Source organism: Erwinia phyllosphaerae, from assembly GCF_019132875.1.
Lineage (GTDB): Bacteria > Pseudomonadota > Gammaproteobacteria > Enterobacterales > Enterobacteriaceae > Erwinia > Erwinia phyllosphaerae.
This window is the reverse complement of the sequence record NZ_JAHSPF010000012.1, coordinates 1-115343: the sequence shown is the minus strand read 5'-3', so window position 1 is coordinate 115343 and position 115343 is coordinate 1. Positions and strand designations below refer to the sequence as shown.

Genomic DNA, 115343 nt, shown 5'->3' with positions numbered 1-115343 from the left:
AAACAGCATGACGGGCAGCGCGAGGATAGCAACAAGCATCGTTGCGGTACGGCGCAGGATAAGATGAGGCAATGAGTAACGCTGGTAAAGGTTCATAAACCCTCCTGAATAATCAAAACAGACTGGTTAAAATAATACCAATTTGCCTGATTATTTACCACTGATCAGACCTGTTAAGGTTGATTATTTTATTCGCCCTAAAAAGTTAAATAACAGTTAATTCAAGGAAGTTTTTTAACCCTAATTTAACATTACTGAATGGTAACGGCAGTTGTGATGAAAGTTTGCTTTCGCCAATATCCAGGCTACACCTTAATTTTCGCAACGACTATAAGTCGACCAGATTATTTACATTAAATCACGTTAGTAACATAACTTCGCAGGATAATAGCCTCGTGATCTTACTGAACACTAATAGAATTTAACGGCTATTTTTAGCGCGCCATTTATACACGGTTAAAATAACGTTATTTTACGGCATCGTTTAATGAGAGAAACAGCCGGCTTTGCAAAACGTTTTAAGGGACGTCAGGAAATTATTATATCGCAAGATAGTCAATAATAAAAAAAGGCGCTGACCAGTCAGCGCCTTAATATGTCGACTCTCGCGATTAAGCGTTTTTCAGCACTTCGCTAACAATTTCTACCGCTTCTTTTTCAATCTTCTCGCGGTGCTCGGCACCCAGGAAGCTTTCGCAATAGATTTTGTAGGCGTCTTCCGTACCGGAAGGACGTGCAGCAAACCAGCCGTTTTCCGTCATCACTTTCAGGCCGCCGATAGAGGCACCATTGCCTGGCGCAGCGGTCAGACGTGCAGTGATAGGATCGCCTGCCAGGGTGTCGGCGCTTACCATTTCTGGCGACAGCTTCGACAGCGCGGCTTTCTGCGCGGAGGTTGCGGAAGCCTGCAGACGGTTATAGCTAGGCGCACCAAAGCGCTCGGCCAGCTCGTCATAGTGCTGCTGCGGATTTTTACCGGTTACGGCAGTGATTTCCGCAGCCAGCAGGCACATGATGATGCCGTCTTTATCGGTAGACCATGGCGTGCCGTCAAAACGCAGGAAGGATGCGCCCGCGCTCTCTTCGCCGCCAAAGCCAAAGCTGCCGTCGAACAGGCCGTCAACAAACCATTTAAAGCCAACCGGCACTTCAACCAGCTTGCGGCCGATATCGTTAACTACGCGGTCGATCATCGCGCTGGAAACCAGCGTTTTGCCGACGGCGACTTCTTTGCCCCACTGTGGACGATGCTGGAACAGGTAGTTGATAGCAACGGCCAGGTAGTGGTTTGGATTCATCAGGCCAGCCGGCGTGACGATACCGTGGCGGTCATAATCCGGATCGTTGGCAAACGCCAGATCGAACTTGTCGCGCAGCGCCAGCAGGCCCGCCATCGCGCTTTCAGAAGAGCAATCCATGCGGATCACGCCATCTTTATCCAGGTGCATAAAGCGGAAAGTCTGATCGACGGAATCGTTAACGATAGTCAGATCCAGCTTGTAGAATTCCGCAATGCGCTGCCAGTAGGCGATGCCGGAGCCGCCGAGCGGATCGACGCCGATTTTCAGGCCCGCTTTCTGAATAGCAGGAATATCGATGATCTCTGCCAGGCCTTCGATATAAGGCTGGATCAGATCTTTTTCCTGTAAACGGCCGCTTGCCCAGGCTTTATCCAGCGCGATGCGCTTAACGTCTTTCAGGCCGTCTTTGATCAGCTGGTTAGCGCGATCTTCAACTACTTTGGTCACGTTGGTATCGGCCGGGCCGCCGTTTGGCGGGTTATATTTAATGCCGCCATCTTCCGGTGGGTTATGCGAAGGCGTGATAACGATGCCGTCAGCCTGTGCGCCGCCCGCTTTGTTGTGCTCCAGAATGGCGTTAGAGATAGCGGGCGTCGGCGTATAGCCGTTGTCCTGCTGCACAATAACGTCCACGCCGTTCGCCGCCAGTACTTCCAGTACGGAAATAATGGCCGGTTCAGACAGCGCGTGCGTGTCTTTGCCGACGTAGCAAGGTCCAGTAACGCCGTTCTTTTTACGCTCTTCCGCAATTGCCTGAGCAATGGCCAGAATATGCGTCTCGTTGAAGCTGTGTCGTCCTGCGCTGCCGCGATGGCCGGACGTGCCGAATTTTACCGCATGCTCTGCGTTGCCGGGTTCCGGCTGCAGGACATAATACTGCGAGGTTAATTGTGCAACGTTAATCAAATCGCTCTGCTGGGCTGGCTGCCCGGCACGGGGGTGACTGGCCATTGGCGCTTCTCCCTGACGCTTATTAGAGGGTGCCGCAAACTTTGTCTGCCAGTTCCGCCGGGAACTGCATGGACGACATGATGTGTTCAATCATGCTGCGTTTGCGACCTGTGTTAGTGTTGGTAATCACCCAATACGGCGTGCCCGGAATATGCTGCGGCTTGGTATGGGTGCCATTCTGTACCAGGGTTTGCTGATTGCCTGCAAAGTAGACGCGCGTACGACCGTGTAGTGACTCGGTCGCGGCGGCAAATGCCTTGGGATCCAGATTGTATAAAGTCGACAGGATCAGCATAAAACGGTTTACCGCTTTCTTCTGCTCCGCATACTCGTCCGACAGCAGCAGTTCACGCACGGCGCGAACGCGATCCTGCGGGCGGGCTTCCTCTTTAACAGCCGTTTCAACGCTTACCGCGGCAGGCGCTGCTGCGGGTGCCGGCGCCTTTTCCACCGTCTGACCGGCAGAAAATTTCAGCATCCGGCGTAAAATATCAGAGGCGCTTTCACCGATATGCTGCGTGTGGCTGGCGATATAACGGTAGAGTTCTTCGTCGACTTCAATAGTTTTCATCTTGATCCAGTACGATTATTGCTGATAAGAGCCAGTTAGCGACATGTTTTTGCGCATGCGCAGACAGACCAGCTCTAACACGAGGATTATAAAGTTAAATCCTGCCGGGGTGTAGCGCCAGCCCCGATTGTGAACAAAAGTCGGAATATGCCGTAAAAAGATCGTTTACGATCCGGCGGCCCGCTCCGGCAGAAAATCAATGTTTTATGATACCCTAACCCTTCGTTTCTCCTGTAAGAAGTTTGCCATGAAATTGAATTACCGCCTGCAATCTGAACAAATGGACACTTTTACCGCGCCAGTCGTGCTGATTCACGGTCTTTTCGGCAATCTGGACAACCTTGGCGTGCTGGCGCGTGGGTTAAAAGATGCCTGTCGCGTTCTCCAGTTTGACGTGCGTAACCACGGCCTCTCGCCGCGTGCCGACGAGATGGACTATCCGGCAATGGCTCACGACATCCTGGCATCGCTTGACCAACAGGGCATCGCAAAATTTTCCGTTATCGGCCACTCCATGGGCGGAAAAATCGCCATGATGCTGGCCGCGCTGGCGCCGGAACGCATTGAAAAACTTGTTGTTATTGATATTGCACCGGTTGCCTATCAGCAGCGCCACCATGACGGAATCTTTGCCGCGCTTAAGGCAGTGAGCGAGGCGGGCCTCACCGGTCGCCGCGAAGCCGCCGCACTGATGCGACAAACTATAGACGAAGAAGGCGTGATTCAGTTTTTACTGAAGTCTTTTCATGATGGCGAATGGCGTTTTAATGTGCCTGTGCTGTGGCGGTGCTATGATCAAATCATTGGCTGGCAAGCGCAGCCTGCCTGGCCTGGCCCGGCGCTGTTTATTCGCGGCGAGCTTTCTCCCTATATAACGGAAGATTATCGCCAGGCGCTGCTGGCTCAGTTTCCTGCGGCAAAGGCGCATGTGATAGCCGGAGCGGGTCACTGGGTGCATGCTGAAAAGCCCGATGCCGTTTTACGCGCCATTCGCCGCTTTTTTGCTCTGTGAAAACAATTGTTTCGGTAAAAGGCTTTAATCTTGTCGACACGACTTTCACTGGGGTATGATGGCGCGCTAAAATTTGTCGGCGACTGCGGTCGCCGATGTTAATGGCCCAATCCATCAGAACTCCAGCCTTCAGTATCACGATTCTATGGCAAAAGAAAACACGGACCGCACCACGATCGATCTGTTCGCAGACGAGCGTCGCCCGGGACGACCCAAAACCAATCCGCTGACGCGTGATGAGCAGCTGCGTATTAATAAACGCAACCAGCTTAAGCGTGATAAAGTGCGCGGGCTGAAGCGCGTAGAGCTGAAAATGAACAGTGACGCGGTTGATGCCCTGAACCAGCTCGCCGAGCAGCGCAACATGAGCCGCAGCGAGCTGATTGAAGAGATGCTCATGGCGCAGTTAGCCAAACCAACGCGCTGAGCGGCGCAGCGGCAAAGCACAAAGCGACAAATGTGGGAGGATTAGCCGTTTATCCTCCCGTGGCTGTCTGCTATTATTGCCGTTTACATCATCAGGCTAGCCGCCGCATATCATTAAGTTTCAAGAGGTTATTAAAGTCATGGCAATCGTAGGCATTTTCTTTGGCAGCGATACGGGCAATACGGAAAACATTGCAAAAATGATCCAGAAGCAGCTCGGTAACGAGGTGGCTGAAGTTCATGATATCGCTAAAAGCAGCAAAGAAGACCTTGAAGCCTTTGATATTTTGCTGCTGGGCATCCCAACCTGGTACTACGGCGAAGCGCAGTGCGACTGGGATGACTTTTTCCCAACGCTGGAAGAGATTGACTTTAACGGCAAGCTGGTTGCGCTGTTTGGCTGTGGCGATCAGGAAGATTACGCGGAATATTTCTGCGATGCGATGGGCACTATCCGCGATATTATCGAACCGAACGGCGCGGTCATCGTGGGCCACTGGCCAACCGAAGGTTACCACTTCGAAGCGTCCAAAGGCCTGGCGGACGACAATCATTTCCTGGGCTTAGCCATTGATGAAGATCGTCAGCCGGAACTGACCAAAGAGCGCACCGAGAAGTGGGTAAACCAGATTTCTGAAGAACTTCAGCTGAAAGATATTCTCGAAGCCTGATGATCCCGGCCCGCCGAACAGGCAATTTTGTGCGGGCCAACGCATTTTCCTATCGCATCGATAGCTACTTTTTTGTAACTTTTGCCTGGAAAACGGTACAATAGTACGGCTCCGTTCACGCAACGCTTTTCACCATAATGATGATAAAGGTTGAATGTACGAATATTAACCCGGTACAGATGGGTGCTTGCTTTCCGGACGTAACGACATCTTATCCTTACATCCCTCAATGGTTTTGCATCTCTGCTGTGGTTTCTTCCAGGCATCAGTTCTATAATGAGACGCTCAGCTTTTGCGTCGACCGATGCTCACGGCTTTTCAGCCATTTAGTGACCAGTAAAGTAACAGGACAATATCCGCATGACTGACAACAACACCGCATTAAAGAAGGCCGGCCTGAAAGTCACGCTTCCTCGACTAAAAATTCTGGAAGTGCTTCAGGAGCCAGAGAGCCATCACGTCAGCGCGGAAGACTTGTATAAGCGCCTGATTGATATGGGCGAAGAGATTGGTCTGGCCACGGTTTACCGCGTGCTGAACCAGTTTGATGACGCAGGGATCGTTACCCGTCACAACTTTGAAGGCGGCAAGTCCGTGTTCGAACTGACGCAGCAGCATCATCACGACCACCTTATCTGCCTGGACTGCGGCAAAGTGATCGAATTCAGAGACGAATCCATCGAATCTCGCCAGCGTGATATCGCCACCAAACACGGTATCAAGCTGAGCAACCACAGCCTCTACCTTTATGGCCACTGCGCCACCGGCGACTGCCGTGAAGATGACTCGCTGCACGATAAATAATGCCTGATACAAAAAAACCGGTGATCGCTCACCGGTTTTTTTTTAACCCAAGGGCAGGCTTTTTGTTAAAAAGCACAATCGATCCGCAAAAAGTGCCAGCCAGCGGTCTGAACGATCAATCTGGCAAAATCCGTATTTTAGATACAAAGAATGCGCCCTGCTATTTTCCCAAACGCATAAGTGAGCCGGGCATATCAGAGCGTTTCTGTACGGCTGAAACGTTTTCCATCCGGACTAACAGAACGGACCATAACTTTGCCAGCGACCGTTGGCTGCATATTTGCCTCGTAGCGCCGCCAGTTTTTCCCCTCATCCACGCTATATTCAATGGTTAACCCCGGCAGCGCAATATTGGCTTCCAGTTTACCATCGGCAATTCGTGCACCGGGAACCGGCAGGCGATAATGAATGCCGGCTTTATCCAGCCTTGCCAGCTCACGCTGCCCCAGCAGATTAGCGAACATTTGCCAGTCCTCCAGCAGCACCTGCCGATCAACATGTTGGGTAACACCGCCGATAAACTCTTTACCCGCCTTATAGTCCAGCTCCCAGGCCGCGCGGTGCCAGGCTCTTTCAGCCACCGCAGCCACGCGAGGGAAAATCATATACTCCATTTGACGATCGGTACGTGACGTTTCGCTCCAGAGCTGGGCCGACAGACCATAAGCGCCAGGCCAGGTTTTGTCAGATTTCGCGGTGAAGGTTTTACCATCGCGATCCACAGAGGTTTCGGCATTTTGCGGTAGATTATCAGGTGCGAAGCTAAACATTTTACGCTCGTCGCTAAACCGCGTTCCCCAGTAGTAACCGCGCTCCAGTGGATTTACCTCGTAGGGAAAATCCATATAAACGTAGTCAGGGCTGGAGATAATTACCTCATAACCTTTATTTGCCCAGTCGTTAGCCGAATCAAAACCACCCCAGTACAGCGTATCCCAGAAATTAACAGCAACACGTTTAGTCGCAAACGTGCCGGCATTTTCGGCATCTTTCAGGCCATCCTGCCATGCCTGCATTTTGTCGATACCATGTTGCTTAACCTGCTGGCTAACCTGCAGCGCAAAGTAGCTGGGCAGATGTTCAAGATCCGCTACTTTGCCGTCTTTGATCATTGCCTGGCAAACCTGCGATTTTGCCCACGGCTTGTCTTCCTTGCTCATATCAAGAAGGCCAGTGCCGGCAACGGGTTTATTTATGTCTGAATAACCGGCCCCCAGGCGAATGTTTTTCGCTTCGTCGCCGCCAAAGTGCCAGGTTTGCAGCGGCTGCCCGGCTTCTCGATGCATGGCCTGAATTTCACTGATAACCTTATCAGTGAAGCGCAGAGAAGATGACAAACAAGGGTTCAGATAGCTGGTACGATCGTAAAGCTGTACCGAGGTGGTATTAGAATCATCAGTGGGGTCAACCAGGCGGTATTTTGAAGCTTCTGCTCTTTTCCCTTCTTTTATCAGTTTGTTGTAGCGTGCCTCCATGGAAATGACGGCGGCACGGGCGTGGGCGGGCATGTCTATTTCCGGGATAACGTTAATGCCGCGAGCCGCAGCGTATTTCACAATGTCGATATAGTCCTGGCGGCTAAAATGGCCGCTGCCGTTGTTGTCACTGTCCGGCCCTGACCCCAGCTGTGGTAACAGGCAACGCTGCTCGCTGAGGTCATGACAGCGCTTACTGCCAACCTCCGTGAGCTCCGGCAGGCCCGGGATCTCAATTCGCCATGCTTCGTCATCGCTAAGATGAAAGTGGAAGGTGTTAATTTTCCATGCGCTCAGCTGATCTAACATACGCATCACGGCGGCTTTACTGTGAAAATTGCGGGCTACATCCAGAAAAACGGCGCGCATAGCAAAACGCGGGGCGTCATTGACCTTCATGGTGGCGATTTTTGCACTGCCATCGGCCGGAAGCAGTGAGAGAATTGACTGCAGGCCATAGAACACACCGTTGCGATCGTAACCAATGACTTCAGCCTTATCCTGGCCGATTGTTAACAGATAGCCGCCTGAAACTGCCAGCTCTTTGCTTAACGCTTTACCGTCAACGCGCGTAGAAATTTCATAACCACTGCCCTGTACTTTTATTCCCGACAGCTGAAAACGCTGCTGCACCGCCAGTTCCATTTCTGCAGGTAAACTGCTCAGGTCCAGTTTTACGCCCTTTGACAGGTCGGCATCTTCCGGCAATATTTCCGCCCATAGCGGCTCAGGGACAATTTTTCCTCTTAAGGCTGTGGCGGGTAGCAGAGCCACGTCACTGTTTTTGTCAAAGCGGCTCGCTGCGGCCATCAGCACGTTTTTATCATCCGGAATACGCTTCCATTGATTGCCGAATGGCTCAACGAAGGTAGTCAGATCTTCAGAATCGGTACTGGCAATAGTTTTAGGCTTTGCTTCGCCCGACGTAACGTACCAGCGAGGCATGACGTCGGTGATATATAGCTGCCAGTATTCATTTATAATCGGAATGACCACTGATTCACCGGCCGCAAAGCCTTTGAATTTCTCCGTAGGCTCCAGCCGGGTTAAATCCCCGACAATATGCACCATGCGGAATTCTTCGCTGTCGACCTTCAGCGTTTTATGAACGTTAGACATATAAATTGCCCAGTTCTTACTGTCGATTGCCGGCCCCGGGTTGGTTAAAGTGATCGTTGCCCGGTTACAGGAGGCCCAGTCGGCCCCCAGCCCTGCGCAGTTCACACCATGCTGCGCAGCCTGGTTATCCGTTACCTTATATTTCACGCCAAACTGGCTAATCTGATCGACAATTTCCTGATCTTCGCTGGCGATAGCGCTACCCAACGTTGAGGCTAACGCTATGGCAACAAGACTGACTCTGAACTTATTCATCCGTTTTCCTTGTTCATAATTGAGCTGTTTAATTTATTGCTGATAGTTGTCAGGCTATGCCTTAATACCCTTGCCACATTTCGCTACCGAATAAACTTTTGCCCGGGCCGCTGAAGAAAAACCTTCTGTAAATCATCGGTCAGGGCCTGTCCGCCTGAAAAAGTGTGAAAGGTGCCATAACAATAAATTTTATGTCCTGCTCATCCTGAAAAATATTGCCATAGCCGCCGCTCCAGCTGGGAATAGCGGAATGGTTATCGTAACGTGTGTAGTGCAGTTTGAATGAGGTGCCTTTAATGAAGCCCTGCTGCACGGTGTACAGTAAATCCAGGTTCCATGCGGACTCTTTCAGACGGTGATTTTGGTCATAAGCAGGGGAAGGTTTGGCATCCCAACCCCAGGCGTATGAGGTGCCCACTGCCCAGCCTGGCAACTGCCAGTTTTTCAGGTCATACATAACGCCCGCAAACAGGGCTTTTTCGCCGTTGGCGTTGAAATCCGACCGGGAATCCCACCAGACGTCCAGCCGACCATTTGAGGTGGCGTAGCCTGGCGTCATACGTTGCAGAAAGAACCCCTGGTTGCCTTCGGCTTTTACCCACGTTCCTTCCAGACGCAGATCAAACGGGCCGGTGGCGTAGCCCAGCGTAATAGCCTGCAGCCAGGCCAGACCGCTATAAACGTCGTTTATGTTGGCAGCATTGCCGCTCTCTTTATCTTTTGCGCCATAAAACTGCCAGCTGGTTTGCAATGTGTTTTTTGCGAGCGGTAAAGCATAAGAGACTTTGCCGAAATACTGGTCCATATAATCAGCGGCCTGACCAAAAGCGCCTTCCACAACGATTTTATCTCTGCTGTATTTTGCGCCGAGCGAGTGCAAATAACCTACGCCCGTTACACCGTCTGCCTTACGGAATTGATACATGTTGCGATACCAGGGCGCTTTATACTCATCTGTCCACATATAGGAAAGGGATAACCTGCTCGCCGCAGAAAAATCGTAAACCGCTCCTGCCTCCACGCCGCGATAAGTACCCGGAAGAAAACCCCAGTGAGGCGCTAATAATGTTTGCCCTGCTGGCTGTATATAACCGCCGCGTAGCCAGTAATCGGCATATTTAAGTTTCAGCGCCGCTTTATAGATACTGCTGCCGTTTTTATCACCGCTCCATTTTTCATCCCAGCGCGTTTTTGCCTCGCTAAAGCCAATTTCATTAGGGGCAGCTGGGCCTTTGCCTGAGAGCTCGGCCACGCCAAACGCTGCCAGGTCCAGCCCTACTACATCAGCCGCATAGCCGGATGAAAAATCCAGGCTTCCATTAAAGGTGGAATGATGAAGGTTTTGCTGATATTGCCCGTATTTATAACTCGAAGGTGTAAGATCTTTCCGTTCCCGATGACGTTGCCAGTAATAAATTTGGCCGCTGAGCGAAGCATCGTTAACAAAGCCTGCTGCTATTGCCTGCGAAAAAAAGGAACTTTCTCCCGTTATAAAAAAAAGAGCAAAGGTAAACGATAATGCCCGACGCTGCGAAGTAGTCCTTAACATTAATTAGCCCCCTTATCCTTAAGAGTCGCATTCCAGCGCTTAAAAAAACCGTTTAAAACCGTATAATAAACGCTCAATCCAATTCGCTAATGATAATATTTTTTGCAGCGAGAATTATCAATTCATTATCAATTCCATCGTGCAGAATTATGACCTGAGCCACAGAAAAGCCGGGTGCGCGTTAATAATAATTATTATCCAGCATTAACCAGAATAAAAAATCCAGATAAAGTTAATTACCTTCAATAACTCAGAAGTATTGTAGACAATAATATGAAAAGAACGCAGCCCGGAGGCTGCGTCAGATTTTTGGTAGGCGCCAATAACGGAGCATATTTTTACGTTCTGCGAACGTTGCCGTTTTACTTCACGCTTTCCACCCGGCTGAAACGCTTGCCATCGCTGCTTGCGGAACGAATTAACACTTCGCCAGTGACTTTTGGCTGCGCGCTATCCAGGTAGCGCTGCCAGGTTTTACCGCCATCCACGGAATATTCAATGGCCACGCCCGGTAGCGCGATATTCGCTGCCAGTTTACCCTCGACGATGCGGGCGCCGGGCTGCGGTAAGCGCCAGGAGATACCGGCTTTATCCATTTTTTTCAGCTCGCGCTGTCCTAAAAGATTGGCGTAGCGCTGCCAGTCACGATCCAGCGCGGCCCGATCGACGTGCTGCGTTTCACCACCTTTATACTCCCTGCCCGGCTGATAATCTTGTTCCCAGTCGGCCTGATGCCAGCCGCGCTCTGCGACAGAAATCACGCGTGGGAAAATCATCCACTCCATTTGCTCATCGGTGCGTACGGTTTCGCTCCACAGCTGCGCTGACAGGCCAAAGGCACCCGGCCAGGCTTTGTCAGATTTGGCATCAAAAAAGTTGCCGTCGCGATCGACCGAGGTTTCGGCATTTTGCGGTAAGTTATTGGGCGCAAAGCTAAACATCTTGCGCTCGTCGGTATAGCGCGTTCCCCAGTAATATCCCCTCTCCAGCGGATTGACCTCATAAGGAAAGTCCATATAGAGATAGTCCGGATTAGAGAGGGTAACTTCATAACCCTTATTGGCCCAGTCATTTGCGCTGTCAAAACCGCCCCAGAAAAGCGTATCCCAGAAGTTAACGCCAACGCGCGAGGTGGCGAAATCTTTCGCGCTCTGCGCATCCTTCAATCCATCCTGCCACGCCTGCATTTTTCCAATACCGTGCGCTTTTACCAGCGCGCTGACTTTTTTGCCAAAATAGCTGGGCAGGTGATCCATATCCGCCACTTTGCCCGACTTAACCAGCGCCTGGCACGCCTGCGATTTTGCCCAGGGTTTGTCCTGGCGGCTTAAGTCCAGCACGCCCTTGCCCGCTTCCGGCTTCGCTACATCGGTATATCCCGCGCCCAGGCGAATGTTTTTCGCCTCGTCGCCGCCAAAATGCCAGGTGGTCAACGGCATGCCTGCAGCCTGGTGCATAGCCTGAATTTCACCCATGACCTTATCGGTAAACCTGACAGACGAATCCAGGCAAGGGTTAAGATAACTGGTCCGATCGTAAAACTGTACGGAGGTGGTGTTTGAGGTATCGGTAGGATCAACCAGCCGATACTCGTTTGCCTCTGCGGTTTTCCCCTCTTTCATTAGTCTGTTATAGCGCGCCTCCATCGAAATAACGGCGGCTCTGGCGTGGGCAGGCATATCTATCTCAGGGATCACTTCAATGGCACGCGCTTTGGCATAGCGCAGGATATCGATATAGTCGCTGCGCGTCAGATAGCCATTGCCGCTGGCCTCGGCAAACGGACCCGAGCCGAGCTGCGGCAGCAGGCAGCGCTGCTCGGTTAAATCGTGGCAGCGTTTTGCGCCTACTTCTGTTAGCTCCGGCAGGCCGGGGATTTCAATCCGCCAGCCTTCGTCGTCGCTAAGGTGGAAATGGAATTTGTTCAGCTTAACGGCCGCCATCTGATCCAGCAGACGCAGAACCGCTTCTTTACTGTGAAAATTACGGCCGATGTCCAGAAAGACGCCGCGATAGGCAAAGCGCGGGGCATCAACCGCATCCAGCGTAGCAATTTTCTGCTCGCCGCTGGCCGGCAGCAACGACAGGATGGACATCATGCCGTAGTAAACGCCCGCCTCATCAAACCCTTCTACCTGCGCTTCGTGTTCGGTAATATGCAGCTTATAAGCACCGGAAACGGCTTCCTTTCCAGTAAAAGCTCCGGCGGAAACACTACTTCTTATCGTATAACCTTGCGGGTTCTCCTCTACGCCCATTAGCGCAAAGCGTTCGATAACCGCTTCAGCCGATTCATTGCTCAGCGACGTCAGCTCAAAATTTATCCCTTTGCTTAAGTCTGCATCCTGCTGATGAAGGGTAACCTGGAGTGGCGTAGGGATAATCTGGCCGCGTAACGCTTCGGCATTAAGCAATGCCGTATCGCTGTTTTTCTCAAAGCGGCTTTCGGGCGTCATCAGCACGTTTTTATCGTCCTGAGTGCGTTTCCAGTGGTTAGCCATCGGCGCGACAAAGGACGTTAAGTCCTCAGTGTCGGTACTCGCGATAATTTTAGGCTGCGCGTTTTCAGAGGTTACATACCAGCGCGGCATAACATCGGTAATAAACAGCTGCCAGTACTCGTTAACAATGGGAATCTCTACCGACTCGCCAGCAGCAAAACCTTTGAACTTTTCCGTCGGCTCCAGACGCGTTAAATCGCCTGTTACATGCACCATACGAAACTGCTCATTATCAACGCGCAACGTCTGGCGAATATTGGGTAGCCAGATGGCCCAGTCTTTACTGGTCACCGCCTCGCCTGGATTGGTTAACGTAATGGTAGCCCGATTACAGGAAGCCCAGTCAGCGCCCAGCGCCGCGCAGTCGATACCGTTTAGTGCCGCGTGGTTATCGTTAACGGTGTACTTCACGCCGAACTGGCTAATGCTGTCGACCACACGTTGATCCGCCAGAGCACTGCTGCTGGCCATAATCGACATCAACGCGGCTGCAATAAGCGATAATCTTAACGTTTTCATCATTTCCCTCATAGTGTTGAAGAGTTTTCCTGACCACGGCAGTTAAAAAGGCGACAGGATGCTGGTAAAGCTCTGTCGCCTCTGGTGATTTGCCCTGACGTTTGCTAAATCAAAACACGGTGAAAGGTGCGATAACCGTCAGCCTTACGTCTTTTTCGTCCTGGAACATATTTCCGTAACCGTTGCTGAAGCTCGGAATAGAGGAGTGGTTTTTGTAACGGGTATAGTGAAGGTTGATCTGCGTATCTTTGGCACGCCCTTCCTGCACCGTATAGCGTAGATCCATGTTCCAGGCGGATTCGCTGCGGCGCTGGCTCTGGTCGTAAGCCGGATTGGTTGACGGACGAGCATCCCAGCCATAGGCGTAAGAGGTGCCGATTGCCCAGGCGGGAAGCTGCCAGTTTTTCAGGTTATACATCACGCCGCCATACAGTGATTTTTCTCCATTAGCGTTGAAATCGCTGCGGGAGTCCCACCATACGTCATTGCGCCCGTTCGAGGTCGAACCAACCGGTGTCATACGCGCCAGAAAGAAGCCCTGATTGCCGCGAGCTTTCACCATGGTGCCTTCGAGCCGCCAGTCAAACGGGCCGGTGGTATAGCCCAGCGTGATAGCCTGTAGCCAGGCCAGTCCGTCATACACGTCGTTAATATTATTTGCGCCGCCGTGCTCTTTATCGCGCGCGCCGTAAAACTGCCAGCTGGTACGCAGATCGTTGCCGGCTACGGGAAACGCCCAGGAAGCTTTGGTAAAGTATTGCTCCATATAATTGCCGGCCTGGCCGAGCGCGCCTTCCAGCACCAGCTTATTTTTGAAGTCATATTTAACGCCGACGGAATGCAGATAGTTAATTTCAGTTGTTAGATCGGGCTTGCGGAATTTATACATCTGCCGATACCAGGGGGATTTATAACGATCCGTCCAGATATAAGATAAAGAGAGCGCGCCAGCATCTTCAAAATCATAAACGGAACCGACTTCAAAACCACGATAGGTTCCCGGAACAAAGCCCCATTGCGGCATAAGTAACGTCTGGCCTTCTGGTTGAATATAACCGGCTCTTAACCAGTAATTATCATGTTTAACTTTTATGGCCGCTTTATAAAAAGAGGCGCCATTAGCATCGCCGTCGAATTGCTCGCCCCAGCGATTTTTAGCACGACTGAAGGCAATTTCATTCGGTGCGGCCGGTCCTGTTCCGGCCAGCTGTAGCGCACCATATACGCCCAGATCCAGACCGACAAAATCAGCTGCATAGCCTGAAGAGAAATCGAGGTTGCCGTTAAAAGTAGAATGATGAAGATTTTCCGTATACTGGCCGTACTGGTTATGGACAGGGTCCATCTCCTTTCTGTCTCGCTGCCGCTGCCAATAATAAACACCACCGGTTAGCGTAGAATCATCAATAAACCCTGCGGCGACAGAAACAGGAGAATAAAAGCTGCCGACAAGAGCAGAACTACAGGCAACAGCTATCGCCAGTGCTTTTCGCATTGAATTGAAAGAGTGCATTGAGAAATCCTTCTCTTATAATGACAAATAAACAAAACCCTAAAAATAAAAAGTATTTACCTTACTGCGCGGTAATTATATTTTTCGCGGCGCGAACTATCAATTAATAACAATTATTGACAACGAAAAGTATGACCTACGACAGGTTATAATTTTTTTGTAAGATGCACGTTAATATAATAAATATTATATTCAAAAAAAAAGCAGCCCGAAGGCTGCTTTTTTATTAATAAAAGCGTTATTCGCCCGCTTTCGTCCAGGTGTCGCGTAAACCCACGGTACGGTTAAAGACCAGCTTGCTGCTGCTGGAGTAAACGCTGTCCGCACAGAAGTAGCCTTCACGCTCAAACTGGTAAGGGCTGGAAGCTTCTGCCGTTTTCAAACCCGGTTCAACAAAGCCCTGACGAATAACCAGCGACTCCGGATTGATAGTGGTCAGGAAATCTTCCGCCGCTGCCGGATTCGGCACGCTGAACAGGCGATCGTACAGACGGAATTCAGCCGGGAGCGCATGCTCGGCAGAAACCCAGTGAATCACGCCTTTAACCTTGCGGCCATCGGCAGGATCTTTACTCAGCGTATCCACGTCGCAGGTACAGAACAGGCAGGTGATATTGCCCGCTTCGTCCTTCGCCACACGCTCGGCCTTAATGACGTAAGCGTTGCGCAAGCGCACTTCCTTACCCAGCACCAGACGCTTGTAGTGCTTGTTGGCTTCTTCACGGAAGTCGGCGCGATCGATGTACACTTCACGGCTAAACGGCACCTCACGCGTTCCCATCTCTGGCTTGTTCGGATGGTTCGGCATGGTGATAATTTCTTCGTGATTAGCCGGCAGGTTTTCAATCACCAGCTTAACCGGGTCAAGAACCGCCATTGCACGCGGCGCATTTTCGTTCAGGTCGTCACGAATGCACGACTCCAGCGACGCCATCTCGACGATATTGTCCTGTTTGGTAATGCCGATACGGCGGCAGAACTCGCGGATCGAGGCGGCGGAATAGCCGCGACGGCGCAGCCCGGAAACGGTCAGCATACGCGGATCGTCCCAGCCCTCGACAACCTTTTCGGTTACCAGCAGGTTCAGCTTGCGCTTGGACATGATGGCGTATTCAAGATTCAGGCGAGAAAACTCGTACTGCCGTGGATGCGTTGGGATGGTGATATTGTCCAGCACCCAGTCATATAAACGGCGGTTGTCCTGGAATTCCAGCGTACAGAGCGAGTGCGTGATCCCTTCCAGCGCATCGGAAATGCAGTGGGTAAAATCGTACATCGGATAGATGCACCATTTATTGCCGGTCTGGTGGTGTTCAGCAAATTTGATACGGTAAATGACCGGATCGCGCAGGACGATAAAGCTGGAGGCCATATCGATTTTGGCACGCAGGCAGGCACTGCCTTCAGCAAATTCGCCGTTGCGCATTTTTTCAAACAGCGCCAGGTTTTCTGCCACGCTGCGATCGCGATAAGGACTGTTTTTGCCGGGCGACGTCAGAGTGCCGCGATACTCGCGGATTTGCTCCGGTGATAGTTCGTCAACATAGGCCAGACCTTTATTGATTAACTCAACAGCATAGTGATGCAGCTGGTCAAAATAGTCAGAGGAGTAACGGACGTCGCCGCTCCACTCGAAGCCCAGCCACTGCACGTCACGTTTGATTGATTCAACGTACTCCAGATCTTCTTTTACCGGGTTCGTATCATCAAAGCGCAGATTACATTGTCCCTGGTAATCCTGGGCAATACCAAAGTTCAGGCAGATAGACTTGGCGTGGCCAATATGCAGATAGCCGTTCGGCTCCGGTGGGAAGCGGGTATGCACGCTGTTGTGCTTACCGTTCGCCAGATCTTCGTCAATGATCTGACGAATAAAGTTAGTTGGGCGGGCTTCTGCCTCACTCATCTCATTTTCCTCTGGAATTACTCTGATACGTGAAATAACGGATTATGATCCACAAAGCCGGGAAGGGAAACAACCGTTTGTTAGCATATAACGTAAAAAAGGGCGGGAATCGCTTCCCGCCCTGCGTTAATGGCGGCACGGCTGGCCCGCCTCGCTGTCGATTGTTAGCTTATCTCAAAGAGACGGCTCTCGCCTGCTACCACCGTTTCCCCGGCGGTTAGCTTGATGCCGCTAAAGTCATCCATGTTAGTGACGACAACCGGGCTTATCATCGACTTCGCATTGCTGTTCAGCCAGGCCAGATCCATTTCCAGCACGGGCTGGCCAGCGCTGACCTGAGCGCCCTCTTCCACCAGCCGCGTAAAGCCTTTACCCGCCAGCGCAACGGTATCAATCCCCATATGCACTACAAGCTCCACGCCTTTGTCCGTTTCCAGGCAGAATGCGTGATTGGTATTGAAAATCTTTAATACGGTGCCGCTGGCGGGTGCAACTACCACGTTGCCGGTTGGGCTGATGGCCAGACCTTCGCCGACGGCTTTGCTGGCAAAAGCCTCATCAGGGACCTGCTCCAGTGCGACCACCGTGCCGCTAACCGGTGCCAGCAGCGTTTCAACAACGGTTTTACCTGCTGCCGGTTTAGCCTGAACGGGTGCCGTTGCCGTAGCCGTGACCGGAGAGGCACTTACCGCTACTGGCGCAACAGGCCCTTTCGCGACGATCTTTTTCATCGCTTCCGCAACGGACTCTGCTTTTGCTCCAATAATTACCTGAATGGTTTGCTTGTTCAGCTTCACGACGCCAGAAGCGCCCAGGCGCTTACAGGCCGCATCGTTTACCTGGGCGGAATCTTTAACGGAAAGGCGCAGGCGAGTGATACAGGCATCAATAACCTTAAGGTTGTCAGAACCGCCTACGGCAGCGATGTACTGACGGGACAGCTGCTCCAGCCCTTCCTCAGTATTGCTGTTGGCTTCTTCGGTGACCTGCTCGCCCGCCTCTTCACGACCGGGCGTTTTCAGATTCAGCATGCGGATAACCGCGCTGAACAGGACAAAGTAGAGAACAAATGCAATGGCGCCCATCACCAACAGCATCCAGACGTTGCTGCTGGCCGCCGGCAGTTTGTACATTAGCGCATAGTCGATTGCGCCTGCGGAGAAGGAGAAACCGGCGTGAATGTTTAGCGCGGTTGCCACGTACAGGCTGATCCCCGTCAGCACGGCGTGGATCAAATAAAGCATTGGCGCCAGGAACATAAACAGGAATTCCAGCGGCTCCGTAACGCCGGTTAAAAAGGCGGTGACGGCCACGGAAAGCAGCATACCGCCAACCATAGGACGACGCTCTTTAGGTGCTGCCATATACATTGCCAGCGCCGCGCCCGGCAGGCCGAACATCATGATGGGGAAGAAGCCGGACATAAACATGCCCGCCGTGCCGTCACCGGCATAGAAGCGGTTGATGTCGCCATGGAAAACCGTACCTGCCGCGTTGGTGAAGTCGCCAATCTGGAACCAGGCGATGGTGTTCAATACCTGGTGTAGGCCGGTAGGGATCAGTAAACGGTTAACAAAGCCAAAAATGCCCGCGCCGAACGCGCCAGCGGAAACAATCCACTCGCCGCCTGCCTGAATAGCGTTTTGCACCGGTGGCCAGACGTAACCAAAGACGGCGGCCAGGATCAAACAGAAGAACCCCGTAGCAATAGGAACAAAACGTTTCCCGCCGAAGAAGCTGAGGAAATCGGGCAGCTTAATATCGGACCAGCGGTTGTAGGTTGCACCCGCTACCAGCCCGGTAATGATACCCGCCAGCACGCCCATATTGACGGCCGGATTGATGGTGACCATCGCCTTGGTCAGAATAAAATAGCCTACCGCGCCTGCCAGAGCGGCCGCGCCGGCGTTGTCTTTAGACCAGGTAGAGGCCACCCCGATAGCAAAAATAAGGGCCAGATTGTCAAAAATTGCGCCGCCCGCCTGGGCGATAAACGGCATATTGAGCAGGTCCGGCTGGCCAAAGCGCAGCATTAACGCGGCTACCGGCAGCACGGCTATCGGCAGCTGTAACGAGCGCCCTAGCCTTTGAAAAAATCCTAAAATATTCACTATTCCCCCTATAAGAGCCGTTAAGGCGCCAGTTATGTGATGTTTTTATAACGGCAGGCTGCCAGTGGTCTGGCATGAAATCATCTGACGCAGTGTAGAGAAAATTTAATTCGCCACGCAAATTAAAACCGTTGTTTTTGTGATACCCATCATTAATGAGGCACAATTTATTTGGGTTATACTGGCTATAGCCCACAACTTATTTTATCCTGAAAAAAAACAAAGTTTTTCTTTTTCGCGGTGCCCGGTGGCAACAGGTTACGCTTATAGTAGCCCCACGCGCGCCGCAGATAGCTTTCCAGATATCGCTTATATGAGGTAAAACATGAGACTGATCCCGCTTTCAACACCAAACCAGGTCGGTAAATGGGCCGCCCGTCACATCGTCAATCGTATTAACGCCTTCCAGCCTACCGCTGAACGTCCTTTCGTACTGGGTCTGCCTACCGGCGGCACGCCGCTGGAAGCCTATCGTCATCTCGTTGAGATGCATAAAGCGGGCCAGGTAAGCTTTAAGCATGTGGTTACGTTCAATATGGACGAATATGTTGGCCTGCCGAAAGAGCATCCGGAAAGCTACCACAGCTTTATGTATCGTAACTTTTTTGACCACGTTGATATTCAACGCGAAAACATCAATCTTCTGAATGGCAACGCGCCAGATATTGACGCAGAATGTCGCCAGTATGAAGAGAAAATCCGTGCATTGGGTAAAATCCACCTGTTTATGGGAGGCGTTGGCAACGACGGGCATATCGCCTTTAACGAACCGGCCTCCTCTCTTGCATCCCGTACGCGTATTAAAACGCTCACGCATGAGACGCGCGTGGCTAACTCGCGCTTTTTTGATGGCGACGTAAATCAGGTGCCGAAGTATGCCCTGACGGTGGGTGTAGGAACGCTGCTGGATGCGGAAGAAGTTATGATTCTGGTCACGGGTCACGTTAAAGCGCTGGCGCTCCAGGCGGCGGTAGAAGGCAACGTGAACCATATGTGGACTATCAGCTGTTTACAGCTGCATGCGAAATCCATCGTCGTCTGTGATGAACCCGCGACGATGGAGCTTAAGGTTAAAACAGTCAGATATTTCCGCGAAATCGAAGCGGAAAACATGGAAAATCTGTAACTCATCTGCACAACGTTACCGGCCGCCGGGCCGGTAACGCCGGGAGAATATTATGTTTGCTTTAACTCATGGCCGTATTTTTACCGGCTACGAAATTCTGGATAATCATGCCGTAGTGATCCGCGATGGCTTGATTGACCAGGTTTGCAGGCTGGAAGAGTTGCCTGCTGGTATCACTTTGCAGCGCGTTGACGGCGCGTTTATTGCTCCCGGCTTTATCGATTTACAGCTTAACGGCTGCGGCGGCGTGCAGTTTAATGACAGTCTTGAGGCCCTTAGCGTCGCTACCCTGCACACTATGCAGAAAGCTAACGAAAAATCTGGCTGCACCAGTTTTCTGCCTACTCTTATTACCAGTACCGACGAGTTAATGAAGCGCGCGGTAGAGGTAATGCGCGCTTACCTGGCGCAGAACGCGAATCAGGCGCTGGGTCTGCATCTTGAGGGGCCGTGGTTAAATCCTTTAAAAAAAGGGACGCATGATGCCGCATTAATTCGTTCGCCAGATAAGGCGCTGGTCGATTTTCTTTGTGAGAATAGTGACGTCATCGCCAAGATAACGCTGGCTCCCGAGCAGGTTGACGCTGCGGTTATCCGTCAGTTACGCAATGCCGGTATTGTTATCTCTGCGGGTCACTCGCACGCCACCAGCGCCGAAGCGCGCAAAGGCCTTTCTGCCGGAATCAGCTTTGCCACCCATCTTTATAATGCGATGCCTGCCTTAACGGGCCGCGAACCGGGGCTTATCGGCACTTTATTCGACTCACCTGACGTTTATTGCGGCATTATCGCCGATGGTTTACACGTTGATTACGTTAACATCCGTAATGCAAAGCGCATTAAGGGCGATAAGCTGGTGCTGGTTACCGACGCCACCGCGCCAGCTGGTGCGACCATTGATCGGTTCATTTTCGCTGGAAAAACAATATACTATCGGGATGGACTTTGCGTTGACGAGAACGGCACGCTCAGCGGCTCTGCGCTAACCATGATCGAAGCTGTGGCGAACAGCGTCGAACATGCAGGCATTGCGCTGGATGAGGCGCTCAGAATGGCAACGCTCTACCCAGCCCGTGCTATGGGTGTGGAGGATAAGTTAGGTTCAGTCACCGCCGGAAAAGTGGCCAACCTGACGGTTTTCACCCGTGACTATCAAATAATCCAGACTTTCGTTAATGGTGACAAAGTCTTAAGCGAGTAGAAACTGAATGACCACTGGCGGCCAGGCTCAAATAGGAAATGTGGATCTTGTTAAACAGCTAAACAGCGCGGCCGTCTACCGCCTTATCGACCAGCAGGGTCCGATATCGCGCATTCAAATTGCTGAGCACAGCCAGTTAGCGCCAGCCAGCGTGACTAAAATCACCCGCCAGATGATTGAGCGCGGGCTGATAAAAGAAGTCGACCAGCAGGCCTCCACCGGAGGCCGTCGCGCCATTTCTATCGTTGCCGAAACGCGTGGTTTTAACACTATCGGCGTTCGACTGGGCCGCAACGACGCCACGCTAAATCTGTTCGATCTTAGCGGTAAAGTGCTGGCGCAGGAGGATTATGCCCTGCCGGAGCGCACGCAGGAAACGCTGGAGCACGCGCTTTTTAACGCTATTGCCGGCTTTTGCGAACAGCATCAGCGCAAGCTACGTGAATTAATCGCTATCGCCGTCATCCTGCCGGGCCTTGTCGATCCCAATAACGGCGTTATCCGTTATATGCCGCATATCGCCGTACAGCACTGGCCGCTGGTGGCTAATCTCCAGAAACGCTTTAACGTCACCAGCTTTGTCGGTCACGATATCCGCAGCCTGGCGCTGGCCGAGCACTACTTTGGTGCATCCCGCGACTGCGCGGATTCTATCCTGGTGCGGGTTCATCGCGGAACAGGCGCGGGCATTATCACTAACGGCCATATTTTCCTTGGCAGCAACGGCAACGTTGGCGAACTGGGCCATATTCAGGTTGATCCGCTGGGGGAACGCTGTCACTGCGGCAATTTTGGCTGTCTGGAAACCATTGCCGCTAACAGCGCCATTGAGAATCGCGTGCGCCACCTGCTTAAGCAGGGCTACCCGAGTTCGTTGACGCTGGACGACTGCCAGATGCCTAAAATCTGCAAGGCTGCAAATCGTGGCGATGCGCTGGCAGCGGAAGTGATTGAATACGTTGGCCGCCACCTGGGTAAAGCCATCGCCATTGCCATCAATTTATTTAATCCGCAAAAAGTAGTTATTGCCGGTGAGATAACCGAAGCGGATAAAGTTCTCCTGCCTGCCATTGAAGGCTGCATTAACACTCAGGCGTTGAAAGCCTTTCGCAAAAACCTGCCGGTATTGCGCTCTGAGATCGATCACCGTTCGGCTATAGGCGCCTTTGCGCTAGCTAAACGCGCTATGCTGAATGGCATCTTGTTGCAACATTTACTGGAAAGCTAACGTTAATGAGCGCTCTGACCCTGAACGACAGTGAAAAAACGACGATTAAAAACGTCATCTGCGATATTGACGGCGTGCTGATGCACGACAATACGGCCGTGCCCGGTGCCAACGAATTTCTACAGCGGATTCTGGATAAAGGTATGCCGCTGGTGGTGCTGACTAACTACCCTTCACAGACCTCGATGGATCTTGCTAACCGCTTTTCCTCTGCCGGTATCGATTTACCGGAAAGCGTTTTTTATACCTCCGCGATGGCTACGGCAGATTTCCTGCGTCGTCAGGAAGGCAAAAAGGCTTATGTGGTAGGTGAAGGCGCACTGGTGCATGAACTCTATAAAGCCGGGTTTACCATCACGGATATCAACCCCGACTTTGTTATCGTTGGCGAGACGCGTTCCTTTAACTGGGACATGATGCATAAAGCCGCGTATTTCGTTGCCAACGGCGCACGCTTTATTGCTACCAACCCGGACACGCACGCGCGCGGTTTCGTCCCGGCCTGCGGCGCGCTGTGCGCGGGTATTGAAAAGATATCGGGCAGAACACCTTTTTATGTCGGCAAGCCCAGCCCGTGGATCATGCGCGCCGCGCTAAATAAAATGCAGGCGCACTCGGAAGAAACGGTGATTGTCGGTGATAACCTGCGTACCGATATCCTGGCGGGCTTTCAGGCGGGGCTGGAAACTATCCTGGTGCTGTCCGGCGTGTCGACGTTAAGCGATATAGACGCCATGCCTTTCCGCCCCAGCTGGGTTTTTCCCTCCGTGGCGGACATCGACATTATTTAAATCCTCAGCCCGACCAGCGCGTCGGGCTTTTTAATCTTTTGGCCCTGTATAAAATTTAGCCGTAATTCAGCCTTCATTGAAGATTCATCAATAAAAAGGCGTTAAAAATAAATAATCATCAATATTTAAGGCTATGAAACAGGTAATTTAGCAGCGAAACGCTAAAAGAGTTGCATGGTCACGCAATCTGGCGCATTTTCTTATCTATCGGGCGAACAATTCGCCACTCGGTTTCTGTTTTCATCATTACTACCGTTGCGGTATGCCATTAGGGAGTTAGCTATGTGTTCTATTTTTGGCGTGTTGGATCTTAAAAGCGATCCTGTTGAACTGCGTAAGAAAGCGTTAGAGCTTTCTCGTTTAATGCGTCACCGTGGCCCGGACTGGTCAGGTGTTTACGCGGGCGATAACGCAATTCTGGCCCACGAGCGTCTGTCAATTGTCGACGTTAACAACGGCGCACAGCCTCTCTATAACGCAGCCCATACCCACGTGCTGGCGGTAAACGGTGAAATTTATAACCATCAGGCGCTGCGTGCAGAGTTGAGCGGCCGCTACGAGTTCCAGACCGAATCCGATTGTGAAGTTATTCTGGCGCTTTATCAGGAAAAGGGCGTAGATTTTCTGGACGACCTGCAGGGTATGTTCGCCTTTATTCTGTATGACAGCGTAAAAAACACTTATCTGGTTGGCCGCGACCATATCGGCATCATTCCCCTGTATATGGGCAACGATGAACATGGCAACCTGTTTGTTGCTTCAGAAATGAAAGCGCTGGTGCCGGTGTGCAAATCAATTAAAGAATTCCCGCCGGGAAGCTATCTTTCCAGCACCGATGGCGAAATTCGCCGTTACTGGCAGCGTGACTGGTTCAGCTATGAAGCGGTTGAAGATAACAAAACCGACGCTGCCGCGCTGAAAGACGCGCTGGAAGAGGCTGTTAAAAGCCATCTGATGTCGGACGTGCCGTACGGCGTGCTGCTGTCTGGCGGACTGGACTCCTCTATTATTTCTGCCGTGACCAAAAAATTCGCGGCTAAGCGTATAGAAGATCAGGATAAGAGCGAAGCATGGTGGCCACAGCTGCACTCTTTCGCGGTAGGCCTGGAAGGTTCCCCCGATCTGAAAGCAGCGAAATCCGTGGCTGACCATCTGGGTACGGTACACCATGAAATCCACTTTACCGTGCAGGAAGGTCTGGATGCGATTCGCGATGTGATTTACCACATTGAAACCTACGACGTGACCACGATCCGTGCTTCTACGCCGATGTATTTAATGTCGCGTAAGATCAAAGCGATGGGTATTAAGATGGTGCTGTCCGGAGAAGGCGCGGATGAAGTCTTTGGCGGCTATCTCTATTTCCACAAGGCGCCGAACGCTAAAGAATTCCACGAAGAGAACGTACGTAAGCTGCTGGCTTTACATATGTTTGACTGCGCGCGCGCTAACAAAGCGATGTCTGCCTGGGGCGTTGAAGCCCGCGTGCCCTTCCTGGATAAAAAATTCCTCGATGTGGCGATGCGTATTAACCCGGCGGACAAAATGTGCGGCGCTAACGGCAAGATGGAAAAGCATATCCTGCGTGAATGCTTCTCCTCTTATTTACCGGAAAGCGTGGCCTGGCGCCAGAAAGAGCAGTTCTCTGACGGCGTAGGCTACAGCTGGATCGATACGCTGAAAGAAGTCGCGGCGAAGCAGGTTAGCGATCAGCAGCTGCAAACGGCGCATTTCCGTTTCCCATACAACACGCCTTCTTCTAAAGAAGGTTATCTGTACCGGGAAATCTTTGAAGAGCTGTTCCCTGTGCCAAGCGCAGCAGAATGCGTGCCGGGTGGTCCATCCGTTGCCTGCTCTTCTGCCAAGGCTATCGAGTGGGATGAGGCGTTTAAAACAATGGACGATCCTTCCGGTCGCGCCGTTGGCGTCCACCAGTCCGCTTATAAATAACTTACGGCTTTTATTCACAAAACGGGTCGCCAGCGGCCCGTTGTTGTTTAAAAAAACGCGTTAAAAGGGCAAGTTTTGCTGATTTAGTCGCCATACTGGTTATAAGCCAGACAAACGAATCATTTCAGCAAAAAAACGGGAAAAAACTTGTTGACGCTTTCAGGTCAACTTAGCATAATGCGCCCCGCAACGCCGATGAAGGTGACGTGAAAAAAGATGGCTACTTAGCTCAGCTGGTTAGAGCACAGCACTCATAATGCTGGGGTCACAGGTTCGATTCCCGTAGTAGCCACCATCTTTTTTTGCGGGAGTGGCGAAATTGGTAGACGCACCAGATTTAGGTTCTGGCGCCGCAAGGTGTGCGAGTTCAAGTCTCGCCTCCCGCACCATTTTCATCGCAATGCACGGATGGGGTATCGCCAAGCGGTAAGGCACCGGTTTTTGATACCGGCATTCCCTGGTTCGAATCCAGGTACCCCAGCCAGTTTTTCTGATGGTTAGTGACTTGTTTACGGACATTGGGATATCGCCAAGCGGTAAGGCACCGGTTTTTGATACCGGCATTCCCTGGTTCGAATCCAGGTATCCCAGCCAGTCAGAATGTTGTATAGTTGTAACGCAGTAAAATTAGGCTACTTAGCTCAGCTGGTTAGAGCACAGCACTCATAATGCTGGGGTCACAGGTTCGATTCCCGTAGTAGCCACCAATTTTATTGGGGTGTCGCCAAGCGGTAAGGCACTGGTTTCTGATACCAGCATTCCGGGGTTCGAATCCCTGCACCCCAGCCATAAAAAAGACGATCTGTGCAAACGGATCGCACCCAAGAAATTGGGGTGTCGCCAAGCGGTAAGGCACTGGTTTCTGATACCAGCATTCCGGGGTTCGAATCCCTGCACCCCAGCCAATAAGTAAAGAAGCCCGCGCAAGCGGGCTTTTTTACGTCTGTCGCCTGGTGAAACGCAACTTCTTATAGCGGTGCGCTTGCTAAAGCAAAAGCTATCCGGATACGACGATGCGCCAGCTAAAAGAGAAGCTATTCCGTTAAGTGCCATGCTGGCGCACAGAGACGCCAGGACAGCTTACAACTGTGGATGTCACACCACTGCCTATAATCCCAACGCGTAACGCAGCGCCTGACGTTTTAACACGCCAGAACGTTCAGCGGCCATCAACCCTATATTGCGTAAAATGCGTAAAGGCGCGGCCTGGGTACTGAAAGCAAAATAGAAAAGATCCATACCGCTCTGCATCAGCAGATTATCTTTCTGCCGGGAACGCTGATAACGCAGCAAAACTCTTTCTGCAGCCCAATCTTCTGCCCGCTCCCGTGAGGCGCTAAGGATATCGATTAATGCATCCACGTCGCGATAGCCGAGATTAACGCCCTGCCCCGCCAGTGGGTTAATGGTATGGGCTGCATCGCCCACCAGCGCCAGGCCTGGCAAAACGTAGCGGGTGGCATGGCGGCGAACCAGCGGGAAAGATCCCGCAGCAACCGGCGTTACTTTGCCTAATCGCGCCGGAAAATGCGTTTTTATCTCGGCAGAGAGCTGCGCCATATTCATCGCCTGTAGCTGACGAATGCGTGCCGGGCTGTCATACCACACCAGAGAAGCCCAGCCGTCAGACAGCGGCAGAAATGCTCTTGGCCCTGCTGGCGTAAAATGCTGCCAGGTGCAGTCTCCCGCATCGTGCTCGCAGCGCACGCTGATTAACATGCAGGATTGAGCATAGTTCCAGCCACGTATTCCTATGCCCGCCAGCTGCCGTACCTGAGAATTCGCGCCGTCGGCCCCTATCACCAGCCTGGCGTTCAGCTTATCGCCATTTTCCAGCGTTAACTGCCAGCCGCCGTTACAGGAATGCAGCGTTTTTAGCTTTGCCGGTGCCGTCAGCAATACCTCCTGCTGCTGTAGCCGCTCCCAGAGCGCTCTTTGCAGGATGCTGTTTTCGACCATATAACCCAGCTCGGGCAAACCAAGTGACGCCGCATCGAAGCTGACGTTCGCCGTTTGCCACTCCCAGGTTTCCAGCTTGCGGTACGGCGTGCAGCGCATAGCCTGGATGCCCGGCCAGACCTCCAGCTGCTTCAACAGGTCAACCGAAGAAGCGCCCAGGGCAGAAATTCTGATATCCGGCTCGCTCCGATCGTTGAATTCGGCTGGGATCTGTTTTTCCAGCACCGTTACCTTAAATCCCTGCGTCGCCAGTCCGCTTGCCAGCGCCGCGCCCACCATTCCGCCACCGACAATAGCGACATCCCATTTTTGCATTATTTCTGTCATCATATTTTCCTGTCCAGTGGACGTCTGACGAGCTAATTCTGTTAACCTTAGTGTACCGGATTTTTAGCAGCTGTTGAGAAAACGGCAGGGCGCTGGTCACCACAGCGGCAAAGCTTTACAATACGCCTCCTGCATTACCTCCTGCATGACAAATGGCAACCAGATGACGAAAAAACTGTATATCAAAACCTGGGGCTGTCAGATGAATGAGTACGACTCATCCAAAATGGCCGACCTGTTAAACAGCACTCACGGCTATTCTCTGACGGAAGTAGCGGAAGAAGCCGACGTGCTGCTGCTCAACACCTGCTCCATCCGTGAAAAGGCCCAGGAAAAAGTTTTCCATCAGCTTGGACGTTGGAAAACGCTGAAAGATCGCAATCCCGATGTAGTCATCGGCGTAGGCGGCTGTGTAGCGTCGCAGGAAGGCGATCATATTCGCCAGCGCGCGAATTTTGTCGATATCGTTTTTGGCCCGCAGACGCTGCACCGCCTGCCGGAAATGATCAATACCGTGCGCGGTTCTAAAAGCCCGATTGTCGACATCAGCTTCCCGGAAATCGAAAAATTTGACCGCCTGCCAGAACCGAAAGCAGATGGCCCGTCGGCCTTCGTTTCGATTATGGAAGGGTGTAATAAGTACTGTACGTTCTGCGTGGTGCCTTATACCCGTGGAGAAGAAGTCAGCCGCCCTTGCGACGACATTCTGTTTGAAATCGCTCAGCTGGCGGCACAAGGCGTACGTGAAGTTAATCTGCTGGGCCAAAACGTTAACGCCTATCGCGGCGAAACCTTTGACGGCGAGCTGTGCACCTTTGCTGACCTGCTGCGCCTGGTTGCCGCCATCGACGGCATTGACCGCATTCGCTTTACCACCAGCCATCCGATCGAGTTTACTGACGATATCATTGAAGTCTATCGCGATACGCCGGAGCTGGTCAGCTTCCTGCATCTGCCGGTACAGAGCGGTGCCGACCGTATTCTGACGCTGATGAAACGCGCACATACCGCCCTGGAATATAAAGCGATTATTCGCAAACTGCGCGCGGCCCGTCCGGATATCCAGATAAGCTCGGACTTTATTATTGGCTTCCCGGGCGAAACCCAGCAGGATTTTGAGCAGACCATGAAGCTGATTGGCGAGGTCAATTTCGACACCAGCTATAGCTTTATCTATTCTGCACGCCCGGGCACGCCAGCCGCCGACTTGCCGGACGACGTACCGGAAGAAGAGAAAAAGCAGCGCCTGTGGATCCTCCAGGATCGCATTAACCAGCAGGCGATGGCGTGGAGCCGCCGCATGGTAGGCACCGTGCAGCGTATTCTGGTGGAAGGTACCTCGCGTAAAAACGTGATGGAGCTTTCAGGCCGCACTGAAAACAACCGTGTGGTTAACTTCGAAGGCACGCCGGAGATGATTGGTAAATTTGTCGATGTAGAAATCGTCGATGTCTACACCAACTCTCTGCGCGGCAAAGTCATCCGTACCGAAGAGCAGATGGGCCTGCGCACCAGTGAAACGCCCGCTTCCGTTATCGCGCGCACGCGTAAAGAGAACGAGCTGGGTGTGGGTCTGTTCCAGCCTTGATGTTATCTGGCTTCTGCGGCGAGCCTCACAGGTTCGCCGCTTTAATAGTGAAAACGCGTCTTGCTTTCTGCAGGCAGTGCCCAAATATCCCTTCCTGTGCTTGCGCATTGTTGCGCTGCCATAAATAATTCCCTTACGGTCACGCTCTTAGCGCGTGGCAAGCTGATACAACGCCATCCTCAACCTGGCCCTGAGCGACCCAAAGGATTAGTTTGAATATTGAGACACGCGAAATAACCTTAGAACCTGCTGATAATCACCGTCTGCTGAGCCTGTGCGGCCCGTTTGACGATAATATCAAGCAGCTGGAACGTCGGTTAGGCATTGAGATCAACCGTCGCGATAACGCCTTTAAGCTGGTCGGCAAGTCATTGACCGTGGATGCCGCCGCGCGCATTCTGCGCGACCTGTATGTTGATACGGCTCCCGTGCGTGGACATATCCCCGATATCGATCCCGAGCAAATTCATCTGGCCATTAAAGAGAGCCGGGTGCTGGAACAGTCAGCCGACAGCGTGCCGGAATATGGCAAAGCGGTAAATATCAAGACCAAACGCGGCGTAATCAAACCGCGTACGCCAAACCAGGCGCAGTACGTCGCCAACATGCTCGATCACGACATCACCTTTGGCGTTGGGCCTGCCGGGACAGGGAAAACCTATCTGGCGGTGGCGGCAGCGGTGGATGCGCTGGAGCGTCAGGAAGTCCGTCGTATCCTGCTGACGCGTCCGGCCGTAGAGGCTGGCGAGAAGCTGGGCTTTCTGCCAGGCGACCTCAGCCAGAAGGTTGACCCCTATCTCCGTCCGCTTTACGACGCGCTGTTTGAGATGCTGGGTTTTGAACGCGTTGAAAAGCTTATCGAACGTAACGTTATTGAAGTTGCGCCGCTGGCCTATATGCGTGGCCGAACGCTGAACGACGCGTTTATCATCCTGGATGAAAGCCAGAACACCACCATTGAACAGATGAAAATGTTCCTGACCCGCATCGGCTTTAACTCTAAAGCGGTCATCACCGGCGACGTGACGCAGATTGACCTGCCGCGCAACCTGAAGTCGGGTCTGCGCCACGCTATCGAAGTGCTGTCAGAAGTGGAAGAGATCAGCTTTAACTTCTTCCACAGTGAAGACGTGGTGCGTCATCCGGTCGTTGCCCGCGTGGTGATTGCCTATGAGGCATGGGAAGCAGCCGACCAAAAACGCCGCGATGCGCTGGCGGAAGAACGTAAACGCGAGGCGCTGGCAATGCAGCAGGCCGCGCAGGAGCCTAAATGAGTACCGTAATACTGGATTTACAGCTGGCATGTGAACAACCGGCAGGATTACCGGCAGAATCTGATTTTCAGCGCTGGCTGGAAGCGGTGCTGCCGCAGTTTCAGGAAGAGAGTGAAGTGACGATTCGCCTGGTCGATGAGGCCGAGAGCCGTGAATTGAATCACACCTACCGCAGCAAAGATAAGCCCACTAACGTGCTGTCGTTTCCGTTTGAAGCGCCGCCGGGTATTGAGCTGCCGCTGCTGGGCGATTTGATTATTTGCCGCCAGGTCGTGGAACAGGAAGCGGCAGAGCAGGAGAAGCCGCTGCTGGCACACTGGGCGCACATGGTGGTGCACGGCAGTCTGCATTTGCTAGGCTATGACCATATTGAAGACGACGAAGCCGAAGAGATGGAATCGATCGAGACCGAGATAATGCTTGCTCTTGGTTATGACGACCCGTACATTTCGGAGAAAGATTTGTAAACCGCGTCCCTTCCCGCTTTCCGGAAGGGGCACCCTTAATCTCAATAAGAGTGACAGAAACAAAAACGCCATGAGCGATGACCATTCACAGAACAACGACAGTCCCAGTAGTAAAAAGGGATTTTTCACCCTTATCCTCAACCAGCTGTTTCATGGTGAGCCCAAAAACCGTGACGACCTGCTGGAACTGATCCGTGATTCCGAGCAGAACGAGCTGATCGACCAGGATACCCGCGACATGCTCGAAGGGGTCATGGACATCGCGGAACAGCGCGTGCGCGACATTATGATCCCGCGCTCACAGATGGTGACGCTAAAGCGTAACCAGTCGCTCGACGAGTGCCTGGACACGATCATTGAATCCGCCCACTCTCGCTTTCCGGTTATTAGCGAAGATAAGGACCACGTTGAAGGCATTCTGATGGCAAAAGATTTGCTGCCGTTTATGAGCAGCGAATCAGCCCCGTTCAGCATTGAAAAAGTGTTGCGTCCGGCCGTCGTGGTTCCGGAAAGCAAGCGTGTCGACCGCATGCTGAAAGAGTTTCGTTCGCAGCGCTACCACATGGCGATTGTGATTGATGAGTTTGGCGGTGTTTCCGGTCTGGTGACTATCGAAGATATTCTGGAGCTGATTGTCGGCGAAATCGAAGACGAATATGACGACGAAGAAGATCGCGATATCCGTCAGCTGAGCCGTCATACCTATACGCTGCGCGCCCTGACGCCAATCGAAGACTTTAATGAAATTTTCGAAACGCAGTTTAGCGATGAAGAAGTGGATACGATTGGCGGGCTGGTAATGCAGGCGTTTGGCCATTTACCGGCACGCGGTGAAAGCGTTGAGATCGAAGGCTATCAGTTTAAGATTGCCATGGCCGACAGCCGTCGTATTATTCAGGTTCACGTCAGAATTCCGGAAAACTCGCCGCAACCGATACTGGAAGAATAACCTCTCTATGGCTATTGCCTCTTTATACCAGCGCCAGCGGGTTCGCCTGCTTTTAGCGCTGTTGACGGGTGCCTCTGGCACCCTGGCGTTTTCGCCTTACGATTTCTGGCCCGCCGCGCTGATTGCGCTTTGTGGACTGCTGGCATTAACGCTTAACCGCACCACCCGTCAGGCGACCGCTATCGGTTTCGTCTGGGGCTTTGGCCTGTTTGGCAGCGGCATCAACTGGGTTTACGTCAGTATTGCCACTTTTGGCGGCATGCCTGGCCCGGTAAACGTCTTTTTGGTGATCCTGCTGGCGGCTTATTTGTCGCTTTATACCATGCTGTTTGCCGCACTGTTGAACCGTCTGTTTCCCAAAACCTCGCTGCTACGGCTGACGCTCGCCGCGCCCGTGCTGTGGCAAATCACCGAGTTTTTGCGCGGCTGGATCCTCACCGGCTTTCCCTGGCTGCAGTTTGGCTACAGCCAGATTGACGGCCCGTTAAAAGGACTGGGGCCGCTGGTCGGCGTGGAAGGCATTACCTTTGTGCTGACAATTGTTGCCGGCCTGATCGTTTATAGCGCGGCCAGACGTCAGTGGATTGCGGCAGTGGGCGCGCTGGCGTTGCTGCTGCTTCCGTGGCCGCTGCGCATGCTCAGCTGGTATCAGCTGCAGCCGGAACGCACGGTTAACGTCGCGCTGGTACAGGGCAATATTCCCCAGTCGCTGAAGTGGGATGCCAACCAGCTGCTTAACACGCTGAAAACCTACACTGGCCTGACCCGTCCCTATGTCGGCAAAGCGCCGCTGATTATCTGGCCCGAATCGGCTATTCCCGATCTGGAATCAAACCAGCAGCCTTTTTTGCAAACTATTGATCGTGAACTACGCTCGCAGAACAGCGGCCTGATCACCGGTATCGTCGACTCGCGGCTGGAAAACAATCGCTATCACGACTACAACTCCATCGTGGTATTGGGCGATAAAAAGCCCTACAGCTACGAAAGCGGTAATCGCTATCAGAAAAACCATCTGGTACCTTTTGGCGAGTTCGTGCCGCTGGAAACCCTTCTGCGCCCGCTGGCACCGTTTTTCGATTTGCCTATGTCTTCCTTTAGCCGCGGGGCCTATTTACAGCCTCAGCTGGAGGTAAACGGCTATAAACTGACGGCCGCTATCTGCTATGAAATCGTGCTGGGACAACAGGTGCGGGACAACTTCCGCCCGGATACGGATTTCCTGCTGACGATTTCTAACGATGCCTGGTTTGGCCACTCAATCGGCCCGTGGCAGCATTTTCAGATGGCGCGGATGCGAGCGCTTGAACTGGGACGTCCGCTGCTGCGCGATACCAATAACGGCGTGACGGCAGTGATCAATGCTGACGGCGACGCGGAAGAGATGATCCCCCAGTTTGCGCCTGGCGTACTGGCTGCGGACGTTACGCCAACCCGTGGCCTGACGCCTTATGCCCGCTTCGGTAACTGGAGCGTGTGGATTGCTACGCTGATTTTCGGCGCGGCCGCCGTGCTCGGTAGCCGCAGGCGTCGATTCCCGTAAAACATTTTCTTCTTTCAGGCGCCGTTATCGGCGCTTTTTTTATCCGCCAATGGACCCCTCCCCTCTTAAAAGCTACTTAGTACAAAGCTCTGCCTCAGAACCTGGCATGACGATTGCAAAATACTTTCCCGTACGGGCTGAATTGTTTATGTGGGCCAGTCATTAACCGAAAATGCACCATAAAAATCTGCCTTTTGCGCCGTTGTGAAGCATTGCGCAATATAACGCCTCTTTTTGGTGCGGCGGGCCTCGCAAAATTGAAATCTTAATGTTTCACACCATTAACATTCAGCTATGTTAAGGCTGTTCAGCGCGCAATTGCGCTGTATTAAAAGAATAAGCCAAAGACAAACACACCATCACAAACAGCGCACCGTAATGGCGCTTTACCACGAAGGAGTTGGAGATGAAATTTCGGAAAACCGGGCTGTGTCTTTTACTGGCTGGCCTGTCCTCCGCTATCGCTTATGCAGACGACGCACCGCAAACAACCCTGGATAAAATCGCTAAAAACGGCGTTATTGTTGTTGGACACCGGGAATCTTCCGTGCCGTTTTCCTACTACGATAACTCGCAAAAAGTTGTGGGCTATTCACAGGACTATTCCAACGCCATTGTGGCGGCAATTAAAGCTAAGCTGAACAAGCCGGATTTACAGGTGAAAATGCTGCCCATCACCTCCCAGAACCGTATTCCGCTGCTGCAAAACGGCACCTACGATTTTGAGTGCGGCTCCACGACCAATAACGCGGAGCGCCAGAAGCAGGCCGCGTTCTCGGACACCATTTTTGTTATCGGCACCCGCCTGCTGGTTAAAAAAGGCAGCCCGATTAAAGATTTCCCGGACTTAAAAGGCAAAACTGTCGTCGTCACTTCCGGCACTACTTCAGAAATTTTGCTGAATAAGCTGAACGACGAGCAAAAAATGGGAATGCGCCTTATCAGCGCTAAAGATCATGGTGATTCATTCCGCACGCTGGAAAGCGGTCGTGCCGTTGCTTTTATGATGGATGACGCGCTGCTGGCCGGCGAACGCGCCAAGGCGAAGAAGCCGGATGACTGGGTCATCGTCGGTACGCCGCAGTCGAAAGAGGCCTATGGCTGCATGTTGCGCAAAGGCGACACGGGCTTCAAGCAGCTGATGGATGAAACCATCGCCAAAGCGCAAACCTCGGGCGAAGCGACCAAATGGTTCGATAAGTGGTTTACCCAGCCTATTCCGCCTAAAAACCTCAACATGAACTTTGCGCTTTCTGAAGATATGAAAGCCACCTTCAAAACGCCGAATGACAAGGCGCTGAACTAATAACGAAAACAGGTGCGACAGGGTAGCGCTGCTACCCTTTTTCTACCGGAGTGACTTATGTCAATTGATTGGAACTGGGGAATCTTTTTGCAGCAGGCCCCTTTTGGCAATACGACCTACCTGGGGTGGCTGTGGTCCGGCTTTCAGGTCACGATTGCCGTTTCTGTTTGCGCATGGATTATCGCTTTTTTTGTTGGCTCGCTGTTTGGCATTTTACGAACCGCGCCCGAGCGCTGGCTGTCGGCTATCGGCACCTGCTATGTTGAACTGTTTCGTAACGTACCGTTGATCGTACAGTTTTTTATCTGGTATCTGGTTGTGCCGGAGCTGCTGCCTGAAAGCATCAGTACCTGGTTTAAATCAGAACTGGATCCCAATATTCAGTTTTTCACCTGCTCCGTGCTTTGCCTGGGGTTATTCACCGCGGCTCGTGTCTGTGAGCAGGTGCGCGCCGCTATTCAGTCGCTGCCGCGCGGCCAAAAGAACGCCGGACTGGCAATGGGCCTGACGCTGCCGCAAACCTACCGCTACGTGCTTTTGCCTAACGCCTATCGGGTTATCGTACCGCCGATGACGTCAGAAATGCTGAACCTGGTGAAAAACTCCGCTATTGCTTCAACTATCGGGCTGGTCGATATGGCGGCGCAGGCCGGCAAGCTGCTGGACTATTCGGCTCACGCCTATGAATCTTTTACCGCTATTACGCTGGCCTATATCGCCATTAACGTTGTGATAATGCTGTTGATGAGCCTGGTTGAACGCAAAGTACGCTTGCCTGGCGGCATGGGGGGCAAATAATGTACGAATTTGACTGGAGCACGATTGTTCCAAACCTGCCTTATCTGCTTAACGGTATGGTTATTACACTGAAAATCACCGTTATTGCGGTCATCTTTGGCATCATCTGGGGCACCTTACTGGCCGTAATGCGCCTGTCCAGCTTCAAACCGATTAGCTGGTTCGCCAAACTTTACGTCAACCTGTTCCGCTCTGTTCCGCTGGTCATGGTGCTGCTCTGGTTCTACCTGGTGGTCCCCAGCTTTCTACAGCAGGTTCTGGGCGTTTCACCTAAAACCGATATCCGTCTGATCTCGGCAATGGTGGCGTTTGCTCTGTTCGAGGCGGCTTACTATGCGGAAATCATCCGCGCGGGGATTATCAGTATCGCTCGCGGTCAGGGTAACGCCGCGCTGGCGCTGGGCATGACGCAGTGGCAGGCCATGCAGCTGATTATTTTGCCGCAGGCGTTCCGCGCGATGGTACCGCTCCTGCTTACTCAGGGCATCGTGTTATTCCAGGATACCTCGCTGGTTTACGTGCTCAGCCTTGCCGACTTCTTCCGTACCGCCGACACCATCGGCATCAATAACGGCACCGAAATCGAAATGGTGCTGTTTGCCGGTGCGGTTTACTTTGTTATCAGCCTTAGCGCTTCGCTGTTGGTCAGCTATTTGAAGAAAAAAAGGACAGTATAAATGATTACCCTGAAAAACGTTTCAAAGTGGTATGGTCACTTTCAGGTGCTGACCGACTGCTCTACGGAAGTGAAAAAAGGCGAAGTAGTGGTGGTTTGCGGCCCTTCCGGCTCCGGTAAATCAACGCTGATTAAAACGGTTAATGGCCTCGAACCCGTTCAGGAAGGCACGATTGCCGTTAACGGTACCGCCGTTAACGATAAGAAAACCAATCTGGCGCAGCTACGTTCCAAAGTTGGCATGGTTTTCCAGCACTTTGAGCTGTTTCCTCATTTAACCATCGTAGAAAATTTGACGCTGGCGCAGGTCAAAGTCCTGAAGCGCAATAAGGAAGAAGCCCGGGAGAAAGGACTCAAGCTGCTGGCGCGCGTAGGCCTGTCGGCCCATGCTAATAAGCATCCCGGCCAGCTTTCCGGTGGCCAGCAGCAGCGTGTAGCTATTGCACGCGCGCTCTGTATGGATCCTGTCGCCATGCTGTTTGACGAACCTACTTCCGCACTCGATCCGGAAATGATTAATGAAGTACTGGACGTGATGGTGGAACTGGCCAATGAAGGCATGACGATGATGGTGGTAACCCATGAAATGGGCTTCGCCCGCAAGGTCGCCAACCGGGTAATCTTTATGGATGAAGGGAAAATTGTGGAAGACTCGCCGAAGGACGAGTTCTTTAACAATCCCCAGTCCGATCGCGCAAAAGACTTTCTGGCTAAAATCCTGCACTAATCCCTCGAAGGGCAGCGCTATGCTCTGCCCTTTATTAGCACGCTTACTCCTTAACCATTTCAAAAAAGAGGAAACCAAACAGCGTTAAGACGCTTTTGATAACGGCATGCCGGGCTACGTGTAAGATTAGTTACTTTCTTGACCGAGCCGGAGAAGCCATAGTGATACCCCATAAAATTCATTACATATGGATTGGAACGGAAATATCTTTAAAGGACATGTGTAACATTATTCACAACAGCGTGGTTAATAAAAGCTATCAAATTATTATCTGGACAGATGATATAGGCTTCCTCAGAAAAACCGCGAGGCAATATGAATTTCCCTCCAGTCGTCTTCAGGTAAAAAATATTAACACTGTTTTTCCTCGGCTTAAAAACATGAGCGATAAAGATAATTTATTAAGTAACAGCGCCAATTTTCTGCATTCCCTTTTTCTGCGCATGTCTCACGGATACTATGCAAACTTTGCCTGCGCCAGCGATATTGCCAGGCTGGTAATTTTATATATTGAAGGCGGTATTTATTTTGATGCTGATGTAAAACTGATAGCAACAGAAAGGTTCGAAATCGATGACGAAACCGATCTTAGAATTGAAAGCAAAAGGCTGCCGATAAACATTACCGCGCCTTCCGGCCTGTTAATCGGCGGCAATCAGGAAAGATACCCTGAAAAAGGCTTTATTAACGATAAAATTGGCAACGCCATTCTTGCGGCTCCCGCCGGATCGGAAATCGTCAGGGAGCTTTTACTCACAATTAAAGAAAATTTTACTATAAAGAACGATAACGCCTGGGGATACGGCAAAACAAACATGCGATATTTTTCAACATTATGTTTTACCGGCCCCTATTTATTCACCGACGTGCTGGTAAAAGAAAAGATGATTCCTGATTGTTATATAATGGAAAACACGACCGGTGCTCTTTTTGAAAAGTTAAATGCGGCGGCTAACTGGATAAAAGTGCCAAAGCTGAAAACTTATCGGGTTAGCTTTAGCCAGCACAAAATGCTGTGGCTGGATAGCTGCCCTTTATAGCCAGGCAGCCGCTACTGTAGCGGGCGCTCGCGTTGCGCCTTTATCCCTGTGCCGTATTGCCGCCGCGCCTAAGGCTCGAAAGGCACGCGCTGAAACTGATCGTTACCGCATTCAGGACAGCGCGTCAGCGCTTCTGGCGTATAGATGGCGCGGGTAAACCGGCATTTTTCGCAGACCAGGTTACCCAGGCCGACAACCTCGCCACTTTGATAAACACCATGATGGTTAAGATCCTGGAAAACCTCGCGCCATTCCAGCTGGCTTTTATCGGTAATATCCGCCAGCTCCTTCCAGACGCTTTGACGGATCACGCGTAGAAAAACGCTGTCGCCAGCATCATCTTCATTTTCCGTATAGCTGCGGGCGAACTCTTCAAGATCTCGTCGTACGGCCCGGGTGACATCATCTATCTGGCTACGGGTAAGCTCGCCGCGATTATTCATCCGCTGCCTGGCGCTTTCGACCAGCGCATCAATATCATGCTCGCCTTTATTAATTCTCTCTGTCAAAGAAGAAACCAGTTCACGATAGTACTGAGCCACCTTGTTCATTTTTTCTCCTGAAGGTCCCGATATAAGCTGTCTTCAGTTTAGCTCTGTTCGCATTATTGCAGCGGGATGACGGCAAAATTTGCCTGCCATCTTCCAGCTTGCAGAGAAATGCCCGCTGCCAGGGCGGTTACTGTTGTTGCGCCGGGGGCGAATCAGCTATGCTATGCGGATCTAAACGAACCCGAAAAGAGCCTGGCGCTCTTTAAAAAGGACCACTGGCTGCCATGCAAGAGCAATATCGCCCGGAAGAGATAGAATCCCGTGTGCAACAACACTGGGACGAGAAGCAAACCTTTAAAGTCACCGAGGAGGAAGGTAAAGAGAAGTATTACTGCCTCTCCATGCTGCCCTATCCTTCTGGCCGCCTACATATGGGCCACGTGCGTAACTACACCATCGGTGATGTTATTTCGCGCTATCAGCGCATGCTGGGCAAAAACGTGCTGCAGCCAATTGGCTGGGATGCTTTCGGCCTGCCTGCGGAAGGCGCTGCGGTAAAAAACAACACCGCGCCTGCGCCGTGGACTTACGACAACATCGCCTACATGAAAAACCAGCTTAAGCTGCTGGGGTTTGGCTATGACTGGAGCCGCGAGCTGGCTACCTGCCAGCCGGAATACTATCGCTGGGAGCAGTGGTTCTTTACCCGACTGTATGAAAAAGGCCTGGTTTATAAGAAAACGTCTGCCGTTAACTGGTGCCCGCACGACCAGACCGTACTGGCTAACGAACAGGTTATCGACGGCTGCTGCTGGCGCTGCGACACGCAGGTTGAGCGTAAAGAGATCCCACAGTGGTTTGTCAAAATCACCGACTACGCCGATGAGCTGTTAAACGATCTGGATACGCTGGAAAGCTGGCCCGAGCAGGTCAAAACCATGCAGCGTAACTGGATTGGCCGTTCGGAAGGCGTGGAGATTACCTTTGACGTCGACGCCAGCGAAGAAAAACTGACCGTTTACACTACGCGTCCGGATACGTTTATGGGCGCGACTTACCTGGCGGTAGCGGCCGGGCATCCGCTGGCTATTCAGGCCTCGGTAAACAATCCGGCGCTGGCGGACTTTATAGCGGAATGCCGCAACACCAAAGTTGCCGAAGCCGAAATGGCGACGATGGAGAAGAAAGGCATGGCCACCGGCCTGTTTGCTGTCCATCCGCTGACGGGCGACAAGGTACCGGTTTGGGTGGCTAACTTTGTTCTGATGGAATATGGCACCGGTGCGGTAATGGCAGTTCCGGCGCACGACCAGCGCGACTGGGAATTCGCTCAAAAATATCAGCTGGAAATCAAACCTGTTGTGCTGAACCTGGACGGCAGCGAGCCGGACGTCAGCAGCGCTGCGATGACCGATAAAGGAACCCTGTTCAACTCTGGCGAGTTTAGCGGACTGGATCACGAAGCCGGTTTTAACGCCATTGCCCAGGCGCTGGCCGATAAGGGTGTTGGCGAACGTAAAGTTAACTATCGCCTGCGCGACTGGGGGGTTTCCCGTCAGCGTTACTGGGGCGCGCCAATTCCAATGGTGACGCTGGAAGATGGTACGGTCATGCCAACGCCGGAAGACCAGCTGCCGGTGATCCTGCCGGAAGACGTAGTCATGGACGGCATCACCAGCCCGATTAAAGCCGACCCGGAGTGGGCCAAAACCACCGTTAACGGCCAGCCTGCGCTGCGTGAAACCGACACCTTTGACACCTTTATGGAGTCTTCCTGGTACTACGCCCGCTATACCTGCCCGGACTTTGATAAAGGCATGCTGGATCCCGCTGCAGCAAACTACTGGCTGCCGGTGGATCAGTATGTTGGCGGCATTGAGCATGCAATTATGCACCTGCTCTACTTCCGCTTCTTCCACAAGCTGCTGCGTGACGCTGGCCTGGTAACGTCAAACGAGCCGGCTAAGCGCCTGCTGTGCCAGGGTATGGTACTGGCAGATGCCTTCTACTATCTGGGCGCCAACGGCGAACGCAACTGGGTTTCTCCGGTTGACGTCACCGTCGAGCGTGACGAGAAAGGCCGTATCGTGAAAGCCTCTGATGCAGCGGGCCACGAGCTGGTTTACGCGGGCATGAGCAAAATGTCGAAGTCGAAAAACAACGGCATCGACCCACAGGTTATGGTTGAACGCTACGGCGCGGATACCGTCCGTCTGTTTATGATGTTTGCTTCCCCGGCGGAAATGACGCTGGAGTGGCAGGAATCCGGTGTGGAAGGCGCTAACCGCTTCCTGAAGCGCGTATGGAAACTGGTCTTCGAACACACGGCAAAAGGCCCGGCTGGCACGTTGGACGTAGAGAGCCTTAACGACGAACAGAAGTCGCTGCGTCGCGATCTGCACAAAACCATTGCCAAAGTTTCCGACGATATTGGCCGTCGTCAGACCTTTAATACCGCGATTGCGGCAATTATGGAGCTGATGAACAAGCTGGCGCGTGCGCCACAGGAAAGCGAGCAGGATCGCGCGTTAATGCACGAAGCGCTGCTGGCCGTGGTACGCATGCTTTATCCGTTTACGCCGCACGCCTGCTTTACCCTGTGGGAAGCGTTGAACGGCGAAGGTGAAGTGGATAACGCTGCCTGGCCACAAGCTGATGATGCGGCTATGGTCGAAGATTCTCTGCTGGTCGTTGTGCAGGTAAACGGCAAAGTTCGCGGTAAGATCACCGTCCCGGCGGATGCGACCCAGGAGCAGGTTCAGGCGCGTGCTGCCCAGGAACATCTGGTGGCTAAATATCTGGACGGCGTGACTATCCGTAAAGTGATTTACGTTCAAGGCAAGCTGCTTAACCTGGTTGTAGGTTAATGTCAGGAGGAAGAGTGCGACAAATTATCTCTCTGCTGGTGGTTGGGCTAACGCTGCTCACCGCCGGCTGCGGCTATCATCTGCGCGGCACCACGTCAGTGCCGGCAGAAATGAAAACGATGATTGTGGACACGGGCGATCCGAACGGACCGCTGGCGCGTGCCGTTCGCGAGCAGCTGCGTTTGAACAACGTCACCATTCTGGAAAAGCCAGGCCTGCGCAAAGATGTACCTTCGCTGCGTCTGGGCGGGGAAACGCAGGGACGTGATACCGCTTCGATCTTCCAGGACGGTAAAACCGCAGAGTACTCTCTGGTGATGACGGTTAACGCACAGGTACTGATCCCAAATAAAGGTATCTATCCGCTCAGCGCCACGGTTTATCGTTCATTCTTCGATAACCCGCTGGCCGCGCTGGCGAAAGACTCCGAGCAGGACATTATCATTAGCGAAATGCGTACTCAGGCAGCGCAACAGCTGGTACGTAAGCTGCTGACCGTGCACGCGGCAGAGAAAGACAGTTCAATCGATACCCTGGGCGGTACGCCAGCGGCTATCGATCAGACTTCGCCGCGCTCTGTCCTGCCTGACAACTCCTACACCAGATGATCAGGATCTATCCTGAACAGCTTGCCGCGCAGCTCCGCGAGGGGCTGCGCGCCTGCTATATCCTGAGCGGCAACGAGCCGTTGCTGCTGCAGGAATCCCAGGACGCCGTGCGCGCCAGCGCACAGCAACAGGGCTTTATCGAACATTTTAACGTCGCAGTCGATCAACACACCGACTGGGACGCCGTTTTTTCTACCTGTCAGGCGCTCAGCCTCTTCGCCAGCCGACAGACGCTAACGCTCCTGCTGCCGGAAAACGGCCCTAACGTGGCGATAGCAGAGCGACTGCTTATGCTTTCTACGCTGCTGCATCAGGATATCCTGCTGCTGCTGCGCGCGCCCAAATTGACCAAAGCGCAGGAAAACAGCGCCTGGTTTAAAGCCCTTTCCGCCGATGCGGTGCTGGTGCCTTGCCAGACGCCGGAGCAGGCGCAGCTTCCTCGTTGGGTAACAACGCGAGCCAAAAGCATGAAGCTGGTGGTGGACGACGCGGCGGTACAGCTGCTGTGTTACTGCTATGAGGGCAACCTGCTGGCGCTGTCGCAGGCGCTCGAGCGCCTTTCACTGCTCTGGCCGGACGGCAAGCTGACGTTGCCCAGAGTGGAGCAGGCGGTTAACGATGCCGCTCACTTTACGCCTTTTCACTGGGTGGATGCGCTGCTGGCCGGCAAAAGCAAGCGCGCCCGGCATATTTTGCAGCAGATAAAAGCGGAAGAAAACGAGCCGGTCATCTTGCTGCGTACGCTGCAAAGAGAGCTGCTGACTTTACTGGCGTTGCAGCGGCAAATGGTCAAGACCCCCTTGCGCACGCTGTTCGACCAGCAGCGCGTCTGGCAGAACCGGCGTCCGCTGTTTACCCAGGCACTACAGCGGCTTTCTGCAAAGCAGCTGGCACAGGCGATTCGTCTGCTTACCCGCATCGAACTTAGCCTGAAGCAAGACTATGGCCAGACCGTCTGGGCAGAGCTGGAAACCCTGTCGCTGCTGCTCTGTAGCCAGACTTTCCCGGAGACGTTTTGCGATGTCTGAAACACCAGCACTACAGGCCCTGTTTGGCGGCACCTTTGATCCCATTCACTTTGGGCATCTTCGTCCCGTTGAAGCGCTGGCCGCGCAGCTTAATCTTCAGCAGGTAACGCTGCTGCCAAATAACGTGCCGCCGCATCGTCCACAGCCGGAAGCCTCCCCTGCTCAGCGGGTGAAAATGATTTCACTGGCGATAGCTGACCATCCGCTTTTTAATATTGACCAGCGCGAACTTAATCGCCAGACGCCTTCATGGACGATTGAAACCTTAATTGATATTCGTCGTGAACGCGGTAAGCAGCAGCCGCTAGGTTTTATTATCGGCCAGGATTCTTTGCTGACGCTACATAAATGGCATCGCTGGCAGGAGCTGCTCGATTATTGCCATTTGCTGGTCTGTAAACGCCCTGGCTATGCGGAAGAAATGGCAACGCCAGAACAGCAGCGCTGGCTGGATAGCCATCGGACAAAAAATATATCTCAACTGCATCAGCAACCTGCCGGTTCGGTTTTCCTGGCGGAAACCGCTCTCTGGCCCATTTCCGCCACGGAAATCCGCACGCGTCGCCATGCCGGACTTCCCTGTGATAATTTGCTGCCCGCCTCGGTTATTCGCTGGATTGATCAACAGAAGCTTTATTTACCGCAAGACAGTTAATAAATCCCCCGCAACAAAAACAGCCATCAAGATTAATCTTATCTCTTCTTATTCATATTAATAGCACCGTAAATTAATTATTAATAATTTCCCGTGCAGATATTCCCTGTTTAAAATCCCGCCTGTCGCCTGCCAATAAAAAATAACCGCGCTTTTATTAAAATCAGACCTCAGTTTGGGACTAATACAATGAAGATTGAACGAAAAAAAAGATGTATAAAAAAATTACTGCTTGCCAGCTGTATAGCCATTTCCTGTAATGCTTTTGCTCACGACCTGTATAACCCACAGCAAACTTATCCCGCAGGATCTTACGTCACGCTGGACGGTAAAACTTATCACGCCAAATGGTGGGTGGGCGAAGGCCAGCGTCCGGATGCAATAGTCGCTAATCCATGGGAAACGCCGTGGGAGCTGGTGCAGGACAACGGCACGCCTGACAATGAGTCAGATGTGACGCCGCAGCCGACCCCCGACGTTACACCGGAACCCGATCCGGTACCGGATGTAACCCCGTCCGACTACCCGCCTTACGTAGCAGGCACGGCTTATAAATCAGGCGATATCGTCAGCAACGCCGGCAAAGATTATATCTGTAAAGAAGGGGTCGCGGCCTGGTGTAGCGGCAGCGCGCTGGCCTATGAGCCTGGCGTTGGCCACGGCTGGGCATCTGCCTGGTCTCTCTATACCGGCAACGGCAGCGATGATGCCGACGGCAGTCAGCCAGAAGCCACGATGAAGCTCTCCCGCAGCGAGTTGGAAAAAGCAGAAACGCAGTTGACCAGCGGTGGCCTGATGAGCGAAGTCATCGCTTCTATTGCCACGCTGGACAACGACCGGGTAGAAAAAATCACCGCTGGCGCAAAAGATAATCCGTCCAACGTGCAGCGCGTGGAAAAAATTATTGATGCCGCACGCTGGGATTATCTGTTCCCACGCCGCGACGCCGCCTATACCTACGATAATTTCCTGAAGGCCGTGGGTAAATTCCCTCGTCTTTGCGGTGACTATACCGACGGTCGTGATGCAGATCAGATCTGCCGCAAAACGCTGGCAACCATGTTTGCGCACTTTTCCCAGGAAACCGGCGAACACAATGTTCATGGCGACGTGCCTGAATGGCGTCAGGGCCTGCACTGGGTACGTGAGATGGGCTGGGTTGAAGGCCAGCCGAACGGCTACAACGGCGAATGTAATCCGGATACCTGGCAGGGCAAAGCCTGGCCGTGCGGCAAGGATAAAGAAGGCCGCTATCTGAGCTATTTTGGCCGCGGTGCCAAGCAGCTTAGCTACAACTACAACTATGGCCCGTTCTCAGAGGCGATGTATGGCGACGTGCGCGTGCTGCTTGATAAACCAGAACTGGTAGCCGATACGTGGCTGAACCTGGCCAGCGCCATCTTCTTCTATATCTACCCGCAGCCGCCGAAACCCAGCATGCAGTTTGTTATTGATGGAACATGGCAACCTAACGCGCAGGATAAAGCGGATGGCCTGGTGCCTGGCTTTGGCGTGACCACGCAGATTATCAACGGCGGCGTCGAGTGCGGCGGCAGCGTCGAGGTGGCTCAGTCACTCAACCGTATTAAATACTACGAAGCTTTTGCCAAAGAGCTGAATGTACCGATTGCCGAGGGTGAGGTGCTGGGCTGTAAAAATATGAAACAGTTTGCGGAAGGCGGTGCCGGCGCGTTACCCATCTACTGGGAAGAGAACTGGGACTACAGCGCGCAAAATCCTGGCGGCAAGAGCTATGCCTGTAAACTGGTGGGTTATCAGACACCTTATAGCGCATTTAAAAAGGGCGATTATGCCGAATGCGTAAAAGCGCATTTCCCTGACCTGGTTATTACCGATAAATAGTTAACGCCAGCGGAAGAGGTAATCCCCTCTTCCGCTTTACCTCCTGCCCACGTATTCACTCTTTTTCTAAAGTAAAGGAAGCGCCGCCGCCATTGACTCTCAGGCCGGGGCTGTTATCCTCCGCTGCCAGGATTTTTAGCGAGCAGCGACATCAGCTCACAATTATTCAGTACAGGATCGTGGATCTTCCGCGCCGACATGGGATAATAGTCTTTCCGCCTGGCGGAAAACCATCTCGTTCTAACCGTATTCAGAGGGGAACCTTTTGCAAGGTCAAGCACTCCAGGAATTTGTCATTGATAAAATCGATGACCTGAAAGGCCAGGATATTGTGTCTGTTAACGTACAGGGCAAATCCAGTATTACCGATTGCATGATTATCTGTACCGGCACCTCCACGCGTCACGTGGCATCTATCGCCGATCACGTCGTGCAGGAATCGCGCGCCGCGGGCCTGAAGCCGCTCGGCGTTGATGGCAAAGCAGCCGCTGATTGGGTTGTGGTCGACCTCGGCGATGTTATTGTGCACGTCATGCAGGAAGAGAGCCGCCGCCTCTACGAACTCGAAAAACTCTGGAGTTAACGAGTGAAGCTGCAGCTGGTCGCCGTCGGCACCAAAATGCCGGATTGGGTGCAAACCGGATTTCTGGAATACCTGCGTCGTTTTCCCAAGGATATGCCGTTTGAGCTGACCGAAGTGCCGGCCGGCAAGCGCGGAAAAAACGCCGACATTAAACGCATTCTGGAAAAAGAAGGCGAAGCGATGCTGGCCGCCACGGGTAAAGGCAACCGCATCGTCACGCTGGATATTCCGGGCCAGCCGTGGGAAACCCCGCAGCTGGCTACGCAGCTGGAGCGCTGGAAGCAGGATGGCCGCGATGTCAGCCTGCTGATCGGCGGCCCGGAAGGACTGGCACCGGCCTGCAAAGCGGCAGCCGAGCAGAGCTGGTCGCTCTCCGCGCTGACCCTGCCTCATCCGCTGGTACGCGTGCTGGTGGCCGAGAGCCTTTATCGGGCATGGAGTATTACGACCAACCATCCTTACCATCGCGAATAGAGCTTAACGGGACAGATTAAAGCAGCGGATGAAATTACAACGTAACGCCTTTCGTGACTATACCGCCGAACAGACGCTGTTTGTTCGGCGGGCAATGATCGCTTTTTTCGGCATCTTACTGCTTTCCGGCGTGCTGATCGCTAACCTCTACCATCTGCAAATTATTCGCTATACCGATTACAGTACCCGTTCCAATGAGAACCGCATCAAGCTGGTGCCCGTCGCGCCCAGCCGCGGCATTATCTTTGACCGCAACGGCACGCCGCTGGCGCTAAACCGCACCATTTACCAGATTGAGCTGGTGCCGGAAAAGGTCGAAAGCCTGGAAAAAACGCTGCTGGCGCTACGGTCGGTGGTCGATTTGACCGACGAAGATATTGTCGCTTTTGAAAAAGAGCGCAAGCGCTCGCGCCGCTTTACCTCTATTCCGCTTAAAACCGGCCTGAATGAAGTGCAGGTTGCCCGTTTTGCCGTCAACCAGTACGCCTTTCCCGGCGTAGAGGTGAAGGGCTACCAGCGCCGCTACTATCCCTACAGCTCTGCCCTGACCCACGTGCTTGGCTACGTTTCTAAAATCAACGATCGCGACGTTGACCGGCTGGATAAAGCAGGCAAATGGCCGAACTACGCGGCCACGCACGATATCGGCAAGCTGGGCATCGAACGCTATTACGAAGATTTACTGCACGGCAAAACCGGCTACGAAGAGGTAGAGGTTAATAACCGCGGCCGCGTTATCCGACAGCTGCACGAGCAGCCGCCGCAGGCCGGCCAGGATATCTGGCTCACCATCGACCTTAAACTGCAGCAGTATATCGAAACGCTGCTGGCCGGTAGCCGCGCCGCCGTGGTGGTAACCGACCCGCGCAACGGCGAAATCCTGGCCATGGTTTCCATGCCAAGCTACGATCCGAACCTGTTTGTCGACGGTATCAGCAGTAAGGACTATAGCCAGCTGCTGAAAGATCCTGACCGGCCGCTGATTAACCGCGCGACCCAGGGCGCCTACCCGCCCGCCTCTACAGTGAAGCCTTATATTGCCGTTTCCGCCCTCTCTGCCGGGGTGATTAACAAGAACACCAGCCTGTTCGATCCCGGCTGGTGGCAGCTTCCCGGCTCTGAAAAGCGGTTTCGCGACTGGAAACACTGGGGGCACGGCCATCTGAACGTCACGAAGTCGCTGGAAGAGTCGGCCGATACCTTTTTCTATCAGGTCGCCTATGACATGGGCATCGATCGCCTTTCCGAATGGATGGGTAAATTTGGCTATGGCCATCTTTCCGGGATCGATCTGGTGGAAGAGACCGCAGGCAATATGCCTACCCGCGAATGGAAGATGAAGCGCTTTAAAAAACCCTGGTACCAGGGCGACACCATTCCGGTCGGCATCGGCCAGGGTTACTGGACGGCTACCCCGGTGCAGATGAATAAAGCGATGATGATTCTGATTAACGACGGCGTGGTGCGTACGCCGCATTTGATGATGTCCAACGCGCTAAACAACGTCAGAGTGCCCTGGAAACAGCCCGACATTCCGCCCGTGGCCGACATTCATTCCGGTAACTGGGAAATTGCCAAAGACGGTATGTACGGCGTAGCAAACCGCCCAAACGGGACGGCGCGCAAAAGCTTTGCTGACGCGCCGTATAAAATCGCCGCCAAGTCAGGTACGGCTCAGGTATTTGGTCTGAAAGAGAACGAAACCTATAACGCCCATAAAATTTCCGCGCTGCTGCGTGACCACAAGCTGATGACCGCTTTCGCGCCCTATGACAAGCCGCGCGTGGCGGTGGCGATGATCCTGGAAAACGGCGGCGCCGGTCCGGCAGTCGGCACCATCATGCGTCAAATCCTCGATCACATTATGCTCGGGGACAACAATACTAACCTGCCAGACGCCGCCCCGGTGCCGTCTGGCTACGAAGGCGAATAACCATGAACGATCGTCATCAGAAAAGCACTATCTGGACGAGAATCCACGTCGATCCCACCTTTTTTATTTTAATCTCTGCCCTGCTGGTCTACAGCGCGCTGGTGATCTGGAGCGCCAGCGGCCAGGATCCGGGCATGATGGAGCGCAAGCTGGGCCAGATAGCGATGGGTATCGTTATTATGCTGGTCATGGCGCAGATCCCGCCGCGCGTATATGAAGGCTGGGCACCCTATCTTTATATTCTTTGCGTGGTGCTGCTGGTGGCCGTTGATGCCTTTGGCCACATCAGTAAAGGCGCGCAGCGCTGGCTGGATTTGGGCATCGTGCGCTTTCAGCCTTCGGAAATAGCGAAAATCGCCGTGCCGCTGATGGTCGCGCGCTTTATTAACCGCGACATCTGCCCCCCGACGTTAAAAAATACCGCCATCGCGCTGGTGCTGATTTTTATGCCTACGCTGCTGGTCGCCGCGCAGCCCGACCTCGGCACGGCCATCCTGATTGCGGCTTCCGGGCTGTTTGTGCTGTTTCTTTCCGGTATGAGCTGGAAGCTGATTCTGGTCGCGGTGCTGCTGGTTGCGGCTTTTGTCCCGGTACTCTGGTTCTTTTTAATGCATGATTACCAGCGCGACCGCGTGATGATGCTGCTTGATCCGGAAAGCGACCCGCTGGGCGCAGGCTATCATATTATCCAGTCTAAAATTGCCATCGGCTCCGGCGGCCTGCGCGGCAAAGGCTGGCTGCACGGCACGCAATCGCAGCTGGAGTTCTTACCCGAACGCCATACGGACTTTATCTTTGCCGTGCTGGCCGAAGAGCTTGGTCTGGTGGGCGTGCTGGTGCTGCTGGTGCTTTATATTCTGGTGATCATGCGCGGCCTGCTAATGGCGGCGCGGGCGCAAACCACCTTCGGCAGAGTCATGGCAGGCGGCCTGATGTTGATTTTCTTTGTGTATGTTTTTGTGAATATTGGTATGGTCAGCGGTATATTACCGGTGGTTGGCGTCCCGCTGCCGCTGGTCAGCTATGGCGGCTCCGCCCTTATCGTCCTGATGGCCGGATTTGGCATTATCATGTCGATTCACACCCACCGTAAACTGTTGTCAAAAAGCGTTTAAGAGGCTTATATGCGTAAGGATTGGCTCTGGATTGGCCTGACGGCGGCACTGCTGGCTGGCTGTACTACTGAACAACAGCAGGCACCTGTTACCCAACAGCAGGCCTATAACGGTCCCGTAGTGGAAATTGGCGGCGTGGAGCCGCGCTACGAACCCCTTAGCCCGAATGCCAACCAGGATTATCGGGTTAACGGCCAGAACTACCGCATTGTGAAAAACCCGGACAACTTTAGCGAAACCGGGCTGGCAAGCTGGTATGGCGAAGAAGCGGACGGTACGCGTACCGCCATTGGCGAAACGTACGATTCGCAGGCGTTGACCGCCGCTCATCCAACGCTGCCTCTGCCCGCTTACGTACGCGTGACTAACCTCGCCAACGGCCGCCAGATAGTGGTGCGCGTTAACGATCGCGGGCCTTATAAGCCAGGCCGCATTATCGATCTCTCAAAAGCGGCCGGCGATCGCCTGAATATCTCCAATAATAGCCGCGTAAAAGTGGACTATATCAAGGTCGCGCCAGACGGCTCGCTGTCCGGCCCCGGTACTATTGGGACCACGGTAGCGAAACAGAACTATGCCCTGCCGCCGCGTCCCGATCTCAGCGGCGGTATGGTAACGATGGGGGCCGCTGCCGTGGATCCCTCGTCAGCCAGTACGCAGCCTGCTGCAACGCCAGCCGAACCGGCAACCCGTCCTGTTGATAACAGCACGCTCAGCAGCGACGACAATATGGGCGCGCCGGTACGCAGCAGCGGCTTTTTAGGCGCACCGCAGCCGCTGCCTAATGGCGTGCTGGAAGGTAACGAGCCGGAACCCGCTCCCGTAGCGGCTCCGCAAACCGCAGCGCCCGTTGCTGCTCCAGCGCCCGTTGCTGCTGCGCCAGTCGCGGCCACAGGCGGTACGGTTTACGTTGTGCAGGCCGGTGCGCTGAGCGACGCAACGCGAGCGCAACAGCTGATGACGTCGTTGAGTAAAAAGTTTGGCGTACCGGGAAGCGTTGACGCACGCGGCAACGTTTATCGCGTCCAGCTAGGCCACTTTACCTCGCGCCAACAGGCCGCTGCGCTACAGCAGCGTCTTTCCAGCGAAGCCAGCCTTACCTCTTTCGTGACCACAGCCTCTGGTAAAATGTGACCGATGTCCGGAAATCCGTCTGCGCCACGCCGTTCCGGCAGGTAAAGACGGATGCCGGGCAGAAACGCATTTGCTATAGTGAGTCACTTTTTTTAACTTAGCCATGGATGTTGTCGTCCCCAACATGAATATTCTGACCTCTTCCCAACAGCTTAAACGTCTGGCGGCTGGTTCGCTGATTGCCCTTAGCCTCACTACCTTCGCCCATGCCGAAGATGTAAACATCAAAACCATGATCCCCGGCGTACCGGACATTGATGCCGAAGCCTATGTCCTGATCGACTACAACTCAGGCAAAGTGCTGGCTGAAAAAAACGCTGACGCGCGCCGCGATCCGGCCAGCCTGACTAAAATGATGACCAGCTATGTAATTGGTCAGGCGGTAAAAGCAGGCAAAATTCACCAGGACGACGTGGTCACCGTAGGTAAAGATGCCTGGGCTACCGGTAACCCGGTGTTTAAAGGTTCTTCGCTGATGTTTCTGAAACCGGGCGATCGCGTACCGGTTTCCCAGCTGACTCGCGGCATCGTGTTGCAGTCAGGTAACGACGCTTGCGTAGCGATGGCAGATTACGTCGCGGGCAGCCAGGACGCTTTTGTCGGCCTGATGAACAACTATGTTAAGGCGATTGGCCTGCAAAACACCCACTTCCAGACCGTACACGGCCTTGACGCGGACGGCCAGTACAGCTCGGCGCGCGATATGGCGCTGATTGGCCAGGCGCTGATCCGTGACGTGCCGGATGAATACGCCGTTTATAAAGAAAAAGATTTTACCTTTAACAACATTCGCCAGACCAACCGTAACGGTCTGCTGTGGGACACCAGCCTGCACGTTGACGGCATCAAAACCGGCCACACCGAATCGGCGGGCTATAACCTGGTCGCCTCGGCAACCGAAGGCCAGATGCGTTTGATCTCGGCAGTGATGGGCGGCCACACCTATAAAGGCCGTGAAACCGAAAGCAAAAAGCTGCTGACCTGGGGCTTCCGCTTCTTTGAAACCGTCGCGCCGCTGAAAGCAGGTAAAGAGTTTGCTTCTGAGCCGGTCTGGTTCGGCAACAGCGATCGCGTTCAGCTTGGCGTTCAGAAGGATGTTTACCTGACCATCCCTCGCGGCCGCATGAAAGATCTGAAAGCCAGCTATACGCTGAGCAATACCGAACTGCATGCACCGCTGGCGAAAAACCAGGTTGTCGGCACTATTAACTTCCAGCTGGATGGCAAAACCATCGAACAGCACCCGCTGGTGGTGCTGAACGATATGCCGGAAGGCGGTTTCTTTGGCCGCATCGTCGACTACATCAAGCTGATGTTCCATCACTGGTTCGGCTAAGCCGCCAACGGGCGCTTGATTTCGGTCTTAATGCGCCCCATATTGAATTTATATCCAGGCTCCCGCTGCGGCGGGAGTCTTTGTTTTAGCTTTACCGGAGCCATTATGAAAACCAACCTTAAAGAACTGCTCGAATTTCCTACGCCTTTCACCTATAAAGTGATGGGTCTGGCACAGCCAGAGCTGGTTGATCAAGTAGTTGAAGTTGTTCAGCGTCATGCGCCGGGCGACTACTCTCCGGATGTCAAACCCAGCAGCAAAGGCAACTACCACTCGGTTTCTATCACCATTACGGCTACCCACATTGAGCAGGTGGAAACGCTGTATGAAGAGCTGGGCAAAATAGAAATCGTCCGTATGGTGCTGTAAAACTGACCGGAACAGCTATGCATCAGGATACCTTACTTATTCGCCAGCTGGGGCTACAGCCCTGGGGGCCCGTTTCTCAGGCCATGCACGACTTTACCAATCAGCGCGGTGAAGAGACGCCTGACGAAATCTGGCTGGTTGAACATCCGCCCGTCTTCACCCAGGGCCAGGCGGGTAAGGCGGAGCACTTGCTGATGCCTGGTGATATTCCGGTTATGCAGAGCGATCGCGGCGGCCAGGTTACCTACCACGGGCCTGGCCAGCAGGTAATGTATGTCCTGCTTAATCTGAAGCGCCGCAAAATCGGCGTGCGCCAGCTGGTCACCGCGATTGAACAAACGGTTATCGATACGCTGGCCCATTTTAACGTTACCGCCGCAGCCAGAGCCGATGCGCCCGGCGTTTACGTGGACGGCAAAAAAATCTGCTCGCTTGGTTTGCGGATCCGCAACGGCAGCTCTTTTCACGGTCTGGCCCTCAATGTAAACATGGACCTCGCGCCTTTTTTACGTATCAATCCCTGTGGCTATGCCGGTCTTGAAATGACCCAGCTCAGCGCTTTTCGTCCCGGCGTAACGCTGGCCGATGTGCAGCCGCTGCTGATAAAACACTTTGCGCACCTGCTGGATATCACCTCGCTACACTGGCTTACGCCGCAGGCTCAACCTTAACTTTACAATTTCGTCACATTTTCTCCGTCGGCCCGGCTGAAACTCGCGGTGCAAGGTGATATAATTTTTTCGCTTTTATCAAAAAAAATTGATCACGCGGCTCTTTTGCGGCTGACTAGCGCACGCCAACCTGGAAATTGCAAGATTATGAGTAAACCGATTCAGATGGAACGCGGCGTAAAATACCGCGACGCAGATAAGATGGCGCTGATCCCGGTAAAAACCGTGGTCACCGAGCGTACCGAGATTTTACGTAAGCCGGAGTGGATGAAGATCAAGCTCCCTGCCGACTCCAGCCGCATTCAGGGCATCAAAGCCGCAATGCGTAAAAACGGTCTGCACTCCGTCTGTGAAGAGGCTTCCTGCCCTAACCTTGCAGAATGCTTTAACCACGGCACCGCCACTTTTATGATCCTCGGCGCTATCTGTACCCGCCGCTGCCCGTTCTGTGACGTGGCGCATGGCCGTCCCGTTCAGCCTGACGCTAACGAGCCGGAAAAGCTGGCACAGACCATTGCCGATATGGGCCTGCGTTATGTGGTTATCACTTCTGTGGATCGCGATGATTTGCGTGACGGTGGTGCTCAGCATTTTGCGGACTGTATTACCGCCATCCGTGCAAAAAGCCCGACGATAAAAATCGAAACGCTGGTGCCGGACTTCCGTGGTCGTATGGATCGCGCGCTGGAAATCCTTAACGCCACGCCGCCGGACGTGTTTAACCACAACCTGGAAAACGTACCGCGCGTCTATCGCCAGGTCCGTCCCGGCGCTAACTACGAGTGGTCGCTGAAGCTGCTGGAGCGTTTTAAAGAAGCGCATCCGGAAATCCCGACCAAATCTGGCCTGATGGTGGGCCTGGGCGAAACCAACGCTGAAATCGTTGAAGTCATGCGCGATCTGCGTCGTCACGGCGTGACCATGCTGACGCTGGGTCAGTATCTCCAGCCAAGCCGTCACCATTTACCGGTGCAGCGCTACGTAAGTCCGGCCGAATTTGACGAAATGAAAGAGGCGGCGATGGAAATGGGCTTTACCCACGCGGCCTGCGGCCCGTTCGTACGCTCTTCCTATCATGCGGATATGCAGGCAAAAGGCCTGGAAGTGAAATAAAAAATTACATTTCTGCAACAGATACAAAAAACGGATGACCAGGTCATCCGTTTTTTTATCGCTTCTCGCGGGAAATTACTCTTTGTGAGCAACCTGCTCAGCCGGTTTCTCTTCAGCGACAGGCGCTTTTTTCGCGGAGGTGTCGTCATCGCTCATCGCTTTTTTAAAGCCTTTGATAGCCGACCCTAAATCACCGCCCAGAGAGCGTAACTTGTTGGTTCCGAACAGCAATACAATCAGAGCACCAATGATCAGCAGTTTGGCAATACTGATACCTTCCATACACACCTTCTTTTTTAACCGGACCGTTAAAGGTCAATAACCATAAAGTGTATTAACGCGCAGATCGTTGGTCAATACAACCGCAACCTGTAACAGAGTAAGATCTGCACAGCGCTTCGCAGAATGATATCAGATAAACCGGCGCAGAAAAGCCTGAAATCGCGGATGCTGCGGATTAACCAGTACCTCTTCCGGCGGCCCCTGCTCTACCACCACGCCTCCGTCCATAAAAACGACCCGATCGGCCGCTTCGCGGGCAAAGCCAATTTCGTGAGTCACCACTATCATCGTCAAACCTTGTTCGGCGAGAGTTCGCATGGTTGCCAGTACTTCGCCAACCAGTTCCGGATCGAGCGCGGAGGTGGGTTCGTCAAACAGCATCAGCTTTGGCCGGATAGCTAACGCCCTGGCAATAGCCACGCGCTGCTGCTGGCCGCCGGAAAGATGACGAGGCCAGGCATGCGCTTTATCACTCAAGCCCACCGTTGCCAGCAGCTCGGTGGCATACTCTACCGCGGCCGAACGCGACTGTTTGTGCACGCCCGTTGGCGCTTCAATAATATTTTGCAGTACGGTCAGATGGGGGTAGAGATTGAACTGTTGAAAAACCATGCCAATTTCCTGGCGCTGCCGGGCTATTTTCCGCGCCGAAAGGCGTTGCAGCCGTCCTTTTTTTAATTCGTAGCCAATTTGCCGATCGTTAACCATAATCGACCCGGCACTCATCTCTTCCAGGTGATTGATACAGCGTAAAAAAGTTGATTTTCCCGAGCCGGAAGGCCCCAAAATCACCACAACTTCACCGGGCATGACGTCGAGATCGATGCCTTTTAAAACACTGTTATCACCATAGCTTTTCTGCACGTTACGCGCCTGTACCAGCGGCTGGATCATAGCTCCTCCTTATGCAGCAAAAGGCGATTAACCAGCGGAACAGACGGCCAGCGGTGCCTGGCGGCGGAGGCGCTGCGGCGAACGCCTCGTGAATAGTAACGCTCAATCGCAGACTGTCCGACGTTGAGCACGGAAGTGATTAACAGATACCAGATGACCGCAACCATCAGCATGGGGATCACTTCAAACGTACGGTTATAGATTGACTGGACAGAATAAAGTAAATCGCCCATTGCAATAACGCTCACCAGCGACGTCGCCTTAATCATGCTGATAAGCTGATTGCCGGTTGGCGGAATAATTGCACGCATCGCCTGTGGAATAATAATGCGGCGCAACGCGCGGGCGCGGCTCATGCCAAAGGCCTGGGTTGTTTCAAACTGCCCACTGTCCACCGACTGTAAACCAGCCCGGATAATTTCCGCCATATAGGCGGCTTCGTTAAGCGCCAGGCCAGCAATCGCGGCGGTTAGCGGCGTAATCAGATCGTTAGTGTTCCAGCTGGCAACGATCGGCCCGCCAAAAGGGATACTCAGCGTCACGTGGGGAAACAGGGTCGACATGTTGTACCAGAAGATAAGCTGTACCAGCAACGGCGTGCCGCGAAAGAACCAGATATACAGACGTGATAGACCGCTTAACAGCACGTTATCAGAGAGCCGGGCTACCGCTAACAGCAAACCCAGGAGCGTACCCAGGATCATGGAGACCACGGTCAGCCCAAGCGTGACCTGCAACCCCTTTAGCACCGATGCTTCGGTAAACCATTTGCCAACCACGCTCCACTCAAAGTTTGGGTTTTCCGCTATCAGCCAGCCGGCGTCGGCCGCTACGCACAACACGATTATCCAGCAAGCTATGCGGCCATAGCGCGGTTTCGGCCGGGCAAAAGCCACGTCGCGCTGCTCTGCTTCTCTGGCGGCAGCCGGTTTCATTTTGCCGCTCCTTGTGCCAGATTGACGCCCGGCACCTTAATCATATTGCCGTCCAGCTTCCACTTTTTCATGATGGCGGCATAGGTACCGTTGTTAAACAACACTTTGTAGCCGTCCAGCACCACTTTTCCCAGCGCGGAATCTTTTGGCACGACCGTCCCCTGGAAAATATCGCCAAAGCCGTTTTTGTTGCCTTGTCCGGTTAGCTCCAGCTGGCCATGCGACTGCTCCACAAAATAGACCAGCGGTGCCTGAGAAGAGAAAAAAGCGTCCGAACGTTTTGAACGTACCGCCAGAATGGAAGAAGGCTGATCGGTAAACGACTGCACCGTTACCGCAGGCTTACCCGCCGTCACGCAGGCCCTGGACTGCTTGCGGATAACCTGCTCCGCCGATCCGGCCGCCATCACCGCAATGCGCTTGCCGCAGGTATCTTCCAGGCCGTTGATTTTTGCCGGATTGCCTTTCTGTACGGCGAATACCACAAACTCCTGCACGTAGTCGATAAAATCATTTTTTTGCTGGCGATCCGGATAGTCGCCAATCGGGCCGATTGCCAGCTGATAACGCCCGGATTTAATACCGGCCAGCACGCCGGAAAGCCCGCTGACGGTAGCATGCTCGATTTTTATGCCCAGCAGCTGCGCCAGCGCCTCGCCTAAATCGGCCGAGGCGCCGCTCATGGAGGCTGGCCCTTCCACGATTTCATAGGGCGGAAAAGAACCGTTATTAACAGAGATCATTTTGCCCGCCTGCTTAATATCGGCAGGCAAACGGTCGTGCAGCGCCGGATCCATTTTGACCGTGGGGATCGCGTCGGCAGCCTGCGCCAGCGCGGTGGTTAATCCCAACGCCAGAGCGATAGCGGTTACTGTTTTCATTAACTTTCTCGCTTAATTAAGTTCAGGACGGGCAAAACGGCGATTTTCAAGCACGGGCAACACGTGGCGCGCATGGTCGATCCGGGCAGGATCTAACTCCGCAAAAAGCAACATCGGCGCTTCGGCGGCTTTCGCTATGGCTACGCCCAGCGGGTCGACCGTCAGGCTACAGCCGATATTGCGCGGCCCGCACTCGCCAACGGCCACCACATAGCAGGTGTTTTCCAGCGCGCGAGCCGTGACCAGTACTTCCCAGTGCATCTCTTTCAGCGGCCCCTTGACCCATGCGGCTGGCAGAACCAGCACCTCGGCACCGTCCAGCGCCAGCCGGCGAGCCTGTTCAGGGAAACGCACGTCGTAACAGGTCATCAGTCCAACCTTCATGCCCGCCACTTCCACCAGCGGCGGTATTTCATTGCCGGCGTTGACGTTGCGGGATTCCTGCATAGCAAAGGCGTCGTAGAGATGCAGCTTGTCGTAGCGGGCGATGATTTCACCGTTGCGAATGGCGAGCAGCACATTCAGCGCTTTGCCGCTGTCGGTCGGCACGTGAATGGTCATCATGGTTGTCAGTGAGTTACCGCGGCTGGCGGCATAAATTAACGATAAAAAGGGGCCATCCAGCGGCTGTGCGGCTTTTAAGACCAGGTCCGGATCGGCAATATCGCGGGCCAGCACGCCTTCCGGCAGCACCAGAAGATCGGCCCCGCCAGCCTGTGCCTGCTCCATTAAGCGGATACAGGTCTGCGCGTTCTCTTGCCATTCGCGGCTGACCGCAAATTGTCCCGAAGCGACTTTCATCATAAACCTCCGTTGGCCGCGGCCGGAAATAACGCTTCCGGCGTAAGGCGTTGAGCGGTAATTTTCTGTGCGAAAAGCTCGCTGGCAAAATCGCTAATCATTTTACGGTTAGCGTTCAGCCCGTTGCTGTTCCAGTCGGCAGGTAAATCTTGCGCGGTTCGTCGCAGCTCGTCGAGCAGCCAGGGCGTGGTATCAGCATACTTTTCGCGTTTTTCGTGCCAGAGGCGAGCGGACTCGTCGATAACTCTGCTCAACTCGGCGGGAAGATGGGGATGCTGTCGGGCAACGTCAGGCTTAACGGCCAGGATATGATGGCCAGGGATATAGCCAACCCGGTTAAAATACGCCAGCTCCGCCTCGCGGAAATCGCTTTGCAGCTGGCGCAGGCCGGAGCCGTTGAAAAATCCCTGCGGCATAAAAGGCGTGAAGACCGCATCCAGCTCGCCAGCTTTGAGCAGGTCGATAAGCGGGTGTTCGCCTGGCGCAGCTTCAATACGGCCTGCACGGCCAAAACCGCCCAGCCGGTCAACGACAGGATGCGCGGCGGTTAACCGTCCGGCAAACCAGAAGGCATCCTCAACCTCTACTCCCGCTTCACGTAGCAGTGCCCGCGTCCAGGTATTGCCGGAATCCTGCCAGCCGGTTACGCCAATCCTTTTGCCTTTTAACCGATCGAGCGAAATCAATGGACTGTATTCTGTCGTGATGATGCAGCGCTGGCGAAACCCCCGCATTAAAAAGTGCGGTAGCGCCAGCAGCGAGCAATCCCCTTTCGCCCTGAGCTGAGCATAGCGGCTAAAAGAAACTTCCGCCGCATCATAGCCGCTGTCGGCAAGATCGTTGACCAGGGTTTCCACACGATGCACCTCCAGCGCAAACCCTTCCGGCCTGATGTCGCCAAGCGCCAGCGGCGTAAAATAGTCCCAGTCCCGTACCGCTAAGCGGATCGTCACCATTTCTCTTTTCCCGTCTTGGTAAAGCGGCCACGAAGGGCGCGCAAATAAACAACAGTTTTTGTCTGTTTTCGATACTAAGACGATAATATTAACTGTACAATAATTACTTTGTTACTGAACAAATGGATTTCTTATGGTCGACCTGACATGGTTTACCGCGCGTCTTACCGATGTGTCGGTAAAAGGTATTGCGGCGAAGATGGCAACACTGATTCATACCGGGGAAATTCCGGTGGGGACGCATTTACCCTCGGTCAGAGAGCTGGCCGAAGCGCTGGGCGTCAGTCCGGCCACCATTTCGGCTGCCTGGGGGCAGTTAAAACGACAGAAAGTGGTGACGGGAAAAGGCCGAAGCGGTATCCGCGTCTGCGGTAATTATCTGACGCCGCGCCCGGTACGTTTTGAGCAGATTGGCAATTATGGCGATGCTATCCGCGCCGATTTAGCGATGGCTTCCCCCGATCCCGCCTTGCTGCCGGATCTGCAAGCGGCAATGCTACAGGGTATTCAGTGCCCGTTACTGAACAGCTATCAGCGGGACGCGATCTCCCCTGCGCTGCTGGCCGCGGTCAAACCACGCTGGCCCTTTCAGGCCGAAGCCTGGCTGGCTACCGATGGCGGTTTCGATGCGATGAACGGAATTGTGCAAACGCTGTTCCGTCCCGGTGAGAAAGTCATTATTGAAGATCCTACCGCTACGCGTCTGCTTGATATGCTGGACAATGTCGAAGCTGAAATTATGCCGCTGGCCTGCGATGAACATGGCCCGTTACCCGGTGCGCTGGCGATGCTGCTCAGTAAGGGCGCAACGGCAATGATCTACCAGCCAACGACCCATTCGGCAACGGGACACAGCGTTAGCCAGGCCCGTAGCGAAGAGCTGGCAAAAGTACTGGCAGGCTCTTCCATACTGATCGTTGAAGATAACGGTATCGGCGACCTGTCTGCGCATCCTTGCTTCAGCCTGGGCCATTGGTTTCCGGAGCGTACGCTGCACGTGCATTCTTTTTCCAAAGCTTACGGACCCGATCTGCGCCTGGCGGTACTTGCCGGTCCCCTTGACCTGGTTAAACGTATTCAATCATGGCGTAACTTTGGCGCGGGCTGGACCAGCCGTATTCTGCAACAGGCGGTGGCCTGGATGTTGCAGGATGAGGCCACGCAACGACACATTCAGCACGCGCGTGAGGTTTACCGGCAGCGCCGCAGGCTATTGCTGAACGCGCTGGCAAAACGTGGCCTGACGCTGCCGGATCGCGATGGACTAAGCCTCTGTTTGCCGGTCCAGTCAGAACAGTTCGCTATGATTACCCTGGCGGCAAGGGGCATCGCCGTGCTGCCGGGCGAGCGCTGTAGCCCTGGCAATAAGCAGTTTATTCGGGTCAGCACCTCAATGATGACGGCTGAAAAGGTAGAAAGCATTGCCGAGGCGCTGATGCTGGCAATCGGCGGTTCCCGCTAATCGACCAGCGTTTTAATCAGATAGCGTGGAGATTCGCTATAGCCTTCACGAGCGTAGAAGGCGAGCGCTTTGGTACGGTGTTCGTGGCAGTGCACTTCTACCCTGTCGCAGCCGCGATCTTTTGCCAGCTGCTCGGCATGCTTCAGGAGCTGTTGGCCGACGCCTTCGCTGCGCTTGCCGTCGGCAATGCAAAAATAGCTGAGACGAGCGAAATCACCGGCCAGCGCCAGCTGCGGGATAAAATGCAAGGAAAGGAAGCCAAGCGCGCGACCGTCCCGCTCGGCTATCAGCAGATGCTCGGACCTGTCGTCCATCATCTGCGCCAGGCGCCGCTCGATAAAATCTTCTGTGTTGGCGTAGCCCAGCTCGGTTAGCAGCGCGCTCAGGACAAAACTATCTTGCATTGTTGCCAGTCGGATTTTCATTTTACCTCCAGAATTCAGCTCGGCGGGTCTGCGAAACGTTCTACCGTACAGGTTATATAGCCTGCGCGGCGCGATAAGCAACCCGGCGCTAAGGGGATATGTTACGGCCGTTTTTATCCGCTGGCGGCGATGCGGGCAAGGTGCCTGCATGTAATGAATGATTAATGTTTCTTTAATAATGTTTTGCCACACTCTTTACTCAAACACAGAGGGAGGCGACGAAATGCAGGCATTACCCCGTACGTTCGCGGAGGCAGTAGCCGTCATAGTTTCGCTGGTGGCAGCAGGTGCGTGGCTCGGCCAGTTCTTTTCTTTTTGACGTTGCAGCATAAAACGGGCAAAAAAAACCCGCCGTTCGGCGGGTTTTTAAAATTCTGTCTGATAACTTAAATGGCGGCAACGTTAGCAGCAGATGGGCCTTTGGCACCGTTGGTGATTTCGAACTCTACGCGCTGACCTTCAGCCAGAGTTTTGAAACCGTTGCTCTGGATGGCAGAGAAGTGTACGAACACGTCTTTGCTACCATCTTCAGGAGTAATGAAACCGAATCCTTTGGACTCATTAAACCACTTAACGCTACCTTTGATCTTAGACATCTATATTACCTTTACATGAAAAATGGACACTAAACTGTGTCGACAGTTAGTACAGCAATTGCTGAGGCTTTTGTCCAGTGGCCTTTTACGAAAAAGTGATAAATATCGCCTTTTTTGCAGATACATTATAATTCCGCATAATTTCCGCCGTTAAAACTGCCAGCGCAGCCAGGCAAAGTAGACGTTGCCATTGTTGTGCGTTCCCGGAATATAAGTCATCTGAAAGGTGGCTTTGCGGTAACCTATTGAGGCAAGAGGCAGAACTGCCGGAACAGGAATATATTTCCAGTTATCCCGAGCCGTTACCCCTGCCGTATAGCCCAGCCCCAGGCGGACGTCCTGATTGTTAAGCGGTCGCCATATTTTTTCCCAGCCGTAGCCGCCAAACGGCTCCCATTTGTTGAATGAGTCCTTAAACGCCATCAGGTAAAGGCCGTTCCAGTTCCCTTTTTCATCGTAACGCGAGATGCCGCCACCCGCGCCCCACGGGCGTTCATTATATTTATCGATATGTTGTTGGTCATAAGTCCAGCGGTTGTGCCAGGTAATGGCCGGTACATACAGATCGTAGCCCTGCGGTTGATCCCAGGTTGTAGCGACTTTACTGCTGAAGTCTTGCCAGGTTCCTGAAATGGCTGAACCTAATGTTTGCGCCTGTAGCGGAGTGGCAATGCTTAGTACGCCAGACAGGCTCAGCGTAAAGAGAGAGAGACGGGAAAGTTTCATGTTCAAGCTACCGATCGCGAAGGTGTTGTTAAAAAATCGCGTGGCTTTTTTTCAGTGAAGTAGCAAAGCCAGCCGCGTTGTTAAATTAACCGGCATTGTAATTATTTTGGGGGCGGCTTTCATAAATGCACATTGAACAGATTTTAGTCTTAGCTTTTTTACGACCGCTTTTTAAAACGCTTTCTTAACAGATAACCTGCCGATCTTTTCCGGCCAGATTTTCAGCAACCCGCGTTCGAAAGCACATCTTTAATTAATATGAATTGATCTACATCATTTATTTAGCGCTATTAATGATTATTTGAGCAAAAAACAAAATAAAAGCGTTAAAACAAAGGATGCTAATCGTGCGGCAATTGTAAAAAAGACTAAAGTGCGAGGTTATATCTTTTGAATCATGTTGTTATGGGTTAATATCAATCAGCGAAAATGATAAACAATCTTTATCGATCGCACGGCAATTTTTGGTAAGATTAATCCTGGTTAGCAATGACTGTTTTCTTAAGGAGCCGATGTGAGAATACGCTGCTGGAAGTGCGGACACACACAAATTATCTTTACCTTTAGCGGCGACCGTTTTGGTAATCATCACGGAGCAATTTGCGCGTATTGCCGGAAACCCGTCACCTTAAAAGATTGCCTGTTTCGTACGGTAGTCGCGGCTGACAAAATCGAAGAGAGAGAAATATTCCGCTCGCTTTCACCCACCGTTGAGAAACTTCCCTACGCGTCGGGAGCGACCAAACCTTCGGGCAAAAGGTGACAATACGGGCGTATTGCCACCCCATACAATCAGAAGAGCACTTTAAAGACACCAGTAAGCGTCAGCAGGCCGACAATAAAAATAATCGCAATAATCCAGAGAATAATCTTCATTCCATTTTCCTCAGCCGGTTAAAAAAAGTTCTACTATGTAGTGACTTGAGTATAGAAGAAGATTTTTAACTCTGCTTTTTTTCCCCTCGATCGCTCCGGTTTGCCGTTTCGCTAAGCAATCTGCCTCCTCTTCAAATTCGACCAATGCTTATGCCGCCAGGCCCGCCATAGAAACAGGTTCTGCCTGCATTCAGCCGGTCGCCGCCTCGCTTTAATCCACTGCTTTGACTCACCTTTTTTTCACCGCTATTTAAAGCATTAAATATCAGCAAGTTATATGAAAATGTTCAGGAAAGATTTTTCGCGATAGCGATCACGTTTTGCATCTTCTTTACGGCGGTACCTTCGATAGACGGTGGGCCGCTGGCTAGACTGAGTGGAGCTATTTGCTATGGGCTCACCCCTCTCGTTAACAAGGAGACCTTATGAGCACTATCGACAGCAGCATGGGAAGGTACAGCCTGAAGGCCAACAACTCGGGCAACCATATCAGAGGTTCTATCGCTATCAACGATGAAGGCGGCTCGCCGCTCACTCTGCAGGAGTTTGACGAACACTATCTTGATGACGTCATTAATAACGTTATCTACCCCGTTACCGGCGGCAACCGTATTATCACCAACGCTTTCCGGGATGAGATGCTTAAGGCAGGTTTTAACCAGCCTCACTAAAAAACCCGGCCCAGCCGGTTTCCTCTTCAGGCTGTTGACGACTTTACAGTTTGTCGCCAACAGCCTGATAAAAATCTATCTTTGTACCTGCAGCGATAGCTACACCTGCGGCGATAACTGCAAAAAATCGCGCATTCTTTCGGCCTGTGCCGTAAAACGCTCAAACAGCGTGGTCAGCTGATGCGGCTCAAGCTCGGCAAACGGCTGTCTGGTCCAGAGCAGAACCTGCCGCTGTTCCGGTAGCGTGGCGGTAATAACAGGCGGATGCGCCAGTCCCAGCAAATTGCATTGCAGCAGCGTGTTCAGCGTTGCCGCACTGGCAAAGTCGCTTTCCCGCATCGGCAGCAGACAGCTTAAGGTCAGATGGTCGAACGGACTTTCTTCCCACTGCAACGTTATCCCCTCAAGCGTCATGATGTAACTTTCGCTCGCCTCAAGCTGCTCCACATCAATTCGCCATTGCCGCAGCAGCGGCGCAAGTAATTTTATCAGACGGTTTGCCGCCATTTTTTCTCCTTTAGCGTGCGAAATCTACCTGACGCCTCGATTGACGTTACGCAACAGCTCCGCCACCTCTTCTCGCGTTGCGCCGTCCTGACGTCTCCTGCGAGACTCGTAAACCGAGCGCTTCATCTCTGGCTTCAATTCTGTCGCATCCCCGCCGCGATCGGTCTGGTAGTAAACGTTGATATTTTTCGAGGCCTGATACTGCTGATAAAGCCCCCCGCCGTGGCGACGGGCAATCTGCTTTAGCGAACTAAGATCTTTATCGGCAATCGGCGTGCCCTGCTGCTGCATTTCACGCTGATACAGCGCGTTTATCTCTTCCCGACCGGCTTTTTCACCGTGTACCAGTCTCTCTCGCACCTCTGGATTAGCGGCCTGTGGCGCATACTCTTTAACGATGCGGTAGCGTTTAGAAAGATCGTAATTTTGCTCTTTGTCAGCCCGGCCATACAGCGGCCAGGCATCCGAATAGATCCGTTCGCCATTGATCCGTCTGTCGCCCACCATCACAAAAGCGTGATCGCCATCCAGCGCGCTGCAAACGGCAACCGGCTCGTTGATGCCGGCAGAGGCCAGCAGCAGTCCGTTTACCGCCGCCATTTCGCCACAGTTTCCGGCACGGAATCGCGCAGCGCGCCAGGGAAGATTCTCTTCCGAGCTCTCTTCAGCCCGTGACGCCACCGTACGCTTCACCGCTCCGCCATGTGTATGAATGATATCGTGGAGCTGATTAGCCGAGCCTTTATCCAGCGTTTTCCACGTATCCTCAATGGCCCGGTTAGCTTTTTTTAAAATCTGCTGCTGGCTTTCGGTTACGGTAAGAATACGGCCGTTGCGCGTTCCCTCCAGGCCAGGCTTGCCGGGCAGCATCACTTTTGATTCAGTGGCGTGCTGGCTGCGGCGACTGGAACCGGAAGGTGCGCCAAACAGATGAAAAGGCATAATAATCTCTCTGATAAAGAGCGGTGCCCCTGAGTGGCCTGACGGCGCAGGAAGTTCCGCAGGCGTATAACATTAAGCAGCCTGCACCAGGAGACGGTGAGATTGACGACGACCAGCTATCCTTTCTTGCCGGCGCATTTTGCTCTAAAAGAAAAAGGCGACACCGTGTCGCCCTCAACAAAATCTAACCATGTTAATAATTTGCAGCTCTACTTACTCTCGCCGCTTCCCTGCGAGCCACTCCCTCCGGAGATAGCCGACAGGATGGCGCCCAGCCCCAGCATCTGTAGCGCGCCGCCCAGTTTACCCGCCAGTCCGCTGCTGTCCTGACTCTGCTCCTGCGATCCGTTGCCGCTCTGTCCGGAAGAAGATGAGGTATTACCCTGATCGGCAGAACTTGTTCCTTCAGAAGATTGACCAAGCATCTTTTTAATCATGTCCATCAGCTGGGTCATGATGTCGCTACTGCCTGAGGCATCCTGCGTGCCTGAAGAACCGTTGCCAGTACCGGAACCAGAACCGGATTTATCGCTGTTCGCACCGCTATTTTTCAGCAGTTCCATAATGGCATTCAACAGCTGTGTGATGCTGCTTTCGCTGCTGGTGGACTGACCGTTGCTGGTTTCGGTAAGCGCATCCTTACTGCCGAACTCTACGCCCGTGCCGTTTGAAGAAGAAGAGCCAAAATTCAATACGTTGCCCGCCGTCTTCGCATTGCTTTCACCGGAAAGCAGTTTAGCTGCACCTGTACCCGCATCCTCAGCGCCGCCCGCTGCTCCGCCGCCAAATGCGCCGCTTAACCCGCCGCCTATTTTCATGTCGCTTCCTCTGTTTAGTGAAATGACTATCGCAATTCAGCCCGTTTCGTGGGCTTCGTCTCAGTTTTGGGTGGGAGGCGACAAGAAGGTGTTCCATTTCATACTGATAAAATCTGAATCGGCGTAATTTAAATTACACATTCTTAACGTTTTGCAATCTAAATAATGCGCTTGTTTACATCACCTTACCGTTCCCGGCGCCGTTTTTTGTAGGGATTTCCCTACGTTGCCGCACGGATATCCCCACAGTAACTTCAGAGGAAACTGATAGCCTCTCAGGCTCAGGCTAGTAAATAGTAAATGAAAATTGAGTATCGCCCCTGAGCGGCCCGCTGCTGGCTTCACGTCATTTCTGCTTTTCATTGCAACAGGTTGCTAACTGAATTTGTAAAAATTCGTCTAAGGGAAGACAGGAGAGAATATGGTAACGGGTAGTGAGAAACAGCCAGGCAGTTTCCATCACGATAAGGTTACAGCCTTCCTTACTGAAACGGGATTATCCGAGACAATCAGAACAGATATTCACGCCAGTCTGCATCCCATGATCGATAATCTTGCGCCGTTAAAGGTAGATCTGCTGCTGGAAGGGGAAACCGGCACCGGTAAAGATACGCTGGCTCGCCGTATCTATCAGCTTTCTGGCGCAAAAGGCCCGCTGATAGCGGTCAACTGCGCGGCTATCCCGGAAAACCTGGCGGAAAGCGAACTGTTTGGGGTGATTGCCGGTGCCTATACCGGTGCCAGCCACTCCCGCGCCGGCTATATAGAGGCCTCCGACAAAGGCATTCTTTTCCTGGACGAAATCGACAGCATGCCGCTGATTTTACAGGCCAAGCTGCTGCGGGTGCTGGAAACGCGCGCCATCCACCGCCTGGGATCTACCAGTCCCGTGCCGCTGGACTTACGTATTATCGCGGCCTCGCAAACGCCGCTGGCGGAGCTGGTTGCGGCCGGCAGTTTCCGGCGCGATCTCTATTTCCGTCTCTCAACCATCAAAATAGAGACGCCCACGGTGCGCTCCCATGCCGAGCTGATTATCCCGCTGTTCCGACGCTTTACCCAGGAAGCGGCAATGCGGCTGAAGCAGGCTATCCCGCCCCGCTCGCTGGCGCTGGATGAAGCGCTGCTGCTGCACAGCTGGCCTGGCAATATCCGCGAGCTGAAAGCCGCTGCCGAGCGCCATGTTCTGCATCTGCCGCCGCTTTGCGATATTACGCCAGCCGACGGTGAAGCCACGCTATTAAAAGACAGGTTACGTCGTATTGAACGCAGCCTGATAAAAGAGTGTTTACATCGTCACGGCCATAAAATTGATGACGTCGTACATGAATTAGGTATTCCACGACGCACGCTATATCACCGTATTAAATTGCTCAATATCGTTGCCTGAACCGACTCTAAAAATAAATTAAATTTCTTTGGAACCCTTTTTGCGTCACGCCCACTTAATAGATGATTACGCTGATGTTCAAACTTAAATTTAATGGGGAGTCACACTATGTCTTCAGTATCCAGCGGTATTGCAACTACAGCTTCAGCTGCCACGAAAGTAGAAAGCGCAACTGATGGTGCAAGCTTCATGTCACAGATGCAGGAAGTTCAGGGCCAGATGCAGCAGGATATGGTTGATAAAGCCAAGCTTGATGCGCAGAACAACAAAATGAACGGTATCGCGGACAGCGCCAGTAAAGCCGGTTCTGCTGCCGCTCAGGTAAAAATTCAGTACTAGTCAGCCTGTCGGCGCGGGCCTCCTGTCCCGGTCCGCGCCGCGCGCTCTTCTTGTTTTCCTGCGCGAGTTAATGCTTATGAAAATAACCTCATCCCAGGCCGATTTAATTCAGACCCCACAAATTAATAACGCAGCTCAGCCAGAAAAAAGCGACGTAGACTTTTTTTCCGCCCAGCTAAAAGAGCCGCAGGTTGAAAAAGTTTCTGCGCCAACGGAAGTCACGCATTTTCTTTCTGGACTGGCTGACTCCTTAAATAATAACGAACAGCAAAGAAGAACGGCCTATCAGGATTTACAGAAAGCCTCCCGCTCTTCTAATTTATTAGAATTCAGCCAGGCGAATGCCGCCCTGTCTAACTATTACATTGAAAATTTAATGAATGCCAAAATCGTCGCTAAGGGCGTACAGAGCATCGATAAACTGACTAACTTACAATAAGCCGCTATGAAAATTCTGCTGAACTGGCTAATGCTGTTTTCGCTGCTGCTCTGTCTTGCAGGCTGCGGCGACAAAACCGTGCTCTATAGCGGGCTGGCGGAAAATGACGCTAACGATATCATCGCGGAACTGAACCAACACCAGATTGCGGCACAAAAACTCATAGAAAAAGCGGGTATCTCCGTTTCCGTCGACGCAGAAAATATCGAGCGCAGCGTCAAAATACTCGATTCCGCCGGACTGCCGCGCAAGGCCCGCACCAATCTTGGTGAGGTGTTCCAGAAAAGCGGCGTGATCTCCAGCCCAATGGAGGAGCGTGCCCGCTATATTTACGCCCTCTCGCAGGAAGTGGAGTCAACGCTGGCGCAGATTGACGGCGTTGTTGTGGCTCGCGTGCACGTGGTGCTGCCGGAAAGACTGGCACCCGGCGAACCTGTCCAGCCTGCGTCCGCCTCGGTGTTTATTAAATATCATAACAGTCTCGATCCGGACAGCATCGAACCACGCATCCGGCAGATGGTCTCCACCAGCATTCCTGGCCTGGCAGGAAAAAGCGATAAAGACTTAGCCATCGTTTTTGTTCCCGCGCAGACCTATGAAGACCGCGTGGAGGTAGTGCAAATGGGGCCTTTCCAGCTCTCGCCTGACGAATATTCCACGGTGAAATGGGTATTCGCGCTGTTTGCTATTATTTTGCTGCTCGCTTTTGGCCTGCTGCTCTTCAAACCCGGCAGAAAGAAAGAGAAGCCCGCCAGTGCTGCGGCGGCGACGGGTAAATAATGACGCAGGAACAGGCCCTTGACTGGCTGCACTGGTGGCAACAGGGCTGGTGGCAGCAGGCGCATGGAAGCTGGCAGTCCGCCTTTTTTTCTTTGCCGCCCGACAGCCAACAGATGCTGGCGTGGCAGCATCCGCAGGCCGTGGCCGCCGGTTTCGCCGTGCCTTATACGCTACCGCCAGAGCCGGAAGCGCGCATCCTGGCGCTGGCCTCTTTTAGCGACGACCGTTGGCAGCGCCTGCTGGCTTTGCTGGCAGCCTGTTGCGCCCCACAGCTTACCCTGCCCCAACTGACGGCAGCCGACCTTATCTGGTGCCGCCGTCTGGCAAAAGCGTTGCGCTGCGAAAGCTGGCTAAGCGCCGCCTGTTTTCAGCCCTGGACGACGGGCGGCCTGCTGCTGCTGCGCTGTCTGCATCCACAAAGCTGGCCTCGCTTGCGCCTGCGTTTTCCGCCGGAGTGGGTAAAGCAGCTGGAAGAATATCCTTTATTAACCCTGCCGCCATCCAGACTCGCCGCGCTGTACGATGCCGCGATCTGGCAGAGCCAGCAGTCAGAGAAGATGCCGTATGTGGATTGAGAAAAAACTGGCGGTACTGGACGATCCCCATTTCCTGGCCGGGCCGCTGTTGACCAAAGAAGATCTGGCATTGCATCAGCAGGCGCTGACCGTGCTACAGGCGGCCGAACAGCAAGCACAGCGAAAGCTGGCAGAGGCTGAACAGCAGGCACAGGCCATGCTGGCCGAAGCGCAAACCCGCTGCGACGCGGCAATCGCGCAGCAGCAGCAGGCTTTTCTTCTGCAGGCTGACGAGCTTTTTGCCGACTGGCAGCGGCAGCAGGAACAATGGCAGCTGGCGCTTATCCCCAAAGCGGAAGCGCTGCTTGTGCAGGCGATGAGCCAGCTGCTGGCAGAACAGCCCGCCAGCCTGCAACTTGCCGCGATGCTGCAACAGCTGCTGAAAGCACAGAGCCGTCAGGCCGCCGCTACGCTTTACTGCGCGCCAGAAAGCATGGCGCAAGTCGCCAGCTGGCTGACGCAGCACCCGCAGCTGGACTGGCAGCTTATCAGTGACGCCTCGCTGGCCAGCGACAGCCTGCGTCTTGCAACCGAAAACGGCGAGCTCAGTCTTGACTGGCCACAGCTTTGCGCCGCGCTCATCCCGTCTTAGTGTCCCTTCCCTCTTGCCCGGCCTAATAATATTTTTTTCATTCCGGAACCTGCCCCCCGCTTTCGCCACTTAACGACAAACCCTCACAGGAGACTGAAACGATGAGCTATGACGATTCGATCCAGCGTCGCCTGACCAGTCAGGTGGTTCACGCGCAGAAAGATATGTACCAGTTTGCCCAGGAAAGCCAGGACCAGCCGTTTAACGTTAGCGATATGTATGCCTTCCAGAACGAAATGCTCGACCTTTCTAACGCCAACTGGGCCAGCTCGCAATATACCCAGTACAAGCACGGCATTCGTAAAGCGATTATTGACGCCATTAATTAAGGTCGCTGACCACCCATAATAAGGAGAGAAACGTGCCTGGGCCGTCTGCTTTTTTACCCTTTCGCCCCCTGCTGCTGGCGCTGGCGCTGGGTTTTTGCACTGCACACAGCTATGCCAGCACGCCGGAAGAGTGGCGTGATGGTGCCTATGCCTATTCTGCAGACAATACGCCGCTCAGCGTTATCCTGCAGGATTTTGCCAGCAGTCACGGTGTCGATGCCAACGTCACGGGCCTGCCCGACACTTTCGTTACCGCCCGCCTGCGTGCGGATAACGCCGAGGCTTTTCTGAATCGGCTGGCGCTGGAACATCGTTTTCAGTGGTTCGTTTACAACAACACGCTTTACGTCAGTCCTCAGTCACAGCAGACCTCTCGCCGACTGAAAATCAGTCCCGACGCCGCGCCCGATATCAAACAGGCGCTACAGGGCGTTGGCCTGCTGGAGCCACGCTTCGGCTGGGGCGAGCTGCCTGATGATGGCGTCGTGCTGGTTACCGGGCCGCCAAAATATGTCGATCTGATTGCACAGTTCAGCAAAAAATCGGAGCCCGAGACCAGCGAAGACAAACAGATGATGGCGTTTCCGCTCAAATATGCCGACGTGGCCGATCGCACCATTAAATATCGCGATCAAACGCTGGTCGTGCCGGGCGTCGCCACCATGCTGAACGAGCTGCTGGGACAAAACAGCAACGGCTCGGCTAACGGCACCACCACCACGCAGAACGGCCGTGGCGGCAGCGACAGTCCTTATCAGGCGATGCAGAGCGAAAGCCGCAGCATTATGCAGCAGATGATTGGCCGTAATACTCGCCTCGGGCGCAGCAATGAGCAGCAGCCGGGGCAAACCTTACAGGGTAAAGTCTCTGCCGACGTGCGTAATAACACTCTGCTGGTACGTGATAACAAAAAGCTGCGCGCCGAATATCAGGAACTGGTGAAAATGATCGACGTGCCGCAGAAGCTGATTGAAATCGATGCGGTTATCGTTGATATCGATCGCAACGAGCTGGCGCGTCTGTCCACTAACTGGTCAGGACAGTTTGGCAACGTTACCGCTGGTGCCTCAATGCTTGGCGGCGCCAGCACGCTTTTCGTCACCGACTTTAACCGCTTCTTTGCCGATATTCAGGCGCTGGAAGGCGAAGGGACGGCTTCGATTATCGCCAACCCTTCCGTCCTGACGCTGGAAAACCAGCCGGCGGTCATCGACTTCAGCAACACCGCTTTTATTACCGCAATTGGGGAGCGCGTGGCGGATATTCGCGAAGTGACAGCGGGTACCAGCCTGCGCGTCACGCCGCGATCTATCGGCGACAATCCCGATAAAGCGGCCGTACAGCTGGTGGTGGATGTTGAAGACGGTAAGCTGGACAAAAATGAAGACGGCAGCGCCCAGGGTACGGAAAACGGCGTGATCAGTACCCAGGCGCTGGTGCAGGAAAAGCGCTCGCTGGTCATGGGCGGTTTTCATACTAAACAGAGCGGCGATGATGAACAACGCGTGCCGATCCTTGGCAAAATCCCGCTGCTGGGTAAGCTGTTTACGTCTAACAACCACACCACCTCCCAGCGCGAGCGTCTGTTTATCATTACCCCGCATTTGATTGGCGATCAGGTCGATCCGTCACGCTATGTCGACGCGGAAAACAGCGCTCAGGTCAACGACACGTTACGCGATATTAACCGCCGCCATCAGTCTGGCGATATGAAACGCAACATCGAAAGCGCAATGCAGGACCTGGCCGAAAGCCGCCAGCCCGGCGGTTTACAGTCCAGCCAGTCAGGCCTTTCCCTCAGTTCGCTTTGCAACATTCCGCTGACTTTCCGCACCAGCACGCGCCAGCAGTGGTATGGCAACAGCGAGATGCAGATTTCCATTGGCGTTATCACCAATACCAGCGGTAAAGAAGCGCGCTTTGATGAGTCTTCCTGCCGTGGCGACAGAACGCTGGCCGTTTCCGCCTGGCCGCATACGCGTTTACAGCCTGGCGAATCTACGGAAGTGTATGTGGCTTACGATACGCAAGCGCCTGCAAGGCCTGGACGCGTATCGCTACTGCAAACCAGCTCGTTAACAACGCCGGTAACAAATAACGGCCGTTCGCGTTTGCTGTCGCCTTAAGGAGGAGACAATGAAAAAATCGCTGTTTATTTTGCTGTTGAGCATGTTGCTGACGGCGTGCGCAAAACCGAAGTTCGCTGGCTGTAACGATGTCGCCTGTCGGCCGGTATCAAACGACCAGGCGATAACCATCTGGTGGCAGCCGGATATGCGTAATGGCCCCTTCGACTACTCCCAGGCTGCGGTTAACCAGTAAATATTTCTGGAGAGAGGCCGCAGGACGGCAACGCCACGCTTTGCTTATCGATTCATTCAGCGTAAACATCAAGTCATGCCGCCGGAAGCGAAAAAATCCGGCGGTAATTTGACGCAGGTGTTTTTTTACGCAACTTTATTTTGACCAGAAAGACTGGCGGCCGTAGACTATTTTTTGCACGTTAACAGCCGAGTTTGACTAACTTTCTGGGGGAGTAATGAACAAAATGAACCTTTATGAAGCAAAAACCCACCTGTCGAAAGTGGTGGCCCACGTGGCGGAAAGCGGTGAATCCTGTCTGATTACCCGCCACGGCAGGCCAATGGTAAAAATTGTGCCGCTGAGCGCGCCGGAAAAATCACTCCGCCTTGGTTTTATGCAGGGTCAAATCACGGCCCCGGACAACTTTAACCAGCTGAGCCAGGACACTATTGCCGATCTGTTTAAGGGAGAATAACCATGTCGGTTCGCAAGGAAGCTTTATCCCTGGTGCCTTCAGCCGCCTATCTGCTGGATACGCACGCGCTGATTTGGGTCGCGGGACAGCCAGAAAAACTCAACGCCCAGGTCGTTGATATCCTGACCAATGACGGCAACCGTTTTTACTTTTCACCGGCCAGCCTGCAGGAGATAGCCATCAAGGCGGCGCTGCACAGAGCGGATTTCCGTGTTGATGTTCGCGCGCTGGCGGAGGGGCTGACGACGGCGGGCTACCTGGAGCTGCCCGTCAGTACCCGGCACGTTTGCGGCCTGGTCGATCTGCCCGCCATGCATAAAGATCCTTTCGATCGGCTGCTGGTAGCACAGGCGAAAGCCGAAGCGCTGCACTTTATTACCAATGATGAACAGATCCTTAGCCGCTGCGCTGGCTGGCTGAGTCTTGTTCCCTGCGGGTAAAAAGCGGGCGCGGCGGCGCTTGTTTACTGCCGTAAGCCGCTGCGCCTGCCACTATAAAAGTCCGACGTTATTCTTGTTTACTGCCGTAAGCCGCCGCGCCTGCACACTTTAAAAATCCGACGTTATTCTTTTTTTACTACCGTAAGCCGCCGCGCCTGCACACTATAAAGGTCCGGCGCTATTATTGTTTTCACTGCCGTAAGCCGCCGCGAAGCCGTAATCTGTGCGCTTTATCATCCGGCGCTACTCCTCAATCTCCAGCACCCTGTCCAGCTGCTGGTCTTCCAGCTCTTTCAGCAGCCGATAAACCTGCGCGACCGCCTTCAGCGTCTCGCGGGGAATATAGTCGCCTTCTTCAACCGTTCTGAACAGCGTGCGGGTCAGCCAGACAAAGCGGATAACGGGCATCTGGCGGTTTTTTGCCTCTTCGATAATGTCCTGCGCTTCGAAGCCTTCGGCTTTAAACAGCAGGCGCGGCAGCGGCGTTTCTCCCGCGCGATAGTAAAGCCCTACGGCAAAATGCGTGGGGTTAACCAGCACCATATCCGCCTCTTCTACCACCACTTCTCTTTTCGGTTTGGGCGCTTCGTTCAGGATCTGATGCGACATCGACTTGCGATGCCCTTTCATGTGCGGATCGCCCTCGCTCTGCTTAAATTCATTGCGGATATCTTCATGGCTCATGCGCTGCTGCTTCAGGAAGAAGTATTTTTGCAGGCCAAAATCGACCGAGCTTAACACCAGCAGCAGCGCCAGCGTTTCCCGCACTATCTTCATAAACAGCGCCAGCACCGCCTGCCAGAAACCGTTAAGATCTTCGCCATAGGCCAGCTGCGCCAGCGGTCCCAGGTCAGGTTTGATCGCCAGATAAAACACCGCGCCGATGGCTATCGCCTTCAGCACGCTGGTTATCAGCGTGGTCAGCTGCTTAGCGGAAAACATATTCTTTAAATGCCCGACCGGATTGATGGCGTCGAACTTGGGGGCCAGCGCCTCCGTGGCAAACAGCGGTCCAAACTGGATCCAGCCGCCAATAACGCGCAGCAGAAAAATTAACGCGCAGACGATGCCGCAGAAATAGCAAAGCACCATCAGGCCATCCATGACGACTTCCTGCATCGCATGACCGAAAGGATCGTTAAGGCGGCCAAGCGGCAGCATTACCATCGCCTCCAGCCGCTGCATCCCGCCGCCGACCAGGGCAAAAATCGTTTCCATCACGCCAATGCAGATCAGCAGTTTAGGAATATCCGGCGTCTGGCCAACCTGCCCCTTTTTTCGCGACTCCTTGAGCTTTTGGGGCGTGGCGTTTTCGGTTTTTTCGGCCACTAGCGCGCTCCTTTACCCAGTATATCCGCCAGCTGCGGCAGCAAATCTTTCAGATCGAACAGGCGTTCGCCCGCCACGTAGTTGAGGATCGGCAGATAAAGCACAAAAAACAGCATACCCAGCAGACACTTCGCCGGCATGGCCAGCACGGTTGCCTGTAGCTGCGGACTGTAGATGCTGAGAATGCCGACGCTAAAATCCACCAGCAGTAACAGCGCCACCAGCGGCCCGGCGTAGAGAACCATATGCATAAAGATGCCGCCAAGCAGCTGTAAATAAGCGTGAAAGCCCGCTTCACTCGGCAGCGGCAGCCACTGCATCGGCGGCCACAGGCGGTAGCTGTCCCAGATAATCTGCGTGATGGTCGACAGCCCCAGTCCGACCACCAGCAGCAGAATGATGGATTGCTGCATCAGGAAACCCAACGGCGTAGCGTCCGGCCCCAGCTGGGGATTAAGCTGGCCGCCCATCAGCGCGCCACGCTGGTTATCAAACAGCGCGCCGACCGATTCAAACAGCCAGAACGGCATTGCCAGCAGCAGGCCGATAACAACGCCGATAATCACCTCTTTCAGCGCCAGCGCCGCCAGCAGAAACAGCGAGGGATCGTCCACGGCCAGCTGCTGCTGGATCATTGGCGCAGGAAACAGCGCCAGCGCCAGCACGATGCCGGAACGCAGGCCGCCCTTAATGGCGTTAAAAGAGAATACCGGCGAAAGCAGCAGGCAGGGGAAAATGCGCGCCATGGCCAGCGTCAACGCCAGGATAAAGTGATAGCCATCAAAAAGGACGCTGTTCCACATATCAGTATTTCACGTTGGGCATCATGGCAAAGGCGCTCTGCGCCAGTTCGGTCAGCTCAACGCCAATCCAGCGGCCGGTCAGCGCCAGCGCCACGCCTACCGCCACCAGTTTGATAGCAAAAGGTAGCGTCTGATCCTGCAACTGCATCACGGCCTGCAACAGTGAAACGATAACGCCCACGATCACCGCCACAATCAGCGGCGGCGCGGAGAGGATCACCACCAGCAGCATCGCCTGGCGAAAAAGCGTCAGGATATCCATTTCTTCCTCACAGATAGCTGTAAAACAGGCCGTCGAGCAGGCGCGTCCAGCCGCTGACCAGCACAAACAGCAGGATTTTTAGCGGCAGCGAAATGGTCATGGGTGACACCATTTGCATGCCCAGCGCCAGCAGCACGTTAGAAACAATCAGGTCCACCACGATAAAAGGGATAAAAATCAGAAAGCCGATTTTGAAACCGTTTTGCAGCTCCGACAGCACGAAGGAGGGAATTAGCAAAAGCGGACTGTCGTGCGCGATGCTGTCGGCCATCTCTTTCGGCCACATACGCTGCGCGTTTTCCTGCAGATGGATAAGAATATCGGGGTCGGTGTTCTTCACCATAAAGCGCTTAAGCGGCTCAACGCCGTTGCTGACGGTGTAGTCAAGGCGCTCGGCTGACTGGGTATCAATGGGCACCGCTTTAACCCGCTGGCTTATTTCATTGAATACCGGAGCCATCACAAACAGCGAAGCGGCCAGCGCAATGCCGTAAATGGCCATATTAGGCGGTACCTGCTGTACGCCCATCGCGTTGCGGGTCAGCATCAGCACCATCGATATTTTCAAAAAACAGGTACAGACGATCATTAAAATCGGCACCAGCGACAGCGCCCCAAGAAACAGGGCCAGCGTCATTGGATTAAGCGATAGCGAGTCCATAGGGCTAGCGCGCCAGCGGGTTTTTGCCGCCCGGCAGCATCTGGGTGATTTGCAGGCCAAGACGGCCTTCCACATCAACCAGCTCACCTTTTGCCAGCGGATAGTCGCCGTGGCAGAGAAGCGCCTCGCCTGGCGTAACGTGATCGATCATCACCATCGCGCCTGGCGCAAGGTTAGCCAGCTCGCCCAGCGTCAGCCGTAGCTGTCCGCAACGTACCGATAGCGCCAGCGGCAGCGGAGAGAAATCCGTGGCTTCCGACATCGGCTCGCAGTCCCAGTGAGGATCGGGAGAGATCGGCTGCTCAAAATCGTCAGGGGGCAAAGTCACGTCATAGTTCTCCATCTCGCTAAGATAAAAATGTGCCAGCGTGCCGGGCTGCGTCTCTATCTGACCCTGCAATACGCGGCCAGCACAGCGGATCCTTCCCCGGCCATCCGGCGTAAAAAAAAGCGTTTGCGGCAAAACCACATCGCCGCGTTCCGGCATCTTCGTCAGCGTCACTTCACCTACCACAACGGGCAGCGTAAGCGCGATCTCTGACGGCAACGGCATCGCATTCTGCTGCCAGCCCGCGTTGCCAAGCAGCTGCGCCAGGCTGGTCGCAGAGAGCGCCAGCAGGCTTTGTGCGCGCCTGGCTCCCCACTCCAGCGTCATCGTTAACAGCAGTTCGTCAGCGATGTCGTTGTCTTCTGTTACGGTTATGTGGCCGAACAGCGCAAGAAGTTCGCCAGAAAGTTGTTGATGCCATAAAGGCCAGTACCAGGGCTGCTCTGTTAGCGCGTCCGAGGGCGTAAAAGTGGGACAGGCAGACATCAGTGAGAGCACGGATTGCGCATCCGAAAACGCCAGCGTTCCGGCCGCGCACTGCCAGTGGCTCATCTCGCCGCGCGGGTGTTCGGTTAACGCCAGCCGCAGCACGCCCGCTTCGCCGGCAAGCTGGTAAGGATAGAAACAGCCTGCGCCGATCTGCTGGCGTAGCCGTGCCGCCAGCCTGCTGCTTTTTTTTAGCCTTAGCGCACTCATACCTGCTGCTCCGTGGCACGGCGCTCAAAGCGTAGCCGCACCCGACAGGCCATACGCTGGCGTAGCGACAGCCGACAGCGCTCCTGGTGAGGCAGCAGCGCCTGCCACGCGGACGGCTGTAAATGTAAAGCGATATCCCAGCCGCCTGCGGGCAAGGCGGCAAAGCGCGCATCAACCTGTCCGAGCTTCGGCAGGATCAGCGTTAGCATCATTTCGCCCGGTGGACGATCGGCCGTTGCCGCCAGCAAATCTGTCTCAATCTCCTGCCACATCGCCATCGCTGGCGGTGCGCCGGTCGCACTACTCTCTTCCAGCTGAGAAAAACCCTGCTGTTGCGAGCCAGAGTCGTTAAAAACGGGGCGCAGCAGAGGCTGGTCATCTTCATTTAACAGCTCGCTGAACAGCGCGTCCTCTTCACGCGGCGGTTTTCTCGGCGCGCTGCGCGGGGCGGCGTTCTGGCCAGTGCTGGCGGAAGCAGGCGGGGACTCTTTACGCTGCGCATTGCGAGCCTGCCCCTGCCGCTGCGTTTCACGTCGATGCTGCGCAAGTTGGGTATCGCGCTGCTGCTGGGCCAGGCGTGCTGCCGCCTGCTGCCGTGCGGGAAGGCTAATCATTCATCATCTCCTGCTGTAACAAATACGACAGTTTTTCTACTTCGCGCTGCCGCTGCCGCGTCTCCTGCTGCGCTTCTTCCACGCGCGTTTGCTGCTCCAGATGCTCCTGCTTAAGCGCGTGCAGCCTGAGCTGCTGCTGCTGCACATCCTTCAGCGCCCGCTGCTCTTTTTGCACCGCTCTTTCCAGCCGATAGCTGGCCTGGCGCACGCCGCAATTGTCCCGGGCAAAAGCCGTTTTGAGTTGTTGATAGCCCTGCTGCTGCGCAGAGAGTTGCACAAGACCTTCATCCGTTTGCTGTTCAAGCTGGCGCAGCGCCTGCTCCTGCTCGCGCTGCTGGCGTTCGCTACGGTTAAGGCGCTGGCGGCGAATGGGTAAAAGCAGATTTAAAGTACGCTTCAGTTCTTGTGATACGGGGTCGGCCGCAGGTTCGGGTTCGGGATTAGCGTGACGGCGCATAGCGGCTTACCTCGGACAGCTGAAAACAGGTTTGCTCAAAAAGGGATGGCGCGCGCATCGACTGCTGCAAATAACCGTTAATGGCATCCTGTGCCTCTACGGCTGCATCCGTCAGGCTATCGTTGCCCGGTTGATATTCCCCCAGCCGGATCAGCATCTCTACCTGCTGCCAGGCGGCCATCAGCTGGCGCACGGCCGTGGCTTCGCTAATCTGCTGGCGTGCCACCACGTTGCTCATGGTACGGCTAAGGCTGGCAAGGATATCGATGGCCGGATAGTGGCCGCGCTCCGCCAGCTTGCGGGTTAACACAATATGTCCGTCAATCAGTGAACGCACTTCGTCGGCCACCGGATCGTTCATCGAATCTTGCTCAATCAGGACCGAATAAAGTGCGGTGATAGCGCCGGTAGTGGTTTGTCCGGCTCGTTCCAGCAGCGTCGGCAGCAAGGTATAAACGGAAGGCGGCAAGCCACCGCGTCCCGGCGGTTCGCCGAGCGCAAGGCCGATTTCGCGCTGCGCACGAGCAAAACGGGTCAGGGAATCCAGGATCAGCAGCACGCTTTTGCCCCGATCGCGGAAAGCCTCAGCAATGGCGGTAGCGGTAAAAGCCGCGCGGGCGCGCTCCATGCTGCTGCGGTCCGAGGTCGCACAAAGCAATACGGTCCGGCTACGCAGCTCGCTATCCAGCTCGTGATCGAGAAATTCCCGCAGCTCGCGGCCGCGTTCGCCAATCAACCCAAACACAATCACATCGCAAGGTGTATTGCGCGCCAGCTCGGCAAGCAGCGTGGTTTTACCGCAGCCTGCGCCAGCGAAGATCCCGACGCGCTGTCCGACGCCGAGCGTCAGCAGGCCGTCAATCGCGCGCATGCCGGTTGGTAAAGGCGTATCGATTCGTGGCCGGGCCGTTGGCGGCGGCGCATCGCCCAGCACCGGCTTGACGTTTTCCGTTTCGCCCGGCAAAGCAAAAGCGCCAACGCTGCCCTCTATCAGCCGGCCGAAGCCGTCCAGTACGCTGCCCAACAGCTGGTCGCAAACGCGAATGCTGTGCGGCAGAAAAAGCGGCGTTACGCGTGCGCCCTGGGCGATGCCGTCGAGCTGGCCCAGCGCCGACAACAGCGTATGCTGCGGATTGAATCCCACGACTTCCGCCAGCACCAGCGTGTTGTTTTTGCCTTCAATCTGGCAGAGATCGCCAATGCGCGCGTCCGGCAGGCTGCTCTCCAGCAGAATGCCGCTGATACCGGTGATGCGGCCATAGATCTTAACGGGCGCAAAGCGCGCCAGCCGCTGTTGATGCTGCGTAAACCAGGCGTCGAGCTGCTGTTCAGGCTTCACCAGTTCACCTTGATATGTTCACGTCCGGCAAACTCGATTTCCGTCGAGGTGATAGCCACCAGCCGCAAATCGCCAACCTGATCGCCAATAAACAGGCGCTCGCCGCCGTCGGTCACCACGTTGGCCCGTTTACCGGTAGTAATCTGGACGATACGAAACGGCAGTTTTGCGCGGCGTTCATGCGTATGGTTTACCAGCTGCGGCAACACGTTGTACTGCGCCTGAAAACGCACCAGCATACGCTCAAGGATCTGCAACCGCTCCTTGCTCAGCTCGCCGTTAAGGATCAGCTGGCCTTTATCCATATCGATTTTTACCCCCGGCGTCAGGCCGCGATCGCGCAGCATCGCCAGCAGCGGTGGCCGAACCTCCTGTAAGGTTTCCAGTATTTTGCGGCTGGAAGGCGTGGTAGAGGTTTGCGCCACCGTGGGCTGTAATATCCAGCTGATAATGGTGAAGCTAAGCAACAACATCAGGCTTATTGATAACACCTGAACGCCGCGAGAGAAAAAACGCGAAGGTGCGGCGGGTGCCGGAGCTGGTACCGCGGGCGCGACGGTGACGGACACGGGTTGCGGCGCGGTTTGCATCTCTTCCCACGGCTGTTCCGCCTGCGCCAGCGATAGCCAGACGTCGCCCAGCGCAAAGGGAACATCCGGTAATAGCGGATCGATCTGCTCCAGCGGCTCGCCTTCCGCCAGGCGAATGCGGCCTTCCATCGCCTGTAGCTGCCAGCGCTCATCGACAAAGCAGAGCGTGGCATGATGGGATGCCACGCCGCTGTCGGTCAGCTGTAAATCGACGTCATCATGCAGCCCCAGCGTCCAGCGACCGCCGTTAACCGGCAGCGCCGCTCCCTGATGGCGGCCCGTAAGTACGCGTAGCTCAAACATAATCCGCTCCTCAGGCATCGAAAGAGTCAATGTTCTCATCCAGTTCGAGGCGACCCACCACGTTAATGGCCAGGTTGGTTTGCAGTTCGGCAAACGACAGCACCGGTACCTGGTGGAACTCATCCTGTACCAGACCTCGCAGCGGACTGCGTAAGTCCTGCGCCACCAAAAGCACCGCGAATGCTGGCTTATCCGGCGCAAAAGCGTTACGCAGCTGCGCAAGGATGGCCATGGTCTGCTCCTGCGTCAGCGCGAAAAATACTTCGTTTTGCGTCTGGCGCAGCGCGTCACGTAGCTGCTCTTCCATTTCTGGCGTCAATAGCCAGACGTGCAGCCCATCATCCCGCGTGTACTGATAACAAATGTGTTCTTTCAGCGAGATACGAACCAGGTCGGTCAGCAGGCTGATATCGCGCTCGTGCTGGCCGTGTTCAATCAGCGCTTCGGCAATCGCCCGCACCGAGCGCAGCGGAATACGCTCTGCCACCAGGTTTTGCAAAACGTTAGAGAAGCGTGCAATCGGCATGACCCGCTGTAGCTCCTGCGCCAGTTCGGGCTGCTCGCTCTCCAGCCAGCCCATCAGCGCGCGCGTCTCCTGCAGGCCGATAAAATTAGGCGCGCTGGCGTGGATGGCGTTTTCCATCCGCTTCATCAGCAGGTCGTGAAAATTCCAGCGCGGCAGCGTTTCATCCTGCAGGCGCGGATGATCGGCGGGCAGCCAGAGTAAATCCCCTTCTCTTCTGGCGTCGCTTCCCGCCTGCACGCCTTCCTGCTCCGCCAGCGCTTCCTGGCCATAGCGGCTGACGGCCAGCGTGGTCACGCCAAAGGTGCCGATAACGCGAGGGATCTCATATACCGAATAGCGAAACTCGTCGGCGGGAAGCTGCTCCTGAAATTCGATATCAAAAGCGGGCAGCGTAAAGCCGTAGTTATAGACAATACTGTTGCGCAACCGGCGGATGGCCTGCACCAGTTCCAGCGTCTCCGCCGTGCCGCGAGCGCCAGCCGGAAACTGCAACAGATAAGGGCGCGTGGGATTGAACTGACGTAAATCTTCCGTCCCGTTCAGCTCTGGCGGAATCACTTCGTTTTCCATCTGCGGCTGGCTGGCGACCAGCTCGCGGCGCGCGCGCCAGACCTGAAAGCTTCCCGAAGCCAGCGTCAACAAGGCCAGCACGATAAAAACGCCGGTCGGCATCCCCGGCAGTAGCGCAAAACCGAACATGCCCAGCGAGGAGAAAACCCAGGCTTTAGGCTGGCTGGTAAGCTGTTCGGCTATCTCCCGGCCAATGTTGTTATCCATGCTGTCGCCGTCGGAAGAAACGCGGGTAATGATCATCCCGGCGGTCAGGGAGATCAGCAGAGCCGGGATCTGGGCGATCAGGCCGTCACCGATAGTCAGAACGGAATAGGTATGCATCGCATCGCCTGCCGGCATGCCCAGCTGCATCACGCCGATGCTGAAGCCGCCAATCAGGTTGATAAACAGGATAACCAGCCCGGCGATGGCGTCGCCTTTTACAAACTTCATGGCGCCGTCCATTGCGCCGAACAGCTGGCTCTCTTTCGCCAGATCGACGCGTCGACGTTTGGCGGTGTTAACATCAATCATGCCGGCGCGCAGATCGCTGTCGATGGACATCTGTTTGCCCGGCATCGCGTCCAGCGTAAAGCGCGCGGCCACTTCCGCCACCCTTTCCGACCCTTTGGTGATGACCAGAAAGTTAACCACCGTCAGGATCAAAAACATCACCATCCCGACGGCCAGGTTGCCGCCCACCACGAACGTACCAAAAGCAGCAACGATATGACCCGCATCCTGCTGTACCAGGATCTGGCGCGTGGTAGAGATTGAGAGCGCCAGCCGAAACATGGTGGTCAGCAGCAACACCGCCGGAAAGCTGGAAAAGGCCAGCGGCTTGGGCAGATACATCGCCAGCACCACCAGCAGAGAAGAAAGGCAGATATTAACCGCAATCAGCGCATCAATTAGCCCCAGCGGCAGCGGGATAATCAGCATAAAGACAATCGCCAGCGCAAACATTGCGCCAATGATTTCCGAGCGCTGCATCGCCGCCAGCGCTATGCGGTTCAGTATCAGAAACAGGTTGTTCATACCTTCCCCCGCTAGCTTCGCGCCAGCCGGCCTTCGTTATTAATTAGCCGGGTAATGGCGCCGCGCAGCAGCGTCGCCGCTTCCGCCCGATTTTTCTTTTCACGCCACAGCATCAGCGGCATTTCGTTAACCAGCGGCAGCAGGCCGTTCAGAAAACGCATCTGCGCCTGTGGCCGATCGCCCGCGAACTCTTTGCCAATCTCCCCGATGTCGTGCGGTTGCAGGCCCGTTTCCGCGACGTGCAGCAGGCGACGCGCCATATCCAGACCGCTAAGGGAAGAAAGCGGTATCTTTTCGCCGCTGCGCAGGCGGTTTAACAGCTTGTCGCTATGGGCAATCAGCTGCGTCAGCTGTCCCGCCTCGCTCAGACCAAGATGAATTTTGTGCAGCGAGCGGGAAGAGAGCGAAGGCGTTAACGAGGCGATATCTTCCGCCAGCGCACGCTGCAGGGTGCGCAACCCCGGTAAAAACTGCTCGCGGCCAAAGCGTTCCAGCAGGCTGTCGAGGATTACCGCCGCCGACTGGTGCTGGACAATGCCGTGATAATAGAGATGGCGCATCGACTGCTTTTCTGCCGGATCGGTGGTAAAGCTGGCAATCGCCGCTGCCGTGTTCAGCCCTGCACGCACCTTATCGCCAAAGCGTTCGTCCAGCTTGCTCAGCGCGTCGCTGGCGGCCGTCGCGGTGTCGAGATCGCCCGTGCGGTCGGCCTCACGCAGCGTCATGCGCAACAGCAGATCGCAACGTGCCGGATCGTTATCCGCCGCTTCCACCAGCTGGTCTGCTTCTGCGCCGCTATGCTGACTGAGAATGCCTTTTAATGCGCTTAGCCTGGCTTCCAGCTTCTCCTGCTGCTGGCCATCAAGCAGCTGGTAAAGTTCGCCCAGGCGTTCAATTCTCTCTACCGCGCTACGGTTGCTGCGCAGATGCTGGGTATTGATTTGCCGTCGGTTAAGCCCTTTGCTTTTTTTCTCCATCTTTTCGCCGAACATCATGCCGATTTCTTCCAGCGAGTCGCTCAACGACTCGGCCGCCGACTGGGTATTCACCGGTTTTGCCCGCACATCCGCACCTGCCGTGCCCGGGCCATCCTGTTTTAACAGGGTTTTAGTCAGCGCCTGCTGGTACTGAAGAGAAGACTGGATTTTAATCATCCCGGCCTCAGAGGTTGATTTCGCGATATCGTTACGTGGCGGCAAAATGGAATAAGTTCCCGGTAAAAAAGATGAAAGAAAAGAAAATAACCGTGCTGTCCACCTGAAACTTTAAACCTGCGTGACTAGTGTCAAAACTTGCACATGCTTTTTTAATTCGACGCATAAATTTGTCTCAGATAATTCTGAGCTGAAATAAAAAAGCGCCAGATTGCCCGGTTTTACAGTCTTTTTCTTACCTGGCACAACCATTGCTATATGCCCTGTATCCAGACAATTCAGGAGCATTAAAATGTTAACTTCTTCCTCTGCCGAAATTTCTTTATCTGCACCCGCCCCGGTCGCCGTTTTATGGCAGGAAATTCTTTGCCAGCAAAACCGTAAATTGCACAACTTTATTCGCAAACGCGTTTCTAACCGTGAAGATGTAGAAGATATTGCCCAGATGACCTGCGTGGAAGTCCTGCGCAACAGCCATAAATTTTTAGGCGCGTCTCGTCCTGAGACCTGGCTGTTTGGCATTGCTGCTAACCTGATCCGTAACTACTACAAGACGCATCAGAACCGTTTTCTGTTTGACAGCATTAACGAAGAGAACGTGCTGGAGCTGGTTCAGGAGTGCGATCCGAGCGATATTATCGCGAACGATCAGCTGCTTGGCGTGATGGCCGCCTCAATCGATCGGCTACCGGAAGAGACGCGCCGTATGCTGACCATTCTGGTGGAGCGTAACGGCAGCTATCAGGATGTGGCTACCTCACTCAATATTCCGTTAGGAACGGTAAAATCACGGCTTTCCCGCGTGCGCGAAACGCTAAAAAGTACAATAAGCTAATGAAAACCTCTTTTTTTCGCTATTCAGTCTCGGCCTTATTTTTCAAATCGCTCATTTTCAGAGCAGCCTTAAGGCCATTTGACGAAATATTTGCTGTACTCGTCACGTAACGAGTAAAGTTCATAGACTGTTCGACAGGATGTAATAATTTTATCTTATTCTTTATTTTTCACTAATCAGAGAGAGAGATGCTTTCATCTGAAATATTTAGCTTAAATGTCAGTAAAGAACCCTGGGATGGTCGCGCTATTTTGCCGGACTTTGCGCTTGACCGAGTGAACGACGCGATTTATTTGGTGCGTCAGAATGCGCAGCTGGCTTATATCAATAATAAAGCCTGTGAAATGCTCGATTATAAATATCAGGCGCTAATCCGATTAAGCTATTCCGATATTGAAGGCGAACTCCAGGATCCGGACGTGGCGGCGCTCTGGTGGAAACTGAGCCTGCGCCCGGAGGGTATTCGTTTTACCTCGCAACACCGCATGCGCAGCGGCGAGATCATTCCGGTTGAGGTTAACTCCAGCGCCTGGGAACATGAAGGCGAAATGCTGGTTCTCTGCGTGGTTCGTGACGTGCGCGAGCTGAAACAGCGTACGGAGCGCTATTTACAGCAGGAGCAGCAGTTCCGTTCGCTGGTAGAAAATTCGCCAGATCTGATCGCCCGCTTCGATATCCATCTGCGCTGCCTTTACGCCAATCCGCTGGTGCTGGAACTGATTGGCTGTAGCGAAGACCAGGCGCGCGGCTGGCGGCTGACCGATACGATTCCTTTTGATGAAGTGGGCATGCGCCTGTTTCGGCTGGTTTCCAACACGCTGGCGAGCGGTGAGAAAAGTGAATCCGAACTTGAGGCCCACTATGGCGAGCGCTCTATGGTGCTGCACGTTCGCTGCGTGCCGGAATTTAATCTGCAAGGGGAAGTGGTCACCATCCTGGCGGTAGGACGTGATATCAGTCGCCTGCGGGAAGTCGAAAACGAAGTTCGTGCCGCGCATCATCAGCTGCGCCTGCTGGCCAGCAACCAGCAGGAACGTACCGAGCAGGAGCGTAAGCATATCGCGCGTGAAATCCATGATGAACTGGGCCAGCACCTGACCAGTTTACGAGCCGGGCTTTCCGTCATCGGCATGCAGGCAGAGGTGCCGGAACGGGTCACCAGCCAGGTTGACTATCTGATGACGCTGATCGACAGCACTATTCAGGTGGTACGCGATGTCTCCACGCGGCTGCGGCCAAATATGTTAAATATGGGGCTGGTTCCCGCGCTGGAATGGCTGCGCGACGAGTTTGTGAAAAACGGCGGCTGTAGCTGTATGCTGATCGTGCCGGAAGGCAAGCCGGTTGCCTTGTGCGACCAGGTCGTTACCGCCGTTTTCCGCGTGGTGCAGGAGTCGCTGACCAATATCTCTCGCCATGCGCACGCCAGTAAAGTCTCCATTATCGTTCAGTCCAACCGCGATGCGCTGGTGATTCAGGTGCGCGATAACGGCCGGGGTTTCCAAATGCACAACGTGCGTCACGACGCTTTTGGGCTGCTGGGCATCAAAGAACGGGTGGATATGCTGCGCGGCCAGGTGACCATTACCAGCCGTCCCGGTGAAGGGACGCAGCTGGAGCTGACTATTCCTCTTGCTGTAAAACAGTAAGCATTTTACCTACAGCAGCCGGGAAAACAGGATGAACGAAGTAATAAGGCTAGTGATCGCTGACGACCACGCGCTAATGCGCGAAGGGCTAAAACAGATTTTTGCGCTGGATGACGGCATTGCCGTGGTGGGCGAAGCGGGCGACGGCAGCCAGGTGCTGGAGCGGCTGCGCCTGGGCGGTCTCGATCTGCTTCTGCTGGATATCTCCATGCCCGGCATCAGCGGTGAAGATCTGATTAACCGTATCCATTCCCAGTATGAAAGCCTGCCGATTCTGGTGCTGAGCATGTTTAACGAACCGCAGATTGCCCGACGCGTGCTCAACTGCGGCGCGCTGGGCTATATCACCAAAGATAAAAATCCGGACGCGCTGCTCACGGCGATCCGCAGCGTGGCGCGCGGCTCACGCTATATCGATCATGATTTAGCACAGGAGATTGTGTTTGCCGAATACCAGAATGGCAACCGCGCGCTGCATGAGACCCTGACCACGCGCGAGCGCCAGATCCTGCTGATGCTGGCGCATGGCGAAACCATCAATGCCATTGCTGGCGCGCTGGCGATCAGTAATAAAACCGTCAGCACTTACAAGTCGCGCATGATGGAAAAAATGCAGTTTGGTAGCAATGCAGATATCGTCAGGTATGCGATCAGCCACCGCCTGGTACAGTAGTCGCTTCGGGCGCTGCTGTTGCCGGCGGCGCCTCATCAACTTTTACCGGTTCTTCCGGCTGCCAGGCGCGATGGTGGCGCTTGCTGACTAAAAATATCGGCGTAGCGATAAACAGCAACAGGCTACCCGCCATACCACACACCAGCAAACTGATGCTGCCGGGCCAGCCCGCGCCGGAGGTTAAGCCTGCGATCACCAGCGAAAGGATAAAGAAGAACGACAGCGTCAGGCTGACCGGCCAGATATTGGTGATATCCATATCGCTGAGCGCCATTTTCACCGGCTTCACCGCGCGTTTCTCCGCCTCTTTTTCTGCCCGCATACGCTCTTTTACCGCTTCCAGGTCCAGGCCCGGCGCGATGAAATCCCCCAACTGCTGCGGATGGTGCAGTTCGTCAAATACGCGTGCAATCGGTGGAAACGTAAGCGGCCAGCTTCCGCTGTGAACGCCATAGGTACTTAACGCGGGCAGCGTAATACGCGGCAGCTGCACAGGCTGCAAATATCGATTGTTATACACCACCCAGCTCTGACGCGTTTGCCCACGCATCACGTGATAAAGACGAAAGCGATCCGCTGGCGGATAGTGCAGATGGCTGACGCGCGCCAGCATCGTAGGGATATGATGATAGCGGCAGTAGTTCACTCTCCCCTGCCCTTGTGCAGCCAGCAGCACGCCCAGCGCAGGCAGAAAATACCAGGAAGTCCCCTCTGCGGCGGTCGGGCCGTTCAGGTGCTCAAGAAATTTTGCCTCGCTGCTGCCGTGCAGATGTTCCGGCCACCAGCTCCAGCTACGGCTAATTACCCGCTCGGTAGGAACGCGGAAGACCCCCATCGGTTCTGTTTCAGTGGGCAACATGGCAAAGGGAAAAACTTTGCTAAAAAAGGTCAGCGCGTCGTCCGGGCCATCCCATTCGCCGCCCGTATCCATTCCGTGCAGATTATTAGTCAGCTCGGCCCAGCCGTTTTTGCCCAGCAGATCTATTTGATATTTGGTATCCGCCAGCCGTTTGCCCAGCCGGAGAATAGTCGACGGAATATCCGCCAGCGGCAGCTCGGGTACCGCAATAGTTGTTTCTGTTTGTTCTTCCATACTGCAATAATCCCCAAAGGCGAATGCCCGCGCTCCCGTTAAATAAAATAGAAAACCGTAGCAAGGCTGAAAATAACAGATAGCGGCTTACGCCGGACAAGGCCGACGCGCCTGAAATTTGGCTTAAGTTTAAAAAATCAGTTAATTCAAGGTATTATACGTAGAAATCGTTTTAGCTGGCAACCACTGTAATAGCTCGTTTCGAGCCACCAGGCGGCAGTTTTTATAAATGGTTATTCATTCTGAAAATACGCTTTAAAAAGAAAAGGTAAGCGTAGACGAGTGCAACGCAAAAAAGTGGGCAGAAAAATAAAAACAAAAATACAGAATTTTATTTTCTGTTAAGTGAAATTTCCGTAAAAGAAAAGACCTTTTTTACAGACCTTACCGTGCGAAAGAGAGAGTTAAAACTCCGCCGCAATTATCAGCTTTTTGAAATGACTTAGCTGATTGACCCAGGCTGCCTTACACCACTCCCACAGCAACTCTTACGGCGACTCAACCCCCCGGCCAGCAGCAAGGGCTGAGCGGATAAGCGGACCGTTTTCGCGCATGGACGCGCGAAACGAGCTTACAGGGACGTATTCACTGCGTGTCCGTGTTCCGCTCAACCCTTGCTGCCTTACACCGATCCCACAGCAATTCTTACGGCGACTCAACCGCTCAAACCTTGCTGCCTCACGCCGGTCTCGCAGCAAAGCTACGCTTCCGGCACCTGAGCACCTGAGCAACTCAACTCCGCCTCAAATCACCATCTGCAACAGCAGGCATCCCGCCAGGCCACACAACGCAATAATCGTTTCCAGCACTGACCAGGAACGCAACGTCTCGCCAATAGTCAGATTAAAATACTCTTTAAACAGCCAGAACCCCGGATCGTTAACGTGCGAAAAGATTACGCTTCCTGAGCCAACCGCAATCACCATTAGCTCAGGACTGACGCCGGTGGTCGCAATAATCGGGGCCACAATGCCGCCAGCGGTAATAGCCGCTACGGTCGCCGAACCCAGCGCCAGACGCAGCGCGGCCGCGATCGACCAGGCCATAAAAATAGGCGAGACCGCACTGCCTTCCATCAGGCTGGCGATATATTTATCCACGCCGCTGTCTACCAGCACCTGCTTGAAAGCGCCGCCGCCGCCAATAATTAACAGCATCATGGCAATAATTTTAATCGCGTCGCCCAGCGTGGCCGTCACCTGCTCCATCGTCCGGCCACGATTCAGACCAAAAGTAAAAATGGCAATCAGCACCGCAATCAGGGTCGCCATAATCGGATCGCCGAAAAATTCCGCATAGGGCAGTAACGCGTGGCCTTTCGGCAATGCCATCTCCGCCACCGCGCGCACTGCCATCAGCACTACCGGCACCAGCGATGTCCAGACGCTGACCGCAAACGTCGGCATCTCCGCTTCGGTAAAGGTTTTAGGATTGTACAAACCTTGCGGGACAGGCTTATCGATGCTCTTCAGAAAACGAGCCAGAACCGGCCCGGCCAGAATCACCGTCGGGATCCCTAACAGCGTACCAAACAGCAGCGTTTTGCCCATATCCGCATGAAACAACGTTGCGATAGCCGTCGGCCCCGGATGCGGTGGCAAAAAACCGTGCGTCACGGAAAGCGAAGCCGCCATCGGCACGCCGACAAACAGCAGCGGCACGCGCGCCGCCGCCGCAATTGACAGCACCAGCGGCAGCATCAATACAAATCCTACCTCGTAAAACAGCGCAAAGCCTACGGTAAACCCCGTCAGCACCACCGCCCACTGAATGCGCTCCTTGCCAAATTTCTCAATCAGCGTGGTCGCAATGCGCTGCGCCCCGCCGCAGTCGGCCAGCAGCTTACCCAGCATCGCGCCAAAGCCCATGATCAGCGCCAGGCTACCCAGCGTGCCGCCAACCCCCGCTTTAATCGACGTGATAACCTTGTTCACCGGCATACCCTGCATCACCCCTACCGCCAGCGCGACCAGAATAAGAGCGATAAAACCATTTAGCTTAAAACGGATCATGAGTAGCAACAGTAGCGCTACGCCGATAACGACAAACAGGATAGGCATGATTTTCTCTCCGGCTGCCTGTTGGCGGCCCTTGTTATAATGCCGCCCAAACGGTCAAGGCGGATGCAGAGGCGCAAATACGGCATTTGCTGTCGGGATGTTAACGGTAACATCCCGCAACTAAAACAGGCCAGGAGAGGGGAATTTACATTTTGAGATGAAGGTCAAACTTTTGTTACGGCTTAAGGCAGTAACGATAAAGAGCACGCTTTATTTCCACAGCAGCAATCTAATGCCTGCCGCACCAAAGAACAGCGCAAAGATGCCTTCGATAAGACGACGGAGTCGCAGATATACCCTTCCGGCAGCAGCCGTTGAAAACAGCAGTGCATAGCTGCCAAATACCAGCATCCCCAACAAAGCACAGCCGCCAACAATGAGCGGCAGCACTATCGCGCTCGCGCCAGGGTGCATACCTAAAGAGATAATCGCCAGCCAGACCAGAATTGCTTTTGGGTTAGCCAGGTGCAGTAACAGACCCCGGCGATACAGCAAAGCAAGCGACGTTGTTGTGCCGCTACTGGCTATTTTATTTTCGCCTTTTTTCCCGGCGCTGCGGGCTGCCTTGTAGGCCATCCACAACAGATAACAGCCGCCAACAATCTTGATCGCCACCAGCGCCTGCGCCCAGGCCAGCAACAGCGTTGAAAGCCCGCACGCCACCAGAATGGCCCAGAACACCGACCCCGTTATCACGCCTGCGGCCAGCGCCAGCGCGGGCAGTCGACCTTGCCGCATAGCCACGCCCATGATAGCCATGTTGCTCGGCCCCGGGCTGGCCGTTCCCAGCAGATAAGCCAGATACACAGGCAGTAATGTTAACAGCAGCGACATGGTGCACCCTTATTGTGGTCAACGGTCACTCACAAAGTAACCCGGTCGATATTGATATGGGACAAAAAATTTAGCTTAAGTAAAACGCAAATGTAACAAAATGATTCTGTATGCATCAGGATACGTTTTTATGGTTTAACATTTACAATGTCTGACACAGGAAAAGGTTGCTAACCGTGACTACATCGCGTTGATAACAACCACTAATGCAATCTTTAATCCCACAATATCCAAATGGCAACATTACAATAACATTACTGGCAGAAGGGACGTTAATCCGCCTTTTAATTTCCAATTTGTGCGCTTATTCGCACGATTGATATTCTGTTAAGTTACAGGCCAGGGCGCTATTATAAATAAAAAGATTAGTTAACTTTTTTATTTATCCGTTGCCCTGTGACCGTACAAAAGTAATGAAAACGCTTTCACCGGTTGAAAAGCACATTAATTTTACATAAATGCAGCAAGAGGTAATTATCATTTAACAGTAATCACAATTAATTTAACGCAACGGTGAAACAATTCATCGCAAAGATCTATGCTGTTATCTCTGAGATCCCGATTACTGTTGCTACTCCTTCTCCCGATTTGGTCTCAGGATCAAACTTCGTTGAAATACCCGCATCACAAGGGCTGCATTGCAAAATGTATGTAGAGCCATTGTTAACATGCGGTAAATAAAAAAGAAAAGGCAGTTTATGTTAGATCGAGGTAAGCAATGTTTGGATTAGATGCGTTCCACCTGGCGAGGATACAGTTCGCGTTTACCGTCTCCTTCCATATTATCTTCCCGGCTATTACCATCGGGCTTGCCAGTTTTCTGGCAGTGCTGGAAGGTTTATGGCTGAAAACCAAAAACGAGGACTATCGCGACCTCTACCATTTCTGGTCGAAAATCTTCGCCGTTAACTTTGGTATGGGCGTCGTGTCCGGCCTGGTGATGGCATACCAGTTCGGCACCAACTGGAGCGGCTTCTCGCAGTTTGCGGGCAGCATCACCGGTCCGCTGCTGACTTATGAAGTGCTTACCGCATTCTTCCTCGAAGCTGGCTTCCTGGGCGTGATGCTGTTTGGCTGGAACCGCGTGGGACCTGGCCTGCACTTCTTTGCGACCTGTATGGTTGCCCTGGGCACCATCATCTCGACGTTCTGGATCCTCGCGTCTAACAGCTGGATGCAAACGCCACAGGGCTACGCTATTCAGAATGGCCTGGTGGTTCCGGTTGACTGGTTCAAGATTGTCTTTAACCCCTCGTTCCCGTTCCGATTGCTGCACATGTCCACCGCGGCTTTCCTGGCGAGCGCCTTCTTTGTTGGCTCGTCTGCTGCATGGCACCTGCTGCGCAAAAACGACACGCCTGCAATCCGCAAAATGCTTTCAATGGCACTGTGGATGGCGCTGATCGTTTCGCCAATCCAGGCGGTACTGGGCGATGCTCACGGTCTGAATACGCTTGAGCACCAGCCAGCGAAAATTGCGGCTATCGAAGGCCACTGGGAAAACCCACCGGGTGAACCGACGCCGCTGATCCTGTTCGGTATTCCGGATATGGAGCAGGAAAGAACCAAATACGCGCTGGAAATCCCTTACCTGGGCAGCCTGATCCTGACGCACAGCCTGCATAAACAGGTTCCGGCGCTGAAGACCTTCCCGAAAGAAGATCGTCCTGACTCGCTGATTGTGTTCTGGTCGTTCCGCGTCATGGCGGGCCTGGGCATGCTGATGATCCTGCTGGGCGTGGTTAGCCTGTGGCTGCGTTATCGCAACCGCCTGTACACCTCTCGTCCGTTCCTGTGGTTTGCGTTGCTGATGGGCCCGTCTGGCCTGATCGCGCTGCTGGCCGGCTGGTTCACTACCGAAATTGGCCGTCAGCCGTGGGTGGTTTATGGCCTGCTGCGCACGAAGGATGCGGTATCGGCGCATGGCGACATGCACATGAGCATCAGCCTGATCGCCTTTATCGTGGTCTATACGTCAGTATTCGGCGTGGGCTATACCTACCTGTTTAACCTGATTAAGAAAGGGCCAAAACAGGGCGAAGGCGACGATCACCATGAGCCTGAAGGCGGCCCTGGCACACGTCATACCCAGGCGCGTCCGCTGTCTGCCGTGAAAGAAAAGTTAAGCGCGGAAGAGGATAAATAACGTGGGCATTGATACTTCTATTATCTGGTTCACCATCATCGTGTTCTCGACGCTGATGTACATTGTGATGGATGGTTTTGACCTGGGTATCGGCATTCTGTTTCCTTTTAACAAGGATGCCGGTGAGCGCGATCTGATGGTTAACACCGTCGCGCCGGTCTGGGACGGTAACGAAACCTGGCTGGTGCTGGGCGGCGCGGCGCTGTATGGCGCCTTCCCGCTGGCCTATGCGGTGATTCTGGACGCGCTGTCCGTTCCGCTGACCCTGATGCTGATCGGTCTGATTTTCCGTGGCGTCGCCTTTGAGTTCCGCTTCAAGGCGACCGAAGAGCACCGTGCGTTCTGGGATAAATCTTTTATCGTTGGTTCGTTCCTGGCGACGTTCAGCCAGGGCGTGGCGCTGGGTACCTTCATCAACGGCTTTGAAGTGACGAACCGTGCCTACAGCGGCCCTGAGCTGCTGTGGCTGACGCCGTTCTCTCTGTTCTGTGGTCTGGGTCTGGTTGTGGCGTACGCGCTGCTGGGCAGCACCTGGCTGATCATGAAAACCGAGAACGAGCTGCATCGCAAGATGACGGCCATCACTAAACCACTGCTGCTGGTGCTGCTGGCTATTATCGCCATCGTCAGCGTCTGGACGCCGCTGGAGCACGCGGACATCATGCATCGCTGGTTTACGCTGCCTAACCTGTTCTGGTTCCTGCCGGTGCCGGTGCTGGTGCTGCTGGCTTCTATGGCGCTGCTGCGCGCGCTGAAGCGTCATGCGCACTACTCACCGTTCCTGCTGACGCTGGCGCTGGTTTTCCTGGGCTTTACCGGTCTGGGCATCAGCGTGTGGCCGAACATTATTCCACCGCATATCACTATCTGGATGGCGGCTTCACCACCGCAGAGCCAGGGCTTTATGCTGGTTGGCGGACTGTTGATTATTCCGGTGATCCTGGCTTACACCTTCTGGAGCTACTACGTGTTCCGCGGAAAAATCAATCCAAACGAGCACTATCACTGATTCATTGTCTGGTTCTCTCCTGCCCCACTGGCAGGAGAGAAAGTTAGCTGGAGGAAAGTATGGTTGAAACACAACAGACACTTAAACTGCCGGTGTGGAAACGCATCCTGTGGATGGTTCTCATCTATGCCGGTAGCGTCATGGCGCTGGGCGTTGTCGCAACGCTGTTCCGCTTTATGATGACCGCTGCGGGTATGAAGTCACACTGATACTCCAGCCAGCCTTGCCCTCTCTTTTGGGCGCGCTTCTTTACAAGGGTCGACTATTGTCGGCCCTTTTCTTTACATCATTCATAATTTTACACATAAACGCAGCGGCAACGCCTTTTTGATGGTCTATGCTTTTACTTCATCCATGAGGAAATCATGTCACTAAGAAGGAGGCACTATGAGTCTGTTAGATAAAGCCAACGATAAAGCCGAAGAAGCGCTGGGCAAAGGCCAGGAGCAGTTTGGTAAAGCCGCTGAGTCTCCGGAGCATGAGTTCAAGGGCAAGGTACGCCAGGGTGCCGCGAAAGCCTCTTATGCTGTCGATGACGCGCTTGACTGCGTAAAAACCAAAACCCAGGACGCGCCGTTCGTTTCACTGGCCATTGCTGCCGGTATCGGCTTCCTGGCGGCGAAAATCTTCGGTGGTCGCCGTTAAGAAACGCTCTGCAACAGGATCTGCTTTTCCTGTTACGCGCTGCTGCGAGTATCTCGTAGCCTGAGGGCCGGTCTTCCGGCCCTTTTCTTTTGCCTGCTATACGCTCATTTTCTTTCCTCTTCCCCTTTTAGCCCCTCTCTAAACCGTGATCCATCTATAAAAATTGAACTTTTTAGCAAAATTGAAACTTATTCAGCACTATTTATAACAATATGCTTTCAGTTTAGTGGTTTCATTCCGGCTAAGCGTCCTTCCCGCTTTAAGTCAGCGCTTCTGACCGCTTTGCAAGAGTCGCACAGGAGATAATGCTGACAGCAGCGTGGTGGCCGTAACCTGGCCGTCTTCACAGGGCCAGCGCTATCACTAAAACAAGGTCTCCTACTATGAAAAGCAAATTACCGACAACCACGCTAAAAAGAACTGTGGCGTTCTGTGGTTTTGGCTTACTGCTGGCTTCTCACCAGGCGCTGGCGGACTATACGCCGCTGAGCATCGACTCGCCGTATGCCTTTGGCGACTGGGGCGGCAACCGAACCCAGCTGGAGCAGGAAGGTATACAGTTTCAGGTGAACTACACCATGGAATCCGCCAGCAATTTTTCCGGCGGCTATAACCAGTCAAGCAGCGCACGCTATACCGATCAGTGGGGCTTTGGCACCACGCTGGATCTGGAAAAACTGCTGAACTGGACCGATACCCAGTTTCAGGCCACCATCACCAGCCGTAACGGCCAGGATTTAACGCAATATATTAACGATCCGCGTTCCGGCGGGCTCTCTTCCGTGCAGGAAGTCTGGGGACGCGGGCAGACCTGGCGCCTGACCCAGTTCTGGCTGAATAAGGGCTTCTTCGATCATGCGGTAGAAGTAAAAGCGGGTCGCGTGACCGTGGGCGAAGATTTTGACAGCTGGCCAAGCAAGTTCCAGAACCTGGCGTTTGGCGGTGGCCAGGCGGGTAACTGGCGCGGCGATCGCTGGTATAACTGGCCTGTTTCCCAGTGGGGCGGCCGCGTGAAGTTTAATTTCACGCCGGAGGTATTCCTGCAGGTTGGTTTCTATAACCAGACCGCCTCTAACTACGACACCGGCAACGGCTTCCGTCTGGATGGCAGCCCGACGCTGGGCAACCTGGTCCCGGTTGAACTGGGCTGGGAACCGCAAATTGGCCCGGACAAGCTGGCCGGTAACTACCGCGTGGGTATGTACTACTCGTCGGTGAAAGGCAATAACTACAGCTCCTACAGCAACGGCCAGTACGGCGAAGATAACCACTCTTACGGCGGCTATCTGCTGTTACAGCAGCAGCTGATGGCGATGAATGGCGACAACAAACGCGGTCTGGGCATCGTGGCTCAGGGGGTAATGAACGATCATAAAACCTCTAAAACCGATAACTACCAGTCGCTGGCGCTGGTCTGGACTGGCCCATTCGATGCTCGTCCTGAAGATGAGATCGGCGTTGGCGCGGCACGTATTCACGTCAACAGCGATTACAGCAAGATGCTGCGTCAGACCAATCAGGAAAACGGCGTAAACAGCTATGATAATCCAACCTATCTGCCTATCCAGAGCGGTTCGGAATATGACTATGAGATCTACTATAACGCTCACGTCACTAACTGGATGAACCTGCGTCCAAACCTGCAATACGTTTCTTCACCGGGTGCGGTAAGCGAAGTGAAAGATGCGTTTGTGGGCGGCATTACCGCGACCATCAACTTCTGATCCGGTCGATAAACTAATGGCGAACATTATCGTTCGCCATTTTTCGTTTTATGCCGCTTCTATTCCATCGACTTCAGCTGCGCGCGGGGCGTAAAGAAGCGTCGGTAAGCCAGATAACCCGCCACGATAGTCGCCACGCTGGCCGTGCCCAGCAGCATAAAAGTCACCATAATCTGGTATTTAATCGCTTTTACCGGATCGATACCGGCAAAAATCAAACCCGACATCATTCCCGGCAGGCTGACCAGACCGACAGTTTTGGCGGCGTCAACGCCAGGGATCATCGCGGAACGGATGCTGTCGCGGATAATGCTGGCGGAAGCCAGTTTGACCGAAGCGCCCAGGCTAAGCATTTCCTGTACTTTTTGCTGATTGTCGCTGAAGCGCTGGTTCAGATTGTTGTAGCACAACCCTACCGCCACCATGGCGTTGCCCGCAATCATGCCGGAAACAGGGATCACCTGCATCGGCATAAATTCAATCGAGCCGCTCATGACTAAAATGACCAGCGTTAAGGTCGTACTTAGCGTAATAGCGATAAACGACAGCACAAACGCGTTGTCGATATTGCGGCTGCGCTTGCGGGCGTTTAAGGCTGCATTAACGCAGATAAACAGCACCATCAATACCGTCAGCGCGGCGTTCTGTAAGTCAAAGATATATTTCAGGACATAGCCGACAATAACCAGCTGCACAATGGCGCGCGACACGCTCCAGATAATATCTTTTTCCAGCCCCAGCTTCTCTTTGCGGCTAACGAACAGCGCCACCAGAACCAGAATCAGCGCCAGCCCCAGCGACTCATTGGTAATATTATGCTGATTCATCGGCATCTCTCCTTGCTGGCGGTCGAAGGCTGATAACGCGCTGCGCCTCTCCGATTTCCCGCGCGTCGTGACTAATCCAGATCGCCGCCGTCCCCTTTTCTTTTACCAGTCCGGCAATAAGCTGATTGATAATCTGCTTATTTTCTTCATCCAGCGCGCTGGTAATTTCATCCAGCAGTAAAATATCCGGCAGGAATTGCAGGTTACGCAGCAGCGCTATCCGCTGCTTTTCTCCGCCGGAAAGCTGGCCGATCTTCTTTTCCAGTATGTCTGACGGCAAATTGACCTGGCGCAATCCGCTCTTTAACGCCGCAGCCTCTACTTTTTTTCGGCGAATTTGCCAGGGTAAAGCCAGGTTGTCATACACCGTTTCGCCAAACAAAACCGGCGTCTGGAAGCAGTAAGAAACCTGCTGTCGATAGCTTTCCGGCTTCAGCTCGCTTATTGCCCTGCCCTGAAAGAAAAGCGTTCCGCCGTCAGGCTCCAGCAGCGAGGCGATAATTTTTAATAAGGTGCTTTTGCCGCTGCCGGATGGCCCGGTCAGCCAGACGAACTCACCTGCATCAAGCGTAAAGGAAACGGGTGCCAGCAAGGTTACGCCCTGCTGGCTGTAAGTAACACCCTGCACGTTAAGCAGGGGGAACGTTTCTGACATTTTCGTTAATCCAAAAAAATTGCGGCGATCATAACGCGAAAAGGCGACAAGTTGTCGCCTTTCAAGCTGCTTATAAACCTACACAGGCCGTATATTTCGGCATTTTTGCAGCAACACTACAGCCTTCTGGCAGCGGAGGCGAACTGGATAAGCGGACCCTTTACCCGAACCTTATTGCTGCTTCGAAGCGTAACTCAGCACTACCGGGTCGTCAGGAAGCTTAGTAAAGCGGGTAACGATCTGATGAAAATCGGCCTCGGGATTAAGCGTCGCAAAGCGGGCTGGATAAAGATCTTTGGCCAGTATCTCCATCCCGATAATATTGTAGGGATGGTTATAAAAATGATGATAAATACCGTATGCCCTGCCTTCTTTCACCGGCGTGATTTGCTGCAGGCCAGTACGGTTAATCAGTTTATTAAAGGTAACGGCGACGTCGTTAAGGGAAACGTTATAACCGAACGGCAGTACGTTATTATTCGGACGTTTAGAACCCGACATAATATAAACGTCCGGCTTCATGGCGATAATTTTTTCCAGCGCGACAAAACCTGACGACCCCGGCAGCAGGCTGGAGCCAATGTTTTTGCCGCCAACCGCCTCTACCAGCCCGCCCCAGCCGTTGTGGCCGTGAGTAAAGCAGCAGCTGTCCGAGTTACCCGCAATAGGTTCAATAAATACCGTCGGCTTCTGTTTTACCTGAGCAATCTGCTGCTGGATAGCATCCCAGCGCTGGTGATAAAAATCGGTATACTCTTTCGCACGGGCTTCCTGATTAAGCACCTTGCCCAGCAGGGTAACGCTGTTAGCCGTGTTTTGTGCCGGATGAAGTTCATAATCAACAAACACCACCGGAATATGCAGCCGCTGCATCGTATCCAGCACGCCGGTCTGCTTTAGCGCGGCTTTGGCACGCAGCTGAGCGATCATCAAATCCGGCTTTTCAGCGATAACGCTTTCCAGGTTAACCTGCCCCTGGTCATTAAAACCCATATCCAGGATCTTCGTTGCTTCCGGCCAGGCTTTCTTCAGCAGATCCCAGGTCTGCGGATCCTGCTTTTTCGGCAAATTATTCCAGGCTACCACGCGACGGAAAGGATCTTCACGATCCAGCAGCGCTAAGGCTAAAACATCGCGGCCATCCTGCAAAATGACATGCTGCGGCTCCTTATCCAGCGTGACTTTCTGATTATCCATATCGGTAATCTGCAAGGGATAGGTGGTGGCCGCACAGCCAGCAGAAATGACCAGCGAGCTGGCCAACATCCAGGAACGAATTGTCACGTAGCGTCTCCATAAGAACAATATCGATAATTATTAACAAATATACCGCTAAAACGAACGATTATCATTCTTTTTGTGCTGGCAACCGGACGAAAGTGTTTGAATGTAAAGGAATATTTTATAAAGCAGGATTCAGGCAGGCGGCGCGGCGCTCCGCAACCAGCCCTGCCCGTTTTAAATACGCTGATTACTGCCCGCTGCGTGGCTTTTTCGCTGGCCAGCAAATAAACAGCAGCCCGCTAAAGATAAGCACTACCCCTGCCAGTTTCCCCCAGCGGAAAGGCTCATGAAGCGCCGGTAAAAAAAGCGCCGCGGCCCACACCAGGACATAGCTTAGGCTCAGCAGCGGATAGGCTTTGCTGAGCGCGACCCGTTGCAGCGCCAGCAGCCAGCAGAGCATTGACAGCGCATAGGCCGCCAGCCCGCCAGCCAGCCCGATGACGGCAGGAGAAAACGTTAAGAGTGCCGGGAAAAAAGCCGCCGGATCGCTGGCGGCAGGCAGGTTAATCATCGACCAGCGCATCAGCAGCTGCGCCCCGCTTACCAGTAAAACGCTACACAGCGCCAGTAAAATTCCCATCAGGCCCAGGCCCCCATCACCGCTACGCCCGCTACAATCAGGCCGATACCCAGCCAGTGCCGCACAGAAACGGGCTCTTTCCATAGCCAGCGGGCCGCCAGCGCAATAAAGATAAAATTCAGGCTCAGCATGGGGTAAGCCACGCCGACCGGTACCTGTTGCAATATTCGCAGCCAGACCAGCATCGCGCAGCCCAGCAGCAGCACGCTTAGCCCCAGCCAGAACAGCAAATGCCATTTCCCTTTCAGTAAGCCATGATGCGCCGCCTGCTTTTGGCAAAGCTGTCCGGCGCAGCTCAGCAGGCTGGCGAAAACGATCAGCAGAATATTCATGGCTGCTGCGAGTATTGACAGACGATCAGGCGTCCCTTGCGGTAAACGGCATCCGCCTGCGGCACATCAGCATCCGGGTTCTGGTTATCCCGCTGCACTATCATCACCAGCGACACGCTACCCTGTCTCCTGTACTGCTGTAGCCAGGCAGCAAGCTGTCCGGCAGGAATAAACTTGTGGCTGGCATCCGGATAGCTAAGGCCATACTGCATTTCGCCCGGCTGGGAATAAAGAATGATATCGCTACGTCGTAGCTCCCATGCCAGCGTAGAGGCCATGCCGGGCGTGTTCGCCAGGATAAAGTGGCTTGGGGCCAGCTCGCTTTTCATCTGGCGAACGAACTCCTGCGGCAGCTTGCCTTCTCTGACATGCTCCGGAATGGCTTGCCCTACGACCAGCGCCAACGCCAGCGGACAACAGGCCGCCAGCAGCCAGCGTCGTTCGGGCGTTTTTAACGTTAGCAGGCCGCATAATCCCCACAGCAAAAACGCGCCCGCGGCCAGCACTACTCTGAATAGTTCATGATGGCTATAAACGGGATGTTTCGCCGGGCCCCACGGTGCCAGGAAAATCAGTACCGTGATGGCGCAGAGCGCGCCGAAGAGCAGGTTAATCCAGCCGTTAACTTTTAACGCCCTTCCTTTGGCTGCCACTACGGCCAGCGCCTGCTGCGCCATTAAGGCGGCCAGCGGCGCAAAGCAAGGCAGGATATAGGTGGGCAGTTTACCTTTAGCGATGCTGAAAAACAGCAGCGGCATTATTGTCCAGCTCAGCAGATAAAAAGCGCCCGGCGTTTCACGCCGTTGCTGCCAGCCGCTGCGTAGCGCGCCGGGCAAGAGTCCCAGCCACGGAAGGCACCCTAACACCAGTACCGGCAGGTAATACCAGAAAGGCGCCTTATGCTGCGCGTTGTCTTCCGCAAAGCGCTGAATATGTTCAACCCAAAAAAAGTAGTGCCAGAAATCAGCTTCACGTTGCGCAATAGCGATGGCCCAGGGCGCGCTGATCAGCGCTGCACCAACGATAGCCAGCGGCCCAAACAGCAACAGCTCTTTGAAACGCTTTTGCATAATGGCAAACGGTAAAATAGCGATAACCGGCACCGCCAGCGCCAGGAAGCCTTTGGTCATAAAGCCCATGCCGCACGCCAGCCCCAGCAGCAGCCAGGCCAACACTTTTTTTGCCGTGCCGCGCGCGTTTATCGCCAGCCAGTAACAGCACATAGCCGCCACCAGCCACAGTGTGATCATTGGATCGAGCACCGCATAGCTGCCGACGCCATAAACCAGCAGGCTGCTAAGAAAGATGATGCCCGCCAGCAGCGCAGTGGTGCGCCGCTGCCAGATGCTGAGCGTGAGCCAGTAAACCAGCAGGGCGGAAAGCGTAATGGAAAAAACGGAGCCAAAGCGGACGGCAAAATTAGTGTGGCCAAAAATCAGCTGACTAATATTGTTAATCCAGTAACCGGCAATGGGTTTTTCAAAATAGCGAAGATCGAAAAAATGCGGCACAACCCAGTTACCGTTGACCAGCATTTCACGGCTGATTTCAGCATAACGGGTCTCATCGGGTTGCCAGAGCGGGCGAAACTCCAGCGGCACCAGGTAATACAGAGCAAACAGCAGCACCAGGAGAAGACCATTTCTCATTTTCATTGCTCCATTACTCCCCTACTCCATTAATTGTTCGCATCCAAGCCATCCTTCACGACCAGCAAGGCTGCGCCGCACAATTTTTCCTGTCGGTAGATGGCTGATATTTTCAGGCAGCAATTCGCTTAGCGGGCAAAAGCAAATGCCCTCACGCTCGGCCAGCGTCAACAGCTGGTCAAACATGTCGCTCATGACAATGCCTTCCACTTCGGCATGAATAGTGTAAACCGGCGTGCCCTTATCCTCTTTTATCTTCCTGATAATAAAGTCGTTGAACGCTTCCTTGCTGACGGAAGAGCCAACCACTTCATCCCATGTGGGCAAGGTGACCGGAATCTGTACCGTTCCCGTACCGCCATTTTCCAGCAGCGGCAAAAACGGTCTGCTGCCGCGGCAGTCGCTGTTATAGCTGAAGTGAAAAGGTTCCTTAGCGTCGACCACGCGCTGGTCGGCCCGCCAGCCCGCTACGGCTGAACAGGTGACGGGCTGGCCGATAAGGGTACTTAAGGCGTCCTTGCCCAGGGCAATTTGCCGTGACAGCTCGTCAGGCGACCAGACGCCTGCCCAGGTTTGCCAGGCAAAATGATCCCAGGCATGTAGCCCGACCTCGTGCTCTTCCGCCGTTTTTTTCAGAATATCGCGCTGGCCCTTGCCAATGATGCGGCCAGGCCAGGCGGTACCTGCCAGCAGAATGTCCCAGCCATACAGCGAGGCGGCGTTGGAGCGCAGCATTTTCCACAAGAACTTTGGCTTTAACAGACGCCATAAATGGCGTCCCATATTGTCCGGGCCAACGCTGAAGAAAAAACTGCCGCGGGTACGATGCCGCTTAAGGATTTCCAGTAGTCGGGGCACGCCATCACGCGTGCCACGCCACGTATCAACATCAATACGAAGCCCGACTTTTATCATTGAGCTTTTTCCACGTCTTCAACGGTGCGTAAGAAGAAGTCCAGCGTCGCGTCGATGGTTTTTTCCATTTTCACTTCCGGCGTCCAGTTCAGCAGGCGGCGAGCGTTACGTATGGCTGGCTTACGGTGTTCAACGTCCTGGTAGCCTTTACCATAATAGGTGCTGCTTTCAACCTCGCGGAAACCGGCAAACGGCGGGAAGCTGTCGCGCAGTGGATGACGATCGAAGCTGGCCAGCAGCTGCTCTGCCAGCTCTTTAATGCTCGCTTCGTTGTCCGGGTTACCGATATTGATGATCTGGCCGTCGCAGTTATTGTTTTTGTTTTCAATAATGCGGAACAGCGCTTCTACACCATCGCGGATGTCGGTAAAGCAGCGCTTCTGGCGGCCACCGTCGATCAGCTTAATCGGCGAGCCTTCTACCAGGTTGAGAATAAGCTGCGTGATGGCGCGGGAACTGCCGATACGTGCGGCGTTCAGGTTGTCCAGACGCGGCCCCATCCAGTTAAACGGCCTGAATAAGGTAAAGCGCAGGCCTTCTTTATCGCCATAGGCCCAGATCACGCGGTCCAGCAGCTGTTTAGAAACGGAGTAGATCCAGCGCTGTTTATTGATTGGCCCGACCACCAGGTTAGAGTGATCTTCATCGAAGTTGGCATCGGTACACATACCGTAAACTTCAGAAGTGGAAGGGAAAATAATGCGCTTTTTGTATTTTACGCAGTCGCGGATAATCTTCAGGTTTTCTTCAAAATCCAGCTCGAAAACGCGCAGCGGATTGCGCGTATATTCAATCGGCGTGGCGATAGCGACCAGCGGCAGAATGACGTCGCATTTTTTAATGTGATATTCAATCCACTCTGAATGGATGCTGATATCGCCTTCGACAAACTGAAAACGCGGGCGGCCGATAAAGCGGCTAATCGCGTCCGAACCGATATCCAGACCGTAGACTTCGAAGTTATCGTCCTGCAGCAGACGCTCTGTCAGATGATTACCGATAAACCCGTTAACGCCAAGGATCAACACGCGGGTACGGCGCTTAATAACGGAGGCAGGCTGATTGCTTAGCAGCGCGCCATTCACCAGCCCAAGCGTTTGCGCCAGCTGTGAGCCCTGCATGTAAACGCCATTCTCACTCTGGCCGGTGATCACTTCCAGCGCATCCTGGCCGCAGGCGATAATCAGCGGGTTGGCGGACAGCACGGTACCCGCTTTTGCCGCAGGCAGATCGCGTCTGACCTTACCTTTCCAGATAATAAATTTTGCCGAGCCAATATAGCCAAAAGCCCCCGGCCACGGATCGGTGACGGCGCGAACCAGGTTATTGATAGTTTCCGCTGGCTTCGTCCAGTCGATACGGCCATCATCCGGCGTACGGCGGCCCACGCGGGTAGCCTGACTTTCATCCTGAGGACGTTCGGCAACCTTCCCTTCTTTCAGCGCTGGTAGCGTCTCGCCCAGTAGCTGTTCGGCCGCAGCGTTAAGCTTGCGGTGCAGCGTCAGCGCATTATCTTCCTCGGCGATAGCAACGGTGTGCTGGGCCAGAATAGCACCTGCATCAGCGCGCGCCGTCATACGGTGCAGCGTGACGCCCGTTTCGGTTTCGCCATTTACCAGCGCCCAGTTCAGCGGCGCGCGGCCACGGTATTTTGGCAGCAGCGACCCGTGCAGATTGAAGGCACCGGCGCTGGCGCAGTTCAGGATCTCTTCACACAGCAGGTTGCGGTAGTAGAAAGAGAAAATAACGTCCGGATTCATCGCCTTAATACGATCTATCCAGAGCGGATGATTGACTTCCTCAGGGGCAAAAACAGGAATACCCTGCTCCGCCGCCGTACGCGCTACCGAGGCAAAAAAGTGGTTTTCTGTTGCTGTATCCGCATGCGTAAAAATGGCTTCAATTTCATAACCCGCTTTCACCAGAGCATTAATGCCAATACAACCTATGTCGTGGTAAGCAAAAACTATTGCTTTCATTTTTTGTCGTCCTCAGAAGAGCCAGTGAAAGATGAATTAATAACGCGTTGAATAAAGTAGCGGGGGCGAGCACGGACATCGTTATAGATACGGCCGATGTATTCACCCAACAGTCCCATGCCCACAAACTGCGCGCCGATAAAAATAAACAGTACGGCAAACAGCATAAAGACGCCGTCGGCGGCCCACGCCGGGCCAAAAAACAGGCGTAACAGAATCAATAACAGCGAAAATGCGAACCCGGCCAGCGCAATCAGGCTGCCAACGACGCTAAGCATGCGCAGCGGCGTTGTAGTCAGACAGGTCACCAGGTCATACATCAGGTTGATCAGGCGCATCAGGCTATATTTGGAATCGCCAAATTCGCGCTCCGCATGCAGCACCGGGATCTCAATGGCCCGCCGGGCAAACGTATTGGCAAGGATAGGAATAAACGTGCTGCGCTCGTGACAGTGCAGCATCGCTTCAATGATATGGCGGCGGTAGGCACGCAGCATACAGCCATAATCGCCCATCGCTTTGCCGGTCGCGCGCTGGATAAGATGATTGATCATCCGCGACGCCTTTTTTCGGAACCAGCTATCCTGGCGGTTCTGCCTGACGGTGCCCACCACGTCATAGCCCTCTTCCGCTTTTTCAACCAGACGCGGGATCTCTTCAGGTGGGTTCTGTAAATCGGCGTCCAGCGTGATAATCAGATCGCCGCTGACGTGGCTAAAGCCAGCCATAATCGCCGAGTGCTGGCCGTAGTTACGGTTAAGCAGCACGGCGACCACATGGCTGCCCGGCTCTTCCGCCATGGCGGTCAGCATCTCAGCCGAGCTGTCGCTGCTGCCGTCATCCACCAGCACGATTTCATATGCCTGCGATAAGGTGGCGCAGGCGGTCGTGGTGCGGCGTACCAGTTCAGGCAAGCTTTCCTGTTCGTTATAAACAGGGATAACAACAGAAACTTTTTTAATGGGTTGTTCAGACATGGTGTTTCTCAGCAATTTCACGCAGCGCAGCAATAACGCGGCTTACATCTTCATCGGTCATACCGGGGAACAGCGGGATAGAACAGATACGGTCTGAGTTCCACTCCGTGGCAGGTAAAGAGAGCGTTGGGAAACGTTCACGGTAATATTTTTGCGTATGGGCTGCTCTGAAGTGCAGGCCAGTACCGATATCGCGCTCTTTCAGCGCCTGCATCAGCTCATCGCGATTCAGGCCACAGCGCGCCTGGTCAACGCGAATAATAAACAGATGCCAGGCGTGCTGGTGTGGCCAGTCCGGCTGAGCCAGCGGTTGAAACGGCGTGTCGGCCAGCTCGCGGAGATAGCGGTTAGCAATTTCGCTGCGCCGCGCATTAAGCTCTTTGAGTTTGTCCAGCTGTACCAGCGCGATAGCCGCGTTGATATCGGCCAGATTATATTTGTAGCCAGGCATAATGACTTCGGCCTGTGGCGCACGGCCGTGGGTTTGCCTGTCGAAAGCGTCCACGCCCAGGCCATGAAACTTCAGGCTGCGAATGCGGTTTGCCAGATCTTCGTTGTCGGTGACGACCAGGCCGCCTTCCGCGCAGGTCATATTTTTAATGGCGTGAAACGAGAAAATGGCGGTGCCGGTCGCGCCAACGTGCCTGTCGCGATAGTAAGTACCGGCCGCATGTGCCGCATCGTCAATGACCGCAATACCATGGCGCAGGCCCAACGCGTGAATAGCGTCGATATCGGCAGGTGCCCCGGCGTAGTGAACGGGCACGATAGCTTTTGTCCGTGGCGTGATAGCGGCTTCAATCGCCTCTGGCGTGACCATCAGCGTGTCGCGATCGACATCAATCATCACCGGCTCGGCGCCCAGCAGAGCAATCATATTGAGCGTGGAAACCCAGGTGAGCGAAGGCGTAATAACCTCATCTCCCGGTCCAATCCCCAATGCCATTAACGTTACGTGCATACCCGCCGTAGCCGAACTGACGGCAATGCCGTAACGATTTCCGGTAAGTTCACAAAAGGCCTGTTCAAGCTGCTGATTTTTAGGGCCGGTGGTAATCCAGCCTGAGCGCATCACTTCACTGACCGCAGCCAGCTCGTGTTCACCCAGCGCTGGCCGGGAAAAAGGAAGAAAGTGGGACACTATTAAACTCCTTTACCGATCGTCTGGAGGCCAATTTAGCAGATTGTGCGATTAACACCACTCGTAAAGCGGTTAAATCATTAACTTTTATTAACGTGACGTCCGACGATCATCTGTCTAAGTAACGACTTTTCTTTACTTCCCGTTCACATCAAATTCACACGAAAAGTAAGCTATTGTGGCATGAGATAAGGGTATTTGAATCAACAGATCCTGAACAATAAGTGAGAAACATTAGGAAAAGATTAAGGAAATGCGAATAAGGTAACAGGCTGGATTCTGAAAACAGCGCGGTTTAGGAAGGGTTTAGAATTGATGAGAAAATAAGCACATCTCTAACGAGTTGTTATAAATAATTAATCGTAAGTTAAGGAACTTAAATATAAATTACGGGTCGCTTGATATTGCCGATTTTCACCGGTAAAAATGCCTGGCTGTTCATTACGCTTTCTCTTAGTCCATGACACGCGCTTTGCTCGTCGGGTAATAACAGATAAAAAAAGGGCGTCCCGTTAAGGACGCCCCTGATAGCCGTTATCGCTGCGGATTAGCTCCGCCAGGATAACTTATTTTTTCGCGTCGTCCGGCAGCGCATAGGCAACAATGTAGTCGCCCAGTTTGGTGCCGAATGAGCCGTGACCACCTGCCGCGATCAGCACGTACTGCTTGCCGTTCACTTCATAGGTCATTGGCGTAGCCTGGCCACCGGCCGGCAGACGAGCCTGCCACAGTTTTTCACCGTTGGTCACGCTAAACGCGCGCAGATAGTTATCCGCCGTCGCGCCAATAAACATCACGTTACCCGCCGTAGAGATTGGGCCGCCCAGCATAGGCATACCCATCTTGAACGGCAGCGGAACCGGTGAGCTGTCGCGAACGGTACCGATGCGCTTTTTCCACACGATATCGTTGGTTTTCAGGTCAACCGCAGAGATGTAGCCCCATGCAGGCTGTTTGCAAGGGAAGCCCAGCGGAGACAGGAACGGATTCAGGGTCACGCCGAACGGTACGCCGTACTGTGGCTGAACGCCGGTTTCCGTGCCGCTACCGCCTTTATCGTTCTCGTTTGGCCACAGCGGGTTGTTTGGACCACGTGGGATCAGGCGAGAAACGAAAGGCAGCGCCATCGGGTTAGTAATAGCAATCTGACGATCGGTATTAACAGAGATACCGCCCCACTCGAACATACCCAGGTTGCCCGGGAACACCAGGGTGCCCTGCTCTGAAGGTGGCGTGAACGGGCCTTCGTAACGCAGGCTGTGGAACATTACGCGACAGATCAGCTGATCGTAAATCGTTGCGCCCCACATATCCGCGCCGGAGAGTTTGTTCTTCGGACGATAGGTCAGCTCAGAGAAGTGCTGCGTAGGAGACACGTGGTCGCCTTTGGCAGCGCCCTGCGGCACTGGTGTTTCCGGTGCAGGCACAACTTCCTTGCCGGTACGACGGTCCAGTACAAAGATGTCGCCTGTTTTGGTCGGTACATAAATGACCGGAACGGTGCTGCCGTCTTTCACGGTGATATCAGCCAGCGTCGGCTGTGCAGGCACGTCCATATCCCACAGATCGTGATGAACGGTCTGGTAGAACCACGCCACTTTACCGGTGGTCGCGTTCAGCGCCAGCATACCGGTCGCGTAACGCTCCATTTCCGGTGTACGGTTACCGCCCCAGATATCCGGCGTTGCTACGCCGATTGGCAGGTAAACCAGATCCAGTTTGGCATCATACGAAGCAGGCGCCCAGGAGTTCGGTGAGTTCGGCACATAGTGCTGCTCGCCTTCCGGTACCACGTTCGGATCTTTCGCGCCTGGATCGAATGCCCACAGCAGTTTGCCAGTGTTGACATCAAAACCACGCACTACGCCAGATGGCTCTTTGGTGGAGTAGTTATCGGTTACCGCACCCGCCACCACGATAGTTTTATCGGTGATGATTGGCGGTGAAGTTGGCTCGTAAGCACCCGCACGGGCGTTAGGCATGTTCTGCTGCAGATTCAGCTTGCCGTTTTCGCCAAATTCCGGGCATAGCGCGCCTGTTTCCGCATCCAGCGCATACAGGTGACCATCGTTCACCGGCAGGATAACGCGACGTGAGCACAGCGCAGGCTTGCCGCCAGCTGGCACCGCTGCGGCAGCTGGCGTTTCATGATAAGAAACGCCACGGCAGGTTACGTGCTGGAAGGAAGGATCGGCTTTCAGCTGTGGATCGAATTTCCACTTCTCTTTACCGGTAGCCGCATCCAGCGCAAACAGGATCTGGTGTGGCGTACACAGATAAAGAGAATCACCCACTTTGATTGGCGTGACTTCGTCAGTCAGCTCGCCTGGATCGGTTGGGCGCTTCATATCACCGGTACGGAAGGTCCACGCTTCTTTCAGCTGACCAACGTTTTTGTCGTTAATCTGCGTCAGCGGCGAGTAGCGGGTGCCGCCCTGAGTACGACCGTAAGCAGGCCAGTCGCCTGCAGCGATGCCGTCAGCAGATTTGTTAACGTTCGCAGCCTGTTCCGCGTTAAGGGAACCGTTGATTTCCTGCGGATCGTTAAACACGGCGTAAGCCAGTGCGATCACCGTTACCACCAGCACCGCGCTCAGCGCGCCGCGTGCCGCTTTGCCCTGAGACAGGCCACGGTAAACGAAAGGCAGTACCAGCCACAGGCCAAGGAAGAAGGTCACGTCAAGACGCGGTGTCAGCGCCCAGAAGTCAGAGCCTACTTCCCACAACGACCAAATCAGCGTTGCCAGCAGGAAAACCGCATACAGCATTAAAGCTGAAGAGCGGCGACGGAACAGTAGCCAGGCGACAACCAGCTCAACAACACCAGCGATGATGTAGTAGAACGAGCCGCCGAGTTTGGCCAGCCAGATACCGCCAATCAACAGGTATAACCCGCTGATCGCGGCAAATACAGCCGTAAGCATCACGAGAGTCCGTGATAACGGTGCTTTACTTTGCATAGTATGGACCTTACCAAAATTTAACGTCTTCGATTAAGCGCACAGGCTGAATCGCAAAAAACACCCGGTTTCATACTGATTATCCATCCCGGTGTTTTGAACCCGCCGTCAGATTTACACCTGGCGGCAGGCTGTTCTGGATTCTTTTACATAAAGGTATAGGTGAGCGTTGCACCGACGCCATAGTTGCGTCCCGGCGCCGGCTCGTAATAGCGTCCATTGCCTTCATTAACGATGACCGACCCGACATACTCTTTATCAAACAGGTTATCGACGCGGGCAAAGGTATCAAGCGACCACTTGTCCCAGTTAAAACGATAGCCGCTGTTCAGGCTGGTAACCGTATAGGATGGCGCTTTCGCGTCGTTTTCATCATCGGCCTGAATACTGCTCATGTAGCGAACTTCCGCCCCCGCATGCCAGCCCTCTTCCGGCATCCAGCCTAAAGAAGCGTAGCCCATATTCCGCGCTACGCCTGGCAGACGATTGCCGGAAGGCGTACAGCTGCCGCTGTCGCTACAGGTTTCATTACGATAGGTGGCGTCCAGCAGCGTCCAGGCCATCTTCAGCTGCCAGTTTTCGGCAAACTGCTGATCGAACGCCAGTTCCAGACCGCGACGGCGAGTCTTGCCCGCATTTTTATACACCGAGCGTCCGTTGCTGCTCTCTGCCACCACCAGCTCGTTATCGGTATTGGTCTGGAACAGCGCGGCGGTAAACAGTCCGTAGCCGACGCGGGTTTTGCTACCCAGCTCAAAGGTGTCGCTGGTAGAAGGCTTCAGCCCCAGGTTCAGGCCGGTCTCGCTACCGCTGATTGAGCGATAAGAAAGCTCGTTAATGGTTGGCGTTTCAAAGCCGCGACCGGCAGAAAAATAGAGATTCGAGGCATCCGTCAGCGCGTAGTTTAAAGAGCCCATCGGCAGTAGCTTGTGGTAGCGCTTGCTGCCGCTGTCATCACCGTTGCCGGTCGTGACGTAATAATCTGTTGAATCAAAGCTGACGGTGCTATAGCGCAGACCGGCATCCAGCGTCCACTTCGGCGTCAGATCCCAGCTGGTTTGCAGGTAGGGATCGAGATTCCACATCACGTTTTTTTCGTTGCGGCGCAGGTTTCCCTTTTCGCCCAACAGCGTGCTGCCGTTCACCATTTGATAGTTTTCAAAGCCCTGACGACGTTCGGTCAGCGTTTCATAATCCAGACCGCCCGTGACGCTGAACGGTACGGAACCAAGCTGGTCGTTATGCTTCCAGCGGGTATCCACACCGGAATATTTGCGTTCGAGTACGATAACGCCGCCCGGATAGGCAGGATTTTTTTGTACGGCAACGGGAATGGACTGGTATTGCGTGGTGTGCCGCTCGCCGTGCCAGGCAGTGAAGGTAAGCTGGTCGTTATCGCTCATTTCACGCTGATAGCGCAGGCCAAGCTGCGTCTGATCGAGGCTTTTCCGGGTGTTAAAAGTATCGCCACGCGGCGACTGGCGAGGATTGGCTTTCCACTCGTCGCGGGTCAGGCCACCCGGATCGTTGGCATCTACCGAAACCGTATTGAACATCAGCGTTAAGGTGCTGACATCATCGATGCGTACACCGAACTTACCGTTGCCCAGGCTTTTTTGCGTACCGCTCTGATTGCGAAAACCACGCGTGGTAAAACGCGAACCGGAAATCATATAGTTCACATCACCAGCATGCGTGCCGTCGCCGGTTGCGCCGCTTGCCTTCACGCTGTTGCGCCAGCTACCGTAGCTGCCGTAGTAAGTGCCTGCGGTTAAGGTTGTCGGCTGGCTGCCGGTTTCGCTGTCGATATTAACCACGCCGCCCGAGGCGTTGCCGTAAAGCGCGGAGTAAGGGCCGCGCAGCACTTCGACTTTATCAACCGAATTGATATCAATGTTAGAGGTCTGCCCCTGGCCGTCCGGCATGGTGGACGGAATGCCGTCGACATAGACGCGCACGCCCCGTACGCCATACATAGAACGGCTACCGAATCCGCGAACGGAGAGCTGGAGATCCTGGGCGTAATTTTGTCGATTCTGGATCTGCAGGCCAGGCACGTTGCCCAGCGTTTCCGAAAGATTAACCTGCGGCGTACTGTTACGCAGCTGCTGACCGTTGACCACGCTGACGGCGGCGGGCGTATCCAGTTCGGAAAGCCCGCTGCGCTGTTTGATAACCATCAGAGAGCCTTCCTGCGCGGAAGCGGCGTCCTTTGACGCGACCGTCGCCTGAGCGTGACCGACAGCAGGTTGTAGTAACACCAGCGGCGTTAATAAAAGAGCAGATTTTTTGTTCACAGGATTGGTTCGGTTGATAAAGTTGTTGCCAGAGTGCTTGCAGCCTGACGCCCTATTAAGCTTTTCCACACGGACTACAGCCGGTGCAGAAAAAGTATACAAGCTGTTTTGAAACTTGCCTGGTAACCCCCTGCAAAATAAGGCATCTGACGATTTTGACGACAAAAACGACCGTTAACCCGCAAGGAATAAGATGGAAGTATCAAAAGCGTCAGGATTGTAGCACTCAATAATCTGTTTGCGAACTGCTGTTAACTATTTAGCTGAACTGATTCAGCTATAAGCCACAAAATGATAATAGTTTTGCTACATCCCGTCCAGATCGCGGCTTTTCCCTTGTTTTTGTCCGGTTTTTACCTTTTCCGTAGCGAATAAAAACGGGGGGCTATACTTGGATCATTATCCATTGCTAAGGGACTACTATGCGCTGGCAGGACCGTAAACTTTCTTCCTCTCTTTCGGCATTGGCCGTGTTGTTTCTTGCCTGCCAGCTGCTTACCGGCTGTTCATCGGGCGAAAAAGGCATGGTCTGTGAGGGAAAAATGGAAACGCTGAGTGGGCAGGCTTTAGGCAACACGCAAGGCAGAATTGTCGACCGCTTTACCTCTTTCCGCATTGCGATGGACAAACTACAGCTGGAGAGCGGGCCCCTTTACTCCAGTAATCCGCAGCAATATATTCCTTCTGCCGTTACCCGAGAAGGCTGGCTGGCGCAGCGGCTTTCCGACACTCGCTTCAGCGTGATTAATGCCCCGCAGGACAGAATGATTACCTTCAGCTGCCCTGCGCGAGCCATCTGATTGCCTTATTAACCCGCTTTTGTACATTAAGGACCGAAATGATCGTCAGCCAGATTGCAAACCGCCAGACCTTTTTTGGCCGCGGTAGCCTGCGTGAACTGCTCCCCTTATTAAGCCAGAACCCGCAGCCTACGCTGCTGTTTTGCGCCAGATCGTTTTTACAGGGTGAAGCATGGCAAAAGCTGAAGGCAGAGACAGAGCCGCTGCTGGTGGGCTGTGAAATAGTTCGCCATGAAGCTTCACCGGCAGAGCTTGATGAGTGGGTGGCGCGCTGGCGCGGAAAAGTTGCGCGAGTCGTCGCTATTGGCGGCGGCAGCGTGCTGGATGCGGCCAAAGCTTTTGCCGCACTGAGTCAGCATCCGCTGAATACGCTGCGCTATCTGGAAAAGGTGGGCGATACGCCAATAAGCGGCAATACGCTGCCCGTCATTGCCGTGCCAACCACCGCTGGCACGGGCAGCGAGGCGACGCAAAACGCAGTAGTAACGGATAAAGCCGAGATTAAAGTGAAGGCTTCGCTGCGTCACACCAGCTTCGTGCCTTATATCGCTATTCTGGATCCCGATTTGCTACGCGGCGCGCCTGATTCCGTTCTTGCCTGCTGCGCCATTGATGCTTTCACCCATCTTTTTGAAGCTTACCTTTCTGCCAAAGGCAATGCGCTGAGTCGGCAGACTGCCCTGAGCGGTCTGCGCGCCTTTATCAGCGCCTGGCCTTTTTTAAATCACGACGATGAGCAGGGCAATTTTGCTCGTGAACAGATGATGATTGCCTCCTGGCAAGGCGGCCTGAGCCTCAGTATGGCCGGGCTGGGCGTGATCCACGGCATTGCTGGCGAGCTGGGAGCCATTAAGGATTACCATCACGGCGAAGTTTGCGGTCGCCTGCTGCTGCCTTTTTTGCAGCTGCTTAATGACAGCGAGAATGAGCAGCAGCAACAGCTGATGGACGAGCTGGCCGTCGCCCTCTTCCCTGGTTTTACGCTGCCTCCGGCACGTATGCTGGCTTCCTGGCTTCAGGATAAAGCGATCACGCCTTTCTGGCTGGATCCGCCGCCGCTGAGCCACGAGGAGATGGACTGGATTGTGGCTCGCGCCAACAGTAAAAATGCGCTGATAAATTATAGCGAGGCGCAGCTGCGCTTTATGCTGGAACAGGCTTTTTCGGTACGGTAAAGGTCAGGGGCGCCGATTGGCCAGCGTCAGGGCTGCAGGCGTTAGCTTTTTGAAAGCCAATCGTAAATTTTGCGTTAAGGCACGGCTTCTTCGGATTATTGAGATTGCGTGTTGCCCTTCTGCCCCCCAGATTGGAACCGTTAACCAAAAAAAACATCAGACCTGCAAGGATATGAAAATGAAAAAGTCAGGCATTATTGCTCTTTCTGCGCTTCTGTTTACCACAACCAGCCTGAGCGCGTTTGCGGAAGGCCCACAGAATAACCAGCCGCCGATCAAGCATGAACAGCAGCACGGTAACGCTCAGCCGGAACGGCACGGCAACCCACAGCCGAACCATTCGCGCCCGGAGCAGCATCGCGAAGCACAGCATAACGCGCGTCCCGCGGACCACCGCCAGGATGAGCATCCGGACTTCCGCAGAGGGCGTCCGTTACCGGAAAAATACCGTGGCGAAGGTTACCAGGTAAATGACTGGCACAAACATGGTCTGAAAGCACCACCGGCAGGCCATCGCTGGCAGAAAATTGACGGTAACTACGTACTGATTGCCGTAGCGACCGGCGTTATCACTTCTGTTATTACGCACCATTAATCCGCGCCAGCGGTTTTCACCCGCGTAGTAAAAACAAAGGCCGTTCCGATACGGAATGGCCTTTTTGCAGGTGCTAAAATAGTAAACGAGCAATGCCCAATCCTGTCCCCAGTACGATAAACAGTGCCGCAATAAGCCATTTGGTTTGTGTATTAACGGAAGCCTGCAACTCTTTTTTAACGCTTTCAATATCGACTTTGGTTGCATAGTTCGTCTTAATCACCGCCACATCAATCAGCAGCGTTTCGACTTTTGCCTCTATCAGTTCCATTCTTTTCACCATCATCGTTTCCTTCCGGTCATTGTCCTTTCAAATCCTGAACCCAATGGTAATGAATGAACAGAATCCGACCAATAGGTTTCGATGCTGAAAAGTGCGGCAACGCTCTGAAAATCGAATGATAATTAATGAAACAAGGCAAAGGGAACCGGCGCGACCAGGTACGACAGATAAAATTGCGGCAGGAGGAAAGGTAGCAGGTAGCAGGTAGCAGGTAGCAGGTAGCAGGTAGCAGGTAGCAGGTAGCAGGTAGCAGGTAGCAGGTAGC

General features: G+C 53.9%; 108 protein-coding genes and 7 tRNA genes (1 of these 115 running past the window's edge). 64 read left to right on the top strand and 51 right to left on the bottom strand.

Annotated elements, in window-relative coordinates:
* The 3 genes from KUE00_RS18745 to seqA form a co-directional block, all read right to left on the bottom strand.
* Positions 1-96, bottom strand: partial view of a YbfA family protein gene (locus tag KUE00_RS18745; RefSeq protein WP_246761505.1) — the 5' end (the start) only. The gene continues 111 nt to the left of window position 1, outside the view; the window shows 96 of its 207 coding nt (coding positions 1-96); its start codon is at positions 94-96; its stop codon lies off the left edge, out of view.
* 515 nt (positions 97-611) lie between these two features.
* Positions 612-2252: a phosphoglucomutase (alpha-D-glucose-1,6-bisphosphate-dependent) gene (gene pgm / locus KUE00_RS18740; protein WP_246761504.1), complete on the bottom strand. Its 1641-nt coding sequence runs from the start codon at positions 2250-2252 to the stop codon at positions 612-614.
* A 22-nt stretch (positions 2253-2274) separates the two neighbouring features.
* Positions 2275-2823 carry a replication initiation negative regulator SeqA gene (gene seqA / locus KUE00_RS18735; RefSeq protein WP_246761503.1) on the bottom strand — a complete coding sequence of 183 codons (549 nt, stop codon included), beginning with the start codon at positions 2821-2823 and terminating at the stop codon, positions 2275-2277.
* 247 nt (positions 2824-3070) lie between these two features.
* Here seqA and ybfF point away from each other — a divergent pair, with 247 nt between their 5' ends.
* From ybfF to fur, 4 genes are all read left to right on the top strand, one after another.
* The gene (ybfF, locus tag KUE00_RS18730) at positions 3071-3835 is read left to right on the top strand and encodes an esterase (RefSeq protein ID WP_246761502.1); all 765 of its coding nucleotides are present in this window, start codon (positions 3071-3073) and stop codon (positions 3833-3835) included.
* 145 nt (positions 3836-3980) lie between these two features.
* The gene (gene ybfE / locus KUE00_RS18725; protein ID WP_246761501.1) at positions 3981-4262 is read left to right on the top strand and encodes a LexA regulated protein; all 282 of its coding nucleotides are present in this window, start codon (positions 3981-3983) and stop codon (positions 4260-4262) included.
* 139 nt (positions 4263-4401) lie between these two features.
* Positions 4402-4932 carry a flavodoxin FldA gene (fldA, locus tag KUE00_RS18720; RefSeq protein ID WP_246761500.1) on the top strand — a complete coding sequence of 177 codons (531 nt, stop codon included), beginning with the start codon at positions 4402-4404 and terminating at the stop codon, positions 4930-4932.
* Positions 4933-5292: 360 nt separating this feature from the next.
* Positions 5293-5736: a ferric iron uptake transcriptional regulator gene (gene fur, locus KUE00_RS18715; protein WP_246761499.1), complete on the top strand. Its 444-nt coding sequence runs from the start codon at positions 5293-5295 to the stop codon at positions 5734-5736.
* Between the two features lie 194 nt (positions 5737-5930).
* Here fur and KUE00_RS18710 read toward each other — a convergent pair whose 3' ends face one another.
* From KUE00_RS18710 to nagE, 6 genes are all read right to left on the bottom strand, one after another.
* Positions 5931-8585 carry a beta-N-acetylhexosaminidase gene (locus tag KUE00_RS18710; RefSeq protein WP_246761498.1) on the bottom strand — a complete coding sequence of 885 codons (2655 nt, stop codon included), beginning with the start codon at positions 8583-8585 and terminating at the stop codon, positions 5931-5933.
* A gap of 139 nt (positions 8586-8724) precedes the next feature.
* Positions 8725-10134 (bottom strand): chitoporin ChiP, encoded by a 1410-nt coding sequence (chiP, locus tag KUE00_RS18705; RefSeq protein ID WP_246761497.1) that lies wholly within the window; start codon positions 10132-10134, stop codon positions 8725-8727.
* Positions 10135-10496: 362 nt separating this feature from the next.
* Positions 10497-13154, bottom strand: coding sequence for a beta-N-acetylhexosaminidase (locus KUE00_RS18700; RefSeq protein WP_246761496.1), 2658 nt, complete (start codon positions 13152-13154; stop codon positions 10497-10499).
* Positions 13155-13263: 109 nt separating this feature from the next.
* The gene (chiP, locus tag KUE00_RS18695; RefSeq protein WP_246761495.1) at positions 13264-14667 is read right to left on the bottom strand and encodes a chitoporin ChiP; all 1404 of its coding nucleotides are present in this window, start codon (positions 14665-14667) and stop codon (positions 13264-13266) included.
* A 238-nt stretch (positions 14668-14905) separates the two neighbouring features.
* A complete protein-coding gene (glnS, locus tag KUE00_RS18690) occupies positions 14906-16573 on the bottom strand; it encodes a glutamine--tRNA ligase (RefSeq protein WP_246761494.1) in 1668 nt (555 codons plus the stop codon).
* Positions 16574-16737: 164 nt separating this feature from the next.
* Positions 16738-18684, bottom strand: a complete 1947-nt coding sequence (gene nagE, locus KUE00_RS18685) for a PTS N-acetyl glucosamine transporter subunit IIABC (RefSeq protein WP_246761493.1) — start codon at positions 18682-18684, stop codon at positions 16738-16740.
* Positions 18685-19009: 325 nt separating this feature from the next.
* Between nagE and nagB the strand changes: the two genes are divergently transcribed.
* The 12 genes from nagB (at position 19010) to KUE00_RS18625 (ending at position 25885) form a co-directional block, all read left to right on the top strand.
* Complete coding sequence (nagB, locus tag KUE00_RS18680; protein ID WP_246761492.1) at positions 19010-19810, top strand: glucosamine-6-phosphate deaminase; 801 nt, start codon at positions 19010-19012, stop codon at positions 19808-19810.
* Positions 19811-19862: 52 nt separating this feature from the next.
* Positions 19863-21011 (top strand): N-acetylglucosamine-6-phosphate deacetylase, encoded by a 1149-nt coding sequence (gene nagA / locus KUE00_RS18675; protein ID WP_246761491.1) that lies wholly within the window; start codon positions 19863-19865, stop codon positions 21009-21011.
* A 7-nt stretch (positions 21012-21018) separates the two neighbouring features.
* Positions 21019-22239, top strand: coding sequence for a DNA-binding transcriptional regulator NagC (gene nagC / locus KUE00_RS18670; RefSeq protein ID WP_246761490.1), 1221 nt, complete (start codon positions 21019-21021; stop codon positions 22237-22239).
* 5 nt (positions 22240-22244) lie between these two features.
* Positions 22245-23030 carry an HAD-IIA family hydrolase gene (locus KUE00_RS18665; RefSeq protein WP_246761489.1) on the top strand — a complete coding sequence of 262 codons (786 nt, stop codon included), beginning with the start codon at positions 22245-22247 and terminating at the stop codon, positions 23028-23030.
* A 282-nt stretch (positions 23031-23312) separates the two neighbouring features.
* Positions 23313-24980, top strand: a complete 1668-nt coding sequence (gene asnB / locus KUE00_RS18660; protein ID WP_246761488.1) for an asparagine synthase B — start codon at positions 23313-23315, stop codon at positions 24978-24980.
* Between the two features lie 218 nt (positions 24981-25198).
* Positions 25199-25275: transfer RNA gene (locus KUE00_RS18655), tRNA-Met, on the top strand.
* A gap of 9 nt (positions 25276-25284) precedes the next feature.
* A tRNA-Leu gene (locus KUE00_RS18650) sits at positions 25285-25369 on the top strand.
* A gap of 20 nt (positions 25370-25389) precedes the next feature.
* A tRNA-Gln gene (locus KUE00_RS18645) sits at positions 25390-25464 on the top strand.
* Positions 25465-25499: 35 nt separating this feature from the next.
* Positions 25500-25574 (top strand) — tRNA-Gln (locus tag KUE00_RS18640).
* 36 nt (positions 25575-25610) lie between these two features.
* Positions 25611-25687 (top strand) — tRNA-Met (locus KUE00_RS18635).
* A gap of 7 nt (positions 25688-25694) precedes the next feature.
* Positions 25695-25769 (top strand) — tRNA-Gln (locus tag KUE00_RS18630).
* 41 nt (positions 25770-25810) lie between these two features.
* A tRNA-Gln gene (locus KUE00_RS18625) sits at positions 25811-25885 on the top strand.
* A gap of 202 nt (positions 25886-26087) precedes the next feature.
* Here KUE00_RS18625 and ubiF read toward each other — a convergent pair.
* On the bottom strand, positions 26088-27266 hold the full coding sequence (gene ubiF / locus KUE00_RS18620) for a 3-demethoxyubiquinol 3-hydroxylase (RefSeq protein ID WP_246761487.1): 1179 nt from the start codon (positions 27264-27266) through the stop codon (positions 26088-26090).
* Positions 27267-27429: 163 nt separating this feature from the next.
* Here ubiF and miaB point away from each other — a divergent pair, with 163 nt between their 5' ends.
* The 10 genes from miaB (at position 27430) to KUE00_RS18570 (ending at position 37634) form a co-directional block, all read left to right on the top strand.
* Positions 27430-28854 carry a tRNA (N6-isopentenyl adenosine(37)-C2)-methylthiotransferase MiaB gene (miaB, locus tag KUE00_RS18615; protein ID WP_246761486.1) on the top strand — a complete coding sequence of 475 codons (1425 nt, stop codon included), beginning with the start codon at positions 27430-27432 and terminating at the stop codon, positions 28852-28854.
* Between the two features lie 212 nt (positions 28855-29066).
* Complete coding sequence (locus KUE00_RS18610; protein WP_246761485.1) at positions 29067-30128, top strand: PhoH family protein; 1062 nt, start codon at positions 29067-29069, stop codon at positions 30126-30128.
* Positions 30125-30595: an rRNA maturation RNase YbeY gene (ybeY, locus tag KUE00_RS18605; protein WP_246761484.1), complete on the top strand. Its 471-nt coding sequence runs from the start codon at positions 30125-30127 to the stop codon at positions 30593-30595. Before KUE00_RS18610 ends, ybeY begins: the two co-directional genes overlap by 4 nt.
* Positions 30596-30665: 70 nt before the next feature.
* Positions 30666-31544: a CNNM family magnesium/cobalt transport protein CorC gene (gene corC, locus KUE00_RS18600; protein WP_246761483.1), complete on the top strand. Its 879-nt coding sequence runs from the start codon at positions 30666-30668 to the stop codon at positions 31542-31544.
* A 7-nt stretch (positions 31545-31551) separates the two neighbouring features.
* Positions 31552-33087: an apolipoprotein N-acyltransferase gene (gene lnt, locus KUE00_RS18595; protein WP_246761482.1), complete on the top strand. Its 1536-nt coding sequence runs from the start codon at positions 31552-31554 to the stop codon at positions 33085-33087.
* A 406-nt stretch (positions 33088-33493) separates the two neighbouring features.
* The gene (locus KUE00_RS18590) at positions 33494-34393 is read left to right on the top strand and encodes an amino acid ABC transporter substrate-binding protein (protein ID WP_246761481.1); all 900 of its coding nucleotides are present in this window, start codon (positions 33494-33496) and stop codon (positions 34391-34393) included.
* A 57-nt stretch (positions 34394-34450) separates the two neighbouring features.
* Complete coding sequence (locus KUE00_RS18585) at positions 34451-35191, top strand: amino acid ABC transporter permease (protein ID WP_246761480.1); 741 nt, start codon at positions 34451-34453, stop codon at positions 35189-35191.
* A complete protein-coding gene (gltK, locus tag KUE00_RS18580) occupies positions 35191-35868 on the top strand; it encodes a glutamate/aspartate ABC transporter permease GltK (RefSeq protein WP_246761479.1) in 678 nt (225 codons plus the stop codon). Before KUE00_RS18585 ends, gltK begins: the two co-directional genes overlap by 1 nt.
* Positions 35869-36594 (top strand): amino acid ABC transporter ATP-binding protein, encoded by a 726-nt coding sequence (locus KUE00_RS18575; RefSeq protein ID WP_246761478.1) that lies wholly within the window; start codon positions 35869-35871, stop codon positions 36592-36594.
* 218 nt (positions 36595-36812) lie between these two features.
* Positions 36813-37634, top strand: coding sequence for a glycosyltransferase (locus tag KUE00_RS18570; RefSeq protein ID WP_246761477.1), 822 nt, complete (start codon positions 36813-36815; stop codon positions 37632-37634).
* A gap of 68 nt (positions 37635-37702) precedes the next feature.
* Here KUE00_RS18570 and KUE00_RS18565 read toward each other — a convergent pair whose 3' ends face one another.
* Complete coding sequence (locus KUE00_RS18565) at positions 37703-38185, bottom strand: zinc ribbon-containing protein (RefSeq protein ID WP_246761476.1); 483 nt, start codon at positions 38183-38185, stop codon at positions 37703-37705.
* Positions 38186-38409: 224 nt separating this feature from the next.
* Between KUE00_RS18565 and leuS the strand changes: the two genes are divergently transcribed.
* From leuS to lipA, 14 genes are all read left to right on the top strand, one after another.
* Positions 38410-40992 carry a leucine--tRNA ligase gene (gene leuS, locus KUE00_RS18560; RefSeq protein ID WP_246761475.1) on the top strand — a complete coding sequence of 861 codons (2583 nt, stop codon included), beginning with the start codon at positions 38410-38412 and terminating at the stop codon, positions 40990-40992.
* 14 nt (positions 40993-41006) lie between these two features.
* Positions 41007-41600, top strand: coding sequence for an LPS assembly lipoprotein LptE (gene lptE / locus KUE00_RS18555; protein ID WP_246761474.1), 594 nt, complete (start codon positions 41007-41009; stop codon positions 41598-41600).
* Positions 41597-42628: a DNA polymerase III subunit delta gene (holA, locus tag KUE00_RS18550; protein ID WP_246761473.1), complete on the top strand. Its 1032-nt coding sequence runs from the start codon at positions 41597-41599 to the stop codon at positions 42626-42628. Before lptE ends, holA begins: the two co-directional genes overlap by 4 nt.
* On the top strand, positions 42621-43283 hold the full coding sequence (gene nadD / locus KUE00_RS18545; RefSeq protein WP_246761472.1) for a nicotinate-nucleotide adenylyltransferase: 663 nt from the start codon (positions 42621-42623) through the stop codon (positions 43281-43283). The genes holA and nadD overlap by 8 nt, the downstream gene beginning before the upstream one ends.
* Before the next feature lie 189 nt (positions 43284-43472).
* Complete coding sequence (locus tag KUE00_RS18540) at positions 43473-45146, top strand: glycoside hydrolase family 19 protein (RefSeq protein WP_343215895.1); 1674 nt, start codon at positions 43473-43475, stop codon at positions 45144-45146.
* Positions 45147-45411: 265 nt separating this feature from the next.
* Entirely contained in the window at positions 45412-45729 is a 318-nt protein-coding gene (gene rsfS, locus KUE00_RS18535; RefSeq protein WP_246761471.1) for a ribosome silencing factor, read from the top strand.
* A 3-nt stretch (positions 45730-45732) separates the two neighbouring features.
* Entirely contained in the window at positions 45733-46203 is a 471-nt protein-coding gene (rlmH, locus tag KUE00_RS18530) for a 23S rRNA (pseudouridine(1915)-N(3))-methyltransferase RlmH (protein ID WP_246761470.1), read from the top strand.
* A 28-nt stretch (positions 46204-46231) separates the two neighbouring features.
* Complete coding sequence (mrdA, locus tag KUE00_RS18525) at positions 46232-48136, top strand: peptidoglycan DD-transpeptidase MrdA (protein WP_246761469.1); 1905 nt, start codon at positions 46232-46234, stop codon at positions 48134-48136.
* A gap of 2 nt (positions 48137-48138) precedes the next feature.
* The gene (mrdB, locus tag KUE00_RS18520; protein WP_246761468.1) at positions 48139-49251 is read left to right on the top strand and encodes a peptidoglycan glycosyltransferase MrdB; all 1113 of its coding nucleotides are present in this window, start codon (positions 48139-48141) and stop codon (positions 49249-49251) included.
* Between the two features lie 9 nt (positions 49252-49260).
* Positions 49261-50385, top strand: coding sequence for an endolytic peptidoglycan transglycosylase RlpA (gene rlpA, locus KUE00_RS18515; protein ID WP_246761467.1), 1125 nt, complete (start codon positions 49261-49263; stop codon positions 50383-50385).
* A gap of 124 nt (positions 50386-50509) precedes the next feature.
* Positions 50510-51721: a D-alanyl-D-alanine carboxypeptidase DacA gene (dacA, locus tag KUE00_RS18510; protein ID WP_246761466.1), complete on the top strand. Its 1212-nt coding sequence runs from the start codon at positions 50510-50512 to the stop codon at positions 51719-51721.
* Between the two features lie 105 nt (positions 51722-51826).
* Positions 51827-52090: a DUF493 family protein YbeD gene (gene ybeD / locus KUE00_RS18505; RefSeq protein ID WP_158783723.1), complete on the top strand. Its 264-nt coding sequence runs from the start codon at positions 51827-51829 to the stop codon at positions 52088-52090.
* 17 nt (positions 52091-52107) lie between these two features.
* Positions 52108-52761, top strand: a complete 654-nt coding sequence (gene lipB, locus KUE00_RS18500; RefSeq protein WP_246761465.1) for a lipoyl(octanoyl) transferase LipB — start codon at positions 52108-52110, stop codon at positions 52759-52761.
* Positions 52762-52908: 147 nt separating this feature from the next.
* Positions 52909-53874, top strand: a complete 966-nt coding sequence (lipA, locus tag KUE00_RS18495; protein ID WP_246761464.1) for a lipoyl synthase — start codon at positions 52909-52911, stop codon at positions 53872-53874.
* A gap of 75 nt (positions 53875-53949) precedes the next feature.
* On the opposite strand, the gene tatE is transcribed toward lipA, so the two are convergent.
* From tatE to KUE00_RS18465, 6 genes are all read right to left on the bottom strand, one after another.
* Positions 53950-54156 (bottom strand): twin-arginine translocase subunit TatE, encoded by a 207-nt coding sequence (tatE, locus tag KUE00_RS18490; RefSeq protein WP_147196202.1) that lies wholly within the window; start codon positions 54154-54156, stop codon positions 53950-53952.
* Between the two features lie 129 nt (positions 54157-54285).
* Positions 54286-55050, bottom strand: a complete 765-nt coding sequence (locus KUE00_RS18485) for an amino acid ABC transporter ATP-binding protein (protein ID WP_246761463.1) — start codon at positions 55048-55050, stop codon at positions 54286-54288.
* On the bottom strand, positions 55047-55985 hold the full coding sequence (locus KUE00_RS18480; RefSeq protein WP_246761462.1) for an amino acid ABC transporter permease: 939 nt from the start codon (positions 55983-55985) through the stop codon (positions 55047-55049). Before KUE00_RS18480 ends, KUE00_RS18485 begins: the two co-directional genes overlap by 4 nt.
* Entirely contained in the window at positions 55982-56866 is an 885-nt protein-coding gene (locus KUE00_RS18475) for an ABC transporter substrate-binding protein (protein WP_246761461.1), read from the bottom strand. Before KUE00_RS18475 ends, KUE00_RS18480 begins: the two co-directional genes overlap by 4 nt.
* 12 nt (positions 56867-56878) lie before the next feature.
* Positions 56879-57667, bottom strand: a complete 789-nt coding sequence (locus KUE00_RS18470; protein ID WP_246761540.1) for a deaminated glutathione amidase — start codon at positions 57665-57667, stop codon at positions 56879-56881.
* Positions 57667-58623, bottom strand: coding sequence for a substrate-binding domain-containing protein (locus tag KUE00_RS18465; RefSeq protein WP_246761460.1), 957 nt, complete (start codon positions 58621-58623; stop codon positions 57667-57669). Before KUE00_RS18465 ends, KUE00_RS18470 begins: the two co-directional genes overlap by 1 nt.
* 133 nt (positions 58624-58756) lie before the next feature.
* On the opposite strand from KUE00_RS18465, the gene KUE00_RS18460 reads away from it, so the two are divergent.
* Positions 58757-60085 (top strand): aminotransferase-like domain-containing protein, encoded by a 1329-nt coding sequence (locus KUE00_RS18460; RefSeq protein WP_246761459.1) that lies wholly within the window; start codon positions 58757-58759, stop codon positions 60083-60085.
* On the opposite strand, the gene KUE00_RS18455 is transcribed toward KUE00_RS18460, so the two are convergent.
* From KUE00_RS18455 to KUE00_RS22060, 4 genes are all read right to left on the bottom strand, one after another.
* Positions 60082-60510: a GNAT family N-acetyltransferase gene (locus tag KUE00_RS18455; protein WP_246761458.1), complete on the bottom strand. Its 429-nt coding sequence runs from the start codon at positions 60508-60510 to the stop codon at positions 60082-60084. The two genes, KUE00_RS18460 and KUE00_RS18455, sit on opposite strands and share 4 nt — an antisense overlap.
* A gap of 386 nt (positions 60511-60896) precedes the next feature.
* Complete coding sequence (gene cspE, locus KUE00_RS18450; RefSeq protein ID WP_004156612.1) at positions 60897-61106, bottom strand: transcription antiterminator/RNA stability regulator CspE; 210 nt, start codon at positions 61104-61106, stop codon at positions 60897-60899.
* A 150-nt stretch (positions 61107-61256) separates the two neighbouring features.
* Complete coding sequence (gene pagP / locus KUE00_RS18445; protein WP_246761457.1) at positions 61257-61832, bottom strand: lipid IV(A) palmitoyltransferase PagP; 576 nt, start codon at positions 61830-61832, stop codon at positions 61257-61259.
* Positions 61833-62624: 792 nt separating this feature from the next.
* Positions 62625-62708, bottom strand: a complete 84-nt coding sequence (locus tag KUE00_RS22060; RefSeq protein ID WP_445084017.1) for a small membrane protein YohP — start codon at positions 62706-62708, stop codon at positions 62625-62627.
* A 425-nt stretch (positions 62709-63133) separates the two neighbouring features.
* On the opposite strand from KUE00_RS22060, the gene KUE00_RS18440 reads away from it, so the two are divergent.
* Complete coding sequence (locus tag KUE00_RS18440) at positions 63134-63379, top strand: hypothetical protein (RefSeq protein WP_246761456.1); 246 nt, start codon at positions 63134-63136, stop codon at positions 63377-63379.
* 99 nt (positions 63380-63478) lie between these two features.
* On the opposite strand, the gene KUE00_RS18435 is transcribed toward KUE00_RS18440, so the two are convergent.
* From KUE00_RS18435 to KUE00_RS18425, 3 genes are all read right to left on the bottom strand, one after another.
* Positions 63479-63886: a CesT family type III secretion system chaperone gene (locus KUE00_RS18435; RefSeq protein ID WP_246761455.1), complete on the bottom strand. Its 408-nt coding sequence runs from the start codon at positions 63884-63886 to the stop codon at positions 63479-63481.
* A 24-nt stretch (positions 63887-63910) separates the two neighbouring features.
* Positions 63911-64828: a hypothetical protein gene (locus tag KUE00_RS18430; RefSeq protein WP_246761454.1), complete on the bottom strand. Its 918-nt coding sequence runs from the start codon at positions 64826-64828 to the stop codon at positions 63911-63913.
* A 209-nt stretch (positions 64829-65037) separates the two neighbouring features.
* The gene (locus tag KUE00_RS18425; RefSeq protein ID WP_246761453.1) at positions 65038-65646 is read right to left on the bottom strand and encodes a hypothetical protein; all 609 of its coding nucleotides are present in this window, start codon (positions 65644-65646) and stop codon (positions 65038-65040) included.
* Positions 65647-66067: 421 nt separating this feature from the next.
* On the opposite strand from KUE00_RS18425, the gene KUE00_RS18420 reads away from it, so the two are divergent.
* From KUE00_RS18420 to KUE00_RS18370, 11 genes are all read left to right on the top strand, one after another.
* Positions 66068-67036, top strand: a complete 969-nt coding sequence (locus KUE00_RS18420; protein WP_246761452.1) for a sigma 54-interacting transcriptional regulator — start codon at positions 66068-66070, stop codon at positions 67034-67036.
* Between the two features lie 189 nt (positions 67037-67225).
* On the top strand, positions 67226-67375 hold the full coding sequence (locus KUE00_RS18415) for a hypothetical protein (protein WP_246761451.1): 150 nt from the start codon (positions 67226-67228) through the stop codon (positions 67373-67375).
* 76 nt (positions 67376-67451) lie between these two features.
* Positions 67452-67814 (top strand): EscI/YscI/HrpB family type III secretion system inner rod protein, encoded by a 363-nt coding sequence (locus KUE00_RS18410; protein WP_246761450.1) that lies wholly within the window; start codon positions 67452-67454, stop codon positions 67812-67814.
* Positions 67815-67820: 6 nt separating this feature from the next.
* Positions 67821-68594: a type III secretion system inner membrane ring lipoprotein SctJ gene (sctJ, locus tag KUE00_RS18405; RefSeq protein ID WP_246761449.1), complete on the top strand. Its 774-nt coding sequence runs from the start codon at positions 67821-67823 to the stop codon at positions 68592-68594.
* A complete protein-coding gene (locus KUE00_RS18400; protein WP_246761448.1) occupies positions 68594-69169 on the top strand; it encodes a type III secretion protein HrpD in 576 nt (191 codons plus the stop codon). Before sctJ ends, KUE00_RS18400 begins: the two co-directional genes overlap by 1 nt.
* The gene (sctL, locus tag KUE00_RS18395; protein ID WP_246761447.1) at positions 69159-69761 is read left to right on the top strand and encodes a type III secretion system stator protein SctL; all 603 of its coding nucleotides are present in this window, start codon (positions 69159-69161) and stop codon (positions 69759-69761) included. The genes KUE00_RS18400 and sctL overlap by 11 nt, the downstream gene beginning before the upstream one ends.
* A 101-nt stretch (positions 69762-69862) precedes the next feature.
* Entirely contained in the window at positions 69863-70090 is a 228-nt protein-coding gene (locus KUE00_RS18390; RefSeq protein WP_246761446.1) for a type III secretion protein HrpF, read from the top strand.
* A gap of 32 nt (positions 70091-70122) precedes the next feature.
* Entirely contained in the window at positions 70123-72216 is a 2094-nt protein-coding gene (sctC, locus tag KUE00_RS18385; RefSeq protein ID WP_246761445.1) for a type III secretion system outer membrane ring subunit SctC, read from the top strand.
* A 10-nt stretch (positions 72217-72226) separates the two neighbouring features.
* Positions 72227-72412 (top strand): HrpT family type III secretion system protein, encoded by a 186-nt coding sequence (gene hrpT, locus KUE00_RS18380; protein ID WP_246761444.1) that lies wholly within the window; start codon positions 72227-72229, stop codon positions 72410-72412.
* 217 nt (positions 72413-72629) lie between these two features.
* The gene (locus KUE00_RS18375) at positions 72630-72869 is read left to right on the top strand and encodes a type II toxin-antitoxin system Phd/YefM family antitoxin (protein WP_246761443.1); all 240 of its coding nucleotides are present in this window, start codon (positions 72630-72632) and stop codon (positions 72867-72869) included.
* Between the two features lie 2 nt (positions 72870-72871).
* Positions 72872-73309 carry a type II toxin-antitoxin system VapC family toxin gene (locus KUE00_RS18370; RefSeq protein WP_246761442.1) on the top strand — a complete coding sequence of 146 codons (438 nt, stop codon included), beginning with the start codon at positions 72872-72874 and terminating at the stop codon, positions 73307-73309.
* Positions 73310-73552: 243 nt separating this feature from the next.
* On the opposite strand, the gene sctU is transcribed toward KUE00_RS18370, so the two are convergent.
* Genes sctU through sctW form a run of 11 tightly spaced genes read right to left on the bottom strand, consistent with a single transcriptional unit; the run spans position 73553 to position 83961 of the window.
* A complete protein-coding gene (gene sctU / locus KUE00_RS18365; RefSeq protein WP_246761441.1) occupies positions 73553-74638 on the bottom strand; it encodes a type III secretion system export apparatus subunit SctU in 1086 nt (361 codons plus the stop codon).
* Positions 74638-75441: a type III secretion system export apparatus subunit SctT gene (gene sctT / locus KUE00_RS18360; RefSeq protein ID WP_246761440.1), complete on the bottom strand. Its 804-nt coding sequence runs from the start codon at positions 75439-75441 to the stop codon at positions 74638-74640. Before sctT ends, sctU begins: the two co-directional genes overlap by 1 nt.
* Before the next feature lies 1 nt (position 75442).
* Positions 75443-75703, bottom strand: a complete 261-nt coding sequence (gene sctS, locus KUE00_RS18355; protein WP_246761439.1) for a type III secretion system export apparatus subunit SctS — start codon at positions 75701-75703, stop codon at positions 75443-75445.
* Positions 75704-75710: 7 nt separating this feature from the next.
* The gene (sctR, locus tag KUE00_RS18350; protein ID WP_246761438.1) at positions 75711-76364 is read right to left on the bottom strand and encodes a type III secretion system export apparatus subunit SctR; all 654 of its coding nucleotides are present in this window, start codon (positions 76362-76364) and stop codon (positions 75711-75713) included.
* A gap of 4 nt (positions 76365-76368) precedes the next feature.
* Positions 76369-77388, bottom strand: a complete 1020-nt coding sequence (locus KUE00_RS18345) for a FliM/FliN family flagellar motor switch protein (protein ID WP_246761437.1) — start codon at positions 77386-77388, stop codon at positions 76369-76371.
* Positions 77385-78002, bottom strand: coding sequence for a type III secretion system HrpP C-terminal domain-containing protein (locus KUE00_RS18340; protein WP_246761436.1), 618 nt, complete (start codon positions 78000-78002; stop codon positions 77385-77387). Before KUE00_RS18340 ends, KUE00_RS18345 begins: the two co-directional genes overlap by 4 nt.
* A complete protein-coding gene (locus KUE00_RS18335) occupies positions 77995-78459 on the bottom strand; it encodes a type III secretion protein (RefSeq protein ID WP_246761435.1) in 465 nt (154 codons plus the stop codon). Before KUE00_RS18335 ends, KUE00_RS18340 begins: the two co-directional genes overlap by 8 nt.
* Positions 78443-79798: a type III secretion system ATPase SctN gene (gene sctN, locus KUE00_RS18330; RefSeq protein ID WP_414147259.1), complete on the bottom strand. Its 1356-nt coding sequence runs from the start codon at positions 79796-79798 to the stop codon at positions 78443-78445. Before sctN ends, KUE00_RS18335 begins: the two co-directional genes overlap by 17 nt.
* A complete protein-coding gene (locus KUE00_RS18325; RefSeq protein ID WP_246761434.1) occupies positions 79795-80691 on the bottom strand; it encodes an FHA domain-containing protein in 897 nt (298 codons plus the stop codon). The genes sctN and KUE00_RS18325 overlap by 4 nt, the downstream gene beginning before the upstream one ends.
* Before the next feature lie 10 nt (positions 80692-80701).
* On the bottom strand, positions 80702-82807 hold the full coding sequence (sctV, locus tag KUE00_RS18320; RefSeq protein ID WP_246761433.1) for a type III secretion system export apparatus subunit SctV: 2106 nt from the start codon (positions 82805-82807) through the stop codon (positions 80702-80704).
* Positions 82808-82818: 11 nt separating this feature from the next.
* Positions 82819-83961, bottom strand: coding sequence for a type III secretion system gatekeeper subunit SctW (sctW, locus tag KUE00_RS18315; protein ID WP_246761432.1), 1143 nt, complete (start codon positions 83959-83961; stop codon positions 82819-82821).
* Positions 83962-84253: 292 nt separating this feature from the next.
* On the opposite strand from sctW, the gene KUE00_RS18310 reads away from it, so the two are divergent.
* The 3 genes from KUE00_RS18310 to KUE00_RS18300 all read left to right on the top strand — a co-directional run bounded on the left by KUE00_RS18310 (position 84254) and on the right by KUE00_RS18300 (position 87118).
* A complete protein-coding gene (locus KUE00_RS18310; protein WP_246761431.1) occupies positions 84254-84796 on the top strand; it encodes an RNA polymerase sigma factor in 543 nt (180 codons plus the stop codon).
* A gap of 188 nt (positions 84797-84984) precedes the next feature.
* Positions 84985-86445, top strand: coding sequence for a PAS domain-containing sensor histidine kinase (locus KUE00_RS18305; protein WP_246761430.1), 1461 nt, complete (start codon positions 84985-84987; stop codon positions 86443-86445).
* Between the two features lie 31 nt (positions 86446-86476).
* Complete coding sequence (locus tag KUE00_RS18300; RefSeq protein ID WP_246761429.1) at positions 86477-87118, top strand: response regulator; 642 nt, start codon at positions 86477-86479, stop codon at positions 87116-87118.
* On the opposite strand, the gene KUE00_RS18295 is transcribed toward KUE00_RS18300, so the two are convergent.
* The 3 genes from KUE00_RS18295 to KUE00_RS18285 all read right to left on the bottom strand — a co-directional run bounded on the left by KUE00_RS18295 (position 87096) and on the right by KUE00_RS18285 (position 91105).
* On the bottom strand, positions 87096-88211 hold the full coding sequence (locus KUE00_RS18295) for a hypothetical protein (protein ID WP_246761428.1): 1116 nt from the start codon (positions 88209-88211) through the stop codon (positions 87096-87098). The two genes, KUE00_RS18300 and KUE00_RS18295, sit on opposite strands and share 23 nt — an antisense overlap.
* Before the next feature lie 743 nt (positions 88212-88954).
* Positions 88955-90271, bottom strand: coding sequence for a gluconate transporter (gene gntT, locus KUE00_RS18290; RefSeq protein WP_246761427.1), 1317 nt, complete (start codon positions 90269-90271; stop codon positions 88955-88957).
* A 210-nt stretch (positions 90272-90481) separates the two neighbouring features.
* Positions 90482-91105: a LysE family translocator gene (locus KUE00_RS18285; RefSeq protein ID WP_246761426.1), complete on the bottom strand. Its 624-nt coding sequence runs from the start codon at positions 91103-91105 to the stop codon at positions 90482-90484.
* A gap of 718 nt (positions 91106-91823) precedes the next feature.
* Between KUE00_RS18285 and KUE00_RS18280 the strand changes: the two genes are divergently transcribed.
* The 5 genes from KUE00_RS18280 to KUE00_RS18260 all read left to right on the top strand — a co-directional run bounded on the left by KUE00_RS18280 (position 91824) and on the right by KUE00_RS18260 (position 96629).
* Entirely contained in the window at positions 91824-93251 is a 1428-nt protein-coding gene (locus tag KUE00_RS18280) for a cytochrome ubiquinol oxidase subunit I (protein WP_246761425.1), read from the top strand.
* Position 93252: 1 nt separating this feature from the next.
* Positions 93253-94260 carry a cytochrome d ubiquinol oxidase subunit II gene (cydB, locus tag KUE00_RS18275; protein ID WP_246761424.1) on the top strand — a complete coding sequence of 336 codons (1008 nt, stop codon included), beginning with the start codon at positions 93253-93255 and terminating at the stop codon, positions 94258-94260.
* A gap of 59 nt (positions 94261-94319) precedes the next feature.
* Positions 94320-94469, top strand: a complete 150-nt coding sequence (locus KUE00_RS18270; RefSeq protein ID WP_246761423.1) for a DUF2474 domain-containing protein — start codon at positions 94320-94322, stop codon at positions 94467-94469.
* A gap of 178 nt (positions 94470-94647) precedes the next feature.
* On the top strand, positions 94648-94905 hold the full coding sequence (locus tag KUE00_RS18265; protein ID WP_246761422.1) for a CsbD family protein: 258 nt from the start codon (positions 94648-94650) through the stop codon (positions 94903-94905).
* Between the two features lie 383 nt (positions 94906-95288).
* Positions 95289-96629: a carbohydrate porin gene (locus KUE00_RS18260; protein ID WP_246761421.1), complete on the top strand. Its 1341-nt coding sequence runs from the start codon at positions 95289-95291 to the stop codon at positions 96627-96629.
* 59 nt (positions 96630-96688) lie between these two features.
* Here KUE00_RS18260 and fetB read toward each other — a convergent pair whose 3' ends face one another.
* The 12 genes from fetB to pqqU form a co-directional block, all read right to left on the bottom strand.
* Positions 96689-97456, bottom strand: a complete 768-nt coding sequence (gene fetB / locus KUE00_RS18255) for an iron efflux ABC transporter permease subunit FetB (protein WP_246761420.1) — start codon at positions 97454-97456, stop codon at positions 96689-96691.
* The gene (gene fetA, locus KUE00_RS18250) at positions 97443-98111 is read right to left on the bottom strand and encodes an iron efflux ABC transporter ATP-binding subunit FetA (protein ID WP_246761419.1); all 669 of its coding nucleotides are present in this window, start codon (positions 98109-98111) and stop codon (positions 97443-97445) included. The genes fetB and fetA overlap by 14 nt, the downstream gene beginning before the upstream one ends.
* Before the next feature lie 171 nt (positions 98112-98282).
* On the bottom strand, positions 98283-99377 hold the full coding sequence (locus KUE00_RS18245; protein WP_246761538.1) for an ABC transporter substrate-binding protein: 1095 nt from the start codon (positions 99375-99377) through the stop codon (positions 98283-98285).
* A 205-nt stretch (positions 99378-99582) separates the two neighbouring features.
* Entirely contained in the window at positions 99583-99975 is a 393-nt protein-coding gene (gene arnF / locus KUE00_RS18240; protein WP_246761418.1) for a 4-amino-4-deoxy-L-arabinose-phosphoundecaprenol flippase subunit ArnF, read from the bottom strand.
* Entirely contained in the window at positions 99975-100307 is a 333-nt protein-coding gene (arnE, locus tag KUE00_RS18235) for a 4-amino-4-deoxy-L-arabinose-phosphoundecaprenol flippase subunit ArnE (protein WP_246761417.1), read from the bottom strand. Before arnE ends, arnF begins: the two co-directional genes overlap by 1 nt.
* Entirely contained in the window at positions 100304-101956 is a 1653-nt protein-coding gene (arnT, locus tag KUE00_RS18230; protein ID WP_425523593.1) for a lipid IV(A) 4-amino-4-deoxy-L-arabinosyltransferase, read from the bottom strand. The genes arnE and arnT overlap by 4 nt, the downstream gene beginning before the upstream one ends.
* A 21-nt stretch (positions 101957-101977) precedes the next feature.
* Positions 101978-102871 (bottom strand): 4-deoxy-4-formamido-L-arabinose-phosphoundecaprenol deformylase, encoded by an 894-nt coding sequence (gene arnD / locus KUE00_RS18225; protein WP_246761415.1) that lies wholly within the window; start codon positions 102869-102871, stop codon positions 101978-101980.
* A complete protein-coding gene (arnA, locus tag KUE00_RS18220; protein ID WP_246761414.1) occupies positions 102868-104850 on the bottom strand; it encodes a bifunctional UDP-4-amino-4-deoxy-L-arabinose formyltransferase/UDP-glucuronic acid oxidase ArnA in 1983 nt (660 codons plus the stop codon). Before arnA ends, arnD begins: the two co-directional genes overlap by 4 nt.
* Positions 104847-105827 (bottom strand): undecaprenyl-phosphate 4-deoxy-4-formamido-L-arabinose transferase, encoded by a 981-nt coding sequence (gene arnC / locus KUE00_RS18215; RefSeq protein WP_246761413.1) that lies wholly within the window; start codon positions 105825-105827, stop codon positions 104847-104849. Before arnC ends, arnA begins: the two co-directional genes overlap by 4 nt.
* On the bottom strand, positions 105820-106968 hold the full coding sequence (arnB, locus tag KUE00_RS18210; protein WP_246761412.1) for a UDP-4-amino-4-deoxy-L-arabinose aminotransferase: 1149 nt from the start codon (positions 106966-106968) through the stop codon (positions 105820-105822). Before arnB ends, arnC begins: the two co-directional genes overlap by 8 nt.
* 566 nt (positions 106969-107534) lie before the next feature.
* Positions 107535-109928: a glucose/quinate/shikimate family membrane-bound PQQ-dependent dehydrogenase gene (locus KUE00_RS18205; RefSeq protein WP_246761411.1), complete on the bottom strand. Its 2394-nt coding sequence runs from the start codon at positions 109926-109928 to the stop codon at positions 107535-107537.
* 146 nt (positions 109929-110074) lie between these two features.
* A complete protein-coding gene (gene pqqU / locus KUE00_RS18200; RefSeq protein ID WP_425523592.1) occupies positions 110075-112225 on the bottom strand; it encodes a TonB-dependent receptor PqqU in 2151 nt (716 codons plus the stop codon).
* Between the two features lie 422 nt (positions 112226-112647).
* Between pqqU and KUE00_RS18195 the strand changes: the two genes are divergently transcribed.
* The 3 genes from KUE00_RS18195 (at position 112648) to KUE00_RS18185 (ending at position 114795) form a co-directional block, all read left to right on the top strand.
* Positions 112648-113025, top strand: a complete 378-nt coding sequence (locus KUE00_RS18195) for a hypothetical protein (RefSeq protein ID WP_246761410.1) — start codon at positions 112648-112650, stop codon at positions 113023-113025.
* A gap of 38 nt (positions 113026-113063) precedes the next feature.
* Positions 113064-114200: an iron-containing alcohol dehydrogenase gene (locus KUE00_RS18190; RefSeq protein ID WP_246761409.1), complete on the top strand. Its 1137-nt coding sequence runs from the start codon at positions 113064-113066 to the stop codon at positions 114198-114200.
* Positions 114201-114378: 178 nt separating this feature from the next.
* Positions 114379-114795, top strand: coding sequence for an RcnB family protein (locus tag KUE00_RS18185; RefSeq protein WP_246761408.1), 417 nt, complete (start codon positions 114379-114381; stop codon positions 114793-114795).
* 73 nt (positions 114796-114868) lie between these two features.
* Here the strand turns inward: KUE00_RS18185 and KUE00_RS18180 are convergent, their stop codons facing one another.
* Complete coding sequence (locus tag KUE00_RS18180) at positions 114869-115081, bottom strand: hemolysin XhlA (RefSeq protein ID WP_246761407.1); 213 nt, start codon at positions 115079-115081, stop codon at positions 114869-114871.
* Positions 115082-115343: the final 262 nt, after the last annotated feature.

Excerpts from the sequence above, each read along its gene's own strand:
- pgm (WP_246761504.1), bottom strand. The coding sequence starts at position 2,252 with ATGGCCAGTCACCCCCGTGCCGGGCAGCCAGCCCAGCAGAGCGATTTG.
- seqA (WP_246761503.1), bottom strand. The coding sequence starts at position 2,823 with ATGAAAACTATTGAAGTCGACGAAGAACTCTACCGTTATATCGCCAGC.
- ybfF (WP_246761502.1), top strand. The coding sequence starts at position 3,071 with ATGAAATTGAATTACCGCCTGCAATCTGAACAAATGGACACTTTTACC.
- ybfE (WP_246761501.1), top strand. The coding sequence starts at position 3,981 with ATGGCAAAAGAAAACACGGACCGCACCACGATCGATCTGTTCGCAGAC.
- fldA (WP_246761500.1), top strand. The coding sequence starts at position 4,402 with ATGGCAATCGTAGGCATTTTCTTTGGCAGCGATACGGGCAATACGGAA.
- fur (WP_246761499.1), top strand. The coding sequence starts at position 5,293 with ATGACTGACAACAACACCGCATTAAAGAAGGCCGGCCTGAAAGTCACG.
- KUE00_RS18710 (WP_246761498.1), bottom strand. The coding sequence starts at position 8,585 with ATGAATAAGTTCAGAGTCAGTCTTGTTGCCATAGCGTTAGCCTCAACG.
- chiP (WP_246761497.1), bottom strand. The coding sequence starts at position 10,134 with ATGTTAAGGACTACTTCGCAGCGTCGGGCATTATCGTTTACCTTTGCT.
- KUE00_RS18700 (WP_246761496.1), bottom strand. The coding sequence starts at position 13,154 with ATGAAAACGTTAAGATTATCGCTTATTGCAGCCGCGTTGATGTCGATT.
- chiP (WP_246761495.1), bottom strand. The coding sequence starts at position 14,667 with ATGCACTCTTTCAATTCAATGCGAAAAGCACTGGCGATAGCTGTTGCC.
- glnS (WP_246761494.1), bottom strand. The coding sequence starts at position 16,573 with ATGAGTGAGGCAGAAGCCCGCCCAACTAACTTTATTCGTCAGATCATT.
- nagB (WP_246761492.1), top strand. The coding sequence starts at position 19,010 with ATGAGACTGATCCCGCTTTCAACACCAAACCAGGTCGGTAAATGGGCC.
- nagA (WP_246761491.1), top strand. The coding sequence starts at position 19,863 with ATGTTTGCTTTAACTCATGGCCGTATTTTTACCGGCTACGAAATTCTG.
- nagC (WP_246761490.1), top strand. The coding sequence starts at position 21,019 with ATGACCACTGGCGGCCAGGCTCAAATAGGAAATGTGGATCTTGTTAAA.
- KUE00_RS18665 (WP_246761489.1), top strand. The coding sequence starts at position 22,245 with ATGAGCGCTCTGACCCTGAACGACAGTGAAAAAACGACGATTAAAAAC.
- asnB (WP_246761488.1), top strand. The coding sequence starts at position 23,313 with ATGTGTTCTATTTTTGGCGTGTTGGATCTTAAAAGCGATCCTGTTGAA.
- ubiF (WP_246761487.1), bottom strand. The coding sequence starts at position 27,266 with ATGACAGAAATAATGCAAAAATGGGATGTCGCTATTGTCGGTGGCGGA.
- miaB (WP_246761486.1), top strand. The coding sequence starts at position 27,430 with ATGACGAAAAAACTGTATATCAAAACCTGGGGCTGTCAGATGAATGAG.
- ybeY (WP_246761484.1), top strand. The coding sequence starts at position 30,125 with ATGAGTACCGTAATACTGGATTTACAGCTGGCATGTGAACAACCGGCA.
- corC (WP_246761483.1), top strand. The coding sequence starts at position 30,666 with ATGAGCGATGACCATTCACAGAACAACGACAGTCCCAGTAGTAAAAAG.
- lnt (WP_246761482.1), top strand. The coding sequence starts at position 31,552 with ATGGCTATTGCCTCTTTATACCAGCGCCAGCGGGTTCGCCTGCTTTTA.
- KUE00_RS18590 (WP_246761481.1), top strand. The coding sequence starts at position 33,494 with ATGAAATTTCGGAAAACCGGGCTGTGTCTTTTACTGGCTGGCCTGTCC.
- KUE00_RS18585 (WP_246761480.1), top strand. The coding sequence starts at position 34,451 with ATGTCAATTGATTGGAACTGGGGAATCTTTTTGCAGCAGGCCCCTTTT.
- gltK (WP_246761479.1), top strand. The coding sequence starts at position 35,191 with ATGTACGAATTTGACTGGAGCACGATTGTTCCAAACCTGCCTTATCTG.
- KUE00_RS18575 (WP_246761478.1), top strand. The coding sequence starts at position 35,869 with ATGATTACCCTGAAAAACGTTTCAAAGTGGTATGGTCACTTTCAGGTG.
- KUE00_RS18570 (WP_246761477.1), top strand. The coding sequence starts at position 36,813 with ATGTGTAACATTATTCACAACAGCGTGGTTAATAAAAGCTATCAAATT.
- KUE00_RS18565 (WP_246761476.1), bottom strand. The coding sequence starts at position 38,185 with ATGAACAAGGTGGCTCAGTACTATCGTGAACTGGTTTCTTCTTTGACA.
- leuS (WP_246761475.1), top strand. The coding sequence starts at position 38,410 with ATGCAAGAGCAATATCGCCCGGAAGAGATAGAATCCCGTGTGCAACAA.
- holA (WP_246761473.1), top strand. The coding sequence starts at position 41,597 with ATGATCAGGATCTATCCTGAACAGCTTGCCGCGCAGCTCCGCGAGGGG.
- nadD (WP_246761472.1), top strand. The coding sequence starts at position 42,621 with ATGTCTGAAACACCAGCACTACAGGCCCTGTTTGGCGGCACCTTTGAT.
- KUE00_RS18540 (WP_343215895.1), top strand. The coding sequence starts at position 43,473 with ATGAAGATTGAACGAAAAAAAAGATGTATAAAAAAATTACTGCTTGCC.
- mrdA (WP_246761469.1), top strand. The coding sequence starts at position 46,232 with ATGAAATTACAACGTAACGCCTTTCGTGACTATACCGCCGAACAGACG.
- mrdB (WP_246761468.1), top strand. The coding sequence starts at position 48,139 with ATGAACGATCGTCATCAGAAAAGCACTATCTGGACGAGAATCCACGTC.
- rlpA (WP_246761467.1), top strand. The coding sequence starts at position 49,261 with ATGCGTAAGGATTGGCTCTGGATTGGCCTGACGGCGGCACTGCTGGCT.
- dacA (WP_246761466.1), top strand. The coding sequence starts at position 50,510 with ATGAATATTCTGACCTCTTCCCAACAGCTTAAACGTCTGGCGGCTGGT.
- ybeD (WP_158783723.1), top strand. The coding sequence starts at position 51,827 with ATGAAAACCAACCTTAAAGAACTGCTCGAATTTCCTACGCCTTTCACC.
- lipB (WP_246761465.1), top strand. The coding sequence starts at position 52,108 with ATGCATCAGGATACCTTACTTATTCGCCAGCTGGGGCTACAGCCCTGG.
- lipA (WP_246761464.1), top strand. The coding sequence starts at position 52,909 with ATGAGTAAACCGATTCAGATGGAACGCGGCGTAAAATACCGCGACGCA.
- tatE (WP_147196202.1), bottom strand. The coding sequence starts at position 54,156 with ATGGAAGGTATCAGTATTGCCAAACTGCTGATCATTGGTGCTCTGATT.
- KUE00_RS18485 (WP_246761463.1), bottom strand. The coding sequence starts at position 55,050 with ATGATCCAGCCGCTGGTACAGGCGCGTAACGTGCAGAAAAGCTATGGT.
- KUE00_RS18480 (WP_246761462.1), bottom strand. The coding sequence starts at position 55,985 with ATGAAACCGGCTGCCGCCAGAGAAGCAGAGCAGCGCGACGTGGCTTTT.
- KUE00_RS18475 (WP_246761461.1), bottom strand. The coding sequence starts at position 56,866 with ATGAAAACAGTAACCGCTATCGCTCTGGCGTTGGGATTAACCACCGCG.
- KUE00_RS18470 (WP_246761540.1), bottom strand. The coding sequence starts at position 57,667 with ATGAAAGTCGCTTCGGGACAATTTGCGGTCAGCCGCGAATGGCAAGAG.
- KUE00_RS18465 (WP_246761460.1), bottom strand. The coding sequence starts at position 58,623 with ATGGTGACGATCCGCTTAGCGGTACGGGACTGGGACTATTTTACGCCG.
- KUE00_RS18460 (WP_246761459.1), top strand. The coding sequence starts at position 58,757 with ATGGTCGACCTGACATGGTTTACCGCGCGTCTTACCGATGTGTCGGTA.
- KUE00_RS18455 (WP_246761458.1), bottom strand. The coding sequence starts at position 60,510 with ATGAAAATCCGACTGGCAACAATGCAAGATAGTTTTGTCCTGAGCGCG.
- cspE (WP_004156612.1), bottom strand. The coding sequence starts at position 61,106 with ATGTCTAAGATCAAAGGTAGCGTTAAGTGGTTTAATGAGTCCAAAGGA.
- pagP (WP_246761457.1), bottom strand. The coding sequence starts at position 61,832 with ATGAAACTTTCCCGTCTCTCTCTCTTTACGCTGAGCCTGTCTGGCGTA.
- KUE00_RS22060 (WP_445084017.1), bottom strand. The coding sequence starts at position 62,708 with ATGAAGATTATTCTCTGGATTATTGCGATTATTTTTATTGTCGGCCTG.
- KUE00_RS18440 (WP_246761456.1), top strand. The coding sequence starts at position 63,134 with ATGAGCACTATCGACAGCAGCATGGGAAGGTACAGCCTGAAGGCCAAC.
- KUE00_RS18435 (WP_246761455.1), bottom strand. The coding sequence starts at position 63,886 with ATGGCGGCAAACCGTCTGATAAAATTACTTGCGCCGCTGCTGCGGCAA.
- KUE00_RS18430 (WP_246761454.1), bottom strand. The coding sequence starts at position 64,828 with ATGCCTTTTCATCTGTTTGGCGCACCTTCCGGTTCCAGTCGCCGCAGC.
- KUE00_RS18425 (WP_246761453.1), bottom strand. The coding sequence starts at position 65,646 with ATGAAAATAGGCGGCGGGTTAAGCGGCGCATTTGGCGGCGGAGCAGCG.
- KUE00_RS18420 (WP_246761452.1), top strand. The coding sequence starts at position 66,068 with ATGGTAACGGGTAGTGAGAAACAGCCAGGCAGTTTCCATCACGATAAG.
- KUE00_RS18415 (WP_246761451.1), top strand. The coding sequence starts at position 67,226 with ATGTCACAGATGCAGGAAGTTCAGGGCCAGATGCAGCAGGATATGGTT.
- KUE00_RS18410 (WP_246761450.1), top strand. The coding sequence starts at position 67,452 with ATGAAAATAACCTCATCCCAGGCCGATTTAATTCAGACCCCACAAATT.
- sctJ (WP_246761449.1), top strand. The coding sequence starts at position 67,821 with ATGAAAATTCTGCTGAACTGGCTAATGCTGTTTTCGCTGCTGCTCTGT.
- KUE00_RS18400 (WP_246761448.1), top strand. The coding sequence starts at position 68,594 with ATGACGCAGGAACAGGCCCTTGACTGGCTGCACTGGTGGCAACAGGGC.
- sctL (WP_246761447.1), top strand. The coding sequence starts at position 69,159 with ATGTGGATTGAGAAAAAACTGGCGGTACTGGACGATCCCCATTTCCTG.
- KUE00_RS18390 (WP_246761446.1), top strand. The coding sequence starts at position 69,863 with ATGAGCTATGACGATTCGATCCAGCGTCGCCTGACCAGTCAGGTGGTT.
- hrpT (WP_246761444.1), top strand. The coding sequence starts at position 72,227 with ATGAAAAAATCGCTGTTTATTTTGCTGTTGAGCATGTTGCTGACGGCG.
- KUE00_RS18375 (WP_246761443.1), top strand. The coding sequence starts at position 72,630 with ATGAACAAAATGAACCTTTATGAAGCAAAAACCCACCTGTCGAAAGTG.
- KUE00_RS18370 (WP_246761442.1), top strand. The coding sequence starts at position 72,872 with ATGTCGGTTCGCAAGGAAGCTTTATCCCTGGTGCCTTCAGCCGCCTAT.
- sctT (WP_246761440.1), bottom strand. The coding sequence starts at position 75,441 with ATGTGGAACAGCGTCCTTTTTGATGGCTATCACTTTATCCTGGCGTTG.
- sctS (WP_246761439.1), bottom strand. The coding sequence starts at position 75,703 with ATGGATATCCTGACGCTTTTTCGCCAGGCGATGCTGCTGGTGGTGATC.
- sctR (WP_246761438.1), bottom strand. The coding sequence starts at position 76,364 with ATGGACTCGCTATCGCTTAATCCAATGACGCTGGCCCTGTTTCTTGGG.
- KUE00_RS18345 (WP_246761437.1), bottom strand. The coding sequence starts at position 77,388 with ATGAGTGCGCTAAGGCTAAAAAAAAGCAGCAGGCTGGCGGCACGGCTA.
- KUE00_RS18340 (WP_246761436.1), bottom strand. The coding sequence starts at position 78,002 with ATGATTAGCCTTCCCGCACGGCAGCAGGCGGCAGCACGCCTGGCCCAG.
- KUE00_RS18335 (WP_246761435.1), bottom strand. The coding sequence starts at position 78,459 with ATGCGCCGTCACGCTAATCCCGAACCCGAACCTGCGGCCGACCCCGTA.
- KUE00_RS18325 (WP_246761434.1), bottom strand. The coding sequence starts at position 80,691 with ATGTTTGAGCTACGCGTACTTACGGGCCGCCATCAGGGAGCGGCGCTG.
- sctV (WP_246761433.1), bottom strand. The coding sequence starts at position 82,807 with ATGAACAACCTGTTTCTGATACTGAACCGCATAGCGCTGGCGGCGATG.
- sctW (WP_246761432.1), bottom strand. The coding sequence starts at position 83,961 with ATGATTAAAATCCAGTCTTCTCTTCAGTACCAGCAGGCGCTGACTAAA.
- KUE00_RS18310 (WP_246761431.1), top strand. The coding sequence starts at position 84,254 with ATGTTAACTTCTTCCTCTGCCGAAATTTCTTTATCTGCACCCGCCCCG.
- KUE00_RS18305 (WP_246761430.1), top strand. The coding sequence starts at position 84,985 with ATGCTTTCATCTGAAATATTTAGCTTAAATGTCAGTAAAGAACCCTGG.
- KUE00_RS18300 (WP_246761429.1), top strand. The coding sequence starts at position 86,477 with ATGAACGAAGTAATAAGGCTAGTGATCGCTGACGACCACGCGCTAATG.
- KUE00_RS18295 (WP_246761428.1), bottom strand. The coding sequence starts at position 88,211 with ATGGAAGAACAAACAGAAACAACTATTGCGGTACCCGAGCTGCCGCTG.
- gntT (WP_246761427.1), bottom strand. The coding sequence starts at position 90,271 with ATGCCTATCCTGTTTGTCGTTATCGGCGTAGCGCTACTGTTGCTACTC.
- KUE00_RS18285 (WP_246761426.1), bottom strand. The coding sequence starts at position 91,105 with ATGTCGCTGCTGTTAACATTACTGCCTGTGTATCTGGCTTATCTGCTG.
- KUE00_RS18280 (WP_246761425.1), top strand. The coding sequence starts at position 91,824 with ATGTTTGGATTAGATGCGTTCCACCTGGCGAGGATACAGTTCGCGTTT.
- KUE00_RS18270 (WP_246761423.1), top strand. The coding sequence starts at position 94,320 with ATGGTTGAAACACAACAGACACTTAAACTGCCGGTGTGGAAACGCATC.
- KUE00_RS18265 (WP_246761422.1), top strand. The coding sequence starts at position 94,648 with ATGAGTCTGTTAGATAAAGCCAACGATAAAGCCGAAGAAGCGCTGGGC.
- KUE00_RS18260 (WP_246761421.1), top strand. The coding sequence starts at position 95,289 with ATGAAAAGCAAATTACCGACAACCACGCTAAAAAGAACTGTGGCGTTC.
- fetB (WP_246761420.1), bottom strand. The coding sequence starts at position 97,456 with ATGAATCAGCATAATATTACCAATGAGTCGCTGGGGCTGGCGCTGATT.
- fetA (WP_246761419.1), bottom strand. The coding sequence starts at position 98,111 with ATGTCAGAAACGTTCCCCCTGCTTAACGTGCAGGGTGTTACTTACAGC.
- KUE00_RS18245 (WP_246761538.1), bottom strand. The coding sequence starts at position 99,377 with ATGTTGGCCAGCTCGCTGGTCATTTCTGCTGGCTGTGCGGCCACCACC.
- arnF (WP_246761418.1), bottom strand. The coding sequence starts at position 99,975 with ATGGGAATTTTACTGGCGCTGTGTAGCGTTTTACTGGTAAGCGGGGCG.
- arnE (WP_246761417.1), bottom strand. The coding sequence starts at position 100,307 with ATGAATATTCTGCTGATCGTTTTCGCCAGCCTGCTGAGCTGCGCCGGA.
- arnT (WP_425523593.1), bottom strand. The coding sequence starts at position 101,956 with ATGAGAAATGGTCTTCTCCTGGTGCTGCTGTTTGCTCTGTATTACCTG.
- arnD (WP_246761415.1), bottom strand. The coding sequence starts at position 102,871 with ATGATAAAAGTCGGGCTTCGTATTGATGTTGATACGTGGCGTGGCACG.
- arnA (WP_246761414.1), bottom strand. The coding sequence starts at position 104,850 with ATGAAAGCAATAGTTTTTGCTTACCACGACATAGGTTGTATTGGCATT.
- arnC (WP_246761413.1), bottom strand. The coding sequence starts at position 105,827 with ATGTCTGAACAACCCATTAAAAAAGTTTCTGTTGTTATCCCTGTTTAT.
- KUE00_RS18205 (WP_246761411.1), bottom strand. The coding sequence starts at position 109,928 with ATGCAAAGTAAAGCACCGTTATCACGGACTCTCGTGATGCTTACGGCT.
- KUE00_RS18195 (WP_246761410.1), top strand. The coding sequence starts at position 112,648 with ATGCGCTGGCAGGACCGTAAACTTTCTTCCTCTCTTTCGGCATTGGCC.
- KUE00_RS18190 (WP_246761409.1), top strand. The coding sequence starts at position 113,064 with ATGATCGTCAGCCAGATTGCAAACCGCCAGACCTTTTTTGGCCGCGGT.
- KUE00_RS18185 (WP_246761408.1), top strand. The coding sequence starts at position 114,379 with ATGAAAAAGTCAGGCATTATTGCTCTTTCTGCGCTTCTGTTTACCACA.
- KUE00_RS18180 (WP_246761407.1), bottom strand. The coding sequence starts at position 115,081 with ATGATGGTGAAAAGAATGGAACTGATAGAGGCAAAAGTCGAAACGCTG.